At 55.9% G+C, this 115,343-nt stretch carries 88 protein-coding genes and 3 tRNA genes (1 of these 91 running past the window's edge); 56 read left to right on the top strand and 35 right to left on the bottom strand.

Annotation, left to right across the window (positions count from 1 at the left end; genetic code table 11):
• Nucleotides 1–319 carry the end of a uroporphyrinogen-III C-methyltransferase gene (gene cobA, locus B4B27_RS11935; RefSeq protein ID WP_290726827.1) on the top strand. 1,247 nt of this gene lie to the left of the window's left edge, so only the last 319 of its 1,566 coding nucleotides appear in the window; its start codon lies off the left edge, out of view; its stop codon occupies nt 317–319.
• A 78-nt stretch (nt 320–397) separates the two neighbouring features.
• Here cobA and cysK read toward each other — a convergent pair whose 3' ends face one another.
• Nucleotides 398–1,330 (bottom strand): cysteine synthase A, encoded by a 933-nt coding sequence (cysK, locus tag B4B27_RS11930; protein ID WP_072808735.1) that lies wholly within the window; start codon nt 1,328–1,330, stop codon nt 398–400.
• Nucleotides 1,331–1,502: 172 nt separating this feature from the next.
• Complete coding sequence (locus tag B4B27_RS11925) at nt 1,503–2,789, bottom strand: O-acetylhomoserine aminocarboxypropyltransferase/cysteine synthase family protein (RefSeq protein ID WP_290726821.1); 1,287 nt, start codon at nt 2,787–2,789, stop codon at nt 1,503–1,505.
• Nucleotides 2,790–3,241: 452 nt separating this feature from the next.
• Here B4B27_RS11925 and B4B27_RS11920 point away from each other — a divergent pair, with 452 nt between their 5' ends.
• Together B4B27_RS11920 and B4B27_RS11915 are read left to right on the top strand one after the other, a co-directional pair.
• A complete protein-coding gene (locus B4B27_RS11920; protein WP_290726818.1) occupies nt 3,242–4,597 on the top strand; it encodes a putative DNA modification/repair radical SAM protein in 1,356 nt (451 codons plus the stop codon).
• Nucleotides 4,598–4,601: 4 nt separating this feature from the next.
• Entirely contained in the window at nt 4,602–5,375 is a 774-nt protein-coding gene (locus B4B27_RS11915; protein WP_290726815.1) for a TIGR03915 family putative DNA repair protein, read from the top strand.
• 77 nt (nt 5,376–5,452) lie between these two features.
• Here B4B27_RS11915 and B4B27_RS11910 read toward each other — a convergent pair whose 3' ends face one another.
• On the bottom strand, nt 5,453–6,829 hold the full coding sequence (locus B4B27_RS11910; protein ID WP_290726812.1) for a hypothetical protein: 1,377 nt from the start codon (nt 6,827–6,829) through the stop codon (nt 5,453–5,455).
• Between the two features lie 128 nt (nt 6,830–6,957).
• On the opposite strand from B4B27_RS11910, the gene B4B27_RS11905 reads away from it, so the two are divergent.
• From B4B27_RS11905 to B4B27_RS11890, 4 genes are read left to right on the top strand one after another with little or no spacing between them, the layout of a single operon-like run.
• The gene (locus B4B27_RS11905) at nt 6,958–8,046 is read left to right on the top strand and encodes a hypothetical protein (protein WP_290726809.1); all 1,089 of its coding nucleotides are present in this window, start codon (nt 6,958–6,960) and stop codon (nt 8,044–8,046) included.
• Complete coding sequence (locus B4B27_RS11900) at nt 8,043–8,492, top strand: type II toxin-antitoxin system VapC family toxin (protein ID WP_290726807.1); 450 nt, start codon at nt 8,043–8,045, stop codon at nt 8,490–8,492. The genes B4B27_RS11905 and B4B27_RS11900 overlap by 4 nt, the downstream gene beginning before the upstream one ends.
• A gap of 44 nt (nt 8,493–8,536) precedes the next feature.
• Complete coding sequence (gene gatB, locus B4B27_RS11895; protein WP_290726803.1) at nt 8,537–9,991, top strand: Asp-tRNA(Asn)/Glu-tRNA(Gln) amidotransferase subunit GatB; 1,455 nt, start codon at nt 8,537–8,539, stop codon at nt 9,989–9,991.
• Between the two features lie 7 nt (nt 9,992–9,998).
• Complete coding sequence (locus B4B27_RS11890) at nt 9,999–10,310, top strand: hypothetical protein (RefSeq protein WP_290726800.1); 312 nt, start codon at nt 9,999–10,001, stop codon at nt 10,308–10,310.
• A gap of 2 nt (nt 10,311–10,312) precedes the next feature.
• Here B4B27_RS11890 and B4B27_RS11885 read toward each other — a convergent pair whose 3' ends face one another.
• Together B4B27_RS11885 and B4B27_RS11880 are read right to left on the bottom strand one after the other, a co-directional pair.
• On the bottom strand, nt 10,313–11,875 hold the full coding sequence (locus B4B27_RS11885; protein ID WP_290726798.1) for a hypothetical protein: 1,563 nt from the start codon (nt 11,873–11,875) through the stop codon (nt 10,313–10,315).
• An 85-nt stretch (nt 11,876–11,960) separates the two neighbouring features.
• On the bottom strand, nt 11,961–13,160 hold the full coding sequence (locus B4B27_RS11880; protein WP_290726795.1) for a glycoside hydrolase family 18 protein: 1,200 nt from the start codon (nt 13,158–13,160) through the stop codon (nt 11,961–11,963).
• 141 nt (nt 13,161–13,301) lie between these two features.
• Here B4B27_RS11880 and B4B27_RS11875 point away from each other — a divergent pair, with 141 nt between their 5' ends.
• From B4B27_RS11875 to B4B27_RS11840, 8 genes are all read left to right on the top strand, one after another.
• Entirely contained in the window at nt 13,302–16,328 is a 3,027-nt protein-coding gene (locus B4B27_RS11875; protein ID WP_290726792.1) for a CotH kinase family protein, read from the top strand.
• A gap of 96 nt (nt 16,329–16,424) precedes the next feature.
• Nucleotides 16,425–17,483, top strand: coding sequence for a hypothetical protein (locus B4B27_RS11870; protein WP_290726789.1), 1,059 nt, complete (start codon nt 16,425–16,427; stop codon nt 17,481–17,483).
• A 1-nt stretch (nt 17,484) separates the two neighbouring features.
• Nucleotides 17,485–18,033 (top strand): TlpA disulfide reductase family protein, encoded by a 549-nt coding sequence (locus B4B27_RS11865; RefSeq protein WP_173365439.1) that lies wholly within the window; start codon nt 17,485–17,487, stop codon nt 18,031–18,033.
• A 34-nt stretch (nt 18,034–18,067) separates the two neighbouring features.
• Nucleotides 18,068–21,481, top strand: a complete 3,414-nt coding sequence (locus tag B4B27_RS11860) for an MFS transporter (protein WP_290726784.1) — start codon at nt 18,068–18,070, stop codon at nt 21,479–21,481.
• 21 nt (nt 21,482–21,502) lie between these two features.
• The gene (locus B4B27_RS11855; RefSeq protein WP_290726781.1) at nt 21,503–24,082 is read left to right on the top strand and encodes an NPCBM/NEW2 domain-containing protein; all 2,580 of its coding nucleotides are present in this window, start codon (nt 21,503–21,505) and stop codon (nt 24,080–24,082) included.
• A complete protein-coding gene (locus B4B27_RS11850) occupies nt 24,079–25,173 on the top strand; it encodes a glycosyltransferase (RefSeq protein ID WP_290726779.1) in 1,095 nt (364 codons plus the stop codon). The genes B4B27_RS11855 and B4B27_RS11850 overlap by 4 nt, the downstream gene beginning before the upstream one ends.
• Before the next feature lie 3 nt (nt 25,174–25,176).
• On the top strand, nt 25,177–25,872 hold the full coding sequence (locus B4B27_RS11845; RefSeq protein ID WP_290726776.1) for a hypothetical protein: 696 nt from the start codon (nt 25,177–25,179) through the stop codon (nt 25,870–25,872).
• Between the two features lie 4 nt (nt 25,873–25,876).
• Entirely contained in the window at nt 25,877–27,058 is a 1,182-nt protein-coding gene (locus tag B4B27_RS11840; protein WP_290726774.1) for a mechanosensitive ion channel family protein, read from the top strand.
• 15 nt (nt 27,059–27,073) lie between these two features.
• On the opposite strand, the gene B4B27_RS11835 is transcribed toward B4B27_RS11840, so the two are convergent.
• Both B4B27_RS11835 and B4B27_RS11830 read right to left on the bottom strand, forming a co-directional pair.
• Nucleotides 27,074–28,447, bottom strand: a complete 1,374-nt coding sequence (locus B4B27_RS11835) for a winged helix-turn-helix domain-containing protein (protein WP_290726771.1) — start codon at nt 28,445–28,447, stop codon at nt 27,074–27,076.
• A 76-nt stretch (nt 28,448–28,523) separates the two neighbouring features.
• Nucleotides 28,524–29,528: a glycoside hydrolase family 16 protein gene (locus B4B27_RS11830; protein WP_173382136.1), complete on the bottom strand. Its 1,005-nt coding sequence runs from the start codon at nt 29,526–29,528 to the stop codon at nt 28,524–28,526.
• A 458-nt stretch (nt 29,529–29,986) separates the two neighbouring features.
• On the opposite strand from B4B27_RS11830, the gene B4B27_RS11825 reads away from it, so the two are divergent.
• From B4B27_RS11825 to B4B27_RS11800, 6 genes are all read left to right on the top strand, one after another.
• Nucleotides 29,987–30,262, top strand: a complete 276-nt coding sequence (locus tag B4B27_RS11825; RefSeq protein WP_255252354.1) for a chorismate mutase — start codon at nt 29,987–29,989, stop codon at nt 30,260–30,262.
• A complete protein-coding gene (locus B4B27_RS11820; protein ID WP_290726766.1) occupies nt 30,259–31,473 on the top strand; it encodes a prephenate dehydrogenase/arogenate dehydrogenase family protein in 1,215 nt (404 codons plus the stop codon). Before B4B27_RS11825 ends, B4B27_RS11820 begins: the two co-directional genes overlap by 4 nt.
• Entirely contained in the window at nt 31,473–32,846 is a 1,374-nt protein-coding gene (locus tag B4B27_RS11815; RefSeq protein ID WP_290726764.1) for a 3-phosphoshikimate 1-carboxyvinyltransferase, read from the top strand. The genes B4B27_RS11820 and B4B27_RS11815 overlap by 1 nt, the downstream gene beginning before the upstream one ends.
• Before the next feature lie 10 nt (nt 32,847–32,856).
• A complete protein-coding gene (locus B4B27_RS11810) occupies nt 32,857–33,738 on the top strand; it encodes an NAD(+)/NADH kinase (RefSeq protein WP_173365429.1) in 882 nt (293 codons plus the stop codon).
• A 61-nt stretch (nt 33,739–33,799) separates the two neighbouring features.
• The gene (locus B4B27_RS11805) at nt 33,800–34,192 is read left to right on the top strand and encodes a hypothetical protein (RefSeq protein WP_290726761.1); all 393 of its coding nucleotides are present in this window, start codon (nt 33,800–33,802) and stop codon (nt 34,190–34,192) included.
• A 10-nt stretch (nt 34,193–34,202) separates the two neighbouring features.
• Nucleotides 34,203–34,628, top strand: a complete 426-nt coding sequence (locus B4B27_RS11800; RefSeq protein ID WP_290726759.1) for a hypothetical protein — start codon at nt 34,203–34,205, stop codon at nt 34,626–34,628.
• A 120-nt stretch (nt 34,629–34,748) separates the two neighbouring features.
• On the opposite strand, the gene B4B27_RS11795 is transcribed toward B4B27_RS11800, so the two are convergent.
• Nucleotides 34,749–37,283, bottom strand: a complete 2,535-nt coding sequence (locus tag B4B27_RS11795) for a DNA gyrase/topoisomerase IV subunit A (protein WP_290726757.1) — start codon at nt 37,281–37,283, stop codon at nt 34,749–34,751.
• 52 nt (nt 37,284–37,335) lie between these two features.
• A complete protein-coding gene (locus tag B4B27_RS11790; RefSeq protein ID WP_072811200.1) occupies nt 37,336–39,186 on the bottom strand; it encodes a DNA topoisomerase IV subunit B in 1,851 nt (616 codons plus the stop codon).
• A gap of 183 nt (nt 39,187–39,369) precedes the next feature.
• Between B4B27_RS11790 and B4B27_RS11785 the strand changes: the two genes are divergently transcribed.
• Both B4B27_RS11785 and B4B27_RS11780 read left to right on the top strand, forming a co-directional pair.
• A complete protein-coding gene (locus tag B4B27_RS11785; RefSeq protein WP_290726726.1) occupies nt 39,370–40,776 on the top strand; it encodes an FISUMP domain-containing protein in 1,407 nt (468 codons plus the stop codon).
• Between the two features lie 73 nt (nt 40,777–40,849).
• The gene (locus B4B27_RS11780; RefSeq protein WP_290726724.1) at nt 40,850–41,689 is read left to right on the top strand and encodes a fibrobacter succinogenes major paralogous domain-containing protein; all 840 of its coding nucleotides are present in this window, start codon (nt 40,850–40,852) and stop codon (nt 41,687–41,689) included.
• A 53-nt stretch (nt 41,690–41,742) separates the two neighbouring features.
• Here B4B27_RS11780 and pheT read toward each other — a convergent pair whose 3' ends face one another.
• The 3 genes from pheT to B4B27_RS11765 form a co-directional block, all read right to left on the bottom strand.
• A complete protein-coding gene (gene pheT / locus B4B27_RS11775; protein ID WP_290726722.1) occupies nt 41,743–44,178 on the bottom strand; it encodes a phenylalanine--tRNA ligase subunit beta in 2,436 nt (811 codons plus the stop codon).
• Between the two features lie 107 nt (nt 44,179–44,285).
• A complete protein-coding gene (locus B4B27_RS11770) occupies nt 44,286–45,215 on the bottom strand; it encodes a LysR family transcriptional regulator (RefSeq protein ID WP_290726720.1) in 930 nt (309 codons plus the stop codon).
• A 71-nt stretch (nt 45,216–45,286) separates the two neighbouring features.
• Nucleotides 45,287–45,745: an RrF2 family transcriptional regulator gene (locus tag B4B27_RS11765; protein ID WP_173380736.1), complete on the bottom strand. Its 459-nt coding sequence runs from the start codon at nt 45,743–45,745 to the stop codon at nt 45,287–45,289.
• 80 nt (nt 45,746–45,825) lie between these two features.
• Between B4B27_RS11765 and B4B27_RS11760 the strand changes: the two genes are divergently transcribed.
• Complete coding sequence (locus tag B4B27_RS11760) at nt 45,826–46,560, top strand: IMP cyclohydrolase (RefSeq protein WP_290726717.1); 735 nt, start codon at nt 45,826–45,828, stop codon at nt 46,558–46,560.
• An 83-nt stretch (nt 46,561–46,643) separates the two neighbouring features.
• Here B4B27_RS11760 and B4B27_RS11755 read toward each other — a convergent pair whose 3' ends face one another.
• On the bottom strand, nt 46,644–47,201 hold the full coding sequence (locus tag B4B27_RS11755; RefSeq protein ID WP_173380738.1) for a methylated-DNA--[protein]-cysteine S-methyltransferase: 558 nt from the start codon (nt 47,199–47,201) through the stop codon (nt 46,644–46,646).
• An 83-nt stretch (nt 47,202–47,284) separates the two neighbouring features.
• On the opposite strand from B4B27_RS11755, the gene B4B27_RS11750 reads away from it, so the two are divergent.
• From B4B27_RS11750 to B4B27_RS11735, 4 genes are all read left to right on the top strand, one after another.
• Entirely contained in the window at nt 47,285–49,906 is a 2,622-nt protein-coding gene (locus tag B4B27_RS11750) for an FISUMP domain-containing protein (RefSeq protein ID WP_290726714.1), read from the top strand.
• Between the two features lie 84 nt (nt 49,907–49,990).
• Complete coding sequence (smc, locus tag B4B27_RS11745) at nt 49,991–53,545, top strand: chromosome segregation protein SMC (RefSeq protein ID WP_290726711.1); 3,555 nt, start codon at nt 49,991–49,993, stop codon at nt 53,543–53,545.
• Between the two features lies 1 nt (nt 53,546).
• Complete coding sequence (locus tag B4B27_RS11740) at nt 53,547–54,458, top strand: DMT family transporter (protein ID WP_290726709.1); 912 nt, start codon at nt 53,547–53,549, stop codon at nt 54,456–54,458.
• A 45-nt stretch (nt 54,459–54,503) separates the two neighbouring features.
• Nucleotides 54,504–54,770 (top strand): hypothetical protein, encoded by a 267-nt coding sequence (locus B4B27_RS11735; RefSeq protein ID WP_173380742.1) that lies wholly within the window; start codon nt 54,504–54,506, stop codon nt 54,768–54,770.
• A gap of 71 nt (nt 54,771–54,841) precedes the next feature.
• On the opposite strand, the gene B4B27_RS11730 is transcribed toward B4B27_RS11735, so the two are convergent.
• The 7 genes from B4B27_RS11730 to B4B27_RS11700 form a co-directional block, all read right to left on the bottom strand.
• Nucleotides 54,842–54,917: transfer RNA gene (locus B4B27_RS11730), tRNA-Asp, on the bottom strand.
• 23 nt (nt 54,918–54,940) lie between these two features.
• A tRNA-Val gene (locus tag B4B27_RS11725) sits at nt 54,941–55,015 on the bottom strand.
• Nucleotides 55,016–55,021: 6 nt separating this feature from the next.
• Nucleotides 55,022–55,219, bottom strand: a complete 198-nt coding sequence (locus B4B27_RS11720; RefSeq protein ID WP_173380743.1) for a hypothetical protein — start codon at nt 55,217–55,219, stop codon at nt 55,022–55,024.
• Between the two features lie 111 nt (nt 55,220–55,330).
• Complete coding sequence (locus tag B4B27_RS11715; protein ID WP_290726705.1) at nt 55,331–55,867, bottom strand: hypothetical protein; 537 nt, start codon at nt 55,865–55,867, stop codon at nt 55,331–55,333.
• A complete protein-coding gene (locus tag B4B27_RS11710; RefSeq protein ID WP_290726703.1) occupies nt 55,867–56,967 on the bottom strand; it encodes an outer membrane protein in 1,101 nt (366 codons plus the stop codon). Before B4B27_RS11710 ends, B4B27_RS11715 begins: the two co-directional genes overlap by 1 nt.
• A gap of 134 nt (nt 56,968–57,101) precedes the next feature.
• The gene (locus tag B4B27_RS11705) at nt 57,102–58,697 is read right to left on the bottom strand and encodes an ABC-F family ATP-binding cassette domain-containing protein (protein ID WP_290726701.1); all 1,596 of its coding nucleotides are present in this window, start codon (nt 58,695–58,697) and stop codon (nt 57,102–57,104) included.
• Between the two features lie 120 nt (nt 58,698–58,817).
• Complete coding sequence (locus B4B27_RS11700; protein ID WP_290726699.1) at nt 58,818–63,251, bottom strand: acyl-CoA dehydratase activase; 4,434 nt, start codon at nt 63,249–63,251, stop codon at nt 58,818–58,820.
• Between the two features lie 166 nt (nt 63,252–63,417).
• Between B4B27_RS11700 and B4B27_RS11695 the strand changes: the two genes are divergently transcribed.
• On the top strand, nt 63,418–64,203 hold the full coding sequence (locus tag B4B27_RS11695; RefSeq protein WP_290726697.1) for an outer membrane beta-barrel protein: 786 nt from the start codon (nt 63,418–63,420) through the stop codon (nt 64,201–64,203).
• Between the two features lie 86 nt (nt 64,204–64,289).
• Nucleotides 64,290–64,703: a Holliday junction resolvase RuvX gene (ruvX, locus tag B4B27_RS11690; protein ID WP_173305466.1), complete on the top strand. Its 414-nt coding sequence runs from the start codon at nt 64,290–64,292 to the stop codon at nt 64,701–64,703.
• Nucleotides 64,704–64,717: 14 nt separating this feature from the next.
• On the opposite strand, the gene B4B27_RS11685 is transcribed toward ruvX, so the two are convergent.
• Nucleotides 64,718–65,044 (bottom strand): helix-turn-helix domain-containing protein, encoded by a 327-nt coding sequence (locus B4B27_RS11685; protein WP_173380749.1) that lies wholly within the window; start codon nt 65,042–65,044, stop codon nt 64,718–64,720.
• 217 nt (nt 65,045–65,261) lie between these two features.
• Here B4B27_RS11685 and dapB point away from each other — a divergent pair, with 217 nt between their 5' ends.
• From dapB to B4B27_RS11665, 4 genes are read left to right on the top strand one after another with little or no spacing between them, the layout of a single operon-like run.
• Complete coding sequence (dapB, locus tag B4B27_RS11680; protein ID WP_290726693.1) at nt 65,262–66,092, top strand: dihydrodipicolinate reductase; 831 nt, start codon at nt 65,262–65,264, stop codon at nt 66,090–66,092.
• A complete protein-coding gene (locus B4B27_RS11675; protein ID WP_290726691.1) occupies nt 66,093–67,109 on the top strand; it encodes an ABC transporter permease subunit in 1,017 nt (338 codons plus the stop codon).
• 54 nt (nt 67,110–67,163) lie between these two features.
• Complete coding sequence (locus B4B27_RS11670) at nt 67,164–68,189, top strand: aminoglycoside phosphotransferase family protein (RefSeq protein ID WP_290726689.1); 1,026 nt, start codon at nt 67,164–67,166, stop codon at nt 68,187–68,189.
• 19 nt (nt 68,190–68,208) lie between these two features.
• Nucleotides 68,209–68,631 (top strand): PTS sugar transporter subunit IIA, encoded by a 423-nt coding sequence (locus B4B27_RS11665; protein WP_290726687.1) that lies wholly within the window; start codon nt 68,209–68,211, stop codon nt 68,629–68,631.
• 13 nt (nt 68,632–68,644) lie between these two features.
• On the opposite strand, the gene B4B27_RS11660 is transcribed toward B4B27_RS11665, so the two are convergent.
• The 4 genes from B4B27_RS11660 to B4B27_RS11645 are packed head-to-tail and all read right to left on the bottom strand — an operon-like array spanning nt 68,645 to nt 73,075.
• A complete protein-coding gene (locus B4B27_RS11660) occupies nt 68,645–70,069 on the bottom strand; it encodes a hypothetical protein (protein ID WP_290726685.1) in 1,425 nt (474 codons plus the stop codon).
• The gene (locus tag B4B27_RS11655; protein WP_290726683.1) at nt 70,063–71,016 is read right to left on the bottom strand and encodes a glycosyltransferase family 2 protein; all 954 of its coding nucleotides are present in this window, start codon (nt 71,014–71,016) and stop codon (nt 70,063–70,065) included. The genes B4B27_RS11660 and B4B27_RS11655 overlap by 7 nt, the downstream gene beginning before the upstream one ends.
• Entirely contained in the window at nt 71,013–72,128 is a 1,116-nt protein-coding gene (locus B4B27_RS11650; RefSeq protein ID WP_290726681.1) for a glycosyltransferase family 4 protein, read from the bottom strand. Before B4B27_RS11650 ends, B4B27_RS11655 begins: the two co-directional genes overlap by 4 nt.
• On the bottom strand, nt 72,128–73,075 hold the full coding sequence (locus B4B27_RS11645; protein WP_290726679.1) for a glycosyltransferase: 948 nt from the start codon (nt 73,073–73,075) through the stop codon (nt 72,128–72,130). Before B4B27_RS11645 ends, B4B27_RS11650 begins: the two co-directional genes overlap by 1 nt.
• Nucleotides 73,076–73,154: 79 nt before the next feature.
• On the opposite strand from B4B27_RS11645, the gene B4B27_RS11640 reads away from it, so the two are divergent.
• Nucleotides 73,155–74,309 carry a glycosyltransferase gene (locus B4B27_RS11640; RefSeq protein ID WP_290726677.1) on the top strand — a complete coding sequence of 385 codons (1,155 nt, stop codon included), beginning with the start codon at nt 73,155–73,157 and terminating at the stop codon, nt 74,307–74,309.
• Here the strand turns inward: B4B27_RS11640 and B4B27_RS11635 are convergent.
• Both B4B27_RS11635 and B4B27_RS11630 read right to left on the bottom strand, forming a co-directional pair.
• Complete coding sequence (locus B4B27_RS11635) at nt 74,292–74,990, bottom strand: hypothetical protein (RefSeq protein ID WP_290726675.1); 699 nt, start codon at nt 74,988–74,990, stop codon at nt 74,292–74,294. The genes B4B27_RS11640 and B4B27_RS11635 overlap by 18 nt on opposite strands.
• 11 nt (nt 74,991–75,001) lie before the next feature.
• On the bottom strand, nt 75,002–76,015 hold the full coding sequence (locus B4B27_RS11630) for a hypothetical protein (protein WP_290726673.1): 1,014 nt from the start codon (nt 76,013–76,015) through the stop codon (nt 75,002–75,004).
• An 80-nt stretch (nt 76,016–76,095) separates the two neighbouring features.
• Between B4B27_RS11630 and B4B27_RS11625 the strand changes: the two genes are divergently transcribed.
• Nucleotides 76,096–76,168, top strand: a tRNA-Lys gene (locus B4B27_RS11625).
• A 138-nt stretch (nt 76,169–76,306) separates the two neighbouring features.
• On the opposite strand, the gene guaA is transcribed toward B4B27_RS11625, so the two are convergent.
• Nucleotides 76,307–78,142: a glutamine-hydrolyzing GMP synthase gene (gene guaA / locus B4B27_RS11620; RefSeq protein ID WP_290726671.1), complete on the bottom strand. Its 1,836-nt coding sequence runs from the start codon at nt 78,140–78,142 to the stop codon at nt 76,307–76,309.
• A gap of 40 nt (nt 78,143–78,182) precedes the next feature.
• Here guaA and purN point away from each other — a divergent pair, with 40 nt between their 5' ends.
• From purN to B4B27_RS11580, 8 genes are all read left to right on the top strand, one after another.
• Nucleotides 78,183–78,776: a phosphoribosylglycinamide formyltransferase gene (gene purN / locus B4B27_RS11615; RefSeq protein ID WP_290726669.1), complete on the top strand. Its 594-nt coding sequence runs from the start codon at nt 78,183–78,185 to the stop codon at nt 78,774–78,776.
• A gap of 16 nt (nt 78,777–78,792) precedes the next feature.
• Entirely contained in the window at nt 78,793–79,584 is a 792-nt protein-coding gene (locus B4B27_RS11610) for a ribonuclease HII (protein WP_290726667.1), read from the top strand.
• A gap of 108 nt (nt 79,585–79,692) precedes the next feature.
• On the top strand, nt 79,693–80,385 hold the full coding sequence (locus tag B4B27_RS11605) for a MotA/TolQ/ExbB proton channel family protein (protein ID WP_144063796.1): 693 nt from the start codon (nt 79,693–79,695) through the stop codon (nt 80,383–80,385).
• Nucleotides 80,386–80,394: 9 nt separating this feature from the next.
• Nucleotides 80,395–80,802, top strand: a complete 408-nt coding sequence (locus B4B27_RS11600; protein ID WP_173380763.1) for an ExbD/TolR family protein — start codon at nt 80,395–80,397, stop codon at nt 80,800–80,802.
• Nucleotides 80,799–81,533 carry an energy transducer TonB gene (locus tag B4B27_RS11595; protein ID WP_072812499.1) on the top strand — a complete coding sequence of 245 codons (735 nt, stop codon included), beginning with the start codon at nt 80,799–80,801 and terminating at the stop codon, nt 81,531–81,533. The genes B4B27_RS11600 and B4B27_RS11595 overlap by 4 nt, the downstream gene beginning before the upstream one ends.
• Nucleotides 81,534–81,537: 4 nt before the next feature.
• Nucleotides 81,538–82,827 carry a PD40 domain-containing protein gene (locus B4B27_RS11590; protein ID WP_173366834.1) on the top strand — a complete coding sequence of 430 codons (1,290 nt, stop codon included), beginning with the start codon at nt 81,538–81,540 and terminating at the stop codon, nt 82,825–82,827.
• Nucleotides 82,824–83,420, top strand: coding sequence for an OmpA family protein (locus tag B4B27_RS11585; RefSeq protein WP_290726663.1), 597 nt, complete (start codon nt 82,824–82,826; stop codon nt 83,418–83,420). The genes B4B27_RS11590 and B4B27_RS11585 overlap by 4 nt, the downstream gene beginning before the upstream one ends.
• 42 nt (nt 83,421–83,462) lie before the next feature.
• On the top strand, nt 83,463–84,425 hold the full coding sequence (locus tag B4B27_RS11580; RefSeq protein WP_290726660.1) for a tetratricopeptide repeat protein: 963 nt from the start codon (nt 83,463–83,465) through the stop codon (nt 84,423–84,425).
• Nucleotides 84,426–84,493: 68 nt separating this feature from the next.
• On the opposite strand, the gene murA is transcribed toward B4B27_RS11580, so the two are convergent.
• Together murA and B4B27_RS11570 are read right to left on the bottom strand one after the other, a co-directional pair.
• Complete coding sequence (gene murA, locus B4B27_RS11575) at nt 84,494–85,777, bottom strand: UDP-N-acetylglucosamine 1-carboxyvinyltransferase (RefSeq protein ID WP_173380766.1); 1,284 nt, start codon at nt 85,775–85,777, stop codon at nt 84,494–84,496.
• Nucleotides 85,778–85,779: 2 nt separating this feature from the next.
• The gene (locus tag B4B27_RS11570; RefSeq protein WP_290726658.1) at nt 85,780–86,595 is read right to left on the bottom strand and encodes an RDD family protein; all 816 of its coding nucleotides are present in this window, start codon (nt 86,593–86,595) and stop codon (nt 85,780–85,782) included.
• A 61-nt stretch (nt 86,596–86,656) separates the two neighbouring features.
• Between B4B27_RS11570 and rapA the strand changes: the two genes are divergently transcribed.
• The 4 genes from rapA to B4B27_RS11550 are packed head-to-tail and all read left to right on the top strand — an operon-like array spanning nt 86,657 to nt 92,460.
• Nucleotides 86,657–89,617 carry an RNA polymerase-associated protein RapA gene (rapA, locus tag B4B27_RS11565; RefSeq protein WP_290726656.1) on the top strand — a complete coding sequence of 987 codons (2,961 nt, stop codon included), beginning with the start codon at nt 86,657–86,659 and terminating at the stop codon, nt 89,615–89,617.
• An 18-nt stretch (nt 89,618–89,635) separates the two neighbouring features.
• Entirely contained in the window at nt 89,636–90,775 is a 1,140-nt protein-coding gene (gene proB, locus B4B27_RS11560; protein ID WP_290726654.1) for a glutamate 5-kinase, read from the top strand.
• 51 nt (nt 90,776–90,826) lie between these two features.
• Entirely contained in the window at nt 90,827–92,035 is a 1,209-nt protein-coding gene (locus tag B4B27_RS11555; RefSeq protein WP_290726652.1) for a hypothetical protein, read from the top strand.
• Nucleotides 92,035–92,460, top strand: a complete 426-nt coding sequence (locus tag B4B27_RS11550; protein ID WP_290726650.1) for a hypothetical protein — start codon at nt 92,035–92,037, stop codon at nt 92,458–92,460. Before B4B27_RS11555 ends, B4B27_RS11550 begins: the two co-directional genes overlap by 1 nt.
• 161 nt (nt 92,461–92,621) lie before the next feature.
• Here B4B27_RS11550 and gatA read toward each other — a convergent pair whose 3' ends face one another.
• Genes gatA through B4B27_RS11530 form a run of 4 tightly spaced genes read right to left on the bottom strand, consistent with a single transcriptional unit; the run spans nt 92,622 to nt 96,400 of the window.
• A complete protein-coding gene (gene gatA / locus B4B27_RS11545; RefSeq protein ID WP_290726648.1) occupies nt 92,622–94,040 on the bottom strand; it encodes an Asp-tRNA(Asn)/Glu-tRNA(Gln) amidotransferase subunit GatA in 1,419 nt (472 codons plus the stop codon).
• Complete coding sequence (locus B4B27_RS11540) at nt 94,040–94,369, bottom strand: DUF4321 domain-containing protein (protein ID WP_173380772.1); 330 nt, start codon at nt 94,367–94,369, stop codon at nt 94,040–94,042. The genes gatA and B4B27_RS11540 overlap by 1 nt, the downstream gene beginning before the upstream one ends.
• A 35-nt stretch (nt 94,370–94,404) precedes the next feature.
• A complete protein-coding gene (gene ung, locus B4B27_RS11535) occupies nt 94,405–95,079 on the bottom strand; it encodes a uracil-DNA glycosylase (RefSeq protein ID WP_290726645.1) in 675 nt (224 codons plus the stop codon).
• On the bottom strand, nt 95,066–96,400 hold the full coding sequence (locus B4B27_RS11530) for a class I SAM-dependent methyltransferase (protein ID WP_290726643.1): 1,335 nt from the start codon (nt 96,398–96,400) through the stop codon (nt 95,066–95,068). Before B4B27_RS11530 ends, ung begins: the two co-directional genes overlap by 14 nt.
• Before the next feature lie 78 nt (nt 96,401–96,478).
• On the opposite strand from B4B27_RS11530, the gene B4B27_RS11525 reads away from it, so the two are divergent.
• From B4B27_RS11525 to B4B27_RS11500, 6 genes are all read left to right on the top strand, one after another.
• A complete protein-coding gene (locus B4B27_RS11525; protein WP_290726641.1) occupies nt 96,479–97,960 on the top strand; it encodes a glycosyl hydrolase 53 family protein in 1,482 nt (493 codons plus the stop codon).
• Nucleotides 97,961–97,992: 32 nt separating this feature from the next.
• Nucleotides 97,993–98,454, top strand: coding sequence for a GNAT family N-acetyltransferase (locus B4B27_RS11520; RefSeq protein WP_290726639.1), 462 nt, complete (start codon nt 97,993–97,995; stop codon nt 98,452–98,454).
• Between the two features lie 45 nt (nt 98,455–98,499).
• Nucleotides 98,500–99,942, top strand: a complete 1,443-nt coding sequence (gene purB / locus B4B27_RS11515; protein WP_290726637.1) for an adenylosuccinate lyase — start codon at nt 98,500–98,502, stop codon at nt 99,940–99,942.
• A gap of 192 nt (nt 99,943–100,134) precedes the next feature.
• The gene (locus tag B4B27_RS11510; RefSeq protein WP_290726635.1) at nt 100,135–100,707 is read left to right on the top strand and encodes a hypothetical protein; all 573 of its coding nucleotides are present in this window, start codon (nt 100,135–100,137) and stop codon (nt 100,705–100,707) included.
• A 9-nt stretch (nt 100,708–100,716) separates the two neighbouring features.
• On the top strand, nt 100,717–101,868 hold the full coding sequence (locus B4B27_RS11505; protein WP_290726634.1) for a radical SAM/SPASM domain-containing protein: 1,152 nt from the start codon (nt 100,717–100,719) through the stop codon (nt 101,866–101,868).
• A 48-nt stretch (nt 101,869–101,916) separates the two neighbouring features.
• Entirely contained in the window at nt 101,917–103,056 is a 1,140-nt protein-coding gene (locus B4B27_RS11500; protein ID WP_290726632.1) for a CapA family protein, read from the top strand.
• A 21-nt stretch (nt 103,057–103,077) separates the two neighbouring features.
• On the opposite strand, the gene B4B27_RS11495 is transcribed toward B4B27_RS11500, so the two are convergent.
• Nucleotides 103,078–103,926 carry a M23 family metallopeptidase gene (locus tag B4B27_RS11495; protein ID WP_290726630.1) on the bottom strand — a complete coding sequence of 283 codons (849 nt, stop codon included), beginning with the start codon at nt 103,924–103,926 and terminating at the stop codon, nt 103,078–103,080.
• A gap of 207 nt (nt 103,927–104,133) precedes the next feature.
• Here B4B27_RS11495 and B4B27_RS11490 point away from each other — a divergent pair, with 207 nt between their 5' ends.
• Complete coding sequence (locus B4B27_RS11490; protein ID WP_290726628.1) at nt 104,134–111,267, top strand: cadherin-like beta sandwich domain-containing protein; 7,134 nt, start codon at nt 104,134–104,136, stop codon at nt 111,265–111,267.
• The coding region (locus tag B4B27_RS11485) for an RHS repeat domain-containing protein (RefSeq protein ID WP_290726626.1) at nt 111,264–115,343 on the top strand (4,080 nt) is incomplete at its 3' end. The genes B4B27_RS11490 and B4B27_RS11485, both read left to right, overlap by 4 nt.

Here is a 115,343-nt window from a genome sequence, read left to right as displayed (position 1 = left end):
CAATCTCGCGGACGATACGCTGTTGGAACTCCTGCCGAAATCGACCCGCTGGGTCGTTTACGAGACACTCCCTGTGACAGAACTTCCCGAATGGAAGCGCGAAGCCGTTGCCGGCGCCGATGCCGTCGTATTCGCGAGCACCAGCGCCGTCGAGAACTTTGTCAAGATGGCGGAAGCACGCCCGTCCCTTTCGTTCTGCATCGGTCGCATGACGGAAACCGCCGCCCGCAAGCACGGCTTTGAAACGGTCACATCCGACGAAACGACGATGGATTCCCTCGTGAAGAAGATTGCGGAATATTATTCCGCGGCTCGTTAACCATCGACTGAAAATTTCGAATAAAGAAAAGACGCAAGGACAGAAATCCTTGCGCCCTATCCGAGATGGCTTCTAGATTTATTCCGCGAAGAGTGCCGTAGACAGGTAGCGGTCGCCGGTATCCGGGAGGAGAGCGACAATCGTCTTGCCCTTGTTTTCGGGACGCTTCGCGAGTTCCTTTGCAGCCCAGAGAGCAGCACCGGAAGAGATACCCACGAGCACGCCTTCTTTTTTGCCGATTTCGCGGCCGGCTTCGAAAGCAGCCTCGTTCTCGACAGCAATAATCTCGTCGTAGACCTTGGTGTTGAGCGTGTCAGGCACGAACCCGGCACCGATACCCTGGATCTTGTGGGAGCCCGCGACGCCCTTGCTGAGCACCGGAGAGCTGGCCGGTTCCACGGCCACGACCTTCACGTTCGGGTTCTTGCTCTTGAGGAATTCGCCCACGCCGGTCACGGTACCGCCAGTACCCACGCCCGCCACGAAGATATCGACCTTACCGTCGGTGTCTTCCCAGATTTCGGGACCGGTAGTGGCCCTGTGGGCGGCCGGGTTGGCGGGGTTCACGAACTGGCCCGGAATGAAGCTGTTCGGGATTTCCTTCGCGAGTTCATCTGCCTTGGCGATAGCGCCCTTCATGCCCTTCGCGCCTTCGGTCAGCACGAGTTCGGCACCGTAGGCCTTCATCAGCTGGCGACGTTCCACGCTCATGGTCTCGGGCATCACGATGATGATGCGGTAACCGCGGGCGGCAGCGACGGAAGCAAGACCGATACCGGTGTTACCCGAAGTCGGCTCGATGATGACGGAGCCGGCCTTGAGCTTGCCGCTCTTCTCGGCATCGTCGAGCATCGCCTTCGCGATACGGTCCTTCACGGAACCTGCGGGGTTGAAGTACTCGAGCTTCGCGAGAATCTTGGCTTCGAGGTTGTTGGAAGCTTCGACGTGAGTGAGTTCGAGGAGGGGGGTGTGACCAACAAGCTGGTCGGCAGAAGTGTAAATCTTAGACATTTTGAAATTCCTTTTTTTTTGTGATCCCCGCTAGTGCGCGTAGCCATCAGAGCGGGGATCTTGTTTAAAATTTTGTTGATGTTAAGCCGCGGTCGACGGCCCGAATGAAAAGCCTACTATCAGGGCCAACATCGAACAGAATTAAGGTAAAGTCCGTACATACTATAATTCCTTAGATTGCGTTCAAGGCCTGGTCGAGGTCGTTGATGATATCCTCGTAGTGTTCCGTACCGATGGAGAGGCGGATCGTGGCGGGGCTGATGCCTGCGGCGGCGAGTTCATCCGGAGTGAGTTCGGAGTGAGTCGTCGTGTAGGGGTGCACCACCAGGCTCTTCACGTCGGCGACGTTCGCGAGCAGGCTGAAAATCTTGAGGCTGTCGATGAACTTGAAGGCTTCTTCCTGGCCGCCTTTAACGTCGAACGTGAAGATGGAACCGCCGCCGTTCGGGAAGTAGCGTTCGTAGAGCTTGTGGTCCGGATGGTCCTTGAAACTCGGGTGGTTGACCTTCGCGACCTTCGGGTGCTTCACGAGGAACTCGAGAACCTTCTTGGTGTTTTCTACATGGCGGTCGAGGCGGAGCGAGAGCGTTTCCGTACCCTGCAGCAGCAGGAAGGCGTTGAACGGGGAAATCGCAGCGCCTTCGTCACGGAGGAGGATTGCGCGGATGTAGACGATGTAGGCAGCGGCGCCGGCAGCGGCCGTGAAGGGCACGCCGTAGCTCGGGTTCGTCTCGGTAAACTGCGGGAACTTGCCGCTGGCAGCCCAGTCGAACTTGCCGCCGTCCACAATCACGCCGCCGAGAGTCGTACCGTGACCGCCGATGAACTTCGTGGCAGAATGGATCACGATGTCGGCGCCATGTTCCAGCGGGCGGATCAGGTAAGGAGTGCCGAAAGTATTGTCGATGAGCACCGGAATCTTGTGCTTATGGGCGATTTCAGAAATCGCTTCGATATCCGGGATGTCAGAGTGCGGGTTGCCGAGCGTTTCGATAAGGACGAGCTTCGTGTTTTCCTTGATGGAAGATTCGACTTCCTTCAGGTCACGGGTATTCACGAAGGTCGTGTCGATGCCGAACGGACGGAGCGTGTGTTCCAAGAGGTTGTAGGTACCGCCGTAGATGGTGCGCTGGGCAACCACATGGTCACCCTTGCGGGCGAGAGCCGTGATGGCGTAGGTGAGGGCTGCGGCGCCAGAAGCGACGGCGAGACCTGCGATACCGCCTTCGAGGGCAGCAATGCGCTTCTCGAAAACATCCTGCGTGGTGTTGGTGAGGCGGCCGTAGATGTTGCCTGCATCCTTCAGATGGAAACGGTCGGATGCGTGCTGTGCGTTATGGAAAACGTAGGAGGTGGTCTGGTAAATAGGAACCGCGCGGGAATCGGTTGCGGGGTCTGCCTGTTCCTGGCCAACATGGAGCTGAAGAGTTTCGAAGTGGAGCTTGTTCTGAGTAGTCATGTGTGAAATTCCTTTTTTCTGTTTTGTCATCCCCATGCAGGATGACTGTTAAATAGTGCCCCTATATTTCAAGCCGGGGCCCAGCCTGGCGGATTTAAGCTCCGCGAGCCTCACTTAGGGTACACATTCGATATTTCATAAGCTATCCTGCCTTCGCAAACTATCGTCTTGCTGTTTCTAGGTTTTAAAGTTCTTGGGCGGCGTTTCCGCCCGACGTGGAGTAAATTAGGATTTTATTCCTACCTTTTCAATAGGGAAATAACGGAAGACACAGGAATTTTGCTTATATTTTTCTTACTAATAGGTTTTGTCTATAACTAGATTCCAAGAAAAGCTATAGAGGCGCCTCTTTGCGGCATCAATGCTTAAAATTTTATTCAGTACTTGCTTTTTTGTACACTAGATATTATATTTATACTGCACAAAAGTTCAAGTGAAAAGATGAGTATGATATGGATGTCCGCGAAAAACTGAATATTCTTTCTGCTGCAGCGAAATACGATGTTTCGTGCACATCGAGTGGTTCCAGGCGATCTGCGCCTCCGAGGGGGCTTGGCGATGCTTGTCCGGCGGGAATTTGTCACACGTGGTCTTCCGATGGCCGCTGCATTTCGCTCTTGAAGATTCTGCTTTCGAATGCGTGCAAATACGACTGCGCTTACTGTGCGAATCGTCGCAGCAACGATATTCCGCGTGCGACATTTACGCCAAAGGAAGTGATTGACCTGACTCTCGAATTTTACCGTCGCAATTACATCGAGGGGCTCTTCCTGAGTTCTGCGGTGGTGGGGTCGCCCGATGCCACGATGGAACGTCTTGTGAAAGTCGTGAAGGAATTGCGGACGGTCCACAGGTTCGGCGGCTACATTCATTTGAAGAGTATTCCTGGAGCGTCCGAAAAGCTGCTTCACGAAGCGGGACTTTATGCGGATCGCACTAGTGTGAATATCGAGGTCCCGTCAGAGCGTTCGCTTACCTATCTTGCTCCTGAAAAGAATTACGCTTCGGTTTATGCCCCTATGAACTACTTTGCCGAACGCAAGATTGAGTACGGGGGTTCGCGGGGGAGGTATACACCGAACTTCTTGCCTGCGGGGCAAAGCACGCAGATGATTGTAGGGGCCTCCGGCGAAACGGATTTTCAAATTCTCACGCTGTCAGCAGGGTTCTACAGGCAGCAGCGGCTCAAGCGCGTATACTTTTCGGGCTATGTGCCGGTAAATGCGGACAAGCGCCTCCCCGCGCTTACGACGAAGCCGCCGCTCTTGCGGGAACATCGGCTTTATCAGGCGGATTGGCTCATGCGATTCTACAAGTTCGATTACGACGAAATTTTGGATGCGAAGCATCCGAACCTGGACTTGAATCTTGACCCGAAGGCGGGGTGGGCGTTGCGTCATCCGGAATTCTTTCCGGTCGACTTGCAGACGGCGGATTACGAAATGATCCTGCGTGTTCCCGGAATCGGGGTGAAATCCGCCCAGCTGATTGTCTCGAGCCGCAGGTATTGCAAGATACGCCTCGAAACGCTAAAGAAAATGGGAGTGGTGCTGAAGCGTGCGAAATATTTCATCTACCATCCCGACATTCCCGCGGGAGTGCGACAGTTCTATCCCGAGATGATCCGGCCCTTGTTGCTTGCGCCCTCGAAGACCCAGCAGCTCGACCTCTTCGATAGCACGCCTCTGCTGTTGCCTTCCGCGCCCGCAACAACAAACTCGTTGCCATCTGTATTCCCCAGCACGAATGTCATCCCCGCGAAGGCGGGGATCTCCTTGCCAAAGCCACACCTTCTAGCAGCAGGATAACACCATGTCTCTTTGTATTTCTTACGATTCCTCGTTTGATGGCTTCTTGAGCGCCGTTTTTGAAATCTATTCCCAGCATCTGGATGTGGAAAGCTTTGTCCCTGACCGCGACACGGGAGCGACAGGGGACCTGTTTCAGCAGAACTTCCGTGTGGAGACGAACGACGAATCTGCTTCGCGCCTCCGTCGCGCCGTCGTGAATTATGCGGGCGATGACGTGCTTAACCTGTTGTATGCGGCGTTCCTTTCGGAAGAACCGGGGGTCGAAATGAAGATTCTCGCATACCTTCGCAAGCTGTTTGCGGGTGACGATCCGAATTTTGCAAAGAACGTGGCTTCGACGGAAATGCTCCCGCTATACAAGCTTGCGTATTCGGTGCGTCACGAGGCTGGGGGGCTTCTCGGCATGGTCCGTTTTTCGAAAGCTCCCGGGAACTTCTACGTCTCGAAAATCGACCCGAAATATGATGTCCTCCTCCTCATCGAGCCCCATTTCCGCAACAGGTTTTCCAATGAGAACTGGGTCATCTACGACGAGAGACGGAAGTATGCCCTTCTGCATGACCGAACGGGAGAAAGTCGCGTTGTGACCCTGCCCGATGCGACCGCCTTGACGGATGCCATCCGAAGCGACTCCTTTACTCAGTTGTGGCAGGATTACTACAAATCCATCGCCATCAAGGAACGCGAGAACCCGAAACTGTTGCGCCGTTGCCTTCCCGTACGCTATTGGAAGAACCTTACCGAGCGGCAGACCGCCTGCGTCCCCGCGCTGTAACTCCGGCCCTCGCCAAACCTCTTAAATGAAAGGACCCGCCGATTGGCGGGCCCTTTTCGAATTCTAGGCGCTTGGACTTAGTTGATGCGGCCAACGAGGTTGCCGGAGAGCATGAAGTCCCTCGTGCTGCCGTAGCTGTGGAAGCCGGCGGAGAGGCTGAAGCGGTCCGTGAATGCCTTCTCGAGGTAGATGGCCCCGAGAACGTCCTTCACGTGCTTGGCTGCGAACTTGCTCTGGAAGTCCTTGTGCTCGTGACGGTCGCCCACGTATTCGGCTTCAACGATGATGCGGTCAACGATGGGCGTGACGATGGAGATACCACCGGTCAGCGGGATGACGAGGTCGTCGTCGGCACTGATGTTCATGAGGGCCGCTTCACCGAAGAGCGAGATGAAGTTCTCGGAGAGCGGGACGTTGAACTTGAGAGACACGTTGTGCTTTACGGTAGCGTCGGCGTCGTAGACCATGTCGAAGATGTTGCTACGGTAGCCGAGCTGGATCTTCAGGTCCTTGAGGCTTTCGAGGTTGTGGAAGTTGAATACGGCACGGAGGTCACCCTTGTCGAGGTTTGCCGACTGGCTGATGAAGGACACGTTCAGGTCCATCGTTTCGGACGGGGTGATGCCGAGCTGCAGCTGGTTTTCGGAGGGCTGCGTGGACATGAAACCGTTCAGGTAGCCGTCGATGTAGCCACCGAAGTAGTCGCCGTTCTTGTCGGTGTTATCCCAGCGACCGACCTTGAAGTTAATCAGGTCGTTTTCCTGGAAAGCCCAGGCTTCGTCGAGGGAGTAGTAGTCGTCGAGCTTGCCGTTCTCGTCGTTACGGAAGGCTTTCTTCTTGGCGTCCTTGTCGGCGAATCCTTCGTCCTTCAGGTCACCGGGGTAGAACGCTACGGCAATCTTGCCCTTGAAGTTTTCACCTTCAGCGAGGACTGCGAAGTTGGCTTCGCCGTTCCACGTTTCGAGGTTGTCCCTCATTTCGTCTTCTTCGCTTGCCCAGAAGACCTTGCCAGCTTCCAATTCAAAGTCGGCATTGATATCGAACGCGAGCTTCGGGGTTTCGAGCACGGCGTTCTTGATCATTTTCTTTTTCTTGCGGCGTTTTTTCTTCTTGGCGGGCTTCTGCTCGTCGGCGGCTGCGACCTGTTCTTCGGCAGGGGCTGCTTCGGCGACGGCTTCGGTTGCCGGTGCTTCAGCGGCGGGAGCTTCTGCTACGGGAGCGGCTTCAGCGGCAGGTGCTTCTGCTACGGGAGCGACTTCGGCGGCGGGGGCCTCGGCAGCGGGAGCTTCGGCTGCAGGAGCGGCTTCAGCGGCGGGGGCCTCGGCAGCGGGAGCTTCGGCTGCAGGAGCTTCGGCTACGGGAGCTTCGACAGCGGGTGCTGCTTCGGGGGCTGCTTCCGGGGCGGCAAAGACTGCTGCTGCCAGAACGCAAGAAGCGAGGATCATCTTTTTCATCTTCGGAATTCTCCTTTGTAAATTAATATGCCGAAAGTTTAGAAAAAACAATGGACAAATGGACGAATTGCTTCCGAAAATGGGAGATTTTACCTCAACTTTTACAAAAAAAGTTAATTTTTCGTGCCATGAAGATTAGTCTTAAACGAATTATTTGTTTTGCCACCGCTTTGTTCGTAACATTTGCGCTTGCGCAGGAAACGCTTCCTGTTTATAAGAAAGTAAGAAACGAGGTCAACGAGGCCGCTCCTGTTGGTGAACTTTCCAAGTCCGACTGGATCAAGGAACTCCCGATTCCCAAGGATAAAGTAAAGAAGGTCACCTGGGTCAAGGAAACGGTCGAGGTGACCGACAAGAAGGGCCGCCCTGTCAAGGACAAGAAGGGACGCGTCAAGACGAAGGTCAAGAAGAAAAAGGTGGAAACCTGGGTCGAGGTGGAATCGAGCGAACCGCCGAAGTACGTCCCGATCGAGTGCAAGTACGGAAGCGCCTGGGTGCGCCGCGCGGAACTTGCCCGGTTCCAGCAGGAATCCCTCGACCTGAGTGGCGAGTACGCCTCCGCGACGGGTAGCGTTTATCTGAAAAAGTCCCCGAACAACCCCAAGCGGTTCGACGTGGTTATCCAGAACGGTCCGGAAGGCAACCGTGCTGAAATCGAGATGGGAAACCTCGAAATTCGCGAGGCGGGCCGCAACGCTCGCTTCGCATATCAGGAAGATGGCTGCACCGTGGATGTCGCCGTTACGGGCCGCAAGGTGAAGGTCGCGCAGCGCGGCTGCAACGAGTATAATGCGGGGCAGTACAAGCTTGAAGGCGATTACGACAACTACAAGGGCAATACCCGCAAGGTTGCGAAGTTCAACATGCCTGAGGTCCAGTTCAAGTACAAGAAGTTCTTCTGGTGCGGCAGTGGTTTCGATAGCTGCGAAGAGATGAAGGATGAAAATGGCGCCGTCTACATCACCTGGAGCAAGGGCGGAAACGGCTTCATCGAACGCAAGGCGGGGGAGACCGTGCATACCTACCGCCCGTTCGAACACGTGATTCCTCACAAGCGCGAATTCTACAAGGGTGAAAAGCCCATCGCTATCAAGACCAAACGCACAGACATGGCGGGCGAGTGGATGATCTGGTATTACTACCCGAAGGCCGAACGCTTCAAGATGGTGCGTGCCGGCATGCGCGAAGACATCGCCTACATGGAAATCTACGAGTGATAAGGGATATAGGACAGAGCCGCGTTCTTTTCCTGGATTCCGGCCCGCTGGTCCGGCTGTTGCAGATGCACCCTGATTACTACCCGGCGGTGTCGGGCGTGCTCGACATGGTGTACGAGAAGAACGTTCAGGTTCTTGTTTCTTCCATTACTTTGTTTGAAATTTCGCAGAAGGCGTTTGGTGCCAACGAAGGTGTACTTGCCCGCCAGTACCGCGAGTTCTTTGAACATTCCAAGAATGTGAAGGTGTGTCCGGTAGATGCCGAGGTTTCGGTAAAGGCCGCCGAGCTGTTTGCTGCGGCATCCCGCACCAACCACAAGATTACCGAAGCGGAGTCGCTGCGTCTTGCGACGGCGTTTGTGAACGGCGCCGACTGCATCCTTACTGAATGTGCGAATTTCCGCACCCTTACCGACGCCCTCGTCGTGACTTTGGACGAAGTCTAGCAAAAAAAATGCTATCTTTCCCTCCGTAAAATTACGGAGTTTTTATGTCCAATTATTGTCCTGTTATCGGTCTTGAAATCCATTGCCAGCTCGCAACAAAGACGAAGATGTTCTGCGGCTGCGAAATCGAAGTGAATACGACCCCGAACAAGCACGTGTGCCCCGTTTGCCTCGGTATGCCGGGTGCCATGCCCGTGCCGAACAAGAAGGCGGTGGAATACGCCATTCGCTTAGGACTAGCCCTGAACTGCGAAATCGACCTGAACGCGATGTGGACCCGCAAGAACTACTTCTACCCGGACCTGCCGAAGGGCTACCAGATTACCCAGACGGGTGGACTTCCGGTGTACGACCACCCGATTTGCAAGAACGGCTGGCTCGAAATCGTCAAGGATGACGGCACCAAGAAGCGCGTGGGCATTACCCGTATCCACATGGAAGAAGACGCCGGCAAGCTTATCCACGACATGAGCCCGACCGAATCCCACTTCGATGCGAACCGCTGTGGCACTCCGCTTTGCGAAATCGTGACCGAACCGGATATCCGTAGCCCCGAAGAAGCCGTGCTCGTTCTCAAGAAGATCAAGCAGACGCTGGAATACACCCGTGTTTCCAACGCCAACATGGAAAACGGCAACATGCGCTGCGACGGCAATATTTCTCTCCGCAAGAGCGAAGACGCCCCGTTTGGTATCCGCGCCGAAATCAAGAACCTGAACAGTTTTACTAACCTCGAGAAGGCACTGTACTGCGAAATGAACCTGCAGGCCTCGACCCTCGATGCCGGCAAGGAAGTGGAACAGTGCACCAAGCGCTATGACCCCAACGCGGACAAGACCATCGTCATCCGTAGCAAGGAAGACGCCCACGACTACAAGTACTTCCCGGAACCGGACATGGTCCGCCTCGTGACCGACCCTGCCTTCGTGGAAGAAATCCGCCGCACGCTTCCGGAACTGCCGGATGCCCGCCGCAAGCGCTTCATGGACGACTTCGGTGTTTCCGAATACGACGCCATGGTGCTGACCGAAGACCGCGACGTGAGCGAATGGTACGACACCGCCGCAAAGAACTGCAAGAACGGCAAGGTGCTCGCCAACTGGGTCATCACGGAACTTCTCGCCAAGGTGAAGGAGCTCGAAGGTGGCCTCAGCGCCCTCAAGATCAAGCCCGAAGACCTCTGCAAGCTCGTGAACCTCATTGCCGACAACACCATCAACGGAAAGATTGCAAAGACGGTCTTCGCCGAGATGTTCGAAACCGGCAAGGATCCTGAAGCTATCGTGAAGGAAAAGGGCCTGGTGCAGGTGACCGACACCGGTGCCATCGAAGAAGTGGTCCGCGCTGTCTGTGCCGAAAACGCCGCCCAGTTCGCCGAATTCAAGGCGGGCAAGGTTGCGCTGAAGGGCTTCTTGGTCGGTATGACCATGCGCAAGTCCGGCGGCAAGGCCAACCCGGGCCTCGTGAACCAGATCCTCGACAAGCTCGCGAAGGAATAGTGCCTTAATGCGTCTTGCGTTCGCTGTCTTGCTTGTTCTGTTTTTCGCGCTTCCTGCCCTTGCGGAAGACGTTCCGAACAAGTGCGACAGCCTCGGCGTGAGCACGTTGAACATGACCGAGGAAGAGATTGCAGAAATCTGCGGAATTGACTCGACGAAACTTACCCAGGGGCCTACGCTTCAGGAGTTGAACGAAGAAGACCCGAAATACATCAAACGTGATTATGACCACCGGCAGCAGGTCGTTGTCGGTAGCGTTATTATGTTGTGTGTAGCGCTGGCGATGGTCTTGATGAACAACTACAACCCGAAGCGGTAGCTCTATTTTCCCGTAATTTTGTAATACGCTTTGTTCGGCGACTCTTTTGAGTTGCCTTGCGTACGGCCCTTGAGGTCGGTCATGCGGACTTTGTCGCAGCCGTATTTGTTAGAAGCTTCGGTGGCGCTGTTTACGCGGATGCCGCGCCCGATGGCGGTGGTGCCTTCCTCGATAAGTCCCGCGATGACTTCGGCGTCTGCGCTGAGGTTTGCCTTGTAGGGGATGGTCGCGTCTTTCAAAAGCTTGTCGCCGGTGATGGTGGGCTCGGGCGTTTCGCTATCGCCGATTGTGAGGCCCGCGACGGTGAAGGTCGCTTCTTCGCCGGGGAGGAGGCCCTTGAGCGATTTTTCGCTACGCACGCCGTTCACGGTCACGTAGGCGTTGTGGTAAAGCGGTGCGATGCCGATGTTTTTTACGCGCACGGCGGCAGAAATCTTGTTGATTGCGTAGCCCGTGATTTCGAACTTGTAGCCTGCATAGGAACTGGCCTTGTACACGCGTTCCTTGGTGGCGTAACTGCCTTCGGGCGCATCGTTGCCGATTACATAAGTCATGTGGTACTTGGCGGCGGCATCTTCCCAGGTGACTCCGTAAAGGCCTGCCGGGTTCAGGAACTCGCGCTGGTCCTTTTCGGTGTAGTAGCTGACTTCGCCTCCGCCGGGGGCGGTTTTCCAGCGGTCCGTACCCAGGTCGCGCCAGTTACGCTCGTTGTCGCCGTTGCCCTGCGAAATGTCGTGTTCCGCGTGCATGAAGGAATCGTCGAACAGCCCGAAATTGAGCCCGAGCAAGGTCTTGTTGCCTGCGACGGGTGTGTAGTTGTTGTCTGCCGCATCGATGGAGATGCTCCATGGGGTCTCTTTGAACAAACTATCAAGATGCGTCAGGAATTCGGCCTGGTAATCCTTGGTGGCGAAGTTGACTCCAAAGTTTAGCTTGGTGCCGTAGATATGATATTCGCCCCAGTGCCCGAAACCCGCCTGCACGAATGCGATACGCGGGTCGTTGTCGTATTTCGTGGCAAAGTCGGTGTAGAACTGCTTGTAGAACCACAGGAGTTCCTTGTTGCTCCAGTCGGCATAGTAGGTGGGGCCGTCGCCGCCCGGGTCTTCGGAATACGTCTCGGTGTAGGACTTGTTCGCCTTGATGTAGTTGGGGACTGCGGTGGCGCCCTTCACCTTCTCGGTGCAGCCCGATGCGTTCGTGATGGTTGCGCTCGGGTACTCGATGCGGAACCGCACGATAGCCTGGTGCCCGCGGCTCGCGATATCGTCGAGCATCTTTTCGAAACTGCTCCAGTCGTAGTCAATCTTGTCGTCGGTCTTGCCCTTCACTACGGCGCAGGGGAGGCAGTACGAGAATTCGAGCGAAATGGATTTTTGCAAATCCTTCTGGTCTTTTGCCTGGTCGGGCCAGAACACGATGCCCTTCATGGGCTCGAGCGATTCGATGCTCTTGTTTAGGGCAACGGAACGGTCTGCCGCGAATGACATTGCGGCAAGCATGCCTGTTGCCAATGCCGCAGTTGTGATAACGGGGGCGGCGCCCGCGAGATATTTTTTCACCATATAATCCACACACCTTTCGGGAAAAGACCCGATGTTATTAATCTAATACAGAATTTGCGTAAAGTCAAGTAAAAAAATGGGTCTTTTAAGGTTCGAAAATACGGATAAACTTCGGTTTGCTTTTCACGCTCTTGCCGAGAGCGTCCACCTGCTTGCCTGTGGCGTTTTGCTGGCGGTGCTGCGGTGTGGCCTTGACCTTTCGGGCGTATGGAATTGCGTCGGTGGAACCGTCGCGCAAAACTACCGCGATGCTGTCAAGAATCGGGTTGCCTGTACCTTCGATGTAGTCGTGCGAGACTTCCCACACCATGATGCCCGCGTAGCCGTTATCCTTGACCCAGCGGCTCTTGATGGTGGAGGAATGCGGGTCTTCAAAGGTCACGTAGCCGGTCGAAGATACGCCGTAAGGTGACACGGAGACGCTGTCGAAAAAGAATTCCCATTCGGAATTCGTGACAATGTCCTTGTACGGGACCTGCTTTGCCGTTCCCTTGGTGAAATCGGTGCCGGGGCCCGTTGCGCCCTTGAATTCAAATCCGAACGAGGGGATTCCGAAGACCATCTTTTCGGTGGGGACGCCGCGTTTTTTCCAGTAGTCGCGGGTCTGTTCCCACGACCAGGTGGTGTAGCCGTTGTGCGGGTAGAGCGGCGAATCGAACATTGCCTTTTCATCCCAGTCGCCGGTGATGTCGTAGGTCATGAAACCGAACCAGTCCAGGTTTTTCACGAGGACTTCGGGCGTGAAGAATTTGCCGTAGTATTGCGAGCAGGGGAGCGCTGCCGAGAGCGTTTTGCCTTCGGGGAGTGCCGCGCGGAGTTCCGTGAGCAGCTTGTTGTAGGCGATGGTGTCGGCGTCGGGCACGGGATTGTATTCCCATTCCCAGTCCATGTCGAGGCCGTCCAGGTTGTGGTCGGCGACGAACTTCACGAGGTTCGCGATGAACTTTTGACGGAGCGCGTCGTCCGATGCGACGGGCACGAAGTTTTCGCTCTGTCCGCCACCGCCGAGCGATACGATGACCTTTGTTCCTGCGGCATGCCCGAGTGTAACCATTTTGTCGAGAGCGCTCGGGTCGTCTGCGGCATCGCCCTTGAGCGAACCGTCCGTATCCGGCGTGATAAAGCTCCACAGCACGTGAGTCAGCTTTTCGTACGGGACCTTGTCTACGGTGTATGCGGGCTTGTGCCACTTTCCCCAGTCGGGATAGTAGCCGATAAACAGCGGTTCTGCCCACGAAGAGCAAGCGCCCGCGAGTGTCAAAAAGAGGAGAAAAAATACCTTCATATTCCTAATATATCCTTTTTTGGGGCGAATAGTCCCGTGATGTGCTGAAAGGGGTGAAATGTTCCGTTTTTGCGATGGAGAAATCGCGTGTAAACCGCGTTTTTTCTTGAAAAACGACATTTTGGGGGGTATAATTAGGGTATGCATATCAGGAAGTCATTTTTCTGGTGCATGGTGTGTTTTGGCTTGGCATGCGTGGTGGCATGCTCCGACGACTCCGGGACGGACCCGGTTTCTCCCGATTTGGGTGCCGATGGCCTTTCTAGCGGCGGTGAGGTAATTATTGGCGAGGACGGCCAGCCCGTCTTGACGAGTTCTGCGGGCGAACTGCCGCTTTCGCAGGGTGGCGACGGGACTCTTGTTCCCTCTTCTTCTTCGAAGAAGGACGATGGTTCGCACGATGGTCCTCTACCTGGTGAAGACCAGCAGATGGTCGCGGTCGATACACCGCTTACCTACGTGGGCAATTTCCCGGTGATTTTCTCCGAGGTTTCGCCCGAGAATGCGAATTTCAAGGATAACGACGGCAACGACCCGGGTTGGGTCGAACTCTACAACACGAGTGACGCTCCGGTGAGCCTCAAGGGAGTGGCCCTCAGTAATGACGCGAAGTTCCCGCGCCGTTGGGTGTTTGGCAATGCGACCATACCCGCGAAGAGCCACATGATCGTGTTCCTTTCGGGTAAGAACTATCCCGACTACATAGCACCTTCCGATTCCGTGAACATGATAGGGAGCAACTGCAGTTCCGAGTCATCTTCGGGTGGGTTCGGCGCATTCCCCGGCATGGGTGACTGGGGCGGCGGCATGAATCCCGGTGGTGGCATGAATCCCGGTGGCGGTGCCGGAGCTGGAACAACGACTACGAATGCGGAAAATTTGCCGGGCAAGTCTGCCCTGTGCTATAACGAGGGCGGAGTGAACCAGGTTGGTGCCGTGGTGAAGGTTTCCCCGAACAAGGGCTCGTACACGCGCGTGGTTGTCAATGCGGCTTCTAAACCGGGCAATGCCGACCAGCTCGTGGTGCGCGGGTTCATTACCAAGACCCACAAGATTCGCCTGAACTTCAAGGAAGGCGATGCGATGAGCGACTGGAGCGGCAAGAATCTTCGCGGTACGGGCGACTCCTCTGCGGTGTACTACGTGAGGCTCAGCGACAATGCGAGCGAGATCAACCGCAACAACATTACCGCAACGACGTTTGCGACCGAGACTGCGGGCAGCGAATCCACGACGATCAAGATTACCTCGTATATCGCGCGCAAACGCGGGCACGAACCGCACACAACCTTCAAGGCCGAAAATTCGGGCGCGCTCTTCCTCGTAGACGAGAACAACGCCATTCTCGATTCTGTAAGCTATTCCTCGGTCCCGACGGGGGCTTCCTGGTCGCGTGATGCTGCGGGCAAGTGGGGATTTGCGTCTCCTTCGCCTTACGGTAGCACGACTGGCGAAGTGTTTGCCGTGCAGGCGGAGTCCGGCGAGGTGAACATTCCGCCTTCGGGCTTCTATTCTTCTCCGGTCTCGGTGTCGTTCCCGGCGGGCACGCGCTGCGAGCAGGGCGGTGCCGAAGCTACGGCAAGTTCCCCCGTGGTGCAGTCCCTGAACGTCTCTTCCACGACGGTGTTCCGTTGCCGTACCTATGCCGACGGCAGCTACCCGAGCGACGAGATTATCCGTACCTACGTGTTCGAACAGCAGCCGTCCCTCGCCGCAATATTCGTGACGACCGACCCGCTTTCGATGTTCAGCGCCGATTCCGGCCTCTACATGACGGGCAATAGCGCAAGCATGATGGACCCGAAGTACGGTGCGAATTTCTGGAGCAACCGCGAACTCCCCGTGTACGTGGAACTCTTTGAACCCGGCTCCCCGAAGACACCTGCGTTCGGCGTGATGGGCGACTACAAGATTTCGGGCCAGTACAGCCGCGCGAAGGAGAAGAAGTCCTTCTCCGTGACGCTCCGCGAGGAATATGGCAATAAGCGCCTCAAATACCCGCTTTTCCCGGACTATCCGGAACTCAAGAAGTTCAAGGCATTCTCGCTCAGGAATTTTGGCAACAACAGCGGTGACGACTACGTGCGCGACCGCATCGGAACCCAGATGACGGAAGGCCTGGGTGTCGATTACCAGCACGGGCGCTATGTGATAGTGTACTACAATGGCAAGTACTACGGCATCCATGACCTGCGTGAACGCAATAGCGAATACTACTACGAAACGCGCTACGGGCTCGACCCGAACGATATCGACCTTCTCGATGCGAACAACGATGCCTCGGCAGGTTCTTCTACCGATTACAAGGCGATGGTCGATTGGTTGCAGGGCAACGAGCTTACAAGCGAAGCGAACTACAACAAGATTGCCGAACAGGTCGACGTGGAAAACTACATGAACTACATGGCGGCGGAAATGTTCGTGAATAATGGCGACTGGCCGCACAACAACATGAAGAAATGGCGTGTGGCTAGCCAGAAGAGCAAGTGGAAGTGGTTCCTGTACGATGTGGACTTCGGATTCGGCGCCGGCTACAATACGCAGAACAGTAACGTGTTCAGCTACGTGACCAATGCGAACGGTACGAACGGCATGGGTATGATGATGCCGGGCATGGGCCAGCAGGGTGGTCAGCAGTCGGGCGGTTCCATCTCGGAACACACGATTCTCATGATTCGCCTGCTCGGAAACGAAGGCTTCAAGAAGGCGTTCATCAACCGATTCTGCGTGCTCCTTTCGATGAACTTCGCTGCGGACCGTCTCGTGAAGCAGATTGACGTGCTCCAGAGCCAGGTGCAGTCCGAGATGTCTCGCGATGCCGAATTCTGGGGCTACAACGCGGGCTCCTTCGGCACGAATCTCGAGAAGATAAAGAGTTTCGCGCAGAGCCGCCAGCAGACGATTATGAGCGAAATGCAGCAGTACTTCAATCTTGGTGAAACGGTGAAAACAACGTTGTCTGTGCAGGGCTTGGGCGAAATACGGGTGCATAACCTCCCGCTTGATCAGTCGAGCATTGCGGCAAGTTTCTTCAGGGATGTTCCCGTGACGGTGACTGCGGTTCCGAAGTCGGGCTCGGTATTCGCGGGCTGGAGCGACGGCAACCAAGAGGCTACACGCACGTTCAATCCGGGCGAAGTGACGACTCTTACGGCGAATTTCCGCTAAACAACTCTCATCTACTCCCCAAAGGGTGCCGGCTCAGGCCTGCACCCTTCTTTTTGGATTGACTGAGGGTTGATAAATATTTATTTTCGTAGCACGATGAAATGTAAAACTTGTATCCCCAGTCTTGTACTCGTGGCGTTTTCGTCCATGATGTTTTTCGGGTGCGCATCCCAGGATCCGCAACCCGCGACGAATCCGTCCTATGGTACGCAGCCTCCACCCAAGGTCTCTCTCATGCAGGAACTGAAGATGCATTCGTGCCCTGAAGGCAGTTTGCAGGGTGTGGGGACGGCAGAAGACTACGACCAGGCGCTCAATATCGCCGTCATGAAAATCGCACAGCAAATCCAGAGTTCCGTAAAGGCGGCCAACACGTCTATCCGAAAGGAGGACATGTCCAGCGACGGCTCGGAAGCTATACAGTCTTCATTTGAAATGAAATCACAGGTCTCGGCCCAGCTGCGGAATATGCAGGACGTCCATCCCATGACGACGCTTGCGCGCGACGGCATGACGGGTGTCGTGGCCTGTATGTCCCGTGAAGATGCGGCGAAGCCTTATAGGCAGGATTACCAGAGCGCCCGCGACGCGCTGGTCTCGTCGATGGCGGTTCTCGACATGACGACGCATCCTCTTGAAAAGTTCAGCAACTACGACATCATGGTTGATGCCTACAGAAAGTACAAGGCTGCAGTTCTCGTCTTGGAATCGATAGGCTTCAAGGACGGCTACGGCGATATTGAGGAAAACTACAAGAAGTCGCTCGAAGGCTACAACGACTTCAAGAGCCGCTACAAGGTCTACTATGATGGCTCGTTGGAAGCGGAGGAGGCGATGAAGATTTTCCAGGAACTTTCGAAGAAGGTCTTCTTGCAGACGATGCTGGATTCGGCATGTGAGGTGGGGCTCGTGCTCAGCCTCGAACTTTCGGATCCGAAATGCAAGGAAGGTGGCCTTGGAATCACTTGCACCGAGGTCGTCGCCCTGAACGGCAGTTCCTGCTCCGGAGAAACTTACTTTACTCTAGGCGCGACCCTCAAGGGGGTTGGCCGTTTTGACGAAAACGAAGCCAGGGGTAAGATTGTGAATAGCATCGACAAGGGCGACTTGATTGCTGAGTGGATGAAAGAACTCGGTCGATGGATTGCGAGGTAATATGAAAAAGCTGTTTGTGGTGTTCTTGGTTCTTGCTGCATTCTTTGCTCCGGCGTCTTTTGCTGCCGATTCCCAGAAATTGCCTCTCCCGGCTGAGATAAAGGATTCGGTCCCGTGGTTTGCTGTGCGTGAACTCAAGAATGATAATACGCCTTTCACGAGGACTCACCTTCAACGTCTGGTGCAAAAGTATGACCGTGTCGCGCTGGTGTATTTCGCTACGTGGTGTGTCCCGTGCCGCGCGGGGCTGAAGCAGATTGTTGCTCATCAGGCTGAACTTGCGCAGGCGAAAACGGGAATCGTATTGGTGAATGTGGGCGAAAAGGAACCTTCCAAGGTGCAGTCGTTCCTTCAAAAGATTTCTGCCGACAAGCTTCCCGCCATTACCGATCCATTTGGACGGATGACGGAAGGTTTTGGACTCATCAAAGCGGGCCAGAACATCACTCTTCCAAAGACGATAGTTGTCGACAAGAACCTCAAGGTGAAAATCCTGGTGGGTGAGGAAGGGGATGACTATGTCGAACTGCTCAAGGGGAACGGCCTTTAGCGCACAACATTTTTAACTTCGGGGGATTGCCGAAATGAAAAAAATCAAGGGCTCCTTTTCGTTTTTTGGACTTGCGTTTACCCAGGTGGCGGTGTCGACTGCGCTGGTTGCTTACACGGAACTTGTGCTTTCGCGTATGGGATTTACGGCGACGGGCTCGTGGCAGTTCTATGTGCTCCATTTGCTTTTCCTGTTGCCCTGCGTGCTCTTGCTGACTCCTGCGGGCTTTGTTTCGGACAAGTATCCCAAGGAACGCATCCTCCTGTGGACGTCCTTGCTCTCGCTCCCTGTGGTGGGCCTGTTCTGTGCTGGCGCCTACCTTGATGACCTCCGCATGATGTTCGGGGGAATCGCTCTGTTCTTTGTCCTGCAGGCGTTCCAGAGCCCGGCCAAGAATGGCTACCTGAAGGAACTGGTCGGCGTGCGGTTCCTTGCGGGCGGCAGCGGCACCTTGATGATTGTCACCTTCCTCGGGCTCATTTTTACGGGCGTGGCTCTTGCGTTCGCTGTCCGCGAAAATATGATTCTGCAGGTTCTTTACACGCTTGGTGCTCTGCAGCTGTTCGCTATTTTCTTTGCCGTTAGGCTCCCGTCAATCGGAGCTTACGACAAGGACCTCAAATTCCCCTGGAAGTATTACCTGTCATCCAAGTATGCGCGACGCAAGATGGCGAAGGCGTGGAAGAACAGGTCGCTCCGTCAGGCGATTATCGGTCAGGCGATGTTCTGGGTCATGATATTCCTCATGGTGTTCGTTATTCAGGACCAGTTCAGTTCGGGGTCGCTGTTTAATCAGGATGTCCTCGCGAATTATGCCATCTTCGGTGCTGCGATTGGTTTGGTTGCGGGGTTCTTCTTCGCGATGCGGATGTCGAAGGACTTTATCGAGATGGGCCTGATTCCGATGGGAACTGCCGGGGCGTCGATCTTGCTGTTCCTTATCCCGCTCATTCCGAGACCTTACAATGCAATCGCGTTCGCGCTTCTCGGATTCAGCGGCGGCATTTTCGCCCTCCCGATGTTTGCGACGATGCTCTACAACACGAAGCCGCGCTCTGCCGGACATGTGCTTTCGCTTTCGAACGTGGTGCAGAACCTTTGCATTATCGTTATCGACGTGCTTGCGATTGTGGCGATCCGCTATTTCGCATTCGACCGGATGAACCTCTTCTTCATCCTCGGGGTAGTCTGCCTTGCGGGGACAATCTGGGCGCTTTGGGCCATGCCGCAGACTTTGCTTCGCCAGCTGTTGCGCTCCGTGCTCTCGATACACTACAAGTTCCTGGTGACGGGCGTGCAGAATATACCGTGGGAAGGTCCGGTGCTCCTGGTAGGTAACCACATCTCTTATATCGACTGGGCCATGATCCAGATGGCGAGCCCGCGTCCGATGCGTTTCGTCATAACGCGTCGCCCCTTCGAAAAGTGGTATGTGAAGTTGCTGCTGTCGCAGATGGAAACGATTGACCTCGATATCTCGAATCCGGGGCCAGCGATGGAGGAGGCGAGGAAGGCCCTCCTGCGCGGGGAGGCCGTGGTAATGTTCCCCGAAAATGCGATGACTTCGACCGGCAACATGAGCCGTTTCCGTCTGGATTATTCGGCGGCTATCAAGGATGTTCCGCGCGTGAAACTTTTGCCGTTCTATGTGCAGGGCCTGTGGGGAAGTAGCTATTCCATGGCCGATGCCGGCTTCAAGGACATGGTGCATAGCGGCGGACGAATCGTGACGGTTGCCTTTGGTGATGAGCTTCCGCTTGATTCGAACCCGATGATGGTGAAACGCGCTGTGCAGGAACTTTCGATTACCGCGTGGACCACCTACATCCGCAAGCTGCGGCCGGTTGCTTCGGCCTGGATTCGCACTGCCAAACGTGTCGGTAGCGGTCCGGCCGTGTTCAGCCCGGATGGAAACCACCTCTCGGCACATGCGCTTGCGGCGGCGGCGCTCTCGTTCGGCGCTATGATAGAGAAGCTGACCAAGGGCGAAAAACAGGTGGGCGTGCTTATTCCGCCGTCCGGTCCGGGCATCATCGTGAACATGGCGTGCCTCCTCAAGGGCAAAACCGTCTACAACCTGAACTACACGAATACACCCGACACGATGGATTATTGCTGTGGCGTGGCCGAAGTGAAGACGATTATCACGGCCCGCGTGTTTGTCGAGAAGTTGAAGCAGAAGGGACTCCCGATGGAAGTGTTGCTCGACAAGTACAAGGTCTACTACATGGAAGACCTGAAGGGGCAACTGCACAAGTCGACGCTCGTGAAGAACTTCCTGCGCGTGATGCTCTTGCCCGCGTGGTACCTGGAGCTTCGCTTCTTCAAGAAGGTCTCGCTTGATGACGTGGCGACTATCATTTTCAGTTCGGGTTCCGAAGGCCGCCCCAAGGGTGTGGAACTCACGCATCTTAATTTGATGGGCAATATCAAGCAGTGCGAAAGCGTGCTTCTGCCGACCGCGGAAGACGTGTTCCTCGGTTCGCTCCCGCTGTTCCATGCGTTCGGGTTCTCCATCACGACGATGCTTTGCCTTGTGGAAGGCGTGCCGGTGGCGACTTGCCCCGACCCGACGGATGCAAGGCTCGTGTCGCGCATGTGCGCCCAGTTCAAGGTGTCTATCATGGTGGCCACGGGCACGTTCTTGCGCATGTGGGGCCTGAACAGAGCTGTGCATCCGCTGATGTTCTCGCATGTGCGTAGCATTTACGCCGGCGCCGAGAAGATTCGTGAGGATGTGCGCCAGCTGTACCGTACCAAGTTCAAACTCGAGATTTTCGAGGGTTTCGGTTGTACGGAGACGACTCCGGTGGCGGCGGTGAACACGAGGGACGTGCTCATGGATGACTACAAGACGGTTATCGAGGGCAACAAGCCAGGTACCGTCGGCGCTCCGCTTCCGGGAACGCAGTTCCGCATTGTGGATCCGGATACCATGGAAGAACTCGGCGTGGGCGAGGACGGCCTTATCCTTATCGGTGGAGCCCAGATCATGAAGGGCTATCTGAAGAATCCGGAAAAGACTGCGCAGGCGATTGCGGTCATCAATGGCAAGCGCTGGTACAAGACGGGAGACAAGGGCCATGTTGATGAGGACGGCTACCTGACGATCGTGGACCGCTACAGCCGATTCGCGAAACTCGGTGGCGAGATGGTGAGCCTCGGGTCGGTGGACTTCAAGATTTCGGAATGCTCGCTGTTCGACGAGATTGACCACTTCGCGGTAGCTGTCCCCGATGGCTCCAAGGGCGAAAAAATCGTACTCGTGTATGCGGGCGAAAAATCCGAAGACGAAGTCAAGGACATGCTCAAGCAGGTGGGACTCCCGCCGCTGATGCTCCCCGGTGCCGTGGTGAAGGTTGACGTGCTTCCGAAACTCGGTAGCGGCAAGAGCGACGTGCAGACCGGCAAGAAAATTGCGATGGAACGGTTGGGAATACAAAATTAGGAGTGAAACATTAGGATTTGTATGAGTGCAAAGAGTAGTGAAAATACTGTTGTAAAAGAAGAAAAGAATAATCGGAAATCGGTGGCTGAGTCCCTGCACGAATGGGTGAAATCCCTTTGCCTGGGCAAACCGCAGGCGGTAATGCTTGCGACGACGCTTGTCGTGATGCTTGCCGCGTTCCTCATATTCAATAACCTTTCCGTTTCGTTTGCAAGGCGCTGGGATATCGACTGGGGCTACTACGCCATCCTCTCGACATTTATTCTGCTGGTTGCGGGTGTCGTGGTGAACATGCCCTTCGTTGCAAAGAACATAAAGGGCTTTTTGCCCGAGGGCAAGAGCTTATGCGGTTTGCTAGTGCTGCTGATCCTCTTTTCGGTGTTCATGTTCGGCAACATCAGCAACACGCACCGCGTGCTGAGCGACGAGACGAGCTGGGAATCGATGGGACTCCAGATGTATTTCCGGCATACGGGCGGCATCTGTAACGAAGGCGTATGGACCGACGGTGTTCTTGACTGCAAGACGGAAGTGAACAACTTCAAGGGCAAGGCGCTCGGGTTCGTGTATTCGCTCGTGTTTAACTTCATGGAACCGAATCGCGATACGGCGCTGCTTGTGAACTACCCGTTCTATATCCTGAGCCTCATCGCGTTCTTCCTCGCGCTCTCCAAGTGGTTCAGGAGCGGCAGGCTCGCGCTGGCGGCGACCGCGTTCTTGGGCGGTATGCCCATTTACCTGCTGCAGGCCCGCTCGGCATCTACCGAAGTGCTCTACATTTGCCTGCTCGCTTTCCTCATGGCGTGGTATGCGTTCGTACCTACGAATAAGGTAACGTGGAAACACTTCTTGCTGACGGTCCCGCTGCTCGGATTCTTTGCGCAGACCCGCCAGGAGACGGTGTTTGCGTTTATTCCGTTCGCGCTCTACTACTACCGCTACTTTCTCGAAAAGCCATACCGCCTGCCGGCCTTTGTTGCCGCCGTGATTGCGGTGAGCTGGCCCAGCGTCAACAACATGGCTGCCTATCGCGGCTACGACTTCCAGGGCGGTGAACATGCGGCGCACTCGTTTGAGAACCTGTGGTTCAACCTGAAAACCAATTTGGAAGTCATGCTGAACATGAACCTGTTCGAGGGTCCTGTAAAGATGATGCAAGACCCGAACTTTGGTGGAATCCTCCAGAACCCGTTCTATACGACGTTCACCGTGATTCTTCTGTTGGCGACGATTTGGCTCCTTGTCCGCATGGTTGTATTCCGCCGCTATGTGCGCGGATTTATCCTGGGCATATTCTTCTGCCTCCAGATTTTTGTCATCATGTTCAATGTGTCGGGAACGTTCACGATTGATATCAACCAGCGTTACGTGCTGGTGGCGCTTCCGATGTTTGCTCTCTTGATGGCGCTCGGTCTCTATGATGCGCTCGAGTTTTCGACCAAGATGCGCAAGGACGCCGCCGCGACGATTGTCATGGGGCTTGCTTGCCTCCTTACGCTTGGGCTTATGGTGTACCATGCCCCGAGTTACCGCAACAACATGCTCTATTACAAGAACAGGTTGCTTGGGGAAGAGGAATTCCTGAATACGGAACTATCCAAGTTTCCCAAGAATTCGGTGTATATCTATGCGCGCCCGTGGCAGATGCTTGCGCAAGGGCATAGCGCTTTCAGCGAGCGCACCTTTGAAGGCTGGAGTACCGAAGTCTTTGCGGAATGGATGCAGAAGTCCGGCGGTAACATCTACCTGGTGCGTGGTCAGGACGGCTACGGCAAGGTGAACCGGGACAGCCGTGTGGTTGGCTTCAAGACGACCGACCAGATTGACCAGATTCTGGAAGGCTACAAGCACGAGCGCGTGTTGGTGAATTCCAAAGATTTCGGCTATCCGCTGGTCATTTACAAGATTATTTCGAAGAAGGGCGTCTCGCACTACGCGCAGAACTTCATCGTGTCGGAACAATCCGGTGGCCGGATTGTCCTGAACAAGCATTTCCCGGAATCTATCGCCTGTGACTACACGCTCAATGGCGAACACTACGGAGAATTGCTCTTGACCGTCGATTCGGATTCGCTGCTGCTTGATTCGACGAAGGTGCGTGCAGGCATGAACAGGGCTTTCTTCTCGTGCTCCATGCCCGATGGGGATACCCTTCCCGTTTATCGCGATTTCTTTGTCGAATCGGAATCGGTGGCGTTGCTTTCGTCTATCAAGATGGGTAGATTCTCTCAGGATTGGGGCGCGCCGCAGCTCAACGAGTCCGTGGAACACCACAAGCTGACACTTGACGGAGAACCCTTCCGCTACGGAATCGGTAGCCATGCGAATTCTGTCCTGGAGTTCACGCTTCCGCGTCATTTCGATGTGTTGCATGCGGTTGTCGGGCTGGATGACGAAAGTGCCTGTGGCGACGGTGCATCCTTCGTTGTCGAGGCTGGGGGTCGAGAGGTCTTCCGTTCCAAGAGGCTGTATTCGACAGAAAAGCAGAAGATTGACGTGGAAATCAGTGGTGCGACTTCCCTGGTGCTCCGTATTGATATGGGCGAAAACAAGGACTGTGACCACGGCGACTGGGCGGACGCCTGGCTGGAGGCCCGGTGAAAATCCTGGTAGCCCCTTTGGATTGGGGGCTGGGGCATGCGACGCGTTGCGTGCCCGTCATACGGGAGTTCATGGCGCAGGGAGCTGATGTGGAAATTGCCGTAGTCAAGGCGAATGCGGCTTTCTTTCGCGAAGTTTTTCCCGGATTGCGGCAGCGCCTTGCTCCCGGATACAACGTGGTCTATCCGAAATACGGTGCCAACATGGGGCTGTGGCTCCTGAAAAACACGGCGCACTTGAATGCGGTCATGCGCTACGAGCACCGCTATGCCGAAGAAATGGTCGATCGCCATGGCTACGATATCCTGTTTTCGGATAACCGTTTCGCGTTCTATTCGAAGAAAGCCTACAATGTCTACATGACGCATCAGAGGCGAATCGCGTTCCCGCCTGCACTTTCGGCGTTCGAAGGTGTGGGAATCCGTTGGCACGAGGCCCGCATGCGGCATTTCGATGAAGTGTGGGTTCCCGATGTGGCGGAATTTCCCGGTTATGCGGGGGCGCTGTCGCATTTGCAGTCCCGTAGTGAGCCTAACGTCAAGTTTGTGGGCCCGCTTTCCCGTTTTAGCGTGGATATGGCCAAAGCCTCGGCGAGTCCGTCGGGTATGGCCCAGTACAGTTCCGTCGCTGTGGTTTCGGGAGTGGAACCCGCTCGTTCCCGGTTCGAGGCGAGCTTGCACGAAATACTGCGTGCGCTTCCGGGGCGGCACCTGATGATTCTCGGTAAACCTCAGGTTCCGCGCAACTCCTGGACCGAAGGCAATGTCGATTTTTGCACGCACCTGCCAACGGAGGCTTTTGCGGAAGCCGTTCGCAATGCCGACTGGGTCATAAGCCGTGGCGGTTACAGCACCGTGATGGACATGGCATTTTTGGGGGCTCGCTGCATTTTTGTCCCGACTCCAGGCCAGTATGAACAACTTGTTCTTGCTCGTGAACTCGCTTCGGCGGGTTATGCCGTCCATATTCCGGAACATGGGTTGTCGGTCAAGTCGTTCGAAGAATCTTTCAAGAAAAAAGTCAAGCTCCCGAAGCCCGGAGAAAGGGGTCTGTTGCAGGGAGCTGTTGAAGGGCTGCTTGCCCGAGGATAAAGTATGAATCAGTTCGTTCTCGCATTCCCGATTCCGATTCCCGCTTCCGAGATTTTCAAGTTGACGGATACAGTATCCGTATTGCCCGAAGCGAAGTCGCTGCTTGTCCCCGGCTGCAGCGTAAGTTTCAAGGTTGCCCGAAATGGCGCTGCTGCGGGACTCTCGGATATATTTAAGGAACACAGGGACATTTCTGGAGAAGAGGCGTCGGCTATCGATTCCCACAAGTCGCTCCTGTTCTTGCTTGGCACCTTGAAAAATACCGATGACCTCCGCATGGTGAATACGGCTATCTTGAAGTTGCTTTCTGCCGGCGCGGCCGGTGTCTACATGCAGCATTCCGGTACTGCCTGGACTGCGGATGCTTTCCGCGAGGAACTGGGCGATGGCGAATTCCCGATGGATCCCTGGATTAACTTTGTCGAAAACGCTGATACGCTCTATACGCTTGGACTTGAAGTGTTCAACTCTCCGGACCTTTGTATTGCGAAGGGGGCCTTGTCCGAGAATGCGCTCCGTGATGTCCTTGCGGTCGCGGCCGATTCCATATTCTCGGGCGAGGTTTCCTCGAAGTCGGGAACCGAGATCGATGCGGGAGAATCCGGCGCTTTCGTCCTCCGTAGCGAAATAAAGAATCCATTTCCGAAGGATTCCCCAGAATACAACCGTCAAGGAATCATGCGTCTGATAAGGAAGTAGAACAATGCCCATCGATAACGAATACGTCAACCTCGCTTTCCTTCTTTCGGCAATCGCGTTTCTCTACCTTGCGATCTATGCGGTCATTATGCCGCTCCTGAAGCATTGGGCAAAGAAAAACCCGAGCGCATTCAACAAACTCCTGGTCGAGCGGCATGTGGCCTCCCGCCTTTTGCAGGTGATTCCCGCGACGGCGTTTTCGACGACTGTCTCGCGGATTTTCGATGCGGAGGGATGGATTTACGATTTGTGTTCCAGGGTGGCGAACATCTGGTATACGCTTCTCTCGTTTGCGATCGCCTGTTCGGTTCTCGATGTGGTGGAACATTTCAACGGCATCAACGAACGGACAATGAAGAGGCCGCTCCATGGAATTTTCCAGGCGATAAAAGTCGCTCTATTCTGTATCGCGGCAATCTTCATCGTGAGCCAGGTGACGGACAAGAGCCCTGTCATCATCTTCTCCGCGCTCGGTGCGATGGCGACGGTACTCATGCTCATTTTCAAGGATTCGATCCTGGGGGTCGTCTCGGGCGTGCAAATCAATATTTCTGATTTGCTCCGCAAGGGAGACTGGATCGAAATCGAGCGTCACCATGCCGACGGTACGGTTATGGACATCACGCTCACCTCGGTAAAGGTGCGCAACTGGGACAATACGATTTCGGTCATCCCAGCCTACGACCTCATCACGAATTCGTTCCGTAACTGGCGTGGAATGCAGGATTCCGGCGCTCGACGCATCAAGAGGTCTCTGTTTATTGACCAGAAGAGCATCCGTTTCCTCACTCCCGCCGAAATTGAAAGCTTGTCCAAAATACAGATTCTGGCTCCGTATCTGGAAAAGAAGACCCGAGAAATTGCAGGAGAGCCTTCCAAGGCGAACCAGCTCGGCGTGGACCAGGGGACTCTCGATCCCGAGGTGCTCAATAGTCGTCATCTCACGAACATTGGCACGTTCCGCGCCTACTGCACGGCTTACCTGCGTTCTTGCGGGACGATAGCCCAGAATTTGACGCTCATGACGCGTCAGCTGGAGCCGACGCCGCAGGGGCTTCCTCTTGAAATCTACGCTTTTACCAATACGGTCGTGTGGGAAGATTACGAAGGAATCCAGTCGGATATCTTCGACCATATCCTTGCCGCCATGCCTGAATTCGGGCTGGAGCTATACCAGCGGCATTAGCGCTAGGCTTTCTTTTTACTTTTCTACGACGTTCCCGAGAATCTGCTGGATTTTCCGCTGCATGCGGAAAGCGTCGGAATTGGCGATGGTGTAGAACATGTGGTCGACGAGCGCCAGCGTGTTGAAATCGTAGGAGGGAAGGCGCAACAGGTAGCTTTCGGCGGAATTGTCGAATGCAAAAATCTCGCCCAGGTTGTTAAGCGTCCCTTCTTCCTGCATTTCGAGAAGCATGCTTGCGGTGTCGTCGTTCACGCATACGATCGGAATGTTCCTGTAATCGCGGTCGTGCATCATCGAAGATATTTTTTGTTTGAGCAAATCGCGTGCGTAGGATTCTACGGCATGTTTTTCGACCTTGCCTCGCGCAATCTGCTTGAAGTCCCAGGGACTCGCGAATTCGCTGTCGGTGTATTCGATGACGTTGAGGCCTGCAATTCGCAACCCCTCCAGCCGGTCGATGGACCATGAACTGTTGTGATATGGCGAAAAGAACGCAGCCTGGTTGATTCCGTGGGATATCAGGAACTTGCCCATTTCGACACCCGGGGATGTTCCGAATGTGGAATTGAAGAAGGTCCAGTTTTCCTTTTGCAGGTAGCGTGGAGGGAGGCCTCCCAGGGGGTGCTCCCACCAGACGGCGACGGGGTACTTGACGCCGGCGAACATTTGGAGCAACTTGAGCGGTTCCATCACGAGCAGGGTTGATAGCACTGCTCCCACGGCATTCTGGAAATCGGTGAGTTTTCGGGGCTTGCCGCTTCGGTCAATGAGCGTGTCGCTGTTTTCGTTGATGCCAAGTAAAATAAGCTTGTAATTTTCGGCGCCCGCCTTCTTGTAGACCATCCGCAAGAAATCCATTTCTCGTTCACTCTCGGCGGTGAATCCGCCCCAGCTGTTGCAGCGGGTGACGAATACGATTTCGCTGAGGGAAGGCTTGCCTGCACTTTCCCTTTTGCGGATAAAGTTGTATAGGCGGCCGGTCCGGTTTAGTGTGCCCTGCTGGATTTTATCGTTCAGGAACTTGCGAAGGACCGCCTGCGATGTATTGTAGCGTAGCACGAGTTCCTTCATCAGGGGGAGGGGCTTGTCAAGGCGGAAGGTGCCGCGGTCCCAGTCTTCGTTGAAAAGCCGCTCCAGTTTTTCGGAGGCGGATTCCCGGACTGTGGGGACGACGTTTCTGTCATAAAATTTTGCGATGCCGCCCTGGGTCCAGAAGCAGCCTTTTCCCTGGATGCGGCAGATGAGTTTTTCCTTTTCGAGGTTCCGAAGGGCGGCTTGGACGGTTCCCGATGAAATTCCGTAGGCTTTCATCAGAGCGCGGACGCTAGGGAGCCTGTCTCCGTCCTTGTGGGGGAGTTCAGTGATGATTTTCTCCAGTTCCTCTCGCATACTTTTCGAATATAGAAAAAAACAGACCTACGCAACAATTGCTGCGTAGGTCCTGTTGTTTGGGGGGTGTTGTTATTTAAAAGCTGAAGTTGACGCGGTAGCGTTTGCGGGGGTCATTGGCGCGGGTCTCGTTGACGCGGGCGCCCTTCGCATTCACGGTTCCGCGGATTTGCTTGTTCTGCACCTGCATGCGGACCGGCTGGATTGCTTCTGTCGCGCTGGAGGAGCTGGGCGGTACCGTGATTTCGCTGCTACTGGAGGATGTCGGCGTCGGACCCGGTTCTGTGTCCTGGGGAACCTGGCCGGTGAAACTTTCCTGACCCTTGCGGGTGAGGGCGAGAATCAGCATGCCGTCTACGGAGTAGATATTGTTCGGGGTCAGGTCGACGCGGTTGCCGTCGAAGCTCCAGTTTCCCTTGGCCCAGCGATTGGCATCAAAAGTATCGAAGTTGTCGATCCAGTCGAGTGTGAAGTCGCTGCCGTTTTCTCCCTGGCCCGGGGTGTACTTGTAGACCTTGACCCAGTTGATGAACTGGAAAATCGGGAGCTTAGATTCGTCGAACTGGCCAACCCAATCAGCGCTTTCGGAAGACCAGAGGTTGAAGCGGAGGCCCTGGGTGCCGATGAGGTTCTCGACCTGGTTCTTGTTTTCGCCCTTGACAGTCTTGCGGACTTCTTCACCGTCGAGAGTCCAGCGGACATAATCAGGAGTCCATTCGATACCGTAGGTGTGGAAGGCCTGGTCTGCGGCGGGGTTGACAGCGTGATGCTTTTCGGAGGTCTTCTGGGCGCCAGCCTTGCCGGTAATGATGTTGGACTGGAAGCTGCTGGGGTTCTTGCCGAGCACTTCGATGTCGACTTCGACCCAGCGTTCTGCGGAGGCCTGCTCGGAGCCGTTCTGGTAGAGGAACATGGAACTGACGGTCCCCGAAATGGCGGCCATTTTCATACGGGCTTCAAACTTGCCGTAGGTAAACTCGTTCTTGGTGTAGAGTTCTGCACCGCTAAAGTCTTTTGCGTTGACGGATGCTGCCATGGCTAGTACCGCTAGAATTCCGATTGTTTTCTTCAGGTGTTTCATAGTTGGTCTCCGATCCATACACAAGTAGAAAATAGAATCGAAGCCTGCGTTTCGCAATGCTTCGAAAGTTCTAAATGAACAAAGTGTGTCAAGTGTGTTTGTTGCGGGCCGGTTTTGGCTGTGTTTTGGCCGTGTTTTGGCTGGGAAAAATGCAAAAATGCCGAAATTGGGGACTAAATGGGGTGAATTTGGGGCGTTTGGTCCCCATTTTGTTAGTTTGTGTGTTAAAAATATTAGTTTGTTGTAAAAGAACGGTGCGAAAAACGCCTGTTTTTGGCCTGGAAATAACCTGAAATCATCCTTTCGCGGTTTTTTTCGGGGGAATTATGCTACTTTGTTCTAGAAATTGGGTACTAAAAGTGCGAAAAAGGGGGCGTTTAATCCCCAATTTTTGTGAAATTGCCCCTGTGTGGCGTGCGCGGACATAAAATTACCCTCTTTTTTCTATCTTTCGGCACATGGATTCCCATATGGAAATAGACGATTGGCGCAAACGCATCGATGAACTCACCGATACGATTATCTCGCTTTTGAACAGGCGGGCGGAATTCGCGACCGAGATTGGCAAGCTCAAGAAAGAGAAGGGCCTGCCGGTGTTCGACGCGGCCCGCGAAGAGGCGGTGCTAGCCGCTGTCGCCGAGAAGGCGGTTAAGGCGGGTGGCCCGCTCCCGCCGGAATCTATCGTGAATATTTTCCGCACGATTATGGAAGAGACCCGCAAGGTGGAGGAATGATGAAGCGGATAGCCTTGGTGGGTTTTGGACTTCTGGCAGGTTCTATCGCTTCTGCGCTCAAGCAGGCGAAGCGTCCGACGGTCATACGCGCGGTAAGTTCGCCCGCGACGCTTGCACGCGCCCGCGAGTTGGAACTAGCGGACGAGTTTTTTGAATACGCGCAGGTAGAAGAGTGGTCCCGCGACTGCGACCTCATTTTGCTGTGTGGCCCGATTCTGCATATTTTGAAGACGATTGACGCGCTTTCGCAGGTGGAGTGGGCCAAGGAGGCCGCGCTGTCTAATGGTGCATCTAACGGCGCCGCGTGCCTCGTGAGCGATATCGGGAGCACGAAGGTCGAAATCTGCAGGGCGGGTTCCAAACTGCCGGCCCCGTTCAAGTTTGTGGGCAGCCATCCGATGGCGGGTTCCGAGAAGCGCACCTGCGAATACAACGATCCCGCGATTTTCGAGAACGCCTACTGGTTCGTGTGCCCGCCCGAGGGGACGGCCGAAAGCGTTTACGCGCCGCTCCTTGAACTCGTGAAGTTCCTCGGCGCCTCCGCAGTAGTTTTCCCGCCGGAACATCACGACCGCACTATGGCGTGGGTTTCGCACATGCCCCAGATGCTCAGTTCTACTCTGGCGGCAAGCATCCCTGACCGCCTGCTGAGCCACAACTACCAGCACTATGCGGGGCGCGCATTCCGCGACATGACGCGCATTGCGGCAAGCGGGTGGGCGATGTGGCACGATATTGCCGTCACCAACCGCGACGAGACGGTGCGAGCCTTGACCGAGGTTCGCGATGGCGTGAACACGACAATCGAGGCGATGCAGAAACTCGACGTGGTAAAGGACGGCAGGCCTGCGGGTGGTTCGTTCGATGCGACCCGCGGTTCGGTAGCCGGTGGAAAATGCGCCGACCGTTCCGATTCGCTGGAAGAAATTTTCAAGGCGGGCAACGAGGGGCGTGCGAGCCTGTTCGCTCCTGGCCGGAACGCCGCTGCCGCATTCTTCGAGATTACGGTGCCGCTCAAGGACAAGCCGGGCGCGCTTTTGAGCGTGTTGCAGCCGCTCGCAGAAGAGGGACTCAACATCCGCGACATTGAACTCATGAAGGTCCGCGAGAACGTGGCGGGCACATTGCTGATTGCCTTCAAGACCGAGGACGAGGCCGCCCGCGCGGTCAAACTGCTCCGTTACCTGGGTTACGAAGTTAAGGAACGATAATGGAATTTGCGTTAAATCCCGACAGGGAACGGATGGACCTTACGCTTTTGATGGGCCTGTTGGTAAACGGGCGCACCGTGCTCGACGATTTTGCCTGGGCCAGCGGTTCAGAACGTTTTGCGCAGGCCCTCGCCGAATTCGGGCTCCGCTATGAACTGCACGGGCATCAGCTGGTGCTTGACGGCAGGGGCTTCCAGTATGCGCTCCCGTCGATGCTCCCGTATGATTTTCCGGAGCAGGAGAACGTGCTCCTGTGGACGCTCGCGAGCAAGGATTCCGAACAGGTCTATACCTTTGCGGCTGAAAATAGCGAAGCGGGGGCCGCTGCGGTTGCCGCAGCAAAGGTGACCCTCCAGAAATATTTCAAGGTGGAACTTGAATCCGATGAACCTGCAAGGCTCGTGTTCCGCTTTGCGCCCGAAGAACCCGCGCTCAAGAAGGATTCGCTCGGGAACGTGCCCTATATCATGCGTAACAGGCTCTTGCTCCGGACACTCGTGCGTGCGGAATACGTGAGCTTCGAGGAACGCTCGCTGGTTCATGACCAGTGGACAAAGATGCTCATGTACTTTGGCGTGCCCCTCCGTTACGAGGGGCGCGGCATGGAGCAGCTGAGCGAGTTCGAACGCCGCCTGATGATGGCGCAGGGCAAGAAGATTGAACGCACCCAGATGACGGAGCTTGCGGAAACCCGCGTGATTACCGGGCGCGATTACTACGTGCCGGGCGATACGACCGAGGCTACAGCCTTTGCCCTGCTCACGACCATCGGCAAGGTACCCAAGGGTAATGTGGTAAAGCTTTTGAACGTGGACCTGAACAGCACCCGTGCGGGGGCGCTCACTTGCCTCAAGCGCATGGGCGCAAACATCGAGACCGTGACCCGCAGGGAAAAGTTCGGCGACGTGTACGGCGATGTGGAAATCTACCCGATGGAAGCGGGCAAACGGCTACAGGGCAGGCGCTTTGGCGAAGACGCCATCGCGACGTCGCTTTCAGATTATGCGTTCCTCGCGGTGGCGGCGTGCTTTGCCGAGGGCGAAACCATCCTCCGTATTCCGAAGGAAATTCGCTCCGAGATGCGCGTGTCAAACGACTTCTTGGCAGAAAACCTGCGGAAGACCGGCGTGGAAGTCGGCGTGTACGATGACGGGCTCGTTATTCGCGGGATGGAAACCATCGTGAACGGGAGCGACTTTGACGGCGGAAATTCACCCGAGGCGGGGCTTGCGCTTGGTGTGCTTTCTATTGCCCTCGAGAATGATGAACCGGTGGCGAATGCAGATGCAGTCGAGGCGATTTTCCCGGGCGTTGTCGAAAAGCTGAAGCAGGTGTTTGTCTCCGAGGCTCCCGCGAACGAGGGCAAGGAATAGGGGGAGGATCATGAAGAAGTTTTCGAAAATCGGAATCGTCGGTTTCAAGGACAAGAGTGCCGACCTCGCGAACGCTCTCGACCAGATTGCGGATTGGGCAGCGACGCACCCGAAGGTGGAATTCTTTGCGCTTGATTCCCTGAAGGGGCTTGCCAAGAAGCCGATTCACGTGATCAAGGAATCCGGGCTTTCGCGCATGGACCTGCTTCTTGCTATCGGCGGGGACGGCACGGTACTTTCTGCCGCGCATATCGCGCTCGGGCACAATATTCCCATACTCGGAGTGAATGCGGGCCGCGTGGGGTTCCTTGCCGAAAGTCGCGTGGAAGGCCTTGCAAAGACGCTCGATGACTTGCTTGCGGGTGACTTTTCTACCCGCGAACGCATGATGATTGACGCAGTCGTTTATCGCGGTCGCAAGGTGGTCGCAAAACAGACTGTCTTGAACGAGGTCCATGTTCGCGCGCACATGCCCGACCGCATGGTGAACGTGAACGTGGCCTACAACGGCACGTGCCTTACCGAATACTGGGCTGATTCCCTGCTGGTTTCTACGCCGACGGGTTCTACCGCCTATAACCTCGCGGCGGGTGGCCCTATCATCCACCCGAGCACTCCTGCCGTCGTGCTCACGCCCGTCGCTCCTAGCAGTCTCTCCGTGCGCCCGCTCGTGCTTTCGCTTACCGACAAGAAGCTTGAGATTGTCTCTGCGGTGGAGCGTCCGCTTGACCTCGTGTTCGATGGCCGTACCGCCTACGAAATGAAGGTGGGCGAGAAGGTCGTGCTGAGCGAATGCAAGGCCGTGACGACGTTTATCCGCATGCGCCATACCGGATTCGTGGGCGCACTCCGCGAAAAACTTGGTTGGACGGGGAAACCGCGCCTCGCTTAATTTTTGAAATACTATATTAGGTTATATGAAAATCCTGCGCTCTTTATTATATGTTTTTTTGATGGCCGCGATGTGCCATGCCGGTGCTGTTGCCGACAAGCAGATGGATAAGGTCGAAAAATTCCTTAAGAAGTCCAAGTACAAGGATGCCGCCTCGTCTTTGTTGGATTATGGCATGGATATGAGTAAAGAACAAAAGGCGGTGGGAGTTTCGCAGTACGCCGGGTATTTCGAGAAATTTGTCAAGCAGCATGGCAAGGTGCTGAACCATACGAAACTGCGTACCCGCCGCCTGTCCAAGTCCTATGACGAGACTGTTTACCAGATTAACTGTGAGAAGTCTGCGTGGCTGATTGTGATAACGGAATACGTATCGCTAAACGGTAAAAGCGCGTTCAGCGCATTGCGCGTGGTGACCGAGGAAGACGTATTCAAGTATTATGATAAAAAATAAAGGAGAAACTATGAAAATCAAGTCCTTAATTCTTTGCCTTTTGCTTTGCTCGTTCGCATTTGCAGGCCCGCACTCCAGCGAATGCGTCAAGGCGATGGTCGATTACCTGAAAGCAGATAAGTACGACAAGGCTTTCGATGCCGTGCTCGACGATAGCCCCTTCCTCAAGGGGAACGTGAATGTATCGAACCTCAAGATGCAATACGCTACGATATTCCAGAATATCGCGGCGCAGTACGGCAAGCCCGTGGGTTTCGAAATTCTTGGCACGAAGACTGTCGGAACGCTCGAACGCACCGGATTCCTCATCCAGTGCGAAAAAAACGCCTGGGTTATCGAGGTCTTTGAATACAACAATCCCGTTTCGAAGAAACAGTATATAGTCGATTTCAAAATCATCGGCGAAGAAGACGCCTTCGCTCGTTACGGCCTGTAATTTCCCGGGACGAGACCCGAACCGTTATATTTGAAACGAAAACCCGCGGTTTGAACCGCGGGCTTTTTGTATTTGCATTCGCGAAAGCGCTGTTTGACATCAGCGCTGTTTAACGCCGGCCTAGAACAGCGTCGGGTCTTCGGGCTCGGCGCCTGCGTCGTCGCTTGTGCCGTCGTCGAACGGGTCGGGAGGCGTGATGCGGCTCGTGCGCTTCACCTTTTTGGCGGTGAACTTGCTGCCGAGTGCCTTGTAGCTCTTGATGTCGGCGACTTCCGTCAGGTCGAGTTCTTCCTTCTGGACTTCGCGGCCCACCTGGTATTCCATGAGCTGGCGTGCGTCGTCTGTCGCGAAGAATTCAATCATCTGCGAATCCTTGTGGTCGCTGATGAGGCTGAATTCCGTCGTCATGGGGCAGCCTTCTAGGTTGAAGCGCTTCACCATGTAGTTGAAGTTCCCGCCCTCGAAGTAGAGCACGGTAAATACCTGTTCGGGGTCGAACTTGTGGACGTATTTCACGCCGGTTCCCACGAGAATCGGGTCGGCCATGTCGTGCACTCGGGCCGTACCGTTCTCCTTCACGATAAGGATCTTGTCCTTCTCGCCGAATTCGCCGATGCGGTCGCCCTTCTTCTGCGTGCTGATGAGGCCGCTGGGGGCATCGAAGTAGAGCACGCGCGCCCCGAGGGTACTTACGCCCTTGCGGATGCGCTTGACGCTCTTGACCGGGTACTTGGTGACGATGTTGCCCATCGCGCCGCGGCCCTTCACCTCGATGGTGCTGAAATCCACCTCGAAGTTGAGCTTGGTGCGCGGGCGCGGCTTGAGCGTCACTTCCACGACTTCGGCCTCGCCGTTCATGTTGCTAGAAAGGTAAAGCAGGCGGCTACCGGGCTTGTTCTTGCCCATGAAGTAGTCCTTGTCGCGGGTCACGCCGCCCACGTTGAAGCGCTTGATGTAGGCAGTGCCTTCCTTGCCGTCCTGGTGGATGACGTTGTAGATGTGGCGTTCGTCGTCCTTGTTGAACTTTTCCACGAGCACGATGTTCTTGCCCACGAAGTCCTTGTCGGAGACCTTCACCACCTTGAAGCTGCCGTCGGCCTTGAACACGATGAGGTCGTCGTATTCGGACACGTCGAAGAGGTATTCTTCCTTCTTCATGCCTGTGCCGAGGAAGCCTTCCTTGCGGTTCACGTAGAGCTTCTGGTTCGCAAGAGCCACGTGCACGGCGCTCACCTGGCCAAATTCGCCGATTTCTGTCTTGCGGTCGCGACCTTCGCCGTACTTCTTGAGGATATTCTTGAAGTAGTTCACGGCGTAGTCGGTGAGGTGTTCCTTGTTGTAGTTTACCTCTTCAATCTTCTTGTCGAGTTCTTCCAGGAATTCGTCGGCCTTCTTGCGGTCAAAGCGGCTGATGCGGCGCACCGGAATTTCGGCGAGCTTGAGGATTTCTTCGCGGGTCACTTCCCGGCGGAGTTTGCGCACGTAGGGCTTCAGGCCTTCGTCAATCAGCTGGACCATCTCGTCGTGGGTTTTCGCCTTCTTGATGACCTCGTAGACTTCCTTCTCGATGAAAATTTTCTCGAGGCTCGTCATGTGCCACTGGTCTTGCAGGTGCTTGAGCTCGTTGTCCAGTTCCCAGTCCAGCAGGTGCACCGTGTGGTCGGTGCTGAGCTTCAAAAGTTCGGTGGTGCTGCTGAATTTCGGCTTCTTGTCGATAATCACGCAGCTGTTGGCGGCTAATGTCGTCTGGCAGTCGGTAAAGGCGTAGAGTGCGTCGATGACGACCTGCGGGTCGGAACCTGCCTGCAGGTGGATCTGGATTTCCACGTTTTCGGTGGTGTGGTCCACAATCTGCTTAATCTTGATTTTGCCCTTGTCGTTGGCCGCCACGATGGAGTCGATGAGGCTATCGGTGGTGGTGCCGAAGGGAATTTCGCGGATGACGAGCGTCTTGTTGTCGAGTTTCTCGATTTTCGCACGGACCTTGAGGCGTCCGCCGCGCTGGCCGTCGTTGTATTCGCTAACGTCGATGATGCCGCCCGTGTAGAAGTCCGGGTACAGCGTGAACTTGCGGCCACGCAGGTAGTCGATGCTCGCCTGGCACAGTTCCTTGAAGTTGTGAGGGAGGATGGTGGTGGAAAGGCCCACCGCGATGCCGTCCACGCCCTGGGCCAGGAGAATCGGGAACTTCGCGGGGAGCGTCACCGGTTCCTTGGAACGCCCGTCGTAGTTCGGGATCCATTCCGTAGTCTCGGGGTTGAACATCACGTCGAGCGCAAAGTCGCTGAGCTTGCCTTCGATGTAACGCGGGGCGGCAGCCTCGTCGCCCGTAAGCGGGTTGCCCCAGTTACCCTGCGGCTCGATAAGCAGGTTTTTCTGGCCCATGTTCACGAGGGCCGTGTAGATGGAGGCGTCGCCGTGCGGGTGGTAGTGCATGGTGTCGCCCACGATGCCCGCCACCTTGTGGAAACTGCCGTCGTTCATCTCGTACATGGTATGCAGAATGCGGCGCTGCACCGGCTTGAGGCCGTCCTCGAAGTAGGGCACGGCGCGGTCGAGAATCGTATAGCTCGCGTAGTCCAGGAACCAGCCGTTGTAAAGCTTTTCCAGGTGGTTTACGTTCGAAAGTCCTAAAGTTTTCTGTTCTTCGTCCATAATTAGTTGTTAGTCATTAGTCAATAGTTATTGGCAATATCTTTCGTCTAAATTAAAGTTCCTCTACCGCCTCGGTGCGCAGGTTTTCGACGATGTAGTCCTGGCGGGCCTGGGTGTTCTTGCCCATGTAGTATTCCAGCAACTTGCCGAGCGATGCGTCGCTTGGCATGGTGACGGTCTCCAGGTGCATGTTTTCGCCGATAAGCAGCTTGAAGTCCTCGGAATCCATTTCACCGAGACCTTTGAAGCGCGTGATTTCCAAATCCTTCTTGTTGATTTCCTTCGCGGCCTTGTCGCGTTCCTCTTCGTCATAGCAGTAGAAGGTCTTCTTCTTGTCCTTGCGGTTGCGCACGCGGAAAAGCGGTGCCTGCAATATGTAGAGGTGTTTTTCCTGCACGAGTTCCGGGAAGTACTGCAAGAAGAACGTCATCACTAGGAGGCGGATGTGCATGCCGTCCACGTCGGCATCGGTCGCGATAATCACCTTGTCGTAGCGCAGGTCCTCGAGCCCGTTTTCGATGTTGAGAGCGGCCTGGAGCAGGTTCCATTCCTCGTTCTCGTACACGATTTTCTTGGAAAGGCCGTAGCTGTTCTTCGGCTTGCCGCGCAGGCTGAACACCGCCTGGGTCTTGGGGTTGCGGGCCGTGGTGATGGTACCGGAGGCGGAATTACCCTCGGTAATGAATATCATGGTCTCGCTCTTGAGCGGGTTCTTGGCGTCGGTGAGGTGCACGCTGCAGTCACGGAGCTTCTTGTTGTTGAGGTTCGCCTTCTTGGCGCGCTCGTTGGCGAGTTTCTTGACGCCGGCCAGTTCCTTGCGCAACTTTTCGTTCTGGTTGATGCGCTCCAGGAGCTTCTTGGCCGTATCCTCGTTCTTGTGGAGGTAATTGTCCAGTTCGCGGGCCACAAAATCCACAATCCAGGTACGAAGCGCGGGGCCGTTCGGGGCCGTGGTGGTGGACCCCAGCTTCGTTTTGGTCTGGGATTCAAAAACCGGTTCCTGGATGCGCACGGAAACGGCTCCCACGATGCAGTTGCGCACGTCGGATGCGTCGTATTCCTTCTTGAAGTGGTCGCGCACGCCCTTCACCAGGCCCTCGCGGAATGCCGCCTGGTGGGTACCGCCCTGGGTGGTGTGCTGGCCGTTCACGAAACTGAAGTAGTGCTCGCCTTCCTGGTTCGAGTGCGTGATGGCGAACTCGATGTCCTTGCCCTTGCAGTGGATGACCGGGTAGCGGATGGTGTCGTCGGTGCGGCTGTGGAGCAGGTCCAAGAGTCCGTTCGGGCTGTTGTAATCCTTGCCGTTCATCACCAGCGTGAGCCCGTTGTTCAGGTAGGCGTAGTTCCAGATCTTCTCTTCCATGTAGGCGGGGAGGAACCGGAAGTTCTTGAACAGGTCGTTATCAGGCTCGAAGTAGATTTCGGTGCCGTTTTTCTCGGTGGTGGAGGTAATCTTGAAGTCCTTCACCAAGATGCCCTTGCTGAACTCGGCGCGCTTGACCTTGCCGTCGCGGAAACTTTGTACGATAAACTTTGTGGAGAGCGCGTTCACCGCCTTGGTACCCACGCCGTTCATGCCCACAGACTTCTGGAAGGCTTCGGAATCGTACTTGCCGCCCGTATTCATCTTCGACACGCAGTCGATGACCTTCTCGAGAGGGATGCCGCGGCCGTAGTCGCGCACGCGGCAACTGTGGTCTTCCATGTCGATTTCAATCTTCTTGCCCGCGCCCATGGCGAACTCGTCGATGGAGTTGTCGATAACTTCCTTCGCGAGCACGTAGATGCCGTCGTCGGGGCTCTGTCCGTCGCCCAGCTTGCCGATGTACATACCGGGGCGGAGCCTAATGTGTTCGTACCAATCTAGAGTCTTGATGCTGTCCTTGTCGTACTTTACAGCCATTATCTACCTTTCAAAACTAAAAAAATGCCTTTTTTCGCCAATTTTAAGAAATTTCGCGAGATATCTTGCGGAAAATGCCCGGACTCGCGGCTCCGGTCCGCCCTTTGCCCCCAATATAGCAAAAATTTTTGTCAAAGAGTGACAATTTGTGCAGTAGGCAACCTTTTTTATATTTGTCCATATATGCGCAAGTTCGTTCCTGTATTTCTCCTGTGGCTTTCCCCGTTTTTGCTCCTTTTGTCCATTGTCTTGGCCTGTTCCGAAAACGACAAGTTTCTTGCGCATGGCACGACCGAAGAAGAGAATGCCCAGATTATCAAGGATACCGTTGCTTATCTCAAACTCCTGAAAACCTGGGAGCCGGAACAATCCGCCGATTCGGAAAAGGTCGTGCTCGAAGGGGATTCGTCCGTTTCGTGGTACAATGTTGTTTTCTTGAGAGCTCCGAAGCCATACTTTAACTATACCGATATGGGGGCCGACTCTGCCGTCTGCACCGTGAATGTCTATGAAGATGAAAACGGCGTCCGGCTTGTGGTGGACCTTGATTCTGCCAGGGAACTCTTTACGCAGCTTTTGCAGCGCGATTCCATGATGGCAATTGTCGTAGACCGTCTTGACAAGACCTATGATATGGACAATCCGGCTGCCGGTTGCAAGGCGGATTCCCTTTCCTTCGTGGAACGCTGTGAAAATGCAAAGGGATCGGTCGAGGATCAGCTCGGGCTTGCGTGCAATGAACTCCACTTGATCTGTACCCAGGAAATCATGCCGAACAAAACGGCGGAAGAGTTTATGGACAGTACGGCTACGGAGCTGAAGAGCCGTTGTGCGGAAGCCCTGGGACTTTCCCTCAACGAAATGGGTAACGGGCGCCTCGACGGAAAGTTCTCGTGGCGCTACCTGAACCCTGAACTTTCTTATGGCGAGGTCGTGGACGAACGCGACGGGCAGGTGTATAAGACGATAGCCATCGATTCCCTTGTTTGGATGGCGGAAAACCTGGGCTATGCGGATAGCGATTTGACTCCGAGCCTGCTCGGGAAGAACTGGTGCTACGACAATGAACCGGACAGCTGTATAAAGTATGGTAGGCTCTATACGTGGGGCGCGGCCATCGACTCGGTCGCCCTGGCGAACGATCCCGAAAATCCGCGGGAATGCGGCAACGGGACTGACTGCCGTGACTTGACCCATATCCAGGGGCTTTGCATGGACGGTTGGCATTTGCCGTCATCTTCGGAAATACATATCCTTGAAGATGTGGCGGCAACGGGAACGCCTCATGTAGCTGTCGTTGGGTCGGACGATGAGTGGCCTTATGGTTCCATTACGCTCAGAAGCGCTTACCTTTGGGAATATGGTATCGATGCTTACGGTTTTTCGCTGCTGCCGGGCGGCTATTACCTTTTCGATACGGATGAATTCAAAAAAGTTGGCGAGGAGGGCTATTTCTGGTCGCTTGACTATGCCGAAGAATATGCCTGGATGTTTATTATGTACGATGGGAAGGCTGCTACCGGGTCGACGAACCTGGGAATCAACGAAAAGTACAAGTTCGCCATTCCGATCCGTTGCGTGAAGGATTAATCACAGGCTAGCGGAATTTGCTGAAAGAATCTGTCAAAAAAATTATTTTTACGAGAAAAGCATAGGAGGAATTATGAAACGATATTTTGGTGTTCTGTTGGCTTGTGCCGCGATTCTTGTTGCTTGCGGTGACGACGACAGCGACTTTGCGACCCGTCCCGATGGGAGAATGTCTTCATCCAGTGTCACGCCGAATTCGAACGGCAGCACAGAGGATTTCGATGCTCCCGTGAAACCCTGCAAGATGGGAAATGTGGATAATTGCGAGTACGGCACGGTGAAGGACGAACGCGATGGTCAGGTTTACAAGACCGTAAAAATCGGTGACCAGGAATGGATGGCCGAGAACCTCAATTTCGTAACAGACTCCAGTTTTTGCTATACAAACTCTGCGGACTCCTGCGCCAAGTATGGTCGCCTGTACTCGTGGAGTATTGCAATGGATAGTGCGGGAACGTGGTCTACGAATGGCGTGGGATGTGGGAGTAATCCTCCTTGTTCGCCAATATATCCGGTACAAGGAATATGCCCGCAAGGTTGGCATTTGCCGGATACCACGGAATGGGCTGCCCTTTTCACGGCTGTGGGTGGAAGTAGAAATTCTGAACGCGAATGGATATGGGATGGGGTGTGCAAGAAACTCAGGTCCGAGACCGATTGGCTAACCGAAGATTTATTCAGTTATGCACTCGATAGTGGCACTGATGCCTACGGGTTTTGTGCTTTACCGGCAGGTTTCAGGTATTCCAGTGGAGATTACACAAAAGAGGGTGGAGCTGCGTCCTTTTGGACTTCTAATCCGGACGATTACAAATATGCGTACAATGTGGAGCTGAGCTACGGCTTTGACTATGCACGTATGACCAACGCCTATGGTGCGCCTTGGCAATCAGTCCGTTGCGTCAAGGACTAAAAAGAAAACCGCCGAGGATGCCTCAGCGGTTTTAATCTTTATATAGGCGCGGTTTAGCGGAGCACGATGTCGCCGTTCGCGACGAGCTTGTCACGCAGCTTGTTGTGGGCCTTGTTGACTTCGTCGTCGGTGAGCGTGCGGTCCATGGCCTGGTAGGTGAGGCTGTAGACCATGTTCTTCTTGCCGGCTTCGATCTTGTCACCTTCGTAGATGCTCTTGAGGGTAATCTTCGCGAGGTTCTTGGGGTTGAGCCCCTTGATGCGGGCGACGATGTCCTCGTGGGTCATGGACTTCGCCACTTCGAGCGAGATGTCGCGGCTAGACGGCACCTGGCGGCTGAAGGCTTCGAACACGATTTTCTTGTGGGTGGCGTGTTCCATCTTGTCCATGTCGAGTTCCATCACGTAGGTGGTGTAGCTGATGTCGTTCGCGGCCATCACGGAGGGGTGGAGTTCGCCCATGGTGCCGAGCACCACGCCGTCGGCGAGGATTTCGGTCTGCTTGCCCGGGTGCAGGAAAATTTCAGGCTTGGCGGGCACGCGGAATTCCACCACGAGGCCAACGCGCTTGAGGAAGCTCTGCACGAATCCCTTGAACGCGGCAAAGTCAATCTGGGCGGGCTTGTCGTTGAGCGGGTTTGTATCGAAGTTGCCTGCAATCGTGAGGGCGACGAGGTTCGATTCGTCGAAGCCCGGGTCGCGCACGTCCTTGCGGTCGCGCTTGAACTGGCCCTTGGCCACTTCGAACAGGCGCACGGAACCGGGGCGGTTCTTCTCGTTCTCGGCAACGCTCTTGAGGAGGTTGGGGAGGAGTGAAGTCGGGACTGCGCCGAGTTCTTCGGAAAGCGGGTTCAGGAGCAGTGCGGGCTTGCTGCGGCGGTCGTCGCTTTCGGGGCCGAAGAGGGCCTCGGTGCGGGCCTTGCTCGTGAAGCGCAGGCTCAGGCATTCATGTAGGCCCATTGCGGAGAGCGTCTTGCGAATCTTCCTGTTCAGAACTTCAATCGGCGGGAGCTCGTTCGGCTGCATCTTGAAGGAGGGCAGCGTGTACGGGATGTTGTCGAACCCGACGAGGCGGGCGACTTCTTCGATGAGGTCCACTTCGCGTTCGAGGTCGGGGCGGAAGCTCGGAATCTTGAACGTGATGGAGTCTGCCGTCTTGGAGACGACTTCGAGGGCGATGCCCGTGAGGAACTTTTCCACCTGGGCCATATCGAGCTTCATGCCGATAACACGTTCGGCCTGCGCGATGCGGAGCGTGACCACGTTGCATTCCTTCTTGTGGTCGTCGCCGGTGTATTCGACAGTGCCCTTGAGAATACGGCCACCCGCGACTTCCTGGATGAGGGCGCAGGCGTACTTGCTGTATTCGTCCTGGGTCGCGAAGTCGATTTCGCGTTCAAAGCGGTAGCTGGAGTCGGTCGAGATGCAGAGGCGCTTCGCCTGCTTGCGGACCACCGTCGGGTTGAACCAGGCGCTCTCGAGGAACACGTTCTTGGTGGCATCAACGATTTCGGATTCGACGCCGCCCATCACGCCGGCAACGCAGGCCGGACGGTCGCCGTCGCAAATCACGAGGTCGTTTTCGACGAGTTCGTGAGCGGTGTGGTCAATCGTTTCAATCTTTTCGCCCTTCACGGCGCGGCGCACCTTGATCTTGTTGCCGTGGAGCTGGTCCATGTCGAAGCTGTGGAGCGGCTGGCCCACGTCCATCAAAATGAAGTTCGTGATATCGACGACGTTGTTGATGCTGTTCATGCCAACGGCGTGCAAAAGCTTCGCGAGCCAAGCCGGAGACTTTTCGACCTTCACGTCCTTGATGACGCGACCCACGTAGCGGGAGCAGCCGCAGCCGGGAACCACTTCGAGGCTAATGGCGGAACTTGCCGGTTCGGCGTCCTCGTTCAAGGTGTAGGCGAGCGGCTTTAGCGGGCGGTTGAACTTCGCGGCCAGTTCGCGGGCCACACCGCGGTGGCTCAAAGCGTCCGGGCGGTTCGGGGTCACGTTCAGTTCGAAGCAAACATCGTAGAGGCCGAGGCTCACGAACGGGGTACCTGCCGGAATGCTGTCGTCCAGGACCATGATGCCGGCGTGGTCGTCGCTAAGGCCGATTTCGTCTTCGGCGCAAATCATGCCGAAACTTTCCACGCCGCGGATCTTGGACTTCTTCATCTTGAGCGTGCCGCCGTCGGGGAGAGGGAGTTCTGCGCCAATGGGGGCGAGCACCACGGTCTGGCCTGCGGCTACGTTCGGGGCGCCACACACGACCTGGAGCGTTTCCTTGCCGTCGTTCACGGTGGTGATGTGCAGGTGGTCGCTGTCCGGGTGGGCTTCGCAGGTGAGGACCTTCGCCACCACGAGCTTTTCATAGACTTTGCCCGGTTCTTCCATGCCCTCGACTTCGAGGCCGATGGAGGTGAGGGCCTTTGCAACTTCTTCCGCAGATTCCGGAAGATCAACGTGACGTCTGAGCCAATTCAAAGAAACTTTCATCTTTCAATCCTTTATAGCATGGAACTTGCGACGAGCGCAACCCCCGTGCCTGCTTAAATTTTCGCGGGAAAATGTAGAAAAAATGGAAAAGAAAAGGAGAAAATATCTTAAACGGAGGCGCAGTTTGAGAGGTATTTCTGCAGTTCCTCGACGTAGCGCTCGCCCACAAGCCCGAGCAGCATGTTGCGCTTTGCAATGTAGCCGATTTCCATGACACGGTGGGCTTCCTCGCTCTTGTCCTTGAACGGGACGGCTAGGTAGTCTGAGCCGTTCAGTTCTTCGCAGATGATTCCGGAGCAGAGCGTGTAGCCGTTGAGGCCAATCATCAGGTTGAGCATGGTGGCGCGGTCGTTTGCCTTGATAGTGCGCTTGTATTCGTTTGTACTTAAAATTTCTTCGGCAAAGTAGAACGAGCTGTTGTCGCCCTGCTCGAAGGAGAGGCACGGATATTCCGCAAGTTCATCAAGCGTAATGAACTTGTTTTTTGCAAGCGGGTGGCCCTTCCACAGGTAAACATACGCCTTGCAGTCGATAAGCTTGTGGAACGCAAGGTCGCGGGCGTTCAGCAGGTTCGTAATGATCTTGCGGTTGAAATCGCTCAGGTAGAGGATTCCGATATCGCTTTTGAACGAGGCCACGTCCTCGATGACTTCCTTGGTGCGCGTTTCGCGGATGGCGAACTCGTATTTCTCGGTATCAAACAACTTAACAGTCTCGACAAAGCTCTTGACAGCGAAGGAGTAATGCTGCGTAGACACGCCGAACTTCTTCTTGCGCTTGCCAATCTTGCCGTACTTCTCGAGCACGGTTTCATAATGGTGGTAGAGTTCCCGCGCATACGAGATGAAGTCCTCGCCCTCGCTCGTGAGCTTGACACCGCGGCTCGTGCGGTTGAATATGAGGATATTCAGTTCGTCTTCCAGGTCGCGGATGGCGGCAGTGAGTGACGGCTGCGAGATATAGAGTTTTTCGGCGGCCTTGTTGAAGGAGCCTGTTTCTGCGATGGCGATGGCGTAACGGAGCTGTTGTAAAGTCATAAATTCCTACTAATTTGATAGGAAATATAGAAAATTTTCGAACGATGGAAAGGGGTAATTATAAATTTTCCCTATAATCCGCAGTTCCAGTTCTTGTCTTCGGGAATCTTGCCTTCGGAATTGGGCGTGTTGCGAGTGAACTGGTCGAGCTTTACGCCGTCCAGGTAGTCGCGGATCATTGTATCGAGCTCCGTCCAGACCGGGAGGGTGACGCATGTCTTGGCGCGAGGGCAGAGGTTTATCTTGGTGTCGAGGCAAGAAACAGGCGCAACGGAATTCTCCATGAGCGAAAGGATGCGCCAGACGCTGCATTCTCTGGGATCCACCTTCAATCGGTATCCACCGCCTTTGCCACGGGCGCCTTCGAGGAGTTTCCCGCGCACAAGCGTCCCGAGTATGCCTTCGAGGTATTTTTCCGAAATTTGCTCTCGTGCAGAAAGTTCCTGTAGCTTGGTGTATGTATCCTTGCCATTACGGGCCAGGTCTATCATCACGCGGAGTGCGTAGCGTCCTTTGGTCGAAATCCTCATGCCTTGAAAAATAGAACTTCTGAAACCGAACCGATGGTGGAGGCCTGTTCGAAATCCCCTTTTTTGCTAAATTTTGCACCATGAAATACACAGACGAAGCAAAACAGAATTTCAAGGCCCTCTCCAACAACCCCTATCCCGGACGCGGAATTATCCTCGGCGAAAGCGCCGACGGCAAGTCCTACGTGCAGGTGTACTGGATCATGGGCCGTAGCGTCAACAGCCGCAACCGCGTGTTCGAAATTGAACCCAAGACCGGCTTCATGAAGACGAAGGCCTTCGACGAATCCAAGCTCACGGACCCGCACCTGATTATCTACTACCCGGCACGCTACACGGCCGACGTCCAGATTATCACCAACGGCGACCAGACCGACACGATTTACGACGCCATCAAGCTCGGCGGCACCTTCGAAAGCGCTCTCCGCACGCGCCAGTACGAAGATGATGCCCCGAACTTCACGCCGCGCATCTCCGGCATCCATTACAAGAACGCAAGCCCCGCCGTGTACAAGCTCTCCATCCTCAAGAGCAGGGGCAACAGCGAAGAAGCCGGTTGCGAGCGCATGACGTTCGAATACGAGAAGGCCCTGCCGGGTCTCGGCCACTTCATCAGCACCTACGAAACCGACGGTAGCCCGATTCCTAGCTTCAACGGTTTCCCGAAACTGATGCCGATTTTCGACAACGCCGAAGATACGCTCAAAAAATACTGGGCCGCCCTGAACAAGGACAACAAGGTCTCTCTGATGGTCAAGTGGATCGACAAGAAGACCTTCAAGGCGAAAACGCTTATCGTGAATAAGAACAAATAGCAAGGTGAGTGTCGTGAGCAAGCTCGCTTGCTCATGACCGAACCGCAGCACTGTGGCTCGCGAAGCGAGCCCACAAGTAAGTCTTATTCCAGTTCGAGTTCGTTCTGAATGGCGCCTTCCATGCACAGGAGGCGCCTTTTCAAATCGGTGCCGAGCGCATAACCGCCGATTTTTCCCTTGCTCGTCACTACGCGGTGGCAGGGGATGATGACCTGGAGCGGGTTGTTGTGCAGCGTGTTCCCGACAGCGCGTTCTGCGTTCGGGTGCCCGATGGCTTCGGCGACCTGCTTGTACGTCCACGTCTTGCCGTAGGGAATCTTGCGGGTGGCCTCGAGGACGCTTACTTGAAATTCGGTGCCGTGGATGGCGATGGGGACGGTGAATTCGGTAATCTTCCCGGCGAGGTATTGGTTCAGTTCCTTGACAACATTGTTGTAGGCTTTCGCGGTGGAACGCTTCAGCGGGATGTCGGTATCGGCTGTCGCGTAGGCGCAGGCCTTGACCGAACTCGGGACAATTGACGATTCGCCCGAGCCCGAAAAGCGCAGCCCGCAGAGGGTGTTCCCTTCGAACGTGAAGGTCCATTCGCCCCACATGTTGCGGTGCTGGATGGTCTGGATGTTTTTTTGCGCTTTTCCCATGCCTGAAATATACACAATTTGGAGGTGTAGCTGCGTTTTTTTATATTTATGACAGGTGGTGTCGTGGGAAAATAGGAGGAATTATGGAAAAAAGATGTGCCCGGCGCGGTATCCAGGCGCTTTTGGTGGCGAGTCTGGCTTCTGCAGCCCTTATTGCCGGATGCGGTGACGACGAGAGTTTCTCTCCGGTCGCCAAAAACCGCGGCTATGACTACGCGTTTGTAAAAACAAACGAATTTGCGGAATACCCTTGCAACGAGATGCGCGAAGGCCGCGATGCGGTTGTCGGACGCGACAAGGACCGCTACGAGTGTATTTTCGACGAACGGGATTCCGTCTACCTGTGGGCGGGCGAGTCGGACACTCTTACGGCGAAGGGTCATGAATTTGTCCGAGCCGAATCGTCCAACAGCGAGGAAGAATCTTCCGATAGCGACGGTTTCTCGTCGAGCCGTTACTCATCCAGCAGTTCGCTGTACAGTTCCTCTAGCTACTCCAGCAGTTCTCGCTACAGCTCTTCCAGTTATTATTTTGATACCACCTGGACTTTTAGTGAAGACCATATCGGCCTGGCGTCTATCCCCTTTACCCTGACCACCAAGGACGAACTGCTCAACCCGGACGTCGAATACGGAACAATGTTGGATGAACGCGACGGCCAGGTCTATAGGACCGTAATCGTTGGAAACAGGGTCTGGATGGCTGAAAACCTCAATTTTGCAGGCAACGACGATTATCCGCTTGTGCTCGAACGTTCGGCATGCCTTAATTTCGATGATGACAACTGCGCCTTGCTGGGCCGATTGTATTCACGTGAAGCTGCCATGGACAATGTCTCCTGCATGTTTGGAGTCTCCTGCGATATAGGGGATACCTTGGTTCGCGGTGTATGCCCCAAGGGATGGCACATTCCATCTAACGCCGAGGCCTTGGCTCTAGTAAACGCTTTTGGCGATGAACTTGGTGACGTCCGCTCTGCAAAGGGTTGGTCCTCTTATAAAGAAGGGGTTAATACCTCGGGCTTTTCGATGCCGGCATCGGGGTGTCTTGATTTCGGGGATGATAGATTTGAAAGCCCCGGAAAGACAGGATACGTTTGGGCCTATATAAAAGGGTCGGATATGAGATACCTGATTTTCCGCGGGCCGTCGGATAATGATGTTATTATACATTCCGGTTATTCGAGCAATATTTTCGTCTCGGTTCGCTGTATATCGGATGACACGTTGAAAGTAGCCTTGTCTTCTTCTTCAAGAGTGTCATCTTCGAGCGTTTCATCTTCGAGTGTCTCGTCGAGTAGCGCGAAGTCATCTAGCAGCTCTGTGGTTTCTTCTGCGTCCAAGGACAACTTCTTCAACCCGGATGTCACTTACGGAACTCTGAAGGATAGTCGCGATGGGCAGGTGTACAAGACCGTCGAAATAAATGGTACTACATGGATGGCGGAAAACCTGAACTTTGCAGGAAACAGCGACTGGCCGCTCCCGAAGAGCTATTCCTACTGTTACGGCGGACTCACCGCCAACTGCGAACTGTATGGAAGGCTGTATGACCGCGCCGCAGCTATGAACAGCACCACTTGCGGTTATGGAAAGTCGTGTAGCTTATATGATGGCTTGAATAGGGGCGTGTGTCCAGACGGGTGGCATATTCCGTCAGAAGAAGAAGTCGACGATTTGATGGACTTCACTTTGGGCAACAGGAAGACCTTGCGGTCAGTGGACGGATGGGTTGATAGGGAAGTCGGTGCGAATGAATCAGGTTTTTCTCTGGTGGGCTCCGGAGTCAGGGCCGACAAGAACTATGTAAATCAGGGCAGGTTTGCTGCGCTCTGGTATTATTCCACCGGGGTTGTCCAAAACTATCTGGTATTTTCGGGTGTCGAGGACAAGATGTATTTGACGGAAAATTCGAAAGAGACGGTGTACATTTCGGTGCGTTGCGTGAAGGGTGCTGGTGCCGAACCCGCTTCTTCGGGCAGTACAAAATCGTCAAGTAGCGGGAATTCGTCGAACGTCGAAAGTTCCTCGAGCGAAGAATCTTCGAGTTCGTTTGATAAGACCGTGCTTTTCAATTCGGCGGTAAGCTATGGCGAAATGACGGACTCGCGCGATGGACAGACGTACAGGACGTTGAATATAGCGGGGCGTACCTGGATGGCGGAAAACCTGAACTTTGCGGATTCTTCGAAACTCCCCATCCTGAAGGGGAACAACCGCTGCTATGATGATGACCCGAGCGAATGCGTAGCCTTCGGGCGCCTGTACAGCAGGGAGGCTGCACTGAACGACAGTCGGTGCACATGTTATAACGGAACGTGCCCCTCGATGTCTGGCAATGTTCAGGGCGTCTGCCCCGACGGGTGGCATATTCCCTCGAAAAGCGAGGCTGAACAACTGGCGAACTTGAACGCGAATCAGGCTAGTAGTCTGAATTCGTCCTATGGGTGGGCTGCAGACCATAGAGGCAACAATTCTACGGGCATGTCCCTTGTAGGAGCCGGTGTGTATCAACGCCAAACCGGCTCTGTCGGATTTAAGGGAAAGGGAAACTATACCAATCTGTGGGTTTACGACGCGTCGACCCCGAATGAAAATTGGTATCTGATGGATGTAGGAAAAAGCGCATCGGGAAATGGAATCATTGCGGTCGAGGATGAAGCCGGGTATGACCCGTTTTATACAGTCCGCTGCATTAAAAACTGACGGAGCCCAAGGAGGGGATAAGAAGCGCCATTCTAGGAGCATAATTGCCCCAAAAACTGTTTTTTAACTATCTTTCAGCTTGAAGTGCAGATTACAAAGCTAAAGATTTTTGGATTCAAGTCCTTTGCCCAGAGGACGGAAATTAACTTCCCGACGAAGGGACTTACCGCCGTGGTTGGTCCGAACGGTTGCGGCAAGTCTAACATTACCGACGCCATCCGTTGGGTTCTGGGCGAACAGAAGGCTGCCCTCTTGCGCATGAGCAAGATGCAGGACGTGATTTTCAGCGGTACCGAGGAACGTGCCGCGATGAGCCTTGCCGAGGTTTCCATCGTCATCGACAACAGCGACGGTACCCTCGCTTCGGAATATTCCGAAGTAATCGTCACACGCCGCGTCCACCGCGACGGGTCGGGCGAATACCTCATCAACAACCAGGAATGCCGCCTGCGCGATGTCCATGCGCTGCTATTCGACTCCGGTCTCGGTTCGAGTACCTATTCGCAGATGAACGCCGACATGATCAAGTCGGTGCTTAGCGATAAGGCGGACGACCGCCGCGTGCTGTTCGAAGAGGCTGCGGGCGTGAGCAAGTACCGCCAGCAGAGGAAGGAGGCCGTGCGCCAGCTCGAACGCGTGCAGATGGACATGGAGCGCGTGGAAGACAACCTGCGCTCTACCCGCCGTTCCGTACGCCAGTACGAGACCCAAGCGGAAAAGGTCGAGGAATACAAGAAACTCAACAAGCGCCTTCGCGAACTGGACCTCTCGGTTAGCCTCGATAAATTCGAAGATTTTAAGGAAGGTCTCGAGACCCTGAATACGTCGGCCCGCCGCATGGAGCACGAGGTCGAGTCATCCAAGACGAAGGCGACCGAACTCCAGACGAAAATCGAGGAAAAGAAGCTCGATATCAGCGAAGACGAGAACGCCTACCGCGAACTGGAACGACAGGTCCAGGCGGCGACCATCGAACTCAATAACCTGAACAACGACATTGTGCGCTTGCGCGATTCCATTTCGGCCATGGAGGCCGCGAACGAGAAGGCGCAGGAAGAAATTACCCGCAGCAACTCGAAGGTCGATGAACTCATCCGCGAACGTGAACGCCTGGAAGAAGAAAACGCGGTGCTCGGAAACGACAGCGAGATGGACGAGATGAATTCCCTCCTGGAACGCGAACGCGAAGCGCTCCAGGTGATGCGCGACCGCCTCGATGACTTGCGCACGCGCTCCAGGGAACTTTCCAACGAGCGCCTGCAGACGGCAAATGCCGTGAACGCGCTGCGCGGCCGTTTTGAACGCGCGGATGCCGAAACCGATATGCTGCGTTCGAACGTCGAAGGCTACAACGCCGAACTCGAAAGTTTATATGCAAAGAGATCCGAAGCCGAGTCGGCTGCCCGCGATATCCAGCAGGGCATGGACGAATCCCGTTCGGCTATAACGTCTCTCGAAGAGCAGCGCTCCGTGCGAGAAGAACGCATCGAGTCGCTCAAGGCCGACCTGCAAGGTTTACAGGCCCGTATCGCCGAACTCAAGAACGACGAGGCGAGGCTCCAGTCTCGGATCGACGTGCTCCAGAGCGTGTCGCAGGATGCGTCCGATGCGAACCGCTGGATTGCCGAAAACAAGGCCAATCTTGCGCGTGGGCTCCTTTCGGAGCGCCTGGATGCGCCTCCCGAATATGCGTCCCGTGTCGAAAGTGCCCTTGGCGACATGCTTGATTCCGTCGTGGTCGAAAATTCGGCTGCCGCAAAATCCCTTGTCGAAGCACTGCGCGAACAGAACGTGGGCCAGGCTCTCATGGCTCTCGTTTCCAATCCGCGTCCGCCTTATGCCGGCACGGTGGAAGGGGAGGGCGTTGTCGGTCCCGTCTCGAATTTTGTCAAGACGGATGATACGACCCGCGCATGGCTCGATGGAGTCCTTTCCCGCTACATCCTGGTCGAATCTTTTGATGCTGCCCTGAATCTTTCGCTCAAGTACGGCTGTGAGGACCTTTGCTTTGTCGCTCCCGAGGCGAGCATCCGCACGGCGGGTCTTGTCTCGACTGGTGCCCCCACGTCCGGCTCGCTCAGCCGCAAGAACGAGATTGCCGAGGCCGAGAAGGCGCTCGCCGGGGCCTTGGATGAACTTGGACAAAAGCAGGACGAAGTTGCTCGTCTGCAGGAGACCTTGGACGAGGAACAGCAACTCCTTGTCTCGCTCAACGACGATATCCGCGAAATGCAGAATTCGCTTCTCGGAGGCGATGCCGCCATTTCTATCCAGAAGAATACGGCGGCGACCTGCGAGCTGCGCATCGCACAGCTGGAGCAGGCCCGCGAGCAGGCCACTCGTCGTATCGACGAGGCCCAGGCGACGCGGGAATCGGATGCCGAACTGTCGGCAGCCGAAGTTGCCGCCGAGCGTGCAGAAACTGAATATTCCCGTGTGAACGATGAACTCCAGGAACAGGAGACGATGTTCCGCGAAAAGGATGAGGAAGTCCGCGACCTCGAACGGAGCGCCCTCGACAAGAATGCGAAACTTGCGCAGAATACGAGCCGCCTCGGCAATATCGCCGACCAGATTGAATTCCTCGGAAACGTCATCCAGTCCCGTAATGACGAAATCGCGAAGAACAACGAAGCTTCGGAAAAATTCAAGTCCGATATCGAAGGCTTTGCCGACCAGCTTCAGACGAAGGATTCGGCGCTCCGCGAACTCGAAAGCCAGCGCGACCTGGCCCGTGAAAAGTACGAACTCGTATCGGGAGATCTCGAAGAATGGCGTTCCGAGGTGAACCGCCTCCGCGACGACATGATCGAGAAGATGAAGGACTTGAACGATGTGGGCCGCCGACAGGAAGCCTTGCAGGCGAACGTCGAGAGGCTTTCGGAACGCATCACCAACGAATATTCCGTTGACCTGGCTAATCCCGAAGGCGTCGAACGTGTGGAGTATAGCCAGCCTGAGGCCGATCGCGAAATCCGTGAACTTCGAGGCAAAATCAAGGACCTGGGCCCCATCAATGTGAACGTGATGGAAGACTACGAAGACGAGAAGAAGCGCCTGGAAGAAGTCGAGAAGCAGTTTGACGACCTCGACCGTGCCCGCGCCTCGCTCGACCGCACCATCACCAAACTCGACGATATCGCCCGCACGCGCTACCTCGAGACGTTCGAACGCATCCAGAAGAATTTCCAGTTCGTGTTCAGCAAGCTGTTCCTGAACGGCGAAACCAAGATGAGCCTCGTGGAAAAGCTCGACGAGAACGGCAAGCCGATGGACATTCTCGATGCTGACATCGAAATCAACGTTCGCCCGACCGGCAAGAAGATGCGTGGTATCAAGGCGCTTTCCGGCGGTGAACACGCGCTTACAGCAACGGCGCTCCTGTTCGCAATTTACATGGAAAAGCCGTCTCCGTACTGCGTGCTGGACGAAGTGGATGGTCCGCTTGATGACGCTAACGTCGGTCGCTTTATGGCGCTCCTCCGCGAATTCAGCAAGCAGACTTTGTTCATCGTCGTGACGCATAACAAGCGTACCATGGCCGAAGCCGACATGCTCTATGGTGTGACCCAGGAAATCAAGGGTATTTCCCGCATCGCCAGCGTTCAGCTCGCCGACGCAACTAAGTTCGCGATTTAGTATGCCCCGTATTCCTCATACAGTCATCCCCGCGAAGGCGGGGATTTTCGCTTTCAAAGGTTTCGTCTTCGCCGCTCTTTCTGCGATTTGCTACGGCACGAATCCGTTGGGCGCCCTGCATCTGTACGCCCAGAATTACTCGCCGGAGACGGTTCTCTTTTACCGTTTCTTCACGGCAGCACTTCTCCTTTTTGTGGTGATTCTTGCGAAGGGCTCGCACTTTAAAATTTCATTCCGCGAATTCGGTGCGCTTGTCGCGTTCGGATTCCTCTTTGCGGTGAGTTCGCTTACATATTATGCTTCGTTCAAGTACATGGACGCGGGGCTTGCTTCAACGCTATTGTTCCTTTATCCGCTAGAAGTCTCGGTGCTCATGGCGGTGTTCTTCAAAGAGAAAATCAAGACCTGGACCGTCATTTCGATTGCGGTCTCTATGGCTGGCGTGGCGCTCCTGTATCGCGGCAGTGACGGTACCGCGCTTAGCTCGGTGGGGCTTGCACTCGTTTTTGCGTCTTCGCTCTCGTATGCGATTTACATGGTGATGGCAAACCGCATCAACCTGCAGATGGGGGCGGTGAAGATGACGTTTTACGCCATCTGTTTCTGCCTTCTCTTCTTGTTGCTTTATTCGGTAACGCTCGGTTCTGGCCTCCCGCCGCTTTTTACGCAGGCAAGTTCGTGGGGCTGGGGCTTTATGCTTGGCCTCGTGCCGACGGTGCTTTCGCTTATCTTCATGGTCAAGGCCGTTAAAATCATCGGCTCCACGCCCACGGCAATTCTTGGCGCTTTGGAACCCGTGACCGCCGTGACGATTGGTGTGACTGTGTTTGCCGAAACGCTGACTACGCGCATCATGGCTGGCATCGCCTTGATTCTTGTGTCTACCGTGCTTATAGCCATCAAGCGAAAATAGCGTCTGTAATTAATTTCGCGACCACTTTTTACTATATTCCTGAACATGCAGACAACCTGTTCAAAATGCAATAAGGAATTCAATGACAAGGTGGGAATGTCCCCCTTGCAGAGCAACATGGCTATTCGCGTGCGCAACAGGGTAGGGAACATCTGCCCCGAGTGTCGCGAGGAAATTTGCAGGACGCGTCGTGGATGGTGGAAGATGTGGTTTTACGACTTGAAGGTCGCCGCACTCTGCTTCTTGATTCTCTTGCCGATGTTCCTGCTGTTTGCTGCGCTGACTGCGTTTCTCGCACTATATGTGCTGTAATCTAGGCTTGGCCTCAATCGGGTAAAAACGTATAAAAACGAAAACGCCTCTCTATTGAGAGACGTTTTTCGCGGGATAGACGAGGCTTGAACTCGCAACCTCCGGCGTGACAGGCCGGTGCTCTAACCAAAATTGAGCTACCACCCCAAATCGTTTCCGATTTTCGGTAGTGGGCGATAACGGATTCGAACCGCTGACATTCTGCTTGTAAGGCAGACGCTCTGAACCAACTGAGCTAATCGCCCGAAATTTTAATCCTGCTTGTCCTGCTTTTTGCCGGTCCAGAGGATTCCGAGAGGAATCACGACTACGTAGGCAACGACCAGGATGAGAGGAGCAACCGTGAGGCTTACCGGATTATCTGCCGGGCCGGTGGCGAGGCAAAGGAATCCGATTGCGAGCAGTAAAACGCCGATTGCAATAAGAACAAAATTCTTTTTATTCAACATTTACTACCATCCTTTGGGTTACGTGCCAAATATAAAAATATTTCGCTTGTTGTCAAGTAAAAACGCGCTTTTCACACGAAAAAGCCCGGTTTTGTCCGGGCTGCGTTTCGTTTAGTATTCGTTTGGTACCAAGGGGGCGGGGGGCTCGGCGGGCGCCGTAGGCCCGGTCGCCGGTTCGGCGTTTGCCTCGCTATTGCTTGGCGAAGGGCCCTTTTCCCAGACGCTTTCACTTTCGGAGAGTGGCGAAGTGTCCCATGAACTCTTCTGCCCTGACGGAGATTCTGTTTCCGAGTAGTTCCTGTAGTTGATGGGAATGAAAACTTCGTCGGGGTATGCCTGATACAGATACAGCGAAGTGAAGTAGGTGCAGAAGCCCCAGAGCACGCTGGCGGTCGTCATTTCGCGGCGGATGGACTTGCTGCCCACGATTTTGCCGTTCTTGACGAGTTCCAAGTCTAGAGTGTGCGGACTTCCTCGCTGTGAAATCTTGCAGTCCTGGCTACTTTCGCAAAGAAGTGCTCCGTTGCCGTACACTTCGTAGTTGCGGCCATCTGCAGCCATGATCTTTGTCTGGCTGAAGAAGCAACCGCAAAGGCTAAGCGATGAGGCCAGGCAGGCTACACATAAGAACCTGCTTGCGTACTTCATTAGAACCCGTAGCCCAGTTTGAGGTTGAACATGAATCCCTGGAAGAGCTTGCGGGACTTGCTGGGCAGATCGCTGTCGCTATCCCAGCTGTCGTATTTGTTCCATTCTTCCTCGGTAATCTTATCCTTGGGTTCTGCCAGCTTGTAGAAGTTGACGAAGTATTTGGCTTCGGCGAAGAGGACGATGTTGCTTGCGCGGTTGAGCATCACGCCGCCGCCGACGAAAGCTCCGATGCCGGATTTTGAATCCGAGTAGCTCCTCTTCGTGTCTTCTTCGGTCGTCTTGTAATCTTTAATGGAAGAATCGTAGCGTGAGACCTTGGAATGGACCGTAACGTCGGTATTGTAGTCGACGGCCGAGTAGTTCATACCGCCACCGATGTAAGGAGCAATAAACTTGCGGCCGAAGGCGTAGTAGGCGGAAATGGCGAAGTCTAGGTAGTTGTAGCGGGAATCGTCGCTCATGCCCCAGAAGTTCGCATCAAGGCCGATGAGGAAGCTCTGGGTGTCGTACATGCCGAATACGTTGAGACCGGGAGCCATGTCGACGGAGGGGGAGAGCGGAACCATGCCGCCAAGGCCCAGGCCGAAGTAAGAATACGCTTTCATGCGCTTGGGCTGCTTGGTTTCGTTCTGGGTGACGTTATAGATATCCTGGTCGTTGGTCGCCTTCTGCTTTGTGCCGATGGTGCGGGCCACGCGCTGGATAATCGGGTCGAAGTCATCGGGGTTTGCTGCCTTGAGGCGGTCCTGCCAGATGGGGGCTTCGCTTCCGGTATTGTACAGCTTGAAGGACAGGATTACGTTTTCGCCCAGGCGGGTGAATTCGGCAATGAGGATCTTGGAGCAGCCCTTGGATACGGCCTTGTTGTTGAGGGTTTCCGGCTTGCTGATGTCGACACTGTCTTCGACGGTTCCTTCAATGAGAATGAAGCGGCCGTCGTCTTCAATGTAGGTCTTCATGAGCTTCTGGGCTGCAATGCCGTAGTCGCTGTGGATGTTCGTTGTGCCGACTGGCGGCATGTAGACTTTTTCTGCGGCGGTCGCATAGGCTGCGAAAATAGCGGCAGAAATCAAGATGCTTCGAATGAACTTTTTCATGGTGTTCCTCCTTGTTTATGCATACAAAATATAAAAAAAAACGTTAAAAGCAAAGGCCTTTCCTATGGAACGGCCTTTTTGCTGATTTGTGTGCGAAAAATGACGATAAAATGCGCCATTTAGGGGTTAATCTTTTATTTTTTCCTTGTTTTTTTGGTTTCGAGCCATTCGTCGAAGGTGATGCTGCGGTCGAGTACACCGTTCGGCGTGAGTTCGAGCACGCGGTTCGCGATCGTCTGTACGAATTCGTGGTCCTGGGAGCAGAAGATAATCGGGCCCTGGAAGGCGGTGAGGCCGTTGTTGAGGGCGGTGATGGCTTCCAAGTCGAGGTGTGCGGTCGGTTCGTCGAGCAAGAGGCAGTTCGCGTTGCTGAGCATCATGCGGCTGAGCATGCAGCGCACCTTTTCGCCACCGCTGAGCACGTTCGCGCTCTTGAGGGCTTCTTCGCCGGTGAAGAGCATGCGGCCGAGGAACCCGCGGATGAAGGTTTCGTCCTGTTCCTTGCTGTACTGGCGCAGCCAATCCACCAGGGAGAGGTCCGTGCCGAAGTAGGCGTCGTTGTTTTTGGGGAAGTAGCTGTAGCTGATGGTGTTGCCCCACTTGAGCACGCCTTCGGGTGCCTTGGTCTCTTCGGCGATGAGCTGGAAGAAGGCGGTCTTGAGCGTGTCGTATTCGCCGACGAGCGCTACTTTGTCCCCATTATTGAGACTAAAGTCAAGTCCCTTGCAAATAATTCCGTCACCGCCGTCGATGGTCGCGTTCTTGACTTCGAGTACGATTTTGCCCGGTTCGCGGTCCATCTTGAAGTTGACCCAGGGGAACTTGCGGCTCGATGCCGGCATTTCTTCGACGGTCATCTTGTCCAAAAGCTTCTTGCGGCTGGTGGCCTGCTTGGCCTTGGCGGCGTTACTGGCGAAGCGGCGGATAAACGCCTTGAGTTCTTCGATCTTTTCTTCGGCGCGGCGGTTCTGGTCCTTACGCTGCTTCTGGGCGAGCTGGCTTGCTGCGTACCAGAATTCGTAGTTACCGCCGTAGAGGTTAATCTTGCCGTAGTCGATATCGCAGGTGTGCGTGCAGACCGCATTGAGGAAGTGACGGTCGTGGCTCACCACGATTACGATGTTTTCGAAACGTTCGAGGTAGTCTTCGAGCCAGCCGACGGTTTCCAGGTCAAGGTGGTTTGTCGGTTCGTCGAGCAGGAGGATGTCCGGGTTGCCGAACAAAGCCTGCGCGAGGAGGACGCGGATTTTCTGGCCGCCGTCGAGGTCTGCCATCAGGTTGTAGTGCAAATCTTCAGGAATGCCGAGGCCCTTCAGAAGCACGGCTGCGTTGGAATCGGCTTCGTAACCGCCGATTTCGCCGAAGCGTGTCTCGATTTCCATGGCCTGCATGCCCTGTTCTTCCGTCATTTCGGGGAGCGCATAGAGTTCGTCGCGCTTCTTGCCGAGTTCGTAGAGCTCGGGGAAGCCCATCATGACTGTTTCGAGGACGGTATTTTGTTCGTAGGCGAAGTGGTCCTGCTTGAGAACGGCGATGCGTTCACCCGGGTCCTTGGTGACTTCACCGGTGTTGGGTTCGAGTTCGCCTGAAAGGATTTTCAGGAACGTGGACTTTCCGGCGCCGTTTGCACCGATGACTCCGTAGCAGTTGCCACGCTTGAAGGAGAGGTTCACTTCCTTGAAGAGGACGCGGCTACCGTATTGAAGACTGACATTGGAAACGTTGAGCATTAGTAGGTATCAGGTCGGGCCTTGCGGCCCTTTGAGGTGTGAGGTTTGAGGTTGTGAGGTTTGAGGGCGGTCGCTGCATATAGCTCAAAGGCACGTAGTGCCGTCCTCATACCTCATAGCTCATTGCTGATTTGCTTTTTCCAACTCGCGGGCGTTGATGATGAGCATCTGAAGCCTGTTCTCGATGTTCGCGAAACTCGTGTCCGGATCGTAGTCGAGGCTCAGGATTTGCACATGCGGGCAACGCTCTTTCACGGCCTTGGTGAGGCCGCGGCCACTGATGTGGTTCGCAAGGCAGGCGAACGGCTGCAAGATGATGTAGCTGTTCACGCCATGTTGCGCATTGTACAGGATTTCGCCCGGGATAAGCCATCCTTCGCCGGTGTTGTATGTCGGGTCGATGATGTCTGTGACGTAGTCCTTGAGTTCGTAGCAGTCTGCGTGGTGTTCGTAGAGCTTGAACTTGTGCATGGACTTGCGGGCGGTTTCTACGGCATGCGTGTAGACCTTCGCCGTCACGCCGCCTTCCACGCGGTCCATGAGCGGGTTCGCCGAGAATCCGCGTTTGATTTTTTCGCTGCGTACGACTTCGTCGACGCGGAAGAAGTCCGTCATGCCCGGGAGGTAGACTTCCATCCCGTTGTTCATGAGGTATTCTTCTACGAACCCGTTTGCGCTCGGGTGGTAGTTCATGAGAATTTCGCCAAGTACCGCTACGCGGGGCTTACGGATTCCGCGTTTGCGATCTTCGGTAATCTCGACACCATTGAACGCTTCGATGCACTGCTCGAAGACCTCGATGAGCTTGGAGGGGCGCACCAGCTGCGTGGTGGTGAGGTGACCTGCCACGGCGATAACCTTCGGCATCCACTCGTCGTAGACTTTTTGCGTGTCGCCCTTGTTGATTTCGTAGGGTCGCAGGGCTCGGTACATGGTCTCGATGGCATCCATCGTGACAAGGCCCCACAGCATGTGGAGGCGGAAGTCGAGCCCGAGCTGGAAGCCCGGGTGCATGCCTTTGTAGTCCACGCCGGTTGTGATGATGGTGACGTCCTTGAAACCGGCCTCGTCGAGGGCCTTACGGGCGAGTACCGCGTACTGCACGGCACGGCAGTTCTCGCAGTTCTTTGCAAGGCACATGGAGACAGCGTTCTGCGGCACATCCGGGTGATTGACGAGCCACTTCAGGGCTTCGCCGATGTTCACCTGGCAGGGGAAGCAGATATCGTTGTGCACGAACTTCTTGCCGAGCTCGATGGCTTCCTTGTCGGCCACGGGCAGGTATTCGGCGATGTAGCCTTCGCGCTTCATGTACTCGCTCGCGAGCACGGTAAATGCAGGAGAGAGGTTCGGCGTGAGGATACGGCGACGCTGCTTGTCTTCGGCGACGAACGGAGTGTGGTATAGCGGTTCGTGGCTTTCGGGCTTGTCGGGGAGGTTTGCCGCACGGCGTGCCTTCACCGTCTCGATGAAGCTCTTGATGCGGATGCCCACGGGGCCGCGGGCGTCGCCCTCGTCGAGCTTGAGCATGAGCATTTCCTTGTTGGAATCAAGGTGCAGCATGCGCATCATTTCGTCGGTCAAGATGGAATCGTGCCCGCAACCGAAGCTCACGATCTGCGCGAGTTCGATGTTCGGGTCCTTCGCCGCAATCATGGTGGCACCAATCATGCGCAGGTGGAAGGTGTTCTTGATTTCGATACGGGTGTGGCTCGGCACATCCTGGTCGTACACGCCGGGGAGCGATTCGGTGGTGAGCACCGGGATGCCCATGGCGGTAAAGTGGCTCGCGATGTTGTGGTTGATGAGCGTGTCCGCATGGTAGGGGCGGCCCGCAATCACCACGGCAAAACTGTTCTTCGCGCGCACGTCGTCAAGGATCTTCTGGCCTTCTTCCAAAAGGGTCGTGCGATAGCTGTTGAGAGCCTTCTCGCCTTCGGTCACGGCCTTGTCCAGGAGCTTCTTGTCGAGTTTCCAGTGTTCGTGGAACCAGTCTACGGTCTGGCTTCTGCGGAGCTTGGTGTTGAACCAGTGGAAAATCGGCTGGTCCATGGGAACGCCGTAATTCTTTTCGGGCTCGTCGGTGTTTTTGCAAACGTTCGGGTAGGCCTGCACCACCGGGCAAACGGATGTTGCCGTGAACTTGGTGTGGTCGCTCGGGATGGCAACCATCATCGGGAAGAAGATGCGGTCGACCTTCTTCTCGATAAGGCTGAGCACGTGGCCGTGCACGAGTTTTGCCGGGAAGCAAACCGTGTCAGAGGGCACGCTGTGGAGGCCCGCCTCGAACATCTTGTAGTCGCTCTGGCGGCTCACCACGACGGTGTAGCCGAGGCTCGTGAAGAACGCCTTCCAGAAGGGGAGGCTTGCCCAGAATTCGAGCACGCGCGGGATACCGATGGTCTTTCCCGTGTTCTCGACGAGCTTTGCCGGGGCGTAGTCCTTGACCAACAGCTGGTTCGTGCGCTTGATCATGTCGGGCACGGAGAGCATCTTCTTGTTGATTTCGGCGATGAGTGCCTTCGTCTTCGGGTCGTTCGGGTCGGCAGTGACTTCGCCGCGTTCGCAGCGGTTGCCGGTCACGAAACTCTGGCCGTCGCTGAAGGTCACAATCGTGCGGGAGCAGTGGTTGGTGCAGTACTGGCAGAGCTGGCCCGGCTGGTTGTGCCAGCTGAAGGTCTTCATGGCCTCGAGGCCGATAAAGCTCGACTTGAGGTCTGGGTTCTGCTTGCGCTTTTCTTCCATGAACTTGCGGGTGAGGAGCGCGATACCGATAGCGCCCATTTCGCCCGGACGTTCGGGACGGATGGGCTTGAGGCCGGTGTACTGCTCGAAGGCGCGGAGGACCGCGTTGTTCTTGAATGTACCGCCCTGCACCACGACCTTCTTGCCGAGGGTGTTCAGGTTACGGATACGGATAACCTTCGTAAACACGTTGTTGATGATGGAGCGGCAGATACCCGCGATGATGTCTTCGGGCTGCTTGCCGTCGCGCTGTTCAGTGATGATGGAACTGTTCATGAACACGGTACAGCGGGAACCGAGCTGCGAGGGGCTCTTTGCGTTGAACGCGAGTTCCGCAATCTTTTCCATCGGGATTCCGAGGCTGCGGGCGTAGGTCTCGATAAAGGAACCGCAACCCGAGGAGCAGGCCTCGTTCAAAATGATGCCGGTGACGACGCCGTCCTGCACGGAGATGGCCTTCATGTCCTGGCCGCCGATGTCGAGGATGAAGCTTACGTCGGGGCACAGGCGCTGGGCGGCGTTCGCGTGCGCGACCGTTTCCACGGTATGGTAGTCGGCATGGACGGCCTTTGCGAAGAGCTGTTCGCCGTAGCCGGTGGTGCCCACGCCCAAAATGTTGAGCTTGCAGCCGTATTCCTCGTAGCGGTCGGCGAGCTCGTTCATGGCGCGCTTCAAGACGGCGAGCGGTTCGCCGTCGTTGCTTGCGTAGAACCCGTCAATCACGTTGTCCTGCTCGTCCAGGAGCACGAACTTCGTGGTGGTGGAACCTGCGTCGATACCGAGGTAGGCGTTGATGGTCGAACCCGAGGCCGGCTGCGGGTAGTGGTTGTCGGCCATCTTGTGTTCCTCGAGGAACATCTTGTATTCGGCTTCGTTCTTGAAGAAGAGGTCGGCGGCGGCTTTCGCCTTGTTTTCGGCCTGGCGGACTTCGTTGAAGTGCACCAGGGCGTCGAGCGAGCCTTCCATGCGGTAATGGCATTCCTGGCCCGCGAACATGGAGCCGAGCGAGAGGGCTGCACCCATGGCGACGAGCACTTCGGAGTGTTCCGGCACGATTGCCTGTTCGTCGCTAATGCCCAGACGTTCCTTGAATGCGCGTACGAGCGTCGGGTTGAACGTGAGCGGGCCGCCCTCGAAAATCACGGGCGGCTTGATTTCCATGCCCTGGGCGAGGCCACCGATGGTCTGCTTCGCGATGGCGTGGAAGCTCGAAAGGGCGATGTCTTCCTTGGCGATGCCGTTGTTGAGCATCGGCTGGATGTCCGTCTTCGCGAACACGCCGCAACGGCCCGAAATCTCGTAGACCTTCTGGCCGCGCTTGGCGAAACCTTCGAAGGCTTCTGTCTTGATGCGGAGGAGTTCGGCCACCTGGTCGATAAATGCGCCGGTACCGCCCGCACACACGCCGTTCATGCGCATGTCGCTTGCGATGAGTTTGCCGGTTGTCTTGTCCTTTTCGAAGAATACGACCTTCGCGTCCTGGCCGCCGAGTTCGATGGCGACGCGCGATTCGGGGTAGGTGGCACGCACGGCGAGGGCGTTTGCCACCACTTCTTGCACAAAGAAGGCGTGCGTGGCTTCGGCGAAGGGCTGGCCGCCGCTACCGCAGAAGGCTACCCTGAAATTTTTGTCTGGGAAGAGCCCGTGGGCTTCTCGCAGCACCTCGTAGACCTTTTTCGCCTGCATGGCGTTGTGGCGCTGGTATGTGTAATGCAAAAGCTTGTTGGTCTCGGGATCGACGACCGCAATCTTCACGGTGGTGGAACCTACGTCCACGCCGACCCACAAATCATTCTTCAAATTGCTCATAGTGGTCGTAAAGATAGAAAAATTGGGGTGGGGCTTATTGGAAAACGGGACCGTTAAATGCCCAAATTCGCAAAAAAAAAGGAAATTGAATTTTTTGTTGACATCTGCTCGGGCTATTGTTATTTTTAACGAACAAATTCACAAACTTTTCATGAGGAGAATATCTATGAAGAAATTGACAGTACTTGCAATAGCGCTTGGCTTTGCTTTTGTTCCTTCGTTCGCCCAGTACGACGACGAGAATTACGGCGAAACCCCCGCTGAAACCGAAGAAAGCAGCTACTCGACAGAGGAATCCACCCAGGCTGAACCCGCTGAAGAAAGCGAGACCGCCGCTCCTGCCGCGGAAAAGTCTTCTGACGATACCGACTACAAGAAATTCCGTCTTGGCGGCCATATCGGCGTCGGCTTCGGCGGTCTTGGCGATCTTTCTGCCATTGGCGGCTATGTGGGCGGTTCCCTCCGTTACTACATCAACAAGCAGTTGGCTGTCGCTCCCGAAGTGAACTTCATCTTCCGCTATTTCAGTGAAACCACCGACCGAGTTTCCCTTGGCAATGGCTACGAATACGAATTTGAACAGGGCATCTCGCAAATCCTCATGGACGTGCCCGTGCTCGCCCGTTTCGAACCGCTTTCTTTCCTCTACGTGGAAGGCGGTCTCCGTCTTGCGTTCTGCCTTGCTGACATGTACTCGGCGCAGTACAACTACTATGATACCTACGGCAACGAGACTGACGCCTACGCAAGCGATCTTGTCGCCGCCGAAGACATTGAGACCAGCGGCGTTTATGTATCGCTTGTACTCGGTGCCGGTGCGCAGTTCCACCAGGGTGGCAACGACATGAACGTCGGTCTCCGCTTCATGTACGACTTCAACAGTGTAAGCGATGCTGTTGAAGACAAGCCGAGCGCCTGGAACATCCAGCTTTCGCTGACCTACCTCCTCTAAGATAGGTCTCGCTGAACGGCAAGTCGGCCCGGCTTCTAGCCGGGCTTCTTGTTTTTTAGCGGGCTTCTTTTTTATATTTCGTCCTGATGAACTACTTGGCTCTAGATTACGGAGAACATCGCGTCGGGGTCGCTTTTGCCGATTCCGAGCTGCGTATGGCATTTTCACGCGAAACCATTGACCAGAAGACGACAAACTTGTTTGTACGGCTCGATGAACTCGTGAAGGTGAACAAGATTGATGCGTTCGTGGTGGGAATGCCGTATCACCCCGATGGCCGTACCGACGGCAAGAACGTGGTTGTGGAAAAGTTCGTCGAGGATTTGAAACTGCGGTTTCCGGGCCTGCCCGTGTACACGCAGGACGAATCGTATTCGAGCGTGCAGGCGCAGGAAAAGACTTCGTACTTCAGCAAGAAAAAGAAGCAAAAAAATAAGGCGGTAATCGACCAGTTGGCCGCCGCCATTATTCTGCAAAGATGGTTGGATGAGAACGGTTGAAAATAACGGTCGGGTTATTTTTTCTTGCGGGTCTGTTCCACGTAGGTTTGGTATTTTTTCTTGTCGGCCGCTTTACGAATCGGGGAGGCGTTGGCTTCGAATTGCTGGTGCAGTGTGGCCCAGAATTCGGATGGGTCCTTGTAGAGAATTTTGAGAACGTTGTAGAGGTCGAAACTGATTGGGGTCTTTTCCCCGCGTTCCCACTTGCCGATGGTGATTCGAGTAACGCCGGAATGTAAACTTATGTATTCTTGAGTGAGATTGAGTTCGCTTCTTCTGGCTTTAATAATTTTAGAAAGTTCCAGGTCAAAGGCCTTTTCTTCATCGTTCTTCAGTTTCATGATATCCGATATTTAAGAAAAAACAACTAGCGGTTGTGAAAACATAAAACAGCATGTTGTAAACACAAGTTTTTGCTAATTGCCTTTTCCCGTAAACACTAAATTACAAAATATGTAAAGCCAAGACCACATGTTTACAAAAAAAGGTGATTTTCCGTGAGGAAAGAAGATTTATTCTGCTTTTTTTCTATTTTCCACTCCAAAAACAGGAGTTTTTATGTCTGTACAGGTAATGGTTAATGGTATTCCGGGCAATATGGGCCGTATCGTGGCCGAAACTTGCGTTGCACGCGGCTTGGAACTTGTCCCGTATTCATTGACGGGTGAGATTATCGTGGAAAACGAGGCAGAGGTGGCGGGGAAGACCATCCAGCTCTTGAAGCCCAGCAACCGCGAGGCCCGTATTGGCGAAGTGCTCGCGAAGTACCCGAATGTCATTTGCATCGACTACACGCACCCGACGGCCGTGAACGACAACGCCGCATTCTACGTGAAGCACAAGATTCCCTTCGTGATGGGCACTACCGGCGGTGACCGCGAGGCGCTTGCGAAACTCGTAGCCGAAGCGAACCACCCGAGCGTGATTGCCCCGAACATGGCCAAGCAGATTGTCGCCTTCCAGATGATGATTGAATTTTTGGCGAAGGAATTCCCGACGGCGTTCAGTGGCTACAAGCTTTCCGTTGTGGAAAGCCACCAGAAGACGAAGGCCGACACGAGCGGTACGGCGAAGGCCGTTGTGGGAGATTTCCAGAAGATGGGATTCGATTTCTCCGTGGACGATATCGAGAAGGTTCGCAACGAAAAAGAACAGATGGAACGCATGCACGTGCCCGAGGAATACCTCGGCGGTCACGCCTTCCACACCTACAGCCTCGACAGCGCCGACGGTACGGTGCATTTCGAGTTCCAGCACAACGTGTGCGGCCGTAAGATTTACGCCGAGGGCACTGTAGATGCCGTGAACTTCCTCGCCGAGCAGATTGCCGCCGGTACCGCCAAGCCCTTCAACATGATGGACGTGCTGCGTTCCGGAAAGATGAGGTAAATGCGCTCGTATATCCTCCGACGTCTGCTGCTCATGATCCCGACGCTCATCGGGATTTCGCTGGTGTGCTTTATTCTCATCCAGCTGTTGCCGGGCGGCCCCGTGGAGGAAATGATTTCGCGTGCGCAGCAGGCTGCCGCCATGAAGGGCGGGGTAGATGCCTCGAAGGCCTTGTCGCCCGACCAGATAGCACAAATCCAGGCGTACTTCGGTTTTGACCAGCCCGCCTGGAAGCGCTACCTGACCTGGCTCTGGAACGTACTGCACCTTGACCTGGGCTCGAGCTACACCTACGGCCTCCCGGTATGGGACGTCATCGTGAGCCGTTTCCCGATATCGCTCTTCTTCGGGATAACTTCTTTCTTCCTGAGTTACCTTGTATGTATTCCCCTCGGGCTCTGGAAGGCGGTGCACCACGGAAGCAAGCTTGATTCCTTCAGTTCGGGCTTGATTTTCTCGGGCTACGTGATGCCGGGATATGCGCTTGGCATTCTGCTCATCATCTTCCTTGCGGGCGGGTCGTACCTCGATATTTTCCCGCTGGGGGGCCTCACGAGCGACGACTTCGAGGATTTTAGTTTGTTTGGAAAAATCGTGGACCTCGGGCACCACTTGATTCTTCCGATTTTCTGCTACATGATTAGCGAGTTCGCATTCCTGACCTTCCTCATGAAGAATTCCGCGCTCGAGGAACTGGGGAAGGACTACATGCGCACTGCCTTAGCCAAAGGTATGAGCTTCAACCAGGCGCTCGTTCGCCATGCGCTCCGCAACGCGCTTATCCCGATTGCCACCCGCCTCTCCGAAATCTGCACGCTCATGTTCGCGGGCGCTCTCCTTATCGAGAAAGTCTTCGATATCGACGGCATGGGCCTTTTGTATTACAATTCCATGGTGAACCGCGACTACAACGTGGTCATGGGAATCATCTTCCTCAGCAGCCTCATGGCCATGGTGGGCCGCCTCTTCAGCGATATCCTCTACACGCTCGTGGACCCGAGAATCAAGTTCTCGTAAAGCCAATGACCAATGACCGATAACTAGAATTTTTTATTTGCTATATTAAAAATCATGAGTAACGAATCCTTGCAAATTTCTCCTGTTATCAAAGACTATCTGCTTTCTCGCGGCTATTCCGAGAATTTTACCGTTTCCTCGATTGCAGGGGCAGGCTCGGGCCGCCAGTATTTCCGCATTTCCGAAGGTTCCAGGTCGTGCGTGTTGCAGGTCTGTGCCGAAGTGAACGATGACTTTAGGCATTTTGTGGATTATTCCAAGACCTTCCGCGATTTTGGCCTGCCGGTGACGCGCGTCTACTGCGTGGATGAAAGTTCGTGCCAGGTGCTGCAGGAGGACTTGGGCAAGCGTAACCTGTTGGACGAGGTTTCTCCGGTGAGCCCGGGTGTGCGTTCGGGCAACGAGCGCATTATCTACCCGACGGTCATCGATGCCCTCGTGAAGTGGCAGGAGGCGAGCCAGCCGATTTTCAGTAGCCACACGGAACTCTGGATTCGCCGGTTTGACTTTGCCGCCCTCAAGTGGGAAACGGATTATTTTACGGACAATTTCCTCAAGGCCCATTGCGGGATTACCGAGATTCCGCAGAGCGTGATGAACTTCTACTCGCTTCTGGCGGTCTCTGTGGATGCACAGCCCAAGGTGCTCATGCACCGCGACTTCCAGAGCCAGAACATCATGGTGCGTCCGAATTCCGAAATTGCGTTTGTCGATTTCCAGGGTGCGCGCCGCGGTTCGGCATTCTATGATATCGCAAGTCTCCTTTGGGACCCGTATGTGTGTTTGCCTCTTTCGATGATCAAGGACTTTTACGAATACTGGCGCATGCAGAACAAGCGTGTGCAGGCCTATTCCAAGGAAGATGCGTGGGAGAGCTTTATCCATGCGAGTTTGCAGCGCGTGATGCAGGCGCTGGGCGCCTACTGCTTCCTCAGCAAGGTGAAGGGCATCGAGAAGTTTAAACAGTATATCGAACCTGGAAAGGCACAACTTCGGACTTTGTTTGGCGAATTCAAGAAGATTGCGAAGGCGACCGAGCCCGAGGCCATCGAGTTTATCGAGAAGGCTCTGAACGGCTAGATTTTCAGCGTCGAGAACCATGCTCCCGCTCTATTTTAAGCAATATTCTGCTTCCGAGCCTTTTAGTCGAGCGCTTGGTTTTGCCTATGACGCCCTTGTTCACTCGGGAGTCTCGTTCGATGCGCATGCCGTGTGGAATAGCCTGAGCGAACGGGTTGCGCAGGGAATCTACATGGGAGATGGACTCCTGTTGCCGCATACGCGCGTAAAAGGGCTCGCTGAGCCGCTGGCCGCGTTCGCCGTTTGCCCTGATGGCTTTGCCGGTGTGAATACGCGAGGTAACGAAAGGGCTCAGTTCTTGTGCGTGTTGCTTTCGCCCGCGGAGTCGGCCACGGCGCATACGCTCGTGATTGCGCAGTTGGCGAAAATGCTGCTTGATTCTGAATGGAAAGCGCGGGCGATTGCTGCCAAGAGCGACGAAGAACTCAAGTCCTTGTTCTAGGTTTTGTTGTGGCCTACCATTGCAGGGTGCCGGTGGCGTAAGCGCGGTAACCCTTGTAGTCGCCGAAGTAGCGGGCGTATCCGGCTCGGAAATCCATCCATCCCCAAGGAGAAAGCGAAAGCCTTGCGCCAAGCTCGGTGTATTTCTGGGTGGTCTCGTCGTTCAGAAACTTCTTATCTATGGCATCCTGGGGACCATGAATGTCGTCGATGTTTCCGCCGAATGCGGTGTCCTTTGCCACCTGGCTTGCAAATAGAGTCGCCGTTATGAACTTGTATGAAGCGCTCAGCTCGGTGTGGATTTCCTGGCTGTTGGGTCCGAGGTCGCTGCCGAGGTCTTGCGAGTAGCTGGCATAGGTATAGCCTCCGCCCTTGTGGTGCGTGTAAACCCAGGGCTCGATGCGCGTGTATTCGGAGAACATGTCGAGGCGGACGGGGCCGATGTAGAGGCTGTCGCGGGCGACGCCAATTGTCGCAGCCCACTTGTTGCCCCACCAGCTGTCATCGAACATGCTTGTGGGAGTTTTCATGTCATCCCAGAGGAGTTCGCCGTAAAATTCCCAGTGCGGTATCGTGCGGACGCTCAGGTCGAACGCGAGGGAGATGTTGTCCTGGTCTCCCTGTATGTGTTCCTGGAAGTTGTACATGATGAACGGGATGACATAATTCCATTCGAAGTCGCGGTCGGTGCTGTCGGCATCGGCATTGGGATTGGTGTTTGCGGGTTCCGTTGTAGAACCGTAAATGGCGGTTTCGGAAAGCCCCAGCGTGATGCGTGCGGGAAGGCTGATGTCGAGCCTGTGGGCATGCATGTACTTGCCCTTGTTTTTTACTTCGAACAACTTGGCTGCATATTGCGTATAGTCTATAGGGCCAATCGAGAACTTGTAGCCGAAGTAGGGCGTGGGGGCGGGAATCCACAGTCGGCTCGAAGAATCCTGCCATGGGCGGTAGAACGACCTGTCTCCGCGTAGGATGACATGGTTGTGGCGCGCGGGCCCGAATTCGATGTAGTCGAATCCGGCTAGCAGCGTAAACGGTTTGAGCGTGTAATCGACCTTGGCTGCGAACTGGTCCCACGTGCGCCTGTTTTCGCTCTGCTTGTTGTAAGGGAGGCCTTCGTTCGGATTGTAGAAGTTGTCGAAGATTTCCCTGTTGGTGAAGTCGTTGTTTACGTTGACCTGGGCTTCGAAATGAAAAGCATCCGTGAAATGCCCGTCCAGGAAAAGGCGGACTGACATCTCGTTGTCGTAGTGCGTTGGCGCGTTCTCGAAGTTCGTGATGGCGACGGAATCGACGAGTTGCGCCCGGATGTTCACTTCGTAGTTGCGTGCGGAGTCGACAAACGTGAAGTGAGCAGGCGTAGGGGGCGCACTTGCTGTTGCGCATATTGTTGCAAGAAGGATGAGCAGGGTTAAATATTTCATAAGCGTTACCATAGAGCCTCCTTGAGGAGGGCTAAGTGATGCTTGACGTAGACGCGATTTCTCGAACCGTTCTTCCCGAGACAGCGGGGAAAGCTTGCCGCGATGCGGACAAGGCTTCGGCAGAAGCGGAACGATTTCGACAGCAGGTATCCGCGGAATCCGAAATGCTTCTTGAATACGTATTGCTGGGCGCGGTCGTGCTGAAGGGCGCGCTTGAGGTTGCCTTCGGATGAGCCGCCTCCGAGGTGGGTTAGTTCGACTTTGTTGCAGATGAAGAATCGTGCGCCCAGTTTGCGTGCGCGTAGGGCAAGGTCTGCATCTTCGTAATACATGAAAATCCGCTCGTCGAAGAATTCGCCCTCTTTCTGGAGCTCGTCGTAGAGGCTTCTGCCGAGCATCCAGCAGACCCCGCTTGCCCAGTGCGTTTCGGCATAGCCGCCTTTGTATGCAGGCTTGCCCTGCAAGATTCTTGCCGCCTGTGCTTCGTTGCGGAAAGCATTTGTGAAGAAGGGAATGCTCCCGATTCCTTCGGGACCGAGACCCGCAAAGTAGTTGGGCTGTTCGCTTCCGTCGGGATTTTGGACACGTGGAACGACGATGGCGTATTTGCAGGTTTTAATTTGCTGGTCGAGTGCGTTTCGCAGTTGCGGAATCATTTGGCTGTCGAATCGCGTGTCGTTGTTCAGGAGGCAAATTGCGTCAAAGTTCTCGCCGTCGCGAATGAGAGAGCGGATGGCAAGGTTGTTGGCCCTGCCGAACCCGAGGTTGCCTTCGCATGGGTATACATGGACCGAAGGAAAATTTTTTCTGATGTTTTCTGAAGTTCCGTCTGTGCTGGCATTGTCGGCTACGGCGACAACATAATTTTTTTTGTCTGCCAACTGTGCGGAAAGGTCGCGCAGGCAGTTCTGCGTCATTTCCCAGCCGTTGTAGGTGACGAGGATGATGGCGGTTTTCATTTTCCTGCCTCGCATGATGGAACTAGCTGGTCGAATGCCTGTAGCAGCAATCGGGCTGAATTTTCCCACTGGTACTGATTCAGAATCTCGATGCGCTCCTTTTCCTTGTCTAAGGGAATTTCAAATTCGCCTTTATTGAGGAAGGACTCGATGATGGCGGCAATGGAATCAGGATCATGTGCGTCAAAATAAATTCCGCACCCTTTTGCGATGCTCTCCATGACGGAATCTTTTGATGTGAGTACGGGGGTGCGGCATTTAAGGGCTTCTAGGACAGGCAGGCCGAATCCTTCATAGAAAGAAGGGAATATGACTGCAGCGCTTGTTGAATAAAGTTCCTGCAGTCTTTCATCGCTGACGAATCCGAGGTGGTGGATGTCGCTTGCGATTTTTGAATTCTGGATGAGTTTGTTTTCGCTGCTGTTGTTCCAGCCTTTGGGCCCTGTGAGGTTCAGGGGGACGTGTATTCCCTTGTCTGCCAATTTTTCCAAAGCGACAACCAGGTTCTTCAGGTTCTTGCGGGGTTCCAGGCTTCCGACAAAAAGGAACTGCTTCTTTCTTTCTGCGGGTGGCGGCGGGAGCGTGTTGCTGATGCCGCATGCGATGACCTTGACTTTTTCCATCGGGAAATCTGGCAGGAAATGATGGAGTTCCTGCCGGGTGAAGTCCGAGTTGACTGCGATGAAATCTGCGCACCGGATAGATTTCTCCCCAATGAGGGTGTTGATCCAGCGTACTGAGCGGCGCATGGTTTCGGGGTAACGCCGATAAACGAAATCATGTACGGTCAGAACTTTCTTGCATCTGGTTTTCCGTAGGGGAATCGTCTGTTCTGGGCCCCAAAAAAGGTCAATGAGGTTTTCGTCCAGCAATTGCGGTAGAACCTTCTGTTGCCATAAGATTCCTGGCAGTTTCTTGTAGAGCCTGTTGCCTGGATTCGGACACGCCTTGAAACGGGGATTCGTAAGGGGGTAGTCTATGGGTTGCGGCGAAAAGAGAAAATAATCGTTCTTTGAGTCGATTTCCTGGAGTGCATTGAGCAACTGAGTAAGATAGCGGCCGATGCCACTATTGTTGTAGCGCAAGCACTTTATGTCGATCCCGATACGCATTAGTCTTTACCAAAGATTTTATGGGCGAGTGGAAGCCCTACTGCAGAAAACAGTTCGCGTTTTAAAGTCTTGATGGGCGAGTCTTTTAAGAACAGCTTTCTATGGTGGCGGATAATCCAAGGAAGTTTCGAGAGAACGAGCGGTTTCTGTAGACGGGTTCTGGAAAGATCTATCAGCTCGTTTGCGAACAGAATCTCTGCTTCGGTCAGTTTGAGTCGTTCCCTGTGGGTGAGCAAAGTCTCTACCCAACGGATGCGTTCTTCCAGTGTCTTTCGCATTGACTTGTCCGGAACACCGCCTACGGCATTTGCTCCATGGATGCGGTATTGGATGACGGAAACGTCGGTTGCCGCTATTCCGCCGTTTTTATCGGCAATCATCGCAATCCAGCGGTCGTGAACCGAGACTCCTTCGGGAATAGGGAGTACCGCATCCAGAAGGGAAGCCCTGAAAAGCGACATGCAGCCGGTCACGTTGTTGATGCCGGCGATTTGATGCTCGATAGAAATGTGTTTCTCGATTTTTGCGAATTCACGCCAAGAATCGGCAATCTTGTTTCCGTCTCCGTCGATAACTTCGGCATCGCCAAAGACGAGCGAGGTCTTGGTCGAATCGATTTTCTTCTCTAGAACTTCGAGCTTTTGCGGGAGCCAGACATCGTCCTGGTCGGCAAGAGCGATCAGGTCGTCTTCGGTAATAAACTTCTGGGCGAGGGTGAGCGCATGCGAGAATGCGGCACGATGGCCCGTATTTTGCGGGAGCGCTTCGATTTGTAGGGGGAGTGTATCTCTGTAATTTTCAAGAATTTCACATGTCGAATCTTTTGAGCCGTCATCGACCGCGATAATGACATCTGCCGGCCTGCTTTGCGCCACGAGAGAATCAAGCATCTTCGAAAGATACTTTTCGCCGTTGTAGGTTGCAAGGACTACGCAGATTCTGGCCATAATCCGAATATAGCAATCTTTGTTATTTGGGCTTATGCCATGCAGTTAATTTTTTTATTTTTATCGATATATGCCCGGCATGCCCAAGATAGTGTTTATTTGCGACAAGAACGAACGCACGAGTTTTGGCCGTTTGACCATGAACTTGCTCGATGCCGTATGCGGAAAGTTCGATGCGCATGTGCTTTGGCTCAAGACACCGAAGTTTTTTCCGGATGAGGTGAATGCGGAAAAATCGGCAAAGATGTCGGTCGCGGATGCTCGCGGGTTTACGGCGCACGAGGTATGGGCGAAGTCGCTCTATACGGGATTTTTTGCATTCCGTTCTCCCCTGAAAAAGGTGTTGCGCGAAATTGCCCCGGATATCGTGTTCTTTATCCGTCCGGAACTCGGATTCCTGGTCCCCATGGCAAAATCGGCATGCCCGTCTGCTAAATCGGTGATGTTCGTGCACGATACGTTTGCTGAGACGCTCTACTCGCACAGTGTCAAGTTCAGGCTGTTGAACATGTTCTTTATTCGTCCGACAGTCTGCGCGGATTCTTTTGTCTATAATTCCGAATGGACCCGGGGCGAGGCTGCCAAGTATTTTGGCAAGAAGATGGCTGATTCGCCGGGGAAGGTAATCGGCTGCCCGATTGATTCCGCATTGTTCAATATGCCGGATTCACCCATGACACAGGAAGAACGTGCCGCGTTCCGCAAAAAACATGGGATGCGCAATTACAAGGGCATGTGCCTGAACGTGAGCCTTGACGAGCCGCGCAAGAATATCGATACATATTTCGAAATGGCTCGCCTTCGTCCCGATGTGGCCTTCGTGCGTGTAGGCAAGTTTTCGGAGCGGCTCAGGAACATCGTGAACGAGAAGAAACTCTACAACGTGTTCCATTTTAACGAGTTCAAAGCTTTGGAATTGCGTGAGTTCTACCGCCATGCCGACTTGATGGTTTATCCGAGTTTTCTGGAAGGTTTCGGGCTTCCGCCTATCGAGGCAATCGCTTGTGGCACGCCTGCGGTCGGGGCCGCGACGTCGGCTGTCAGGGAAAACCTTGCTGGCGTATGCCCTCTTGTTGATCCGCCGACCGATGCCGAGGCTTATGCCGCAGTTCTTGACCGCGTGCTTGCTGGCGAAAATGTCGTTGAAGAAACGGCTGCGAAAGCCTTGCTGGAACGCTGTTCCATGGAAAAATTTGCAAGCCGTGTTTGCGAGTTCCTAGAAAAGTTTGTCTAGACTCTCTTTTCTTAGCTTACTGAGAAGGGTTGCTTTTTCGCGTTTTTCTTGCAGGGCCCTGCGGTTGGCCCATAAATGGTGGATGCAACCGGCATGTCGCAGCAGAAACCGCCGTGATTTCCACAGTCCGAATGATTTGACTATGGCGTAGGCAAGGTCGTTGATGTTGCCGTAGGGGGTTCCTGCGGCTGTTCCCGAAGCGACTAGGTAGGGAACGGAAAACATCGATCCTCCGGCATGGAGCATGCGGAAGGAATAATCTGCAAGCTGTTCTTCCGTCGAGAGTTCGTCATCGAATCTGCCGGTGCGCTGGACGATGCGGCGCGAAAATGCTGCTAAATAGGGGTGCGGCGCGGCCACGTATCGGAGCGGGGCGTTTTCTTCGAGCATAGCAATCCCTGCGCGCTTGTCGAACCTGAATCCCGAAAGGAATTTCCCGGTAGTCGTGTCGTGGATGCGCGGGGCGAATGCGTCGACCATAGGAAACGAGGATATTGTCTCGGCGAGGTCGTTCAGGAATTTGCGGTCGATTTGTATGGAACTGTGGGCGAAAACGATCCATTCGGCATCGCTATCTAAAAGCTGTTCGTTAAATCTGTCTGTGGAAAACCACCCTAGAGCCTTGTCCGTGAAGGGAGGCGCCATCCTGTCGCCCCATACAAAAACATCGAACTGCCGCATGGGTCACTCCGCTACAGCCCTACGCGAAGACCGATGCGGTGCTCGAAACCGAGCCCCTGGGCGAGGTAGGAGAAGGAGTAGTCGAGGGAGAATAGTTGACTCGTGTAGCCGAGGCCCGCACTGAGCATGCGCCCGGACTGGGATTCGTCGGGCCTGCTGCTTGCCGAGATGAGCTGCTTGAAGTCGCGGGTGATGTCGAGCCAGGCGCGGGTGAAACCGGCGCGGACGAAGAAGCTTCCGCCAAGAGCGTATTCCCCGCCAAGTTCCAGGCGGGACTCCGCATAACGCGGGAATTCGCTCGCGGCTGTGACGGTGAGCCTCGGAAGGATGACCGGTCTGTAATACCCGGCAATGGTGAATGTCTGCGACATTGGGTAGTAGTCGTCTTGCGAATCGTCGGTGTAGTCCCGAAGGAGAGAACCGAAGTCGCGTGCCGTGAGAGCGAATCCGAATAATTTACTGGACGATTGCCACGAGACGCCCCAGTCGAAGGCGGCGCCCCAGGCAGTGCGGTCGCCCTTGTCGTCGGCGAGAGTTTCGGTTGCGAACTTGGCTGTAGCACCGACGTGGATGTGCGTCATCGGTAGTGCAATGGTCGCTGTCGCGAGCTGGCTGAAGGGGTTATAGTCTTTCCCGGTCTCGTTTCCGTATTCGTCATAGCCGTTGATTGTTCCGTAGTCGAGCCAGTTGTATGAAATCTGGTAGATAAACTGCTTGTAGGTGGACGTGTAGGAGATGGACCCCTGGTTGTCTGCCATGTCGCCTGTTTGCCAGTGGATTTCACCGATGCGCTTGATCCCGTCCGGCATGCGCAGTGCTGCCGGGTTGATTTGAACGACGGTAGGGTCGGTGGAGGGGACAGCCGCTGCTGATTTTTCGAGGGCCGCGTTACGGGGACTGTCGAAAGTGCTCATGAAAGAGAACACTTCGTTTCCCTGGTCGTCTTGGGAAAAGTATGCGCTTGCACTTGTCGTTGACAACAATCCACATGCGACAAACGAAATGACTTTACCCTTCAGATTCATGCCCTAAATTTACAAAAAAAGCAAAAAACGAACCGCCGACCTTTACAAAAAAGCGTTTTTTTCGTATATTTGGTCTGCTCGGGCTATTAGCTCAGTTGGTAGAGCAACGCCCTTTTAAGGCGTGGGTCGAAGGTTCGAGCCCTTCATAGCTCAGTGAAAAACCGGTTCCGAATTGTCGGGGCCGGTTTTTTCGTCCTTGCAGACTAAATAAAAAACCGAATGGGTTTGTCTCATTCGGCTTTTGAGTAAGCATTTGTTTGATCTACTCCCATTGCGACTGCGCTTTGCTGTTTACTCCCACTCAATAGTTCCGGGGGGCTTGTGCGTCACGTCGTACCACAGGCTGCCAGCGCCTTCGGCTTCGAACTTGCGCCAAAGACCGGCGAGCATTCCCTGGTCGATTTCGGCGAAGTTTGCGGTCATGGCTTCGGTGGAGTTCACCGGGCGCATCACAATGCAGGGCTTGCCCGCCGTGCGGAGCGGCACGAGAACGACCGGCATCTGCCAAATCTTTTCGTACAGGTCATTTGCCTGCAGGAATTCGGTGCAAATGTTGTCGAACTTGCGGAGCGTATCGAAGTTTTCGCGGGTGGCGAACTGTTCCACAAGCTTCGGGTCTTCATCGGCCACGCTACCAATCTGGTAGATGACGCGGTTGATTGCCTTGAAGCGGTTCGCAAGTTCGGTGGAGAACTTTTCGCAATCCTTCCAGGAGAGACCCGGAGTGGTGATAAGGAACGGCTGCGCGTAGGTGCGTCCGTCGCCTTGCACGCCCACGCTCTTGATGGGGAGCAGGCGGCCTGCAATCTTGTTCGCCTTCAGGTAGTCGGCGAGGGACTGACCGGCGGTGTCCTTCACGTCTTCGAACTTCACGAGGTCGTCGGTAAGCTTGCCCTCGCTACAGAGCAGGCGCACGCCGAGGCCCGGGCCCGGGAACGGGTGACGCCACACTAAGTTGTGCGGAATGCCGAGTTCTTCGCCGAGGGCGCGGACTTCGTCCTTGTACAGATCGGCGAGAGGTTCCAGCACGAGGCCCTTTTCCATAAGGTCCAAGACTTCCTGCACGCGGTTGTGGTGCGTCTTGATCTTGTCGGCGTTCTTGGTGCCGCCGCTTTCGATGGTGTCGGGGTAGATGGTGCCCTGCGCCATCATCCACTGGTTCGGATCGAGGTTGAGCTTCGCCATTTCCTCGTCCTTCACCGTCAGGAATTCCTTACCGATGATGCCGCGCTTGGTTTCCGGCGCGGTCACGCCCTTGAGCTTAGCGAGGAAGTGTTCGCTGGCGTCGCGGACCTTCAGGTTGTTCATCCCTTCGGCCTTCAAGAATTCCATAATCTTTTGGGATTCGCCGAGGCGCATCATGCCGTTGTCCACGTGCAGGCCCAAGACCTTTTCCGGTCCGAGCACGCGGTTCAAAAGAACGAATGCCACGGTGGAGTCCACGCCGCCACTCACGAGCAAGAAGACCTTGCGGTCCTTGACCTGTTCCTTGATGCGCTCCGTGATGAGCGGCAGGTAACTCTTCATGTTCCAGGTCTTCTTCGCGCCTGTGAAGTCCACGAAGTTTTCGAGCAACTTCATGCCGAACTTGCTGTGGGTGACTTCGGGGTGGAACTGGATGCCGAAAATCTGGCGTTCGGGCTTATCGCTATCGAAGGCGACGGCTGCGATTTCGCAGTCCTTGGTGCTGGCCACAATCTTGTAGCCCTCGGGGAGCTTGGTCACCTGGTCGCCGTGGCTCATCCACATGGGGCTGGCCTTCGGGAGGCCCTTCAGAATCGGACAGTTCTCGTCACCCACGATAAGGTCGGCGATTCCGTATTCCTTCACCTTGCCCGGTTCCACATGCCCGCCCAACTGCTGGGCGATAAGTTGGTGACCGTAGCAGATGCCGAGTTTGGGCACCGGGAGGTTCAGAATTTCGGGATTGTATTCCGGGGCGTCGGCCGCATACACGCTACTGGGGCCACCGCTGTAGATGATTCCCTTCACGCCTTCGAGTTCGCTGACGGGAGCGGCGGGGGAGTGGATTTCGGTAAACACGCCCAGGCGGCGCACGCGGTTAGCAATCAGGTGGGCGTACTGCCCGCCAAAGTCCAAAACTGCAATAGTATCGACGTTTTTCATACGGCCCAAAAATAGAAAAAAAATTTCTATCTTTGGCCCCATGTTTAAAATTGGAGTGATGGCTTCCGGTGGTGGAAGCAATTTTAAGGCAATTATCGACAAAATTGGCTCTGGCGAACTCGATTGCCAGTGCAAGTTCTTGATTACCAATAACGGGAATTGCGGAGCTGTGGGGCACGCTTCGGAATATGGCATCCCGGTTCACCATATTTCGGGCAAGACGCACCCGGTTGTCGCGGATTACGAGGCCGCGATGATGGATGTTCTGAACAAGTATGACGTTGACCTGCTGATTCTGGCGGGCTACATGAAGGCGCTCCCTTCTTGCATGATAGCCCGTATGCCCGACCGCATCATGAATATCCATCCCTCCCTCCTGCCCAAGTACGGGGGAAAGGGCTACTGGGGAATCCACGTGCACGAGGCGGTGATTGCCGCGCATGAAAAGGAATCCGGCCCGACAGTCCACCTGGTGAGCGAAGAAATTGACCAGGGACGCATCCTCTCGCAGGTGAAGGTTCCCGTTTTCGAGAATGATTCTCCCGAGGTGCTTGCGGGCCGCGTGCTCGAACAGGAACACAATCTATATTGGAAGACCATCCGCGACTATGCGGGCAGCCTTGGACTTCACTAGGTCTATAGGGAATGGTATGAGATTCAGGCTGCCAGCATTCCTTGAAAATGTCGAAACTCCGGTAGAAGGGGAGAACCTATTGCGGAGGTTTGTCGCCGACCCTGCATCTGTTGGCGGTGAAGAGACGCTTGACCTGTTCTCGCTTGCAGAAACCGGCGCAAGGAAAAACGTTGTCGTTGTCGGCATCGACGAGGTGGGCCGGGGCCCGCTTGCAGGGCCCGTGGTGGCGTGCGCGGCAGTGTTGAAAGCGCCCGATATCATGCCGGAACTGAACGATTCCAAAAAGCTTACGCGCAAGAAGCGCGAGGCGATGTTCGATGCCGTGAAGGACGCGTGCGCCTGCTATGCAATCGCGAGTGCGAGCGTGGAAGAGATTGACCGCCTGAACATCCTGGAGGCCGATTTCCTTGCGATGCGGCGGGCTTTGCAGGCGCTCGGAATGCCGGGACTCGATGCTCCCGCACCCGAGATTCCTTTGGAAGTGAAAAGTTCGTTTGCGGAAGTCTCGGGCTCGCCGGTTCCTTATGTTTTCGTTGCGGTTGATGGCAACCTGAAAATCCGGGGTGTCCCTGCCGAGATGCAGATGCCCATCGTTAAAGGGGACGGCCGCATTGCAAGTATCTCCGCTGCGTCTATCCTCGCGAAAGTATTCCGTGATCGCTTTATGGACAAATTAGCGGAAGAGTATCCGGGTTATGCGTTCGAGGTGAATGCGGGCTACGGCACGAAGGCGCATCTCGACGGCATCCGTAAATTCGGGTTTACACCCGCACACCGCAAGAGTTTTCACCCGAAAGGGCTGGAATGACAATTTGGGGGGCTTTTTGCCCGTTTAAGTTGGTCTAAAAAATATCTTTTTGCTACATTGTGCACGGGGCGTATGTTTTCGCCCGGAATTTTTTCTGAGGAGGTTCTTTTGAACAATTCCATCCCTCTTGTGCAAATGGTTTTGCAGTCCGATATCGCGACTATCGTGGTTCTCTGCATCCTTGCCATTATGTCGCTCGGTTCCTGGGGCATCATCATCGTAAAATTCTTTACATACCGCAGGAGCAAGCACGCGAATGCCGAGTTCTTCCGCAAGTTCAGTACGGTTACGCAGTTCGTGCAGTTGCAGGGCCTTTGCGAGACCGCCGAGGACAGTGCGCTCCGCCGCCTTACGGCCGAAGTGCTGAAGGAAGCCTCCAAGTTCAGTAACTTCGTGAGTTACGACTCCATCCAGCACCGCGCATCGCTCCTGGAAGACACCATCCAGCGCTCCATCGAGGGCCTGCGCCTTACCGAAGACCGCTACCTGAGCTTCCTTGCCACAAGTTCGAACCTGGCCCCGTTCTTCGGCCTTTTGGGTACGGTGTGGGGCATCATGATTGCGTTCTTCCAGATTGGCCAGCACGGCTCCGCCGACCTTTCCGTCGTCGCTCCGGGTATCGCCATGGCCTTGATTACCACGGTGGGCGGCCTCGTGGTCGCTATCCCCGCCTCTGCGGGCTACAACTACTTCACCAGCTGCAACGGCCAGAACGAAATCTCTTACTTCAACTTCGGTTCGCAGGTATTGAGCCTGTTCAAGCGCGGCGACCTGCTCGCCCTCGAAGAAGTTGCCGGCTAGGAGGCCTAGGTGAAGCGTAGCCGCGGAAAAGAACTCAAGCAGGAGATGAACCTCACGAACATGATCGACATCGTGTTCTCGATCCTTATCGTGTTCATCATCTCCGCTCCGCTCATGAGCCAGGGCGTGAAGGTCGACCTCCCGAAGGCCGAAGCCCCGACGATGGAGCAGGAAAAACTTTTGAAGGTGTCCATCACCAAGGACGAGAAGATCTACATCGCCGACATGCAGGTGGATTTTGGCAGTTTCAACAACGTGTTCAAGTCCCTCTGGAACGGAGAGATGGCGGTCGTCATCAATTCCGACGAGAACGTCCATTACGGACTCGTGATGAAGGTCGTTACGCAGGTGCAAAAATTGGGCGTGACAAAACTCGGGTTCCTTACGATGAATCCTAAAGAAAAACCGGGTAAATGAGCAAGGAAGAAGAAAGGATAAAGTACTTCAGCTCGGACGTGGATTCCACGCTCGTGAAGATAATCGTCGTGGCGGTTGTCTTCCATTTTGCCGTCGTGGCGTTTTTCATCGGGCTGCATTACGTGAATCTGAAGCCGGAACCCGAGAAAATTCCCGTGTTCGAGATGGTGCAGGTGGCCCAGCCGCCTCCGCCTCCGAAGCCGGTACAGCCGAGGCCTCCCGAGCCACCGAAGCCCAAGGAGCCACCGAAGCCCAAGGTGAACAAGGAGCTCCCGCCAGAGATTAAGCCCGAGCCGGAGCAGAAGCCCGAGGAGGTGCACGAAGAGGTTCCGCCGGAACCAGAACCGGAGCCCGAACCGGAACCGCAGGAGGATTTCCCGGTCGACGATCTCGACCTGCCCGTTGCAGTGGAGGCCCCGAGCCTGAATCCGGTGGGTTCCGTGGACATGGATCCGCTGATGCAGGTCTATCTCGAACAGCTTAAGAAGATTATCATGAGCAACTTCAAGCCGCCCAAGGACTTGAAGGTGGGCCGCGATGCGAAGACGACCGTGCAGTTCCAGGTGGACCGCTTCGGCGGTATTACCGCAGTGATTCTCAAGAAGTCGTCGGGCAACAAGGCGTGGGACCACCTTTCCGTGCGCGCGGTGCAGATTTCGAAGGTGCCCGAACTGCCGCCGAACTACCGCGCCCCGAGCCTCGTGCTGCATTTTAACTTTACTCCGAACTGACGCTATGAAAAGATTGTTTGTCCTGCTTGCTTTTTTGGTATTCTCCGCGCCGTGCGTATTCGCGTCTATCGATACGATTGCCGTCGACGTGGGAATTTCAGTGTTCAAGACGACTCCCATAGGCATTGTGCCTTTCGAGGAAAAACCTGGAATCGAATGGATTGAGGAGCGTCCGCACCAGATTCTTACACGTGATGCGAATCTCTCCGGTCGATTTGACGTTGTCGCTTCTGAAAAGTTCAACCTTGCGCTTTTCAGCCGTAGCCATGCGGATTACTACATGACGGGGAAAGTTTCTCCCCTGGCGGATGGCCTGCTCAAGGTGGAATGCTTTCTCTACGTGTCGAAGTCGAAGACGCTCCGCCTCGGCGAAAGTTACACGGTAAAGCAAAAAAATCTGCGTCGCGCAGTCCACGATTTTTTCGACAAGGCGACTCTTTGCATTACGGGTGAACGCGGCGTTGCGACGACCAGGCTAGCCTTTGTTTCCAAGATTGACGGCGTAAAGCAGGTGGTAATTTCTGATTACGACGGCTTCCACCGCAGCCAGGTGACGCGTGACTCGACTATCAGCATGATGCCCGTGTGGATGCGTGGAAATGCAGGCCTTGTGTACGTAAACTTCAAGACGCGTAGGCCGCGCCTGTATGCGAAAAAGTTCGGCGGTGCGGAATATCCGCTATTCGCCCAGTTTGACCAGACCTACAGTCCCGCCGTGAATCCCAGGACGGGGGAGCTCCTTTTTTCTTCGACCGTGGATGGAAAAACGGATCTCTATCTTGGCAATATGGAAACGGGCAAGGCGAGGAAGTTTGCGTACCTGAAGAGCAACCAGACGAGCCCCGCGTGGAGCCCGACCGCAAGCGAAGTGCTGTTCACGAGTGACCGTGGGGGAAGCCCGCAGATTTTCGTGATGGAGAAGGACGGATCTGACCTTCGCCGCGTGACGTTCATGGGCCGCTACAACGAACGCGCCAGCTGGTCGCCGAATGGGGACCGCATCGTGTACACCTCGATGGACAACGGCAAGATGAACATTTATACCTGCGCCCTTGACGGAAGCGACGTGACGCAGCTGACGAACAACGCCGGCAATAACGAGCATCCCACCTGGTCGCCCGACGGCAAGCTTATTGCATTCTCGAGCAACCGCAGCGGATCGTATCAGATTTACATCATGCGCTCCGACGGCGCGAACGTGACGCGCATTACCCAGGGCGGCGAGAACACTGCGCCTACGTGGTCCTGGTTCAACGAAGATATTAAACAACAAAAAAAGGAAGGTAATCAATGAAATTCGCATTTAAACTCGCGATGATTTCTTGTGTGGCGAGTCTTGCCCTCGTGGCGTGTTCGAAGAACCCGCCTCCCGAGACTGCTCCGGCTCCCGCACCCGCCCCGGCTGCTGCGGCAGCTCCCGCTGCAGAGCAACCCGCCGCTCCTGCGGAACCCGCGTTGAATGCGGATTCCCTCGCTGCAGAGCAGGCACGGCTCGAAGCCGAACGCCTTGAAGCCGAACGCGCCCGCCTCGAAGCTCTTATCAACCAGATCATGAGCGAGGATGTCTATTTCGACTTTGACCGCTCCGAGCTTACCGAAAAGGCCAGGGAACTCTTGGCTCAGGTGGGTGAGCTCCTGCTGAAGGAAACCCGTTTCACGATTACCATCGAGGGCCATACCGATGCTCGCGGTACCGAAGACTACAACTTTACTTTGGGTGCAAAGCGCGCCATGAAGGTAAAGGAATTCCTCAATACCTACGGTATCGATGGCAAGCGCATGGAATCCGTGAGCTACGGTAAGGAAGCTCCGAAGGCTCAGGGCGAAACGGAAGAAGCCTATTCCCAGAACCGCCGTGCGAACTTCCGCGTGAACATCCAGCAGTAATAGACAATATAAAGTCATAGTTTCTAGCAACACTCGTAGAATATGAAAAAAATCATAGTAGGAATTGCCTTGGCGGCGCTCTCGCTTACGGGCTGCTCGCAGATGACGGTGCTCCGCACCGAAGAAATGCGTAATGTCGGTACGGACGTGCAGGTTGCGGTTCTCAGCAACCTCGATTCCGCCATGCATAAGCTCAGGGCCGACAACAAGAACCTCCGCAAGCGCGTGGATTCGCTCAAGGCTGAACTTCTTGCCCAGCAGGAAGCGTCTGCCTTGCTGCAGAAGCGCATGATGGCGGAACTCTCCATCCTTTCGCGCCGTGTGAGTGATGAATCCGAACGCAACGATTCGCGCCAGGAAGAAATCATCTACCGGCTCGACATGCTGCTTGGAAAGTCCGACAAGATTCTCGCGAAGAAGGTCGTGGTCAGTGGCGCCCCGCAGGCCCCGATTTCTATGGATAGCGTCGAACGCGAGGCCGAACGCCTCGTGGAAGCCGAAGCCATGTTCAATACGGCCCGTTCCGATTACCATCGTGGCGAATACAAGCTTGCCTATACGGGATTCAAGCAGGTCTATGAACAAATGAAATCTGGCGAGCTCGGCGAAAACTCGCTCTACTGGATGGCGCTTTGCCTGGTCGAAGTGAACCAGATTGAAAAGGCGAAGAAGGTTCTCGATGCCTTGACGCAGAGTTTCCCTGACGGGGGCAAAACCTGCACTGCTCTGTTCAAGCTAGCGGGAATCTATGGCGATGAATGCAACGTAGAATCGCAGAAGCAGTACTTGCAGAGGATTTTGGCGAACAAACTTTGTGAAAAGTCCGCCGAGTTCGAACAAGCCGCCGAAATGCTGCAGTCTATTTTGGAGCGTGAAGAAAAAAAGGCCTCGGGAGCCCCGGTCGAAGCTTGTGAACCCGTAGTGCGCGATGTGCCGAAACCTTCCACGGCCGCGCCTGCTGAATCACAGCCCGCCGCAGTGCCCGCGCCCGCGTCCGCGCCGTAAGGCGCTCACGAAGAAACTCGTTTCGAGTGCTAGGAGGGTTTTAGGGAGGGCCGAGCCCTCCCTATTTCTCAAAAAGCATCGTCGTCTTCGTCGTCGCTGTGGCGAATCACGACGCCGCCGATCTTAGCCATCTTGTTCTCGAAATCCTCATAACCGCGGTCGAGGTGGTACACGCGGCTCACGGTGCTCTCGCCTTCGGCGATGAACGCGGCGAGTACGAGCGCTGCCGTCGCTCTCAGGTCGCTACCCATGATTTCGGTGCCTTCGAGCTTGGTGCCACCCTTGATGGTCGCCGTGTTGCCGTTGACCTGGATATCGGCGCCGAGACGCTGCAGTTCGGCCACGTGCTTGAAGCGGTCGTTATAGACGGTATCCTGGATGACGCTGTTGCCCGGTATCGAGACGAGGGTCGCCATGAGGGGGGCCTGCATGTCAGTGGGGTATCCCGGGAAGGGGAGCGTCTGGATGGTGATGGGCTTGAGTTCTACATTGCGGGCGTCGACTTCGGCCCAGTCCGCACCGACACTCACCTTGCAGCCCATGTCACGGAAGGCGTCGAGCGTAGAGGCGATGTGGTCGGGGATAATCTTCGTGACCTTTACGCGGCCTCGCGTGATGGCGGCTGCACAGAGGTATGTGCCCGCCTCGATGCGGTCGGGAATCGTGAAACCTTTGCCCGGGCGGAGGCTTTCGACGCCCTGCACGGTGAGGGTGCGCGTTCCGCGGCCCTGAATCTTGGCGCCCATGCCGATAAGGTAGTCGACGAGGTTGTCGATTTCGGGTTCGAGCGCCGCGTTCTGTAGAACGCTCGTCCCCTTGGCGAGTGTCGCTGCCATCAGCACGTTGACCGTGGCTCCCACGCTCGAAATGGGGAAGTAGAAGGTGCCGCCGGGAAGCCTGCCTTCGCAGGTCGCCTCGACGTAGCCGCGCGTGAGCGTAATCTTTGCTCCGAGCGCTTCGAGTCCCTTGAGGTGGAGGTCGACCGGGCGCGGACCCCATGCGCATCCGCCGGGGAGAGAAACACGGCAGCGTCCGAACCTGGCAACGAGCGGGCCAAGGACGTAGAAACTTGCGCGCATCGTCTTCACAAGTTCGTAGGGGGCTTCGAGATGGTCGGCTCCGCGCGTGTCGATTTTGAGGTTGTGGGCTTCGCCGCTGATGCGGCATCCGATGACGCGCAGCACGTCGCTCATGGTCTTCATGTCCTTGAGGTGCGGCACGTTCGTGATTTCGGAAACACCATCGGCAAGGAGCGCTGCTGCCATCACGGCAAGTACGGCGTTCTTCGCGCCCGAAACGGGGACTTCGCCTTCGAGGGGCTTTTTTGCCTGGTGAACTTCAAAACGGTACATTTTTAATTCTCCTTGGACTCGTCGTTGGATTCGCTACGGGGTGCTTTGGAAATCCTGGCTTCTTCGTTAAAGACAACCGATGTCCTTGCAATCCAGTCGTGAAGCGCCCTGCGCCTTGGGTCGATGCAAACGATTAGGTATCCGAGTCCATAAAAAAACAGGGTCATTTGAGTGAGTATACTGCAAAGGTAGCGCGCGGTGGCTCCGCCCCATCCGATTTTAGCTCCTTCGCGGGTCTCCACGTGGATGTGGACAAGCATCTTGCCCGGGGTCGCAGAATAGATGGCGTGAAAAATGATAAAGTAGAGCGCCTGTATGACGTTCAAGATGCCCATGAACAGGGAAACTCCACGTATGCTTGGCAGCTTGGACACGGCTTCCGTAGTCGATGCGGAATCTGCGAGGCTGTTGAGGGCTTCCTGGAGCGCGGGGAAGTCGACAACTCCAGTGGCAGAGAGAATGAAGAGTATTCCTCCGCAGATAAAGCCGAGAATGAGGTTGTCTACAATATAGGCGGCGGCTCTCGTGAAGAACCCTGCGTAGCGGTACCTGGCGAATTGCTCTTTTTTCATGACCTCTTCGAGGGCCTTTATAGTATTCTCCAAAAGTTCTTCGCGGGCGAGGTCCGCATCGTCGGGGGCGGAAAATTCATCCTTGTAGGCACTCCAGGGCTTCCAATCTTCTTCGCCGCTATGCCATACGAGCGTTGTTTCCGTTATTTTTCCCTGGTTTACAAATTCGCGGATTTCATCGATAGAATAAGGACCCTGCCTACGTTCTCCATCGGTGATGCTCTCGTCAATAAAATACCATTTCATACAATGTCAAAGTTAGAAAATTCGAAGGCCGTTTTCTATGAAAATTACTAAATTATCCCCTATGAGTATGTTTAAGCCGGGGCAACGTTTCGTTAGCCAGTCAGAGCCGGATCTGGGTCTTGGAATTGTATCCGAGGTGCAGGGCCGCACCGTTCAGTTTTCTTTCCCCCTAGTTGGTCAAATTCGTATATACCGTGTCGATTCTTCTCCGGTTGACCGTTTTATATTGCAGCCGGGCGAAACCGCCAAGAACGAAAAGGGAGTCTCCTTTGTCGTCGAAAGCGTCCGCGAGGTCGACGGCGTGGTCATCTATGTAGGTCGCGGCGGTCGCGAAATGAAGGAATCGGACCTCACGGCGAAGCAGATGGCAAGACCATCCGACTTGTTCCGGAGCCTCATGAAGATTGGCCGGGACAAGGTGGACGAGGTGTCTTCGGGGAATGTTTCCTCGAAGGCTTTTGAACGCAGGCGCCGTGCCATGGAACTTCTGTGCCACTGGAAGTCCTCTCCGGTGCGTGGCATGATCGGTCCCCGCGTGAGCATGATTCCTCACCAGTACTACCTTTGCTATCGTGCCTGCGCAAGCTCGATGCTTCCGCGCCTAATGCTCAGCGACGAGGTTGGCCTTGGGAAGACGATTGAGGCGGGCATGATTTGGCATGCGCTCAACGCCCGTGGCCGCGTCCAGCGTTCCCTCATCATTGTGCCCGAGACTCTCAAGCATCAGTGGATGATCGAGATGAAACGCCGATTCAACCAGCTGTTTACCCTGGTCGACGAAGGCTTTATCCGCGGGTTGTTCCTTTCTGTGGCAAAGGATGAGGCGAAACCCAATCCCTTCATGCAGAGCAACAATATCATCGTCTCTATCGATTTCTTGATGAGCCAGCCTGCGTTGATCGAGGACCTGCTCAAGACGCAGTGGGACATGACCATTATCGACGAGGCCCATCATCTTGTTTGTGAAGATGGCTTTACCAGTCACGAATACATGCTCGCGAACGCTGTGCTCGCCCGCTCGAAGGGCGTTCTCCTCTTGACGGGAACGCCTTTGCAGCTGCATCCCGAATCGCAGTTCAACCGCCTCAAGATGCTCGACCCGGCCCGCTTCTCGGACTATGGCGAGTTCATCAAGGACCAGGAGGCCTACCGCAAGCTGGTGAATGACCTTTCCAAGCTGCCGACCGACCCCAACCACCAGATGAGCTGGGAAGACCTGTACGAATCGGTTCCCAAAAATTCCAAGATTCGTCCCTGGCTTGAACAGGAAAATTCGAAGTCGATGACTGCGGGCGAATGGATTCGCCGCATCGTGGACGGCATGGGTACGGGTTCCGTGGTGTTCCGCAATACGCGAAAGGGCGTGGGCGGATTCCCCAAGCGCAAGCTGGATGCCGTTTGTCTGGAGCCGAACCCGAAATATCGTGAAATGGTTGAAATTGCGGCCGAGAAGGACCTGGACGCCTCGACGGACATTCAGGAGAACGGCCTCCTTTGCACGCGATATTCGGACGCCTGGGACTTGGATGAACGTATCGTATGGCTCAAGGAATTTCTCAAGGAACATGCAAACGACAAGGTCCTACTGATTTGTGAATCGATCGAGGTCGTGCTGGCGCTGGAATCTATCCTGACGGACTACCTCGGCGAGGGCGCGTTCTCCATGTTCCACGAGGATATGACCATCATGGCGCGCGACAAGGCTGCCGCGAACTTCAGCAAGGAGAACGGGGCGAATCTTCTCATCGCGTCTGAAATCGGCTCGGAAGGCCGCAACTTCCAGTTCGCGCACCACCTGGTGCTTTTCGACCTTCCGTTGGATGCCGCTCTCGTGGAGCAGCGCATCGGCCGTCTCGACCGCATCGGCCAGACGAAGGACATCGTGATGCATGTGCCCTACGTGAAGGGCTCCGGCCAGGAGGTGATGTTCCGCTGGTATAACGACGGCCTGAACGCTTTCGGCGCCCCGCTGATGAGTGGCGGAGAGCTGTTCCTCAAGTATACCGATAGCCTCATCGAAGCCTTGGCGGACCCGCGCCACTCGCTTGAAAACTTTGTTGAAAACGTAATCCCTCAGGTCCGCAAGGATTGCGAACAGATGCGCAAGAATATCGAGAAGGGCCGTGACCGCCTGCTTGAATTCAACAGCCGCAATCCCGAGAAGGCGAAAGAAATTACCGACGAAATCGAACGTATCGATGCGGAACCCGAGCTGCGTGAACTGTTGCTTGATTCGCTCCGTTCCAGGGGGCTGGAAATCGACAAGAGTGCCGTTGCCGGGTGTGAAATCATCACGATGGGTCCGCAGATAGAGGAAGGTTCTATCGCCGGGATGCCGAGTCGTGGCATGGTGGCGGCCCAGAGCGAAGAGGAAGAACAGGGCTCCGATAGCATCTCCTTGACGGTAACGTTCGACCGCAAGGTGGCCATGGTTCATGACGAGGTGGACTTCATGAGCCTCGAACATCCGCTCGCCCAGGGCATGATCGACTTCGAAACGGGGGTCAACCATGGCAATGTCGCGTGCTGTATCTGGCCTGGTTCCGGATTGCATGGACTCATGATGCAATACAACTTTGCAATAGAACTTCCTGTGCCCGAAGAATGGGGCGTTTCGGATATTGTCGGTCCGCGTTATGCGTGCGTGCTTGTTGATGCTGCCGGCGTGGACCAGTCGGCCCACTTGGCGGAACTGCAGAATGCGGAAGTCCGTGATGTGAATGTCCCGCAGGGAAACAAGGCGGTCGATGCGACAATCCGCTATTTTGCACATGGCGGTCTCGCCGTCGCAAAGCAGTGCGTGAACGGACTTGCCAAGGAATACGCGGAGAAGGCTGCTGCGGCCGTCGAGGCGCGTTCGGAACAGGAATACCAGCGCGTGAACCACCTGCTTACCATGCGTGGCAAGGCGGGGAACAATGCTGAACTCCAGCAGTTGCGCAAGAATGTTTTCGACAGGAAGAAAATCGTTGCAAACCCGCAGCTCCGCTTGGATGCCATTCGTCTGGTGGTTTGCAGGTAAAGAATACGGATTACGAAAATGAGTGAACTACGTAAGAATATCCTTGATGAGGCCCGCCGTATCGTCGTGAAAATCGGGTCCCGTATTTTGGTGGATTCCGAAAAGGGCGGCGTGCGCACCCGCTACATCCAGAAACTTGCCGATTCTGTCGCGCGTCTCATGGAAGCGGGCAAGGAAGTCGTGATTGTCACAAGCGGTGCCGTGGGAACCGGCATGAGCCAGCTGGGCTACAAGGAAAAGCCGACCGTGCTTGCCGAAAAGCAGGCCTGCGCCGCCGTGGGCCAGATCGACCTCATGTACGCCTACCGCGAAATGTTCCGCTGGGTGGATCTCTCGGTGGGGCAGATTCTTTTGTCTGCCGATGACTTCCGCGACCGCACCCGCTACAAGAACTTGCAGAACACCATCAAGGCGATGCTAGCCCGCAAGATTGTCCCGATTATCAACGAGAATGATTCGCTTGCGGTCGCCGAAATCAAGGTGGGCGACAACGACAAGCTTTCGAGCGACGTGGCGCTGTTCCTCGATGCCGATTTGCTTTTGATATTCACGGACGAGGACGGCCTTTTTGACGACAACCCGAAGAAGAATCCGAACGCTCGACTGCTCCGCTTTGTGCCCGAAATTACGCCTGCAGTGCTCGCCCTTGCGGGGAAACCCGGCGAGGCTGGCTCTGCCGTGAGTACCGGCGGTATGCGTAGCAAGCTCGAGGCGATTCGAAACGTGACGCGTAGCGGTGCAAACGCCTTCCTTGCGAACGGCATGAAGGTGTTGCCGCACCAGGTGATTTTCGAAAATGCGCAGGGCACTCTGTTTGCGGGTTCGAAGAATAAATTGAACAGCCGCCAGCGCTGGCTCAGCTTCATTACGACTCCGCGCGGGGCCGTGGTGGTGGACGAGGGTGGCGTGAAGGCGCTCCGCGAAAAGCATTCCAGCCTGCTCCCCGTGGGCGTGTGCGCCGTCAAAAAGCATTTCGACAAGGGCGACCTCATCGAGGTGTTGAGCCCGTCGGGCGATGCGGTTGCGCGTGGCGTGGCCGGTTTTGACAGCGAGACGCTCAAGCTCGTGCTGCACAAGAAGACGGCTCAGGTTCACGAGATTCTAGGTAAGGACGTGCCCGACGAGCTCATCCACAAGAACGATTTGGTCGTGTTCTAGCAGGTGACAGGAGGAATGCGGATAATGCGATTTGTGTGTAAACTAAGACGTATGGCGATTGCGCTTTCGTTTGCGGCGACGGCTTCGTTCGCCGATGCGATTTCGGTTGAGTCGCTTGCCGGTGCGGGAACCTGGGTGCGTGACGACCACCTGCGCGAAATGAGCGATATCTTGCTCTATGGCCGTGGCTCTTTCATTGATGTTGGCATGTATTATACGCCGCTCCCGTCGCAGATTCCCTTGAAGAGCGAATTCGGCGAACACCAGGGCTTTGCCTTCCGCCACCATTTTGCTGGTTTTTCCAGTACCGAAATTTCGAAGGGCTATTTCCTGGGACTTCTCCTCTGGTTCGATCGCTACGGCTGGGACGGCGAGGACTTTTTCTTTTTCCCGCGCTACAGCGATTTCGGTCACGTGAGCTCGGTGACGACGTGGGGCCTGTCATTTACGGATGCAAAACACGACTGGACGGTTGCTGCTGGTATGCAACACCAGAATCTGGAATTTGCCGGCGACTTTTTCCCGGCCGAAAACGATTCGCTGCTCTACACATGGGCGGAACTCCGCTACTGGAAGTTCAGCGCGCAGGCGAGTCTGCATCGTGCAAACTTGAAATCGATTCGCCTCTCAATGGACCTTGAAGACCGCCCCGTTTATGGCGGCAAGTCCTCGGGCATCAGGACCTACCTTCCGAATATCGATGCAACCATCTACAAGCGTGTCATCGGCGGTTTCGATGAAGACTTTGTCCGAGTGCATTGGGAACAGAACCTTTTCGCCCAGAGGCTCTACGCTGAAGTCTCCTACGATTTCCCGGATGACGGATTCCATTCCGCGGCAATCAAGTATTATCCCGACCCGTCGCGCCTTGTCGGTTTGGAGGTCTCGTGCCTCCGTCGCCGCGTATACGATGACGGATGGGACGACCTGATGTTCGGCTGGGCAATCGAACTGCCTGTGCTCCGCATTGGCTACAATTCTGCTACCGACTACGACAGGCTCTTCCATGCGAAGGGAACTTGGATTGCGGAGCTGCAGTTCAACCTGCAGTCCGTGGGTGAATTCCTCTTTGGCCGCGGCGGCCGTACGACGGCGCCCATCGAGACGAATACCGTGAAGCAGAAAAACAAGCAGTCAGAGCCGCAGGGCACCGGCATAACGCTGCCCGCGTCGTCGCAGACGCAGGCTCCGCTGACAGCCACGGGCGTCCGCTACGAGAAGGTCGATGCCGGTGCATCCCAGACGCAGGGAGGTAGGTAATGAAACGCTTTTCCATAATCGCTTTGCTTCTTTGTGCGCTTACCCTTACGGGTTGCCTCAGCCACTGGTTTACCGATTCCTCGACCAGACTTCAGGTTGAAAACAAGACGGAACGCGTCTTCGTCGGGCTCGATATCGTGTCGGAGGATGGATATACGACGATTCCCTGGATTCGCGAGACGCTCAAGCCAGGCGAACGCAGTCGCGTCTACGAGCAGGATTGGGTGGGAACTTTCAAGATAAGGCTCCTGTTTAAATCCATTCATGAAATCTGTAGGATAAATATCGAAACCAAGGAAAGGGATTGCACGGCGATGTATGACCAGGTCTCCCATACTCCGCTCGAGTTCGAGTTCGATGGCGGCAGCAACTACATGATCCTTACGGATAACGAAGACGGTGGCGTGCACATTTTGATGCATTAGCGCTGAGTTTGCAATGAACTTAAAAGAAGCCGACCCGTTGGGTCGGCTTTCTCGTATTACTTGCGTTTGCCGCAGAGGATTTTATTTGTTCAGCGTTTGACGCCTTTGGCGTCCGCTGCTGCGTTCGGTCATACCGTCAAGTAAACTTGACGGAGCGACACTCACTTTGCAAGCTTTTCGGTCGCTGCGGCGACGCTGAGCAGGTCCGTTTCCTGGAACGGCTTGCCAATCCACTGCAGGCCGACGGGAAGTCCGCCTGCCATGCCGCACGGGACGCTTACGCCGGGGAGGCCCGAGAGGTTCAGGCTCACGGTGTAGATGTCGGAGAGGTAAACGGCCATCGGGTCGGACTCGTTCATGCCGCACTTGAGCGGGAGGCCCGGCATCGTGGGGCTTGCAATCACGTCCACGCTTTCGAACGCCTTGTTGAAGTCGTCCGTGATGAGGCGGCGCACCTTCTGGGCCTGCACGTAGTAGGCGTCGTAGAAGCCGGCGCTGAGCACGTAGCTTCCGAGAAGGATGCGGCGCTGGACTTCCTTGCCGAAGCCTTCGCTGCGGGACTTGGCGTACAGGTCGAACAGCTTGCGGGCTTCCTTGCTCCGGTAGCCGTAGCGCACGCCGTCGTAGCGGGAGAGGTTGGAACTGGCTTCTGCAGTTGCGATGATGTAGTAGCTAGAGACTGCGAAACCGATGTGCGGGAGGCTCACTTCCTTGAGCGTGGCGCCTTCGGCTTCCATCTTCTTGAGCATGTTCTCGATAGCGGCCTTGCATTCCGGGTCGAGACCGTCGGCGAAGTATTCCTTCGGGACGCCGATGACCTTGCCCTTCACGCCGGCATCGAGCTTCGCGCCGAAGTCCTCGGGTTCGCGGGTGCTCGTGGTGTTGTCGTGCGGGTCGATGCCGCAGATGGCGTTAAGGAGCGTGGCGCAGTCGGCGACGGTAGTGCCGAAGGGGCCAATCTGGTCCAGGGAGCTTGCGTATGCCAAAAGGCCATAGCGGGACACGCGGCCGTAGGTGGGCTTGAGGCCCACAACGCCTGTGCAGGCGGCGGGCTGACGGATGGAACCACCGGTGTCGGAGCCGAGCGCACAGGCGACCGTGCCACTGGCAACGGCTACGGCCGAACCGCCACTGGAACCGCCCGGCACGCGGGATTCGTCGAGCGGGTTCTTCACCGGCCCGTAGTACGAGGTCTCGCTGCTCGAACCCATGGCGAACTCGTCCATGTTCGTCTTGCCGACGATAACTGCACCTGCCGCTTCGAGCTTTTCGATGGCGGTAGCGGTGTAGGGGGCGACGAAGTTGTCGAGAATCTTGGAAGCGGCCGTGGTGCGCGTGCCCTCGAGGCACATGTTATCCTTCACGGCAACGGGGATGCCGTCCAGCACGCCGAGACTCTTGCCTTCGGCACGGCGCTTGTCCGATTCCGCGGCCTTCGCGAGGGCGCGCTCGTTCAGCACGCTGATGTAGGCGTTCAAATTCTTGGTAGCTTCAATCTTTGCGAGGGAGTCCTGCGCGAGAGAGACGGCCGAAGTCTCGCCGCTGGCGAGCTTGGCGCTTAAATTCTTGATGGTTTCCATTACCGGTTTCCTCCGGACCATTTCATGATGTAAATGGCCACGATCATACCAACGATGCTGACAACGTTAATCTTTAGACCAAAGCCAAGCGCGAACTTGACCATGTACAGATCCAGGACGACCGGATTTGCCTTGTCCCCGAGAAATCCGAGGTTCAGGTCGAACGAGGCCACGAAGAAGTTGCGCACGATGTTGTCGTAACCGCCCGCGTTCATGAGTTCGCCGAGTTCCCCGAAGAGGAGCCCGAGGCATTCACCGAGCACTCCGCCGATGATGAGGCCGAGCACGATAAAGAGGATGAGTCGTCCGAAGGTGTTTCTGTTAGTCATGTAGGTAAATATATAAAAAAGCCGTTCGTTTGTTGTTACTTAATGCTCCAGTCGATGGGTTCTAGACCCTTGCTGACGAGGTATGCGTTTGCCTTGCTAAAATGCTTGCAGCCGAAGAACCCGCGGTAGGCCGAGAGCGGGCTCGGGTGTGGTGCGGTGAGAATCAGGTGACCGCGGTTGGGGGCCACGAGCGCCTGCTTTTTGATGGCGAAACTGCCCCAGAGCAAGAACACGAGGTTCTCGCGCACTTCGGAGAGGCGCTGGATGACGGTATCGGTGAACTGCTGCCAGCCGATTCCGGCGTGGCTTGCCGCCATGTGTGCGCGCACCGTCAAGGAGGCGTTCAGGAGGAGAATTCCCTGGTGTGCCCAACTTTCGAGGTTCCCGTGCGGGGGCGGATTGATGCCGAGGTCGTCGTGAAGTTCCTGGAAGATGTTCACGAGCGACGGGGGAGGCTCGATACCCATGGGCACCGAGAAGCACAGCCCGTGCGCCTGGCCCGGATTGTGGTAGGGGTCTTGCCCGATGATGACAGCCTTGACCTTGTCTACGGGGCAGTAGTCGAGCGCTGCGAAAATCTTGGAGCCCGGCGGGTACACCACGTGATGCTCCGCCTTTTCCTGCAAAAGTTTTTCTTTAATTTGTTTGAAATACGGCTGTTCGAACTGGTCGGAGAGCAGGTTCAGCCAGGATTGTTCAAGTTTTACCATGGCATCTCCTTGTTAAAATTGCGATTTTCTCCCCGCGAGCGCGGGTGTAGAACAGGATTGCGGAATTCTTGCCCTTGGGCTTGAGCCGCTTGGTTTCGGCATCTGGGTCGAGTTTTACGCCGCGCAACTTGAGCGTAATCTTCCCGATGTCGTGTTCCTTGAGCATGCTGCGGACAGCACCCGTCGCGATTTCGGTATGCTCGAGCACTTCATAGCAGGCGAATCCCGGTGCGGGGAGCGTGCTGTCGCTCGAAACATACGCGATGCCTTCCGAAATCAGGTGAGCATTCGGGTCGTGGGCGAGGGCTGCCGCGTTGAAGAGGTGGCTCCGGATAAGTACCGGCGCGGGTTCTGCGATGTACTTGCCTATCTCCCCGAGGGGCAGGTCGCTCCGGCTCGTCGCCGTGCGGTAGGTACGGTCCTTACCTTCGAGGCTGTCGTTCCGGTCGAGTTTTTCCTGCAGGTCGTCGTCGAGGGTCTCGAGCGAGCGGTCGCGCCTGCGGGTCCATTCTGCAAGCGTTTCGCCCGCCTTCCCGACAATGATTGCGCGGACGGTGTCCGGGTGTTTTGCGAGTTCCCCAAAGAGCACGAGGCATTCGCGGCAGTCGCCGTGCCCGCCCAGGTAGAGGATTTCGGTTCCGTCCGGGATTTCGGCGGGCGGGTAGCCGGGCGGGAGTTTCGCCATGCCGCCCTTGTAATGTTTGCTGATTTCGACGACTTCTTCGAGCGTGGGCGTGAGGTTCTTCAGGTCGCGCTGGTTCTCGCCTTCAATGGCGCGTCTTGCCGGGTCGATGGTGAAGTAGTCCGCGCCTTCAACGGAGCGCACGTCGGCGCAAATCGTTTCGGCGTTTTTCCCGAACGCCTGCATGTTGTGGCTATACATCGCGAGACGGTTTTCGTCCAGGTCGACTCCCGTCACTTTTAGGCCCGCAGGCAGGTAAAAACTGTCTCCGCCCATGCCGCAGCACAGGTCGTGAACTTCCGCGCCTGTGCCAGTTGCATTTTCGGTTGCGTCGCTGGTCGCGTCGTTCCCGCATGGCCAGAGTTTTGCCTTCCAGCGCCCGATATCTTGTGCGGTGCTCTGTTCCAGCGCGAGCTTGTCGCACAAGAGGAACATCCCGCGGGCGGTCTCGTTATTTGCGAACTTTTCGCGGAACTTGGGCACGAGCGCCATGTAGTCCATGATAGCAGCGCGCTCCTCGTTGCTGTATCCCTGCTTGTTCAGTGCGGTCGAAACCTGCAACGCATCCAACTTGCGCGTAAGGGCCTCTTCGATAAAGCCCTGTACAGTGTCGGATGCGAGCAAATTCCACGGTTGCATATTGTAAATTTAAATTATTTGCACGATTTTATGGGTTCCGGCGCACCGCTTGCCAAACTTTTAGTTTAAATTTAAGGCATGGGATACAAACAGGGTTGTTTTAGAGTACGGCACTTGTGCCGTTTTGGGTGTGTCGCGGCGATGGCTGCGGCTGGGGTTCTTTTCGTTGCATGCGGCGGTGATTCCGACAGCGGTGCCGGTTACGACTACGAAATAGTGGGGGAGTCCTCCGCGGGTTTTACGCTTCCCGATTTCAGCAGCTCGTCGGATGCGATTGCCTCGATATCTTCTTCCGATTTTGCGCTGTTGCCGTCGTCGGGTGTATTCGATGCTCAATCCTCTTCCGACTTTGTGTCTCCCGAATCTTCCGGAGACAGGCCTCCGCGCTCTTCGTCTGCGGTTGAACCGCCCCGTTCGTCTGCAGGGTCCGAGCCGCAAACCTCTTCAGCGCATAATCCTCCGCCCTCGTCCTCGTCCGAATCTCCTAAATCTTCCGCGACCCAGCAGCTTCTCAATTTTGACTTCTACATGGGCGCCGACATTTCGACCGTGCAGGAATACGAACGCAACAGGACCAGGTTCTACGACGTGGATGGCTCCGAGAAGGATATCTTCACGCTTCTCAAGGACCATGGTTTCAACGCTATCCGCCTCAAGACATTCGTGAGTCCCAAGGCAAAGTACGGCTATGCCGCTTCGGAATGCGGTCACGATGCCGAGGCTTACGGCGACAAGGACCATATCGTCGCCTATGCGCAAAAGATCAAGGCCGCGGGCATGGCTTTCTTGCTCGACATCCACTACAGCGACAACTGGGCCGATCCCGGCAAACAGATTATCCCTGAACGCTGGCGCAAGGTGAACAGCTCCGATGCTCTCGCCGATTCCGTTTACGCCTACACCCTCGATTTGATGAACGCGCTCAAGCAGGTGAATGCGGTTCCCGAGATGGTGCAGATTGGCAACGAGACAACGCCGGGCATCCTCGTCCACGTGCCGAACAGCAAGACGGATTGCTGGGGCAACAATGTAGACAAGGCCTCTACCGCAATCAACGGCGACATGGGGACATCGAGCGGCAAGGCGAACGCGGCCAAGTATTTCAAGGCGGGCATCAGGGCGGTCAAGGAAGTTTCGCCGAATACCAAGACCGTGCTGCATATTGAACGCATACGCCAGGCGAATACGGTCACCTGGTGGATGACGGAAATCTTCAAGAACCAGAAGGTCCCTGCCGATGTGATGGGATTTTCCGCCTACACGGCTTACGGCGACGGCGCTCCCGATAACTGGAAATCGCTCTTCCAGACTGTCACCTCGAGCTATCCGAATCTGGAATTCATCGTCGCGGAATATAACGGCGGTGACCAGGATAACCACTACAATTTCGACGGCTCGCGCAAGCGCACGAACGAGATGGTGAAGGGAATGGACCGCTGGATAGGTGCTTTCTTCTGGGAACCGACGCTCAGCGGCGCCTGGGGAACGGCTCTCTTCGACTGGAAGGGAAACGACATGCAGGCGAACAGCAATGCCTTCGAGGAATACCCGATGCGGTAGGGGAACGAAGGGCTTTTTTCAGAAAAGTTATCATGCACCCCACATTTGACAACATCGCAGTCCTGCGGGCGGAAGAGGAATGGCAACGCGCAGGGGCGTATTCTGTCCGCATCCAGGGTATGAACCGGCAGCACCATATTTCGCTGCGGGAAGAATTTGACGTGCACGATGGCGATGGTACAAAGTACATCGTGTTGCTCGATGCCGGGTATCCGGTGGCGACGTGCAGGTTCTTTGAGACTTCTCACGGGCATGTGACGCTCGGGCGGGTGGTCGTTCTGCCGGAATACCGCGGGCGTAAACTGGGCATGAAGGCGGTTTGCGAGGCGGAAAAGTGGATTGCGGAGTGCGGTTATTCCGTAATTGATATCGAGAGCCGCGTCGAGGCGGTGCAATTCTACGAAAAACTCGGTTATGCGCGCGTTGACGATAGCGTTGTTCGGAGCGGGATATTTGACTGCGTCCGCATGCAGAAGTCCCTCCCGGCCAGGTAGTTTTTTCTAAATTTATCCTCGCAAAAATTCAAAAAAGGATAAATCATGCGCGATCAGTTCGAAAGCCCGCTTATCAAGCGTTACGCCAGCAAGGAAATGAGTTTCATCTTCAGCCCGCAGTACAAGTTCCAAACTTGGCGCAAGCTGTGGATTTACCTCGCCGAATCCGAAATGGAACTCGGCCTCCCGATTACGCAGGAGCAGGTGGACGAACTGAAGGCCCACGAGAAGGACATCAACTTCGAAGTCGCCGAAGAAGAAGAAAAGCGCCGCCGTCACGACGTGATGAGCCACGTTTACGCTTACGGCGTGCAGTGCCCGAAGGCTAAGGGCATCATCCACCTGGGTGCGACCTCCGCATTCGTGGGCGACAACACTGACCTTATCCAGATGCAGCAGGCCATGATTCTCGTGCGCAAGCGTCTTTGCCGCGTGATGGACAAGCTTTCCAAGTTTGCGATGGAATACAAGGACATGGCCCAGCTCGGTGCAACGCACTTCCAGGCCGCCCAGCTCACCACCGTCGGTAAGCGTGCTTGCCTCTGGCTTCAGGACATGCTCATCGACCTCGAAGAATTGAACTTCCTCATCGAAGTGCTCCCGTTCCGCGGCGTGAAGGGCACCACCGGTACGCAGGCTAGCTTCATGGACCTGTTCAACGGCGACGAAGAAAAGATTATGGAACTGGACCGCCGCGTGACCGCCAAGGCAGGCTTCAAGCGCGTGCTCACCATCACCGGCCAGACCTACACCCGCAAGTGGGACAACCGCGTGAACCAGGTGCTCAGCTCCATCGCTCAGAGTTTGCACAAGTTCGCCACCGACATGCGCCTCATGCAGGGCGTCAAGGAAGTGGAAGAACCCTTCGAAAAGACTCAGATTGGCTCCAGCGCCATGGCTTACAAGCGTAACCCGATGCGTAGCGAACGTATTTGCTCTCTCGCTCGTTTCGTGATGGCCCTGGTGAACAGCACCGCCTTTACGCAGGCGACGCAGTGGTTCGAACGTACGCTTGATGACAGTGCGAACAAGCGTCTCGCCATTCCGGAAGCGTTCCTCGCCATGGATGCCATGCTCATCATCGCCGAGAACGTCACCAACGGCCTCGTGGTTTACCCGAAGGTCATCGAGAAGCGCATCATGGCCGAACTCCCGTTCATGGCTACCGAAAACATCATCATGGAAGGTGTGAAGAACGGCGGTGACCGTCAGGAACTCCACGAAGAAATCCGCGTGATGTCCATGGAAGCAGGCAAGGTCGTGAAGGAACAGGGCAAGGACAACGACTTGCTCGAACGCGTGCTGAAGAATGAAAAGTTCCAGAAACTCGGCATCACCGAAGCGAAACTCAAGGAAATCCTCGACCTCCGCAAGTTCGTGGGGCGCGCTCCGGGACAGGTTGTGAAGTTTGTGACCGAAGAGGTGCGTCCGGCTATTGAAAAGATCCCGGATTGGGCTACTATCGACGCCGGCGAATTGAAGGTTTAATTATAAACCTCAATCCTGAATTGTCACCCCCGCCTTGAGCGGGGGTCTTTGTTTTGTATATGAAACAAAGTGTATAATATGCGGTGTTGTGACATGTTTTTGGTGCTTTTCTCACGGATTTTTGCGAATTGAGCCTCTTGACGTTTTTGTGGGCGCTTATTAATTTATATTGTGATAAAATAGGAGGACACAATGGATATTTCGAAAAAGAAGGTGGAAAAGAACCTAGCGTGGTCGCCTTCCACGCAAAAGAAACTCGCCTCGATGCTTGGGGTGTCGGCGGCTACAGTGCTTGCTAGTGCGGCGCTGACGGCATGCGATACGACTTCGGCAACCAGTGGAGATGTTATAGAGCCCACTTCCTCTGAGCAGATGACTTGCGGGGAAATGCCATGCGATTGGGAGTATAATGAATCCAGTTCTTCCCAGACTAGGCTTTCTTCCAGCAGTTATGAAATAGATTCGCTTGATGTGACTTCGGGCGAGGTAATTCCGCCGGAATATATTGAACCGGAATCTGGCTCCAACATCGACACCGGGCATCTGGAATCTTCTAGTTCGTCATACCAACGAATTGAATCGAGCTCTACGACGTCTGGCTTGCCGCATTCCTCTAGCGATGCAATCCTGCCGTCTTCCTCTTCTACGGAGTCGGGACCGCTTGCGGGCGATCCGGTTGTAACTGAACCGGTTGTAGAACCGGGGCCGATGTTGTCGGGGGTCATCGAGGACACGCCGGTACGCATGGATGAACCGAAGCAGTAATTTTCGCCAATGAACCTGGTTCTTTCTTTAACGGAACGGTGTAACCTGCGTTGCACCTACTGCTACTACAAGGTGAGCCACGAGGCCCGCAGCCTGGTGATGTCGAATGACATTATGGAGGCGGCGATTAGGCTTGCTTTTGAACGCACTCTTTCGCTGAACCAGCGTTTTTTGAACATCACTTTCTTTGGCGGGGAGCCGTTACTTTGCATGGATTCCATCCGCAGGGGAGTGGAGCTTGCGAAAGGCTTGGTGCATGAACGATTTGGCGAAGAAGTTTTGCTCGGGCCGCCGACTTCGAATACGACGTCGCCGAAGTTTCGCCTGCGTTTTGCTGTCAACACGAACGCCACCTTGCTGAACGAAGACATCATCGAGTACCTGAAGCGCGAAAAGTTCCGTATCTACCTCTCGCTTGACGGCCCCGAGGCGCACCACAACATCTGCCGCAAGCAGGTGGGCGGGGCGGGCTCCTTCAAGCTGATTGAACCGCATATTCCTGTTCTTACCAAGCTCGATACGGTCGTGCTTTCGGTGGTGACCCGCGACAACATGCGCTCGCTTTCCGATGCGGCCCGCTGGATACAGGCGCAGGGGTTCAGGAACATGACCGCCGCCGTGGATTTCGACGGCAAGTGGACGGGGGAGGAATTCGATGCCCTTGCCGCAGAATACGAGAAACTTGCCGAATTCTGGCTCGAACTCAAGCGCAAGAAAGTCCCCTTCTACCTGGGAACCATCCAGGACAAACTGAAATTCAGGCTTACGGGGCAGCGCCACCGCACGTCCAGCTGCCAGGTGGCCGAGGGCATTGTCGCCTGTGCCGCGAACGGGAACCTTTTCCCCTGCACGCGGTTTATCACGAGCAAGCCGGATGCTCCCTACATTTTGGGCAATGTCTTTGACGACCCAGCGCAAATCTGGAACGGAGCGGTGGCCCGCGATATCCTGGACTTCTTCAGTCGCGACAAGGAAGACTGCAAGGGTTGTGCCATACGCTTCCGCTGCCATGCGCACGAATGCGCCTGCACGTCGTTCTATTCTACGGGTAGTATTCACGGGGTTTCGCCCGAGGTCTGCACGCACGAACGCATGCTCGCCGCAATATGCGACGATGCCATTTGCGACGATGCCGTTTGCGATGACGTCATAAGCGGATGATTCCTTTTTTATTATCTTTCGGTAGTCCCTGAATCGAGGAACTGCCCTATGAAAAAATTTGCAACCGTTTTTCTGCTTTCTGCGGCGTCCGTATTTGCCGACCCGCAGGTCTCCAAGGTTTCTTTCTTCGCCATTGGCGATGTGCTGATGCATTCCGCCATCTACGATGCCTGTGAGAAGGATGCGTCCAAGTGCGTGTTCGACAGGTTCTTTGCCAAATGGAAGGCCGATATCGATTCGGCGGATTATGCGTGCGTGAACCAGGAAACAGTCTTTATTCCGCGCGAGGACAAGTATTCCTCGTATCCGACTTTCGGTTCTCCCGAGGAGGTCGGGCTTGCCGAGGTGAATGCGGGCTTCGATATCGTGACGCACGCGACCAACCATACGATGGACCGCAAGGCGAAGGGGGTCGACTATACGCTAGATTTCTGGAAAGACAAGCCCATGATGGTACTCGGGATCCACGGTACGGCCGAGGACCAGGCTCAGATCAGGTATGACGAGAAAAACGGAATCAAGTTCGCGTTCCTCAATTTTACCTACGGCCTGAATGCCCAGAAGATGCCGGATGACCGCCAGTACATGGTGGACATGCTCGATTCCGAGGGCAAGTGGCTGAAGCGCATCGCCGAGGCGGACCGCAACGCCGAAGTCGTGGTCGCCTTCCTTCACATGGGAACGGAATATACGGAGCTTCCGGACAAGGAATCGCTCGCGAGGGCGGAGAAGGCCATCGATGCGGGTGCCGACATCTTGGTCTGCGCGCACCCGCACGTGATTGAGCCCTTTGGCGTATTCAAGACGAAGAAGGGCAACAAGGCTCTCGTGTTCTGGTCGCTCGGGAACTTCATCTCGAACCAGTTCCGCCTGGGGACGATTCTCGGAGGCGTCGCAAAGTTCGAAGTCCAGAAGACGGTCGATGGAGACAAGTCGAAGATCGAGGTGACCCGTGCGAACATGGAAGGTTCCATCACCTATTTCGACGAGAACGGCCACAGCACGGTTCCCCTGCGCGACTATACGGAAGAACTCCACGCGAAGCACCTGTGGCGTGAGACGGCCAAGGGTTTCACGTTCAAGTCGGTGAACGACCTTTACAAGCGCATTGTCAATAGCTATGCGAAGAGCAATCTGCAACCCGTGTCGAAGGCGCTGCCTATCCGCGTAAAGCAGCTGCAGAAGTAATCCGCCGGATTGCGGATAGAATTAAGAGCACTGGATGTTTTGCCCGATCCTCAGGATGGAGGTTCGGGTAATCTTGTTTAGCTTGCAGAGCTTTTCGACAGTCGTCCCGTACATCTGCGCGATTTTGCCGAGCGTGTCGCCGGGGCGCACCCTGTGGAAGCGGTGCTTCGAGAGTTCGGCCTGGATGGCGTTGTGGCTGTCGATGGCGGGGGCGAGGGCGTAGCGGTCCGTATTCGGGAGGAGTTCGCCCTTTTCAAAATCGAAGACGGTGGCGGGGTCGATGTTGACTTCGCCGTAGCGGATTTCGAAATGCAGGTGCGGCCCGCTGGAACGCCCGGTGTTGCCGCCCTTTCCGATGAGCTGGCCGCCTTCGACCGTGGCGCCCACGTCTACGAGGCGCTTCTGGAGATGGGCGTATAGGGTGCGGGTCCCGTTGGCGTGTTCCACCATGATGTAGTTGCCGTAGCCGCGGCGGTTATATTTCGATACGACGACCTTGCCGGGGTAGGCGGCGACAACGGAATCGCCGATATGGAGGTGGAGGTCGACTCCGCGGTGAAGGCGGTGCTTGCGAATTCCGTAGGGGGAATTGAGGAGGGTGCCGTGGAGGGTCGGGAAATGCGCCCCGCTGAAGTCCAGGTATTCCATTTCGGCTTCGGCCGCTTCGACTTCGGAAGGATCCTGCGTGACGGCTTCGCTTACGGCAGAATCGGGTACGACAATTTCGGAATTATTTTCGGGAATGGTTTCGACGACTGTTTCCTGGATGGGGGCCTGTTCGGTGGCGGGTGCCATGGCTATGACTTCGTTGCCGGCAGAAAGCGCTGGCAGCATCGCGATAATCAGGGTGGAAACGCTCGAAACTTTCATGGCCCGCCAAGTTAGAAATTTTTCGGCGGCGATTCAAGATAGGGTGTGATGTGCGTTATGGACGGGATGTCTAAAATGTCGTTTTTTGCTAAAAAAGGCGGATTCTCCGGAATGCGGAAAGTGATAGGTGGAGAATTATACTAGTATTCCTGACAAAGACTTCAAAAAAACATTGCTTTTCTTACGTAATAGATATATATTACTTACATGGTTCGTTTCTTTGGAGTGTCCGGCATCCTCTGTGCGCTTCTCCTTTCCGGGGTGGCGTTTGCCGGTGCTGTGGAATCCTCCAACGCGTTCAACCAGTTCATCTCCCCGGAGGGCGGCGTCAACCCGCTGTCCGGAACGGTCGCCTTCTCGAAACCAGTGGCCCGGATTTCTGCCGGCAAGCTATCGGCCACGTTCTCGCTGAACTATTCCGGCAACGTCGTCAAGGCCACTAGGGTAAAGAACGACGAGGCTCCGACGGGATGGGTCGGACTCGGCTTCTCGCTCGGTTTCTCCCAGATAGTCTCGGATCATAACGGCTCGATGTTCCTGGGCGACGACGTCTACTGGCTGGTGACTGCGGAGGGGCTGCGCAGCAGGATCCTGTACGATGGGGGACGGTGGTGGCTGGAGGGACAGCCGTACTGGAAACTTGAGCGTGTGACGGAACATGTCTCCTTTGACGAAAAGGAGTACGATATTGTCGTGGGGTGGAGGCTGACGGACGACTCGGGGCTGAGACATTCCTACGGGGACTTTTCCTACTGCCGTTCGAACAGGGATGTGCCCTGCCCGGCTCCCGCTGCGACCCAGTATGACTTGGCGTGGCCGAAATCCTACGGGCATGTCGGCCATGCGACCGACCCCGGCGATTTCCCGTATCCGCGGGCATGGGCGCTTGTTGAGGACAGGGACCTTGACGGGAATACCATAAGCTATTCCTATTCGCAGGAATGGGAGGGGCTAGCGTTCGGTACATCCCGTTCGGACAGCCGCTATACCAAGGAAATATACTTGAAGCGTGTGGTGTCCTCTTCCGGGGTGTCCATTGATTTTGAGTTGGGAGAAAAGGGAACGGGAGATTTCGGTGGCGAATATGTTGATTCCCATGGGAAGGACGAGACTCCCGGAAGCGGTGTGGAGGACGCCTTTGTCGATCCCCTTGAACGCAAGTTCCTTTCCGCGATAAGGACGAAGGCTGCCGACGGGAAGAGGACTGGTTCGGTTGAATTCTGCTATGGTCCCATCTCGGTACGGCCGGACGGGAAGACTGTCGCGGGCTACGTGAAGAGGCTGCTTACGTCGGTGACGTTCCTGGACGGGGACGGAAACCTCGTCGACCGCGAAGACTATTCGTACAACGACGACGCGGAGAGGTTTGCCAAGGACATGTCCTATCCTTTCGGGACGATGGCCTCGATGCAGGGCTCCGGCTGCGGGCGGGTAGAATTCGACTATAAATATGTCTCAGTGCGGGGGGAGGGGGAGCGGCTCTATTCCGAGACCTTGCCCCTGTCGGGTGTGGTCTCGGGCAACCTTATGGACGGGACCCCCTACCTTGTCGGGAAGAGCAAGACGGACCATGCGATTTATGCCTATTTCTGGCGCAATGGCGGATGGGGCGCAAGGAAGAAAATAGGCCGGTTCGGCTACAGCGACAAGGGGATGCTTTATGCCGGGGACAGGGACTTTTTTGTATACGTGACGAACAGCGAGGAAGACTCCTACTACATGTATCCGGTCGTCTTTGACGGGAAGGACTGGCAGGTCGGCACGGCAATAAGGTGTTCCGGTCCCCGCGACAGGGTCGTCCTCGGTCCGGGCTATATCGTCAAGTCGCATGTTGCTTCCGGCGGAACTCTCAAGACGTCGATCCCGTGGACGGCCTGGGGAGACACCTATACGCTGGATGACCTGGAGGCCGAGGAAGGTTCCTTCGACATGGAGAAACTGAGGGTCTATACGGCCAGGAATCACCTGGCGCTATTCTACCTGGGGGAAGATTACGGCAACAATGGATGCCTGAGGGTTTTCACGTTCGACTATTCGGCGAATCAGGTAAGCCTGACGAATATCCTCAGCAGGGATAACCTGGATGATGACGATACGTATACCTTTGGAGACGGGATTCTCTTCGGGACGGAGGAGGGGCGGGACCTGACGGGGCAATACGTCAGGGCCTGGCACTGGGAGGGGTCGGGATGGGAGAAGCGCCTCACGAAGAGGCTGAACGGATTCAAACAGGATATATCGGTCCAGGCGTCGGGTGACCGCTATTTTGCCGTCCGCCACAATGACCAGGATGACATGTCGCTGTTCGACTGGGACGGGGAAAAATGGGATATCCCGTTTCTCAACATGAATATGGTCCACAACGACGACATCGACATGATCGGTGAGGCCCGCTGGGACGCCAGGTCGGGAAAGGACTTCTTCGTCGCGCGGCGTCCCTATGTGGACAACCTGATCGAGTTGCCGCTGTCCTGCAGCTTCAAGTTTTCCAAGTGGAAGGTTGATTACAGGTGCTTTACGGTCCCGTTATGGAGCATGACGTACGATGCCGCGCGTATAGAACTCTTCGAGAGGAAGGATGGCGGATGGGAGCGTTCCGGGGAACGTGATTTCGGACAAAGGGACAAGGAGAAGAAGGTCCTGGTTGGCGACGGCTGGTTCTATGAGTGGAAGACGCATCACGGCTATTTCCGGAATTACGGACAGTGGAACACGATAGAACAGCGGATAAACATGAAGGATGGCGGATATGCCATGGGCCCCTTCATTTTCGCGGAGGATACGACATGGGACGAAACGACCATCTATTACAAGATGGGCGATTCCTTCGAGGGCGGAGACGGAATCCATGTGGTGTCGGAAAAGAGGACTGTCGATCCTGTCGAGGACAAGGTCGTTCCTTACGGCTACAGGTACTTCTTCGGGGACTCGCCGGACCTTGCGTTCGACTACGTCCACAACACGCCGCTCATCAGTTCGTACAAGGTGGACCTTCCGGAAAACGCGGGCGTGATGACGAAGACCCTCTGCCGGCCGGACACCGCGGAATATGGCCTCGGCACGGGGCAGATCTGTCACGAGAACGTGAGTGTCGGCGGCATGGTGGAGAAGAGCGTGCTTACGCATTTTGAGAGGCACCGCGATTCGCTATGGCCCGGGTTCATATACCAGGACCGGGTCGACCGGAAGGAAAGCTGGGTGAAGGGCGTGCATTCCAAGGTCGTCACCGCGTATGTGGATTCCGTAAACGGCCGTCCCGGTTCCGTAAGGACCTTCATGGCCGACAGGCCCGTTTCCGAGGAACGGACGGTATATGCGGCCGGGATATATCCGTCCCTGCTTGACGCGAACCGTCTGCAGGAGAGGGCCGCGGGCTATACCTGCATTCCCGACTGCGATACCGGGATGGTCGCTACGGCCAGCGTCGCGAGGTATGCGGTCGACCTCCCGGGGACGACGAGGCCTGCCGTCGCCGACGAATGGTTCCTCGACAGCTCCATGACGATAGCGGCGTCGCCCTCTTTCCCCGACTTTTCGTGGAATTCTTCTTCGCAGGCTTCCCGCTGGAAGCTCTCCCGGCGTATCTCCGGCTACGTGGATAACAGGCCTGTCGAGGAGACGGACCGCCTGGGCATAAAGTCCTCCGTGCTGTATGACGACCGTCCCGACGGGTTGCCCAGGGTCTCGGTGTCCAATGCGGGCGTGGGCGAGATATTCATGCTGCCGGGGGACTCCTGCGCCCTGTCGGGCATGTCCGTCACCTCGTGCTGGCAGGTCGGTCTCCTTGGCGATGCGACTTCGGGAAGCGGGACAGGGTACGGACGTTTTGCCGCGGGTGCAATCGGGGTGTCTCCCGACCATCCGCTCTCGTTCACGATACCTTCCTCGCATGGCGGCGAATACAGGTTTTCGTTCTGGGTCCAGAATGTCGACGCGGTCCCGAATGTCCTCGGCATTTCTGCCAATGGGGTGAACTTGCATACGGTCTCGGTCCAGGGGAGTGCCGCCGGGAAATGGAGCTACGTGGAATGGCTCGGGGAAATCCCCGCGGGGAGCGTCCCCGTGTCGCTTTCGACGGGTTCCGGGAATTTCAGGCTGCAGGACGTGCGCGTGGTTCCCCACGATGCTGATGCGTCCGTGACCTATTACGACAGGTACTGGGGAGGCGTATCCGCGCAGGTTGACTCGCGCGGGGTAGGAAGCTATGTCGCCCGCGATGCGCAGGGCCGGATAGGCAGGGTGTACGGCGAGGATGTCGACGGGAACTTGCGCCTCCTTTCAGAAAGGGAATACGGGAGCGCCGACTGCAGGGAGCATCTGGCAGGAAGCGACGCCCTTTCCTCGCTCACGGTCAACGGGATCCCTCTGTTCCCGCAGTCTGGCGGCGAGTCGAGTCTCGTGCTTCCCGGCTCCGCGTCGGAGTTGTCTTTCTCCTGGAGTCCGGCGCAGAAGTCCGACCGTCTCCGCTACAGGTTCCGCGCGTCGGGTGCCGAAGCGGAATGGCAGACCTCGTGCTGCCATTCGGTTGACGGATTCCGGTCCGCCCTGGACGGGAATGCCGAATGGATTCTGGATGTCGACATCGAACCCTTCGAATCGGACGTCTATACCCTGCGGATATCGAGGGCTCAGTCGGACTGGGTGGATTACGGCGGTCCCCTGTTCGAGGGCAAGTCACCCTCGTTCGGGAACGGTCGTGACTCGTCGGTTATCTACTACGCGTCGGCCGCTGGACTGGTCTCTGCCGCCTATGACGGGAACGCATGGCAGACCACGACGGCCCTGCCCGGCGATGCAGAGGCCGTTTCCTCGACGGGGGGCGGAACCCTTGTCCTGTCGAGAAGTTCCGACTACGACGGCGGTGTGGAAGATTCCGTGGGAATCTATTCCGTTTCCGGCGGCACATGGTCGAAACTGGGTGCGTTCGCGGGCGGTGGCGGAATCTACAGGATGTTCCGGTACGGCGGCAATCCCTGCGTTCTGTACGGCGCGGTGGAGGGCGATACGGTGTCCGGCCTGAGGACGGGCTGTGTCACGGGTGGAAATATTGAACCTTTCGCTGGTTTGCCGCAGATTGCCGATACGACTTTTTCCTCGGCCCCGCCGGTCCTTGCCGGGCATGTCCACGGTTCCCGTGTCGCGTCCGCGGATGTCGCCGTCGGCCCCGGAGGCAAGCCGTTCGTCGCCTACGTTGGCAGCCTTCCCGCGCTCGGCCGCGACTCGGGTCTTGCCATGCCGAAGGCCGTCATCGTCAAACGATTCTTCACATCGGCGGAATCCGGCATCCCCGAGATTGGTGACATCTGGGCGGGCCCCGCCCATGGCGAGTTGCCCGACCTGCTGGGGGATGTTCTCGTGGTCGACGACACCGTCCCGCTCCTCGGTGTCCGCGACGTGAAACTCGCGGGCGACGCGGACTACCTGTACATGGCCGTCCTCCACGGTCTCGATTCTCTGGTCGGCAGGTATGCGCTTTCCGTGTTCCGCGGGCACTATGTCGACGGAGTCGACAGCGCGGGGCATGCAGTCGCGGACTTCGTTTTCGAGCCCTACCTTGACACATCCGTCCATGCAGCGCTCCATGCATCCGATGCGGTCGCGGAGTCACGGATAGTCGCGTACCTCGACGGAAATTCCGCTTTCGACTTTGCTGTAAGGGACGGGGTCCCCTACGTGCTGTTCTCGAACGAGGAGAACGGCCGCAACCTTACCCTTGTCCGCCATGCTGGAGGAAGGTGGCTTTCCGTGGGCCGTCCCGCCTTCGCGTCCGCCGCCTACGCACCTGACGCGGCGTCACTCGCGCTCGGTGCGGAAGGTACGCCGACAGTCGTCTTCCGCGAGTCGTCCAGTTCGGACAACGTCGGCCGCCGCAACCGCATAGTCCCGCTGAAGCATGTCGCCGACGGCGCGAAGGACATCACGCTGTCCGCCCTCGGGATGTCGGCCGACGGCGCGTCAGTGAACGACGCCTTCAGGCAGTATATACTGGACTACGAACTGGTCGTTCCCGGTTCCGTATCGTCGGTGACCCTTTCGCCCCGGCTCATGAAGAAGAACGAGGTCCTCGCGGTTCAGTTCGAACGGGGCGATTCGCTCGTTTCTCTCTGGAATTCGGGCAATGATGGTTCACTCCTGTCCCGTTTCCTGTTCTTCCTGCGAGACCTGTTTGGTTTTGTCGAGGATCCGTCGGCGACAATTCCGCTCGAGGAGGGGATGAACACGGTCCGTATCCGTGTCGTCGGACAGGACGGGCTTTCGCTTGTCTACACGGTACGGATTACGCGCGAGAAGGCCCCGCGGCCCGGACTTGAAGTCGTCGGCGGGGATGCCGGGGTCATCGTCCTTCCGCTCTCGCCCGACACTACGGCGGTCGTGAGCCTCGATACCGGGAGCGTCCGCGAAATCTGTTTCCAGTTCAACTACGGCTGGACCCTGCTCTGGAAGGGCGTCCCGTACTTCCGCAACGTCTGCCTCCCGATAGACTTGCGTGACACCGCGGGGACGACGCTACTGCTTGCGGATACGCTCGGTGACACGTCCGTGGTGAACGTGATTCCCGGCGAGAACGGCCCGCCCGGTCCGGGCGGTGGCGACCCCGGCCAGGATTCTTCGTTTATCCCGTCTCCTTTCCGCGAGATCGCGGGCTATGTCCTGTTCGCTTCGGGGAACATGTCGCTCGCAGACAGGGACACCGTCTACGGGGACGTGGCCGTGTCGGGAGCCGAGTTCGGTACGGATGCGCTCCACTCGGGCTCGCTCCTCGTTAAGGACGACCTGCTGCTTCGAAACCGCGCTACGGTGGGGGACGTGACTGCAGGGGGGAATGTCACGCTGCAGGACGGGGCCTCGTACGCGAGCCTCCGGCAGGGAACGGTCGTCCTGCCCGAGATCCCTTCCGTGAGTTTCTCGACGGGAACCGGGAACGTGGACGTGTATCAGGGAGACACCTTGCGGCTGGCTCCCGGGCGCTACGGCGACGTCCACGCGTTCGCGAATTCGACGCTGGTCCTTCAGCCGGGGGACTACTACCTGTCTTCGCTTTCCGTCGAACCCGATGCCCTCCTTAAGCTTGAACCGCAAGGGAACGGGGTGCGTCTGTGGGTCGATGGCAATGTCTCCTTCTCCGACAGGGCGAGGACGGAGTCCGACGGGAACGTTCCCGGGATGTTCCTCTACACGAACCTTGCGGGCTCTATCCAGTTCGGAGTGAACACGGCGTTCGGCCTTGTCCTTGTCGCCCCGCATGCGACGGTGAACGTGGCTTCGCATGCGCATGTCAACGGTCATATCGCCGCCCAGTCGCTGAACGTGCAGCCTGAATCCGTGGTGGGGGGCCCATGACGATGCTTCTTGCGATATTCCTGCTGTTCGGCGTGGTTCCCGGGTTCGCCCTGGACGGCGTCGTGGAAAGCCCGCGTTACACGGAACCCGGCATATACCAGGCGCTGCCCGGCTGGGTGGATCTGGAAGTAGTGTTTTCCGACACGTTGCCTTCTGCGGACGACGGGATATCGCATACCCCTCTCTCGCTTCCGCCCGACTATCGGGTATCCTTCAGGGGCCGTACATACGACAGGCTGTCCGTCTATGCGGACGGCAGGATAGCCCTGGGGGAGACGGGCGAGCATATCGACGTCGGCCTGGTTCCCTATGTCTATCCGGTGAGGTGTGAGGGCTCCCTGGGCAGTACGTTCAGGTACGGGTTCGTAACCGAGACCTTCGATGACAGGACGGATTTCTTTACCGTTGTGGAGTTCGGCCGCTTCGAAGAGGCTGGTAAGGAGTATTCGCTGCAGGTCCTGTTCTATTCCGACGGGGAAATCCAGGTCCAGCTCTGGAGCCACTTCGAGGCCGCGGTCCAGCACTTCCTTCCGTCGCTTGCGAACCTGATTGGCGGGCTGTCCGTCGTGAGGGATGACTGGATGGTTCCGATCCTGTATGACGGGTTCAGGAGGGAAATCCTTTCCGGCAACCAGATGACTTCCATGGAGATCTTCGGGGCCTCCGGCCTGCGCCCCGGCTGGGTTGCCAAGTCGTTCAACGGTGGCGGGGTGGCCATGTCCGTGTCATCCTCGGGGCTGATGGCGTCTTTCGGGGAATACCAGCATGCCGGTGCGCTTGTCGCCTACGACCATTCCAGGGAACACCCGGTCGTGGGCGGAATTTCCTCGATATCGCTCGACGTGCAGCCCCGCAGCGTGGACGACCCCGTGCACCTCTGGTACTTTGAAGAGTCCATCGAGCGGACGCACGAGGCGGGGTACCCGACCCTTGGACCCTCCGTATCTTCCCTCCGCTTGCTCCCGTCCGACTACCAGGACAGCTGGAACAGGATACTGGAAACGCATTCCTACGAGGCCGTCGTTTTCCGCCCGGCGCCCGCGTTCAAGTTCCAATTGACCAGCGCGAGGACGCCCAATACGTCGCTTTCTTTCGGGCGCATCGTCTATTCGCTTTCCCAGCTCCCGTCTGTGCAGTTCCTCCCCGCACGGACTCCGGAATACACGCTGAGCCTGACGGTTGAGGGTGGCGGGTATGTCAGGATGGACTACCCGTCGGGAGAATCCCCCTTCGCGATGTGGGCGGGCGAGTCCGCGTCCTCCCGTATCGTGCCGCTCCCGGGAAGCGAGCTCGTGTCGGTCACCGTGAACGGGGAGGAGGTCGTTTCCGGTTCCCGACTCGTCGGTATCGGGCATGTCGGCCTGCTGACTCCGCTTTCTGGAGGCGACTTCAGGTCGGGTGCGGCACTGCGGATAGCCTCGATGAAGGAAAACCTGGACATCCGTTTCGTTTTCGCACCGTGCGGCGGCAGGAAACTTGCCGCGGTAATCCCGGCGACGCTCCGGACGACCTATTACCTGGATGACGGCTCCGACCCGCAGTCTCGCCGTTCCGCCAACTATGTCGTGAAGAATGGTCTCGGCGGCACCGCCGAGGTGCAGGACTCGATTTCCGCGGGGCATTACTGGGTGCAGGGCCTGTACGCGGACGGGCTCGGGAAGGTCCGCTATTCCCCGCTGGCTTTCGTGAGGGATACGTCCGCGTTCGGTTATTTCGACAAGGCGTGCCATGCATGCGTGTCGCGTGCGAACCTTTTCTATGACGGGACGGATTCGGTGGACAGGCCGGATGCGCGGGGGGTGGCCTATACGGAGAACGATCCCCGCTACGGGAACCGCGCCGGATCCACGGGTCGCGAAGCCGGCCTTGCCGACGCCTCCTTCCTTTCGTGGCCGGACCATCCCGAGACATGGGAGCTTCCCGCGGTTTCCGTGGACGATTTTATCGAGGAGTCGGACTTCTCCGACAGGAGCGCCGAGGACATATACAGGCGGCGGATGCTGTCCGGCGGCGGGTATCTCCTGTCCGTCTCGCGCGACGCGGAAGGGCGCTTTGCCCAGGCGATCAGGGATTATCGAGGCCTTGTCGTCGCCACGAGAACATTTGACGGGACTTCTGGGCTCGTATGGCGCAACGGGTACGATGCGGCCGGCCGCCTGGTACATGCCTGGCCCGAGGGGCAGGCGGGTCTAGGCAGTACGCATTCCTACGATGCTTCCGGGAGGCCTGCTGCGTCGGAGTCGGCCGACAGGGGGCTTTCCGAAATCCGCTACGACAGCCTCGGCCGCGTACGGTTCTCGCGGTCTGCCGAGCAACTGGCCCGCGGTCCCCGCTATTTCAGCGCCGTATTCTATGACAGGATGGGCCGCGATTCCCTGACCGCGGAAATCCGGGGAACGTGCTCCTTCGACTCGTCCGACGCGGCCATTGCCGCGGGCGATGTGGTTCCCGTGAGGCGGAACCTGTACGGTAGGCCGGGTCTTGATTTCTTGGCGGGGCTCGGCCTGGTGGACGACATCGACCTGTGGAACGAGGTGCGTCAGGGTCTGTCCGGCGTGCGCGCGAACGATGCTGTCGGCGGCATTGCCTATGACAGGGACGGGAACGCCGTCGAAATCAGCCTTTCCGCGAGGGACCGCCTTGGCCGCATCACGACGAAATACCTTGTCCGGCATGTCGGCGGGATAACCGTCGCCATCAGGAAAAGCTATTCTTATAGCATGGCGGACGAACTGCTCTCCATGTCCTGGTCGCAATGGGAAAACGGGACCTTCGTCACGAAGGGGACCGTCTCCTATGCGTACGACTCCTACGGCAGGCTTGTATCCGCTACGGAATCCGGCGGTGCGCGGGTGGACTATACCTACAGCCCCTACGGCAACGTGCTGACTACGCAGCGCAGTGACGGGAATATGGAAATATCGTCCTACGGCTCCGTGCACGATATCCACGGGCGGCCGCTCTCGCGGACCTATACGCGTGGCGGCGCGACGCTGTATTCCGAAACGCTTACTTACGACAACCCCGTGTCCGGCCGCTTGGGAGGCGTGGTGCATGATTACGGCTCCTTGCCCGGAGTCGGGGACGTTGTACGGACATCGTCCTATGCCTACGATAACCAGGGCCGCCTGGCTTCGGTGCAAGGCCCCCTTGCAGGACAGTACAACTATGACCTGTTCGGCCGTTTTGCAACGAAGACGGAGGGGGGCTCGTCGGTCCACTATATCTATGACGTAGACCGGTTCCGTCCGACGCGCATATCCTTCGGTCAGGGCACGGATGAGTATTACCGCTATGACGCCTCTGGACGGATGTGGCTTGACAGGCAGGGGAAGACTGCCTACGAACTGAATTCCTCGGGCCTCCCTGACAAGGTCAGGATGTATTCCGAGGTGCCCGGCAGCATTTCCATCGAAGACATCGGCGGCGACTTCATCTATGACAGCGAGACGGGTTACGAACGCTACGTCTACGGACTTGGTGGTTCCCGCATATACCGCTCTCGGACCTTGCGCCCGGTCGGCCTGCAGTACGAGGAGTCCGAGGTCCAGGGCATAGGCACGTGGCGCAAGAACCGGTTCGATGCCTACCAGTCCATGCTGCGCGAGGACCTTCCTGGCGGCGGCTTCCGCGATGCCGCCACCTCCGGCGCAGTCTACCCGCTGGTGGACCACCAGGGCAGCGTCCGTGCCTATGCCGGGACGGACGGCATCGTGGCTGCCTACGACTATTACCCGTACGGTGCTGTGTCGTCGGTTTATCTGTCGTCTTCCCCGGTGGGTGAGAGGCGGTGGCAGGACAAGGAACTTGACGACGCCACCGGCAACTACTATTTCGGCGCGAGGTTCTACAACCCGCTCCTGGGCATGTGGCTAACGCCCGACCCTGCCGGGCAGTACGTGAACCCCTACGGCTACGGCGGCGACCCCGTCAACCTGATTGACCCGTCCGGGCTGTGGGCGATAGGTGCCGGTCTTGTGGTCGGCTACGACAGGGCGCACGGTTTCAGCGTGGGCGTCGGGGCCGCCTACGACATCGGCGTTGGGAGCTCGTTCAACGCGAGCTATTCGTGGAAC

The organism is Fibrobacter sp. UBA2449, assembly GCF_002342555.1.
Taxonomy (GTDB): domain Bacteria; phylum Fibrobacterota; class Fibrobacteria; order Fibrobacterales; family Fibrobacteraceae; genus Fibrobacter.
The sequence above is the reverse complement of the archived record's forward strand: the minus strand, read 5'-3'. Positions and strand labels throughout refer to the sequence as shown.

Coding starts and splice junctions, on each gene's coding strand:
- cysK (WP_072808735.1), bottom strand. CDS start 1,330: ATGTCTAAGATTTACACTTCTGCCGACCAGCTTGTTGGTCACACCCCC.
- B4B27_RS11925 (WP_290726821.1), bottom strand. CDS start 2,789: ATGACTACTCAGAACAAGCTCCACTTCGAAACTCTTCAGCTCCATGTT.
- B4B27_RS11920 (WP_290726818.1), top strand. CDS start 3,242: ATGGATGTCCGCGAAAAACTGAATATTCTTTCTGCTGCAGCGAAATAC.
- B4B27_RS11915 (WP_290726815.1), top strand. CDS start 4,602: ATGTCTCTTTGTATTTCTTACGATTCCTCGTTTGATGGCTTCTTGAGC.
- B4B27_RS11910 (WP_290726812.1), bottom strand. CDS start 6,829: ATGAAAAAGATGATCCTCGCTTCTTGCGTTCTGGCAGCAGCAGTCTTT.
- B4B27_RS11905 (WP_290726809.1), top strand. CDS start 6,958: ATGAAGATTAGTCTTAAACGAATTATTTGTTTTGCCACCGCTTTGTTC.
- gatB (WP_290726803.1), top strand. CDS start 8,537: ATGTCCAATTATTGTCCTGTTATCGGTCTTGAAATCCATTGCCAGCTC.
- B4B27_RS11890 (WP_290726800.1), top strand. CDS start 9,999: ATGCGTCTTGCGTTCGCTGTCTTGCTTGTTCTGTTTTTCGCGCTTCCT.
- B4B27_RS11885 (WP_290726798.1), bottom strand. CDS start 11,875: ATGGTGAAAAAATATCTCGCGGGCGCCGCCCCCGTTATCACAACTGCG.
- B4B27_RS11880 (WP_290726795.1), bottom strand. CDS start 13,160: ATGAAGGTATTTTTTCTCCTCTTTTTGACACTCGCGGGCGCTTGCTCT.
- B4B27_RS11875 (WP_290726792.1), top strand. CDS start 13,302: ATGCATATCAGGAAGTCATTTTTCTGGTGCATGGTGTGTTTTGGCTTG.
- B4B27_RS11870 (WP_290726789.1), top strand. CDS start 16,425: ATGAAATGTAAAACTTGTATCCCCAGTCTTGTACTCGTGGCGTTTTCG.
- B4B27_RS11865 (WP_173365439.1), top strand. CDS start 17,485: ATGAAAAAGCTGTTTGTGGTGTTCTTGGTTCTTGCTGCATTCTTTGCT.
- B4B27_RS11860 (WP_290726784.1), top strand. CDS start 18,068: ATGAAAAAAATCAAGGGCTCCTTTTCGTTTTTTGGACTTGCGTTTACC.
- B4B27_RS11855 (WP_290726781.1), top strand. CDS start 21,503: ATGAGTGCAAAGAGTAGTGAAAATACTGTTGTAAAAGAAGAAAAGAAT.
- B4B27_RS11845 (WP_290726776.1), top strand. CDS start 25,177: ATGAATCAGTTCGTTCTCGCATTCCCGATTCCGATTCCCGCTTCCGAG.
- B4B27_RS11840 (WP_290726774.1), top strand. CDS start 25,877: ATGCCCATCGATAACGAATACGTCAACCTCGCTTTCCTTCTTTCGGCA.
- B4B27_RS11835 (WP_290726771.1), bottom strand. CDS start 28,447: ATGCGAGAGGAACTGGAGAAAATCATCACTGAACTCCCCCACAAGGAC.
- B4B27_RS11830 (WP_173382136.1), bottom strand. CDS start 29,528: ATGAAACACCTGAAGAAAACAATCGGAATTCTAGCGGTACTAGCCATG.
- B4B27_RS11825 (WP_255252354.1), top strand. CDS start 29,987: ATGGATTCCCATATGGAAATAGACGATTGGCGCAAACGCATCGATGAA.
- B4B27_RS11820 (WP_290726766.1), top strand. CDS start 30,259: ATGATGAAGCGGATAGCCTTGGTGGGTTTTGGACTTCTGGCAGGTTCT.
- B4B27_RS11815 (WP_290726764.1), top strand. CDS start 31,473: ATGGAATTTGCGTTAAATCCCGACAGGGAACGGATGGACCTTACGCTT.
- B4B27_RS11810 (WP_173365429.1), top strand. CDS start 32,857: ATGAAGAAGTTTTCGAAAATCGGAATCGTCGGTTTCAAGGACAAGAGT.
- B4B27_RS11805 (WP_290726761.1), top strand. CDS start 33,800: ATGGCCGCGATGTGCCATGCCGGTGCTGTTGCCGACAAGCAGATGGAT.
- B4B27_RS11800 (WP_290726759.1), top strand. CDS start 34,203: ATGAAAATCAAGTCCTTAATTCTTTGCCTTTTGCTTTGCTCGTTCGCA.
- B4B27_RS11795 (WP_290726757.1), bottom strand. CDS start 37,283: ATGGACGAAGAACAGAAAACTTTAGGACTTTCGAACGTAAACCACCTG.
- B4B27_RS11790 (WP_072811200.1), bottom strand. CDS start 39,186: ATGGCTGTAAAGTACGACAAGGACAGCATCAAGACTCTAGATTGGTAC.
- B4B27_RS11785 (WP_290726726.1), top strand. CDS start 39,370: ATGCGCAAGTTCGTTCCTGTATTTCTCCTGTGGCTTTCCCCGTTTTTG.
- B4B27_RS11780 (WP_290726724.1), top strand. CDS start 40,850: ATGAAACGATATTTTGGTGTTCTGTTGGCTTGTGCCGCGATTCTTGTT.
- pheT (WP_290726722.1), bottom strand. CDS start 44,178: ATGAAAGTTTCTTTGAATTGGCTCAGACGTCACGTTGATCTTCCGGAA.
- B4B27_RS11770 (WP_290726720.1), bottom strand. CDS start 45,215: ATGACTTTACAACAGCTCCGTTACGCCATCGCCATCGCAGAAACAGGC.
- B4B27_RS11765 (WP_173380736.1), bottom strand. CDS start 45,745: ATGAGGATTTCGACCAAAGGACGCTACGCACTCCGCGTGATGATAGAC.
- B4B27_RS11760 (WP_290726717.1), top strand. CDS start 45,826: ATGAAATACACAGACGAAGCAAAACAGAATTTCAAGGCCCTCTCCAAC.
- B4B27_RS11755 (WP_173380738.1), bottom strand. CDS start 47,201: ATGGGAAAAGCGCAAAAAAACATCCAGACCATCCAGCACCGCAACATG.
- B4B27_RS11750 (WP_290726714.1), top strand. CDS start 47,285: ATGGAAAAAAGATGTGCCCGGCGCGGTATCCAGGCGCTTTTGGTGGCG.
- B4B27_RS11740 (WP_290726709.1), top strand. CDS start 53,547: ATGCCCCGTATTCCTCATACAGTCATCCCCGCGAAGGCGGGGATTTTC.
- B4B27_RS11735 (WP_173380742.1), top strand. CDS start 54,504: ATGCAGACAACCTGTTCAAAATGCAATAAGGAATTCAATGACAAGGTG.
- B4B27_RS11720 (WP_173380743.1), bottom strand. CDS start 55,219: ATGTTGAATAAAAAGAATTTTGTTCTTATTGCAATCGGCGTTTTACTG.
- B4B27_RS11715 (WP_290726705.1), bottom strand. CDS start 55,867: ATGAAGTACGCAAGCAGGTTCTTATGTGTAGCCTGCCTGGCCTCATCG.
- B4B27_RS11710 (WP_290726703.1), bottom strand. CDS start 56,967: ATGAAAAAGTTCATTCGAAGCATCTTGATTTCTGCCGCTATTTTCGCA.
- B4B27_RS11705 (WP_290726701.1), bottom strand. CDS start 58,697: ATGCTCAACGTTTCCAATGTCAGTCTTCAATACGGTAGCCGCGTCCTC.
- B4B27_RS11700 (WP_290726699.1), bottom strand. CDS start 63,251: ATGAGCAATTTGAAGAATGATTTGTGGGTCGGCGTGGACGTAGGTTCC.
- B4B27_RS11695 (WP_290726697.1), top strand. CDS start 63,418: ATGAAGAAATTGACAGTACTTGCAATAGCGCTTGGCTTTGCTTTTGTT.
- ruvX (WP_173305466.1), top strand. CDS start 64,290: ATGAACTACTTGGCTCTAGATTACGGAGAACATCGCGTCGGGGTCGCT.
- B4B27_RS11685 (WP_173380749.1), bottom strand. CDS start 65,044: ATGAAACTGAAGAACGATGAAGAAAAGGCCTTTGACCTGGAACTTTCT.
- dapB (WP_290726693.1), top strand. CDS start 65,262: ATGTCTGTACAGGTAATGGTTAATGGTATTCCGGGCAATATGGGCCGT.
- B4B27_RS11675 (WP_290726691.1), top strand. CDS start 66,093: ATGCGCTCGTATATCCTCCGACGTCTGCTGCTCATGATCCCGACGCTC.
- B4B27_RS11670 (WP_290726689.1), top strand. CDS start 67,164: ATGAGTAACGAATCCTTGCAAATTTCTCCTGTTATCAAAGACTATCTG.
- B4B27_RS11665 (WP_290726687.1), top strand. CDS start 68,209: ATGCTCCCGCTCTATTTTAAGCAATATTCTGCTTCCGAGCCTTTTAGT.
- B4B27_RS11660 (WP_290726685.1), bottom strand. CDS start 70,069: ATGGTAACGCTTATGAAATATTTAACCCTGCTCATCCTTCTTGCAACA.
- B4B27_RS11655 (WP_290726683.1), bottom strand. CDS start 71,016: ATGAAAACCGCCATCATCCTCGTCACCTACAACGGCTGGGAAATGACG.
- B4B27_RS11650 (WP_290726681.1), bottom strand. CDS start 72,128: ATGCGTATCGGGATCGACATAAAGTGCTTGCGCTACAACAATAGTGGC.
- B4B27_RS11645 (WP_290726679.1), bottom strand. CDS start 73,075: ATGGCCAGAATCTGCGTAGTCCTTGCAACCTACAACGGCGAAAAGTAT.
- B4B27_RS11640 (WP_290726677.1), top strand. CDS start 73,155: ATGCCCAAGATAGTGTTTATTTGCGACAAGAACGAACGCACGAGTTTT.
- B4B27_RS11635 (WP_290726675.1), bottom strand. CDS start 74,990: ATGCGGCAGTTCGATGTTTTTGTATGGGGCGACAGGATGGCGCCTCCC.
- B4B27_RS11630 (WP_290726673.1), bottom strand. CDS start 76,015: ATGAATCTGAAGGGTAAAGTCATTTCGTTTGTCGCATGTGGATTGTTG.
- guaA (WP_290726671.1), bottom strand. CDS start 78,142: ATGAAAAACGTCGATACTATTGCAGTTTTGGACTTTGGCGGGCAGTAC.
- purN (WP_290726669.1), top strand. CDS start 78,183: ATGTTTAAAATTGGAGTGATGGCTTCCGGTGGTGGAAGCAATTTTAAG.
- B4B27_RS11610 (WP_290726667.1), top strand. CDS start 78,793: ATGAGATTCAGGCTGCCAGCATTCCTTGAAAATGTCGAAACTCCGGTA.
- B4B27_RS11595 (WP_072812499.1), top strand. CDS start 80,799: ATGAGCAAGGAAGAAGAAAGGATAAAGTACTTCAGCTCGGACGTGGAT.
- B4B27_RS11590 (WP_173366834.1), top strand. CDS start 81,538: ATGAAAAGATTGTTTGTCCTGCTTGCTTTTTTGGTATTCTCCGCGCCG.
- B4B27_RS11585 (WP_290726663.1), top strand. CDS start 82,824: ATGAAATTCGCATTTAAACTCGCGATGATTTCTTGTGTGGCGAGTCTT.
- B4B27_RS11580 (WP_290726660.1), top strand. CDS start 83,463: ATGAAAAAAATCATAGTAGGAATTGCCTTGGCGGCGCTCTCGCTTACG.
- murA (WP_173380766.1), bottom strand. CDS start 85,777: ATGTACCGTTTTGAAGTTCACCAGGCAAAAAAGCCCCTCGAAGGCGAA.
- B4B27_RS11570 (WP_290726658.1), bottom strand. CDS start 86,595: ATGAAATGGTATTTTATTGACGAGAGCATCACCGATGGAGAACGTAGG.
- rapA (WP_290726656.1), top strand. CDS start 86,657: ATGAGTATGTTTAAGCCGGGGCAACGTTTCGTTAGCCAGTCAGAGCCG.
- proB (WP_290726654.1), top strand. CDS start 89,636: ATGAGTGAACTACGTAAGAATATCCTTGATGAGGCCCGCCGTATCGTC.
- B4B27_RS11555 (WP_290726652.1), top strand. CDS start 90,827: ATGGCGATTGCGCTTTCGTTTGCGGCGACGGCTTCGTTCGCCGATGCG.
- B4B27_RS11550 (WP_290726650.1), top strand. CDS start 92,035: ATGAAACGCTTTTCCATAATCGCTTTGCTTCTTTGTGCGCTTACCCTT.
- gatA (WP_290726648.1), bottom strand. CDS start 94,040: ATGGAAACCATCAAGAATTTAAGCGCCAAGCTCGCCAGCGGCGAGACT.
- B4B27_RS11540 (WP_173380772.1), bottom strand. CDS start 94,369: ATGACTAACAGAAACACCTTCGGACGACTCATCCTCTTTATCGTGCTC.
- ung (WP_290726645.1), bottom strand. CDS start 95,079: ATGGTAAAACTTGAACAATCCTGGCTGAACCTGCTCTCCGACCAGTTC.
- B4B27_RS11530 (WP_290726643.1), bottom strand. CDS start 96,400: ATGCAACCGTGGAATTTGCTCGCATCCGACACTGTACAGGGCTTTATC.
- B4B27_RS11525 (WP_290726641.1), top strand. CDS start 96,479: ATGGGATACAAACAGGGTTGTTTTAGAGTACGGCACTTGTGCCGTTTT.
- B4B27_RS11520 (WP_290726639.1), top strand. CDS start 97,993: ATGCACCCCACATTTGACAACATCGCAGTCCTGCGGGCGGAAGAGGAA.
- purB (WP_290726637.1), top strand. CDS start 98,500: ATGCGCGATCAGTTCGAAAGCCCGCTTATCAAGCGTTACGCCAGCAAG.
- B4B27_RS11510 (WP_290726635.1), top strand. CDS start 100,135: ATGGATATTTCGAAAAAGAAGGTGGAAAAGAACCTAGCGTGGTCGCCT.
- B4B27_RS11505 (WP_290726634.1), top strand. CDS start 100,717: ATGAACCTGGTTCTTTCTTTAACGGAACGGTGTAACCTGCGTTGCACC.
- B4B27_RS11500 (WP_290726632.1), top strand. CDS start 101,917: ATGAAAAAATTTGCAACCGTTTTTCTGCTTTCTGCGGCGTCCGTATTT.
- B4B27_RS11495 (WP_290726630.1), bottom strand. CDS start 103,926: ATGAAAGTTTCGAGCGTTTCCACCCTGATTATCGCGATGCTGCCAGCG.
- B4B27_RS11490 (WP_290726628.1), top strand. CDS start 104,134: ATGGTTCGTTTCTTTGGAGTGTCCGGCATCCTCTGTGCGCTTCTCCTT.